The organism is Bacillus sp. FSL K6-0923 (genome assembly GCF_038630825.1).
Lineage (GTDB): Bacteria > Bacillota > Bacilli > Bacillales > Bacillaceae > Bacillus > Bacillus pumilus.
The window spans coordinates 2701746-2814730 of sequence record NZ_CP152044.1 but is presented as its reverse complement, the minus strand read 5'-3'; the positions used below and the strand labels follow the sequence as shown (position 1 = coordinate 2814730).

The following is a 112985-nucleotide window of genomic DNA, read 5'->3' as shown; positions in this document are numbered from 1 at the left end:
AAGAAATTGTGTTAGAAATTGCTAAATCTCAAGATATGTTCAAAACGGTCAATCGAGAAGTACATGCAGGACTTGGTATGACAGAAGAAGCAAAAGAAAGCTTCCAGAACATTTATGAGGCGGCAGAAGGAATGTCGAAAAAACTGACGCAATTAAACGATACAGCCATTGATCTATCGAGCGGTTCGAAGCTGGTTTCACAAGCTATGCAGGAGATGCGCCAAGTCTCTAGAGAAAGTGCGGCAAACATTCAAGATATTGCGGCTTCTGCTGAAGAGCAGCTAGCCTCTATGGAAGAAATATCATCTTCTTCAGTGACACTTGCAAACATGGCAGAGGAACTAAAAGAGCTCACAAGTCAATTCAAAATTGATTAAAAAACGATGAAAAAATACCCAGAATTGTCTGGGTATTTTTTTTATGTTTAAACAGCATGTATAGCCTGTAAAATTAAACCTTTCATCCGATAATAACTTTAGAGAAGTAAAGGGGGAAAGAGAAAATGGGGAAAATGATCCAATGGTTAAAAAAACCATCCATTTCAAAAAAATTAATTATGGCTTTTTTGGTAGTCCTTATCCTACCAACCACTGCACTGACAATTAGTGCGTTTTTTACATCAAAGACAGAGTTAGACAAACAGATTATGGGCAGTGCAATGAGTCAAGTCAATGCATTTGATACTTTAATCAATGAGAATATAGGAAATAAAGCAGATGCTGTGGCTCTGTTTACAGACTCACTCAAAGCGTCTAATCTTCAAGAAAAAAATAGAAATACGACCATTAAAGAATTGCAGCAATTTGGAAAAATTAATGAAAAAGATGTTTCTGCTATCTATGCAGGCTCCGAAAAGGGACTGTTTATGCAATATCCTGTTCAAAAGATGCCTGATGGCTACGATCCGAGAGAGCGTCCATGGTATCAAGAAGCACTCAATGCAGAAAACGGCAAACAAGTCATCACAAAACCATATGTAGCAGCCTCCACAGGCAAAATGGTTATCACGATTACTCAAAAAATGAAAGATGGTTCAGGTGTTATTGGACTTGATATGGAAATTGACACCTTGATTCAAAAGTTAAAAGAAATCAAAATTGGGCAAAAAGGCTATGCTTTCATCATGGAGAAAGATAAAACAGTGTTAGCAGATCCGACCCAAAAGTCAGGAAGTCAGGTCAATGAGAATCTGGCAAATATTATTTTTAAAAACAAAGAAGGAAGCGGCAGTTACACACTCAAAGGAATAGATAAAAAGGTTGCGTATGTGACCAATGAATTAACCGGCTGGAAAATCGGTGGAACGATGCTCGTATCAGAAGTAGAAGATGCAGCAAAGCCCGTTTTCAATACAGCCCTTATTGTGTTCAGTGTGACACTTATCGTAGCAGGTACCCTCATCTTCTTTATCGTCCGCTCTATATCGAAAAGATTATCCAACCTTGCCCGCTTCTCGAAAAAAGTCAGCGAAGGTGATTTGCGAGATAAGCTTCAGATCCAATCAGATGACGAAATTGGTCAAGTTGGAAAAAGCTTTAATACAATGATAGACTCATTAAGAACCCTAATTGGTGCCGTACAAACCTCAGTTGAAAATGTCGCTTCTTCCTCAGAAGAACTGACAGCCAGCGCAGGGCAAACAAGTAAAGCAACAGAGCATATTACACTAGCCATTGAACAATTCTCAAATGGAAATGAAAGTCAAAATGAAAAAGTCGAATCTAGCTCAGACGAGTTAGAGGAAATGAACCGTGGCCTTCAGCACATGAATGAGTCGGCTGAATCCATTACTGCTTCATCGATCAAATCAACAGATATCGCAGGGGAAGGCGGACAGCTTGTCGAAAAAACCGCTTCTCAAATGAATGTCATTGATCAGTCCGTGAAAAAAGCAGAGAATGTCATCAGCGCTCTTGAAAGTAAATCAAAAGACATTACACAAATTCTAGGTGTCATCAATGGTATCGCCGACCAAACAAATCTACTTGCGCTAAATGCAGCGATTGAGGCAGCAAGAGCTGGGGAATCTGGCAGAGGCTTCTCCGTTGTAGCAGAAGAAGTAAGAAAACTGGCTGTTCAATCAGCCAATTCGGCGAAAGAAATCGAGAATTTGATTAAAGAAATCGTTCAAGACATCGATGTATCACAGGAAGTATTCACTGCGGTGAATCGAGAAGTTCAATCAGGCTTAAGCTTCACTGAACAAACAAGAGTCAGCTTCCACAATATTTTCGAAATGACAAAAGAAATTTCTGACCAGCTTCAAACCATGAATCAAACAGTTGTCCAGCTTTCAAATGGCTCTGCACATGTGTCAGAGGCTGTCCGTGAGATTGCAGGCGTCTCACGTGAAAGCTCCGCAAACATTCAAGACATTGCGGCTTCAGCGGAAGAACAGCTCGCATCTATGGAAGAAATCAGCTCCTCCTCTGCTACGCTTTCATCAATGGCAGAAGAATTGCGTGATTTGATCAGCAAATTTAAAGTCGAATAGACAAAATGAAAAGAGCCCTTCAGCTAAAGGGCTCTTTTTCAATTGAATAAATCAAAAGAAATAGGTAAATTTACTCATTTTAATTGAATTTTGAACATTATCCCTTGAAAAATAATTCGTATTACCTAAGAATAGAAGGGGAAGACCACAAATCATAATTCAAAAGGAGTAGAGTCATGAAAAAAATCAACTTTTTTAAGCATTTTACAATGTCCAAGAAATTAATTACTGCATTCTTAGCGATTCTCCTAGTGCCAATTCTCGTATTGGCAGCATTTTCTTATGAAGTGGCATCAAAGTCTCTCAATGATGAGATTATGTCTAGTGCTGCAAATGGTGTTCAGCAATTAAACGAACTCATTAATAAAGATGTACAGCCTAAAATTGATATCGTTTCTTATTTATCTAAATCGGTGAAAAAGAGTGAATTGACTTCTAAAAACAAGGATTTACTTAAGGTGAAATTAGAGCAATTATCGGAAACAGACGAAGATGTTGTGGAAGTATTCATTGCAGATCAAAATGGTAAACTAACCGAATATTCCGAGATTCATAAAGGGAATGGAGCGAGCGCAAAAAACGAACCATGGTTTCAACAATCGATGGGAGATAAGAAACTCATCATTTCAGATCCTTTTGTCGACAAGTCATCAGATGACCTGCTCATCACAATATCAGAACAGTTAGCAGATGGATCTGGTGTAATTGGGATCAACATGCGCTTGAACACGATCATAAAAGATACAAACAGTATCAAAATTGGTAAAGAGGGCTATGCGTTTGTCGCGACTCCAGATCAGCATTATATTGCCCATAAAACAGACAAGCCTGGGGAGAAATTGACAGGTGATTTCATCACGAAATTGTATGATAAAAAACAAGGCAACTTTAAATATGAATACAATGGACAGCCGAAGCAAATGTTTTTTGACACAAATGAAGCAACAGGCTGGAAGCTTGCTGGAACAATGTATGTTGGCGAAATTCAAGAAGCTGCACAGCCAGTTCTCGACTTAACAATGATCATACTGGCAGTTGCGATTGCCATAGGCGGAATCGCGATTTATTTTATTATTAAATCGATCCGAAAGCCACTGATAGCGCTCTCTGAATCGGCTGAAAAAATCAGTCAGGGTGATCTGACACAGCATATTGAAGTTCGTACGCACGATGAAATCGGCAAGCTTGCGCATAGCTTTAACGAGATGTCATCAAAGCTGAAACAAGTCATTCAAGCTGTTCAAAATTCCATTGAAAATGTGGCCGCCTCCTCTGAAGAGTTAACAGCTAGTGCGGGACAGACCGCTCAAGCGACTGAGCATATCACATCATCTATTGAACAGTTCTCAAACAGCAATGAACATCAAAATGATATGATCGAAAAAAGCTCAGTCAAGTTGAATGAAATGGATCGCAGCTTATCCCATATGGTCGATACGACCTCTCATATGATGGAATCGTCGATTGATTCGAGCAAAACGGCTCAGGCCGGTGGAGAGCTTGTTCAAAAAACAGCAGGGCAAATGCAAACCATCGAGCAGGCAGTGAAAGAAGCAGAGCTTGTGATTCAAGGCTTAGAGCAGAAATCAAAAGATATTACGAACATTCTGGGTGTCATTAACGGCATTGCTGACCAGACCAATCTCTTAGCTTTAAATGCTGCGATAGAAGCTGCTCGGGCAGGAGAAGCAGGCAGAGGTTTTTCTGTTGTTGCAGAAGAAGTTCGTAAGCTGGCAGAGCAATCAGGAAGCTCTTCAATGGAAATTGAAAGCTTGACGAACGAGATTGTAGAGGAAATTGAAAAATCACAGAACATGTTTAAACAAGTAGCAGGTGAAGTACAATCTGGATTAAATATTACAGATGAAACGAAAGTCAGCTTTGAGAAAATTACCGATAAAACATTAGAAATGACAGAACAAATGAAACAAATGAACGGAACAGCCAAAGAACTTTCGCATGGCTCAAATGATATTTCACATGCGGTGAATCAAATCAAAGAGCTTTCACGAGAAAGCTCTGCAGGCTTCCAAGATATCGCAGCATCCGCAGAAGAACAGCTGGCATCTATGGAAGAGATCAGCTCATCCTCTGCTACGTTATCTCAGATGGCAGAAGAGCTAAGAGAGCTCATTAAACAATTTAAAATATAAGAGTATAGGGAAACACCTGACGTTTTGGCGTCAGGTGTTTTTCCATTCAATACATATAATTTGGGTAATTTGGTCTTATTTAGACTTTAATAAGTTAAAAAAGTTAACAACCTAGTAGTACTTCCGATATATATACTATCTTACTAAAAGGAGTTTTCTTTTTTATGAAATTCATACAGTATTTCAGGAAGCCATCTATTTCAAAAAAGCTCGTATTCTCTTTCTTATTTATTCTCTTATGCCCAATCATAGTGTTGGCATTCTCTTCATATCATACGGCTAGCACTTCCTTAAATGATCAAATCATGCAAAGTGCAAAGGAGAACGTCGAGCAGCTAGATAAAAATATTACGAAGGTTGTGAAAGTGAAAACAGACGCAGCCGATTTCTTTAGCAAATGGATCACGGAGAAAAAGCTTAAGCAAAAAGGCACGACAGATATTCAAGGACGCTTTGAGCAGTTCATGAGTATGAATGATGACACAGAAGGCATTTTTGTCGCTTCAAGTGATGGCAAAGTGTTTTCGAGATATCCTAACAAAAAAATGCCTGCTGATTATGTCGCAACGGAGCGGGATTGGTATAAAGACGGCTGGGAGAAAAACGGAGAGCTGTCTGTTTCAGCACCGTATCCAACAGCTTCTACAGGTACGCTTGTGGTCACCATCTCTAAAAAGTTAGAGGACGGATCAGGAGTCATTGCAATGAACTTAGACATTGCGAATCTAGTAAAAGAATCAAATAGCATAAACATTGGGAAACAAGGCTATGCCTTTATCGGAAGTCCGGATCGTACCTTTGTTGCCCATCCTACGAAAAAAGCTGGAACAAAATTATCTGGTGAATGGCTAGAAAAGCTTTATTCACAAGATGAAGGTTCTATGAGTTATATGCTCGAAGGAAAAGAAAAGCAAATGGAATTCACCACAAACAAAGTGACGGGCTGGAAAATTGTCGGTACGATGTTTGTGACGGAAGTCGAAGAAGCTGCACAGCCAGTCTTTAACATGGCCGCTATCATTTTAGCTGGTGCGCTTATCATTGGTGGGATACTGATCTTCTTAATCATCCGTTCTATTACAAAACCACTTTCTATACTTGTTTCTTCTTCAAAGAAAATCAGTGAGGGAGATTTAACAGAAAAAATTGATGTCCAGTCAAAAGATGAAATTGGACAGCTAGGCACAAGCTTTAATGAAATGAGTGAATCATTAAGAGATGTCATTCAAGCAGTACAAACATCTGTAGAAAACGTGGCTTCTTCATCTGAAGAACTGACGGCAAGCGCAGGCCAAACAACAAAAGCAACTGAACATATTACATCATCTATTGAAACATTCTCAAACGGCAACGAAAATCAAAGCGAAATGGTGGAGCAAAGTGCGGCTCATTTAAAACAAATGAATGAGGGACTGAACGAAGTCGCAGAAACATCTGATGTCATCACAGCGTCATCTATTCAATCAAGAACAGCCGCGGAATCAGGTGGACAGCTTGTGGAGCAAACCGTTGGCCAAATGAAGACGATCGACCATTCAGTGAAAGAAGCTGAAGGGGTGATCAATGGACTAGAGCATAAATCAAAAGACATCACAAACATCCTAGGCGTGATTAACGGCATTGCGGATCAAACGAATTTACTTGCACTCAATGCAGCCATTGAAGCAGCACGTGCAGGTGAGTCAGGCAGAGGCTTCTCTGTTGTTGCAGAGGAAGTGCGTAAACTTGCAGTTCAATCATCAGATTCAGCAAAAGAGATTGAAAAGCTTGTGAAAGAAATCGTATCTGAAATCGAAACATCTCAAAATATGTTCAAATCAGTAAATGAAGAAGTGAAGAATGGTCTTTCCATTACAGATCAAACGAAAGAAAGCTTCTCACAAATTAATCAGCAAACAGCCGAAATCGCTACAAGAATTAATGAAATGAATACAACAGTACGCGAGCTTTCAAAAGGATCTGAGCAAATTTCTAAAGCAGTGAATGAAATTGCAGATGTATCACGGGAGAGTTCAGCAAGCATCCAAGATATCGCTGCATCTGCTGAAGAGCAGCTTGCTTCTATGGAAGAGATTAGTTCTTCCTCTACGACTCTTTCCCAAATGGCGGAAGAATTACGTGATTTAATTAAAAAATTCAAGATCAGTGAATAAGGTCAAGTGGTTCTCCTCAAGGGGAACCGCTTTTCTTTTTAAGCGGTCATCTCGTACAATAGAGGAAATCGAAAGAATAGGAGAGATGATATGCGTTTATCAAATAAGAAGGTCATTGCGTTTGTCAGTGATGATTTTGAAGATTTAGAGCTATGGTATCCGGTTCTGCGTTTAAGAGAAGAAGGGGCAACTGTGCACCTTGTAGGAGAAAAAGCAAATCATGAGTACACTGGGAAGTATGGTGTGCCGGCTGTATCTGATGCAGATTTTTATTCCATTCAAGCGGATGAATATGATGCTGTGCTTGTCCCTGGAGGGTGGGCGCCAGATAAACTGCGCCGTTTTCCAGAAGTGTTAAATATCGTACGTTCATTTGATGAAAAGGCAAAACCAATCGGGCAAATTTGCCACGCTGGATGGGTATTGATTTCAGCAGGAATCCTGCAAGGAAAAAAAGTGACAAGTACACCTGGTATTAAAGATGATATGACAAATGCTGGAGCAGACTGGTTTGATGAAGCAGTCGTCATAGATAGTCACCTCGTCTCGAGCAGACGTCCACCGGATCTTCCTCCCTATGTGAAAGCATTTGCGGATGTATTAGCGGCAACATAAACTATGGATCCAAAATAAACAAAGGGCGAATTTGCATCTCATGTTCGCCCTTTGTTCATCATTTCATGCCCCATTCATTTTATCTATCGGCAGGAAACCTCACGCCCATTTGTTTTCTCGCCTCGTCCATAACGGACATAGTTTGAACAGATAAGGCAAATGTATTGACCGGAGACTGACTCATTCCTTGCTGAATACACTCAATAAAATGACAGATTTCATAATACATGGCGGGCTGATCATCTTTGAGAGAGATGTCGGTTTGGTGTCCTTGCCGATCATGGATCGTGATATGTGAAGGACGGTGGAATTGATCAATCACCATCGTCGCATCCTCTCCTTGAATTTCCGCAGATAAATGAGACGTTGAAATTTTAGAATGAAAAAGGAGTGCTTGATGTCCGTCATATTGCATAAGGACAGAGCCGCTTCCATCTACACCAGAAGAAAGCTTATAGCCTCTCGCGGTGATTTGATTCGGCAGACCAAATAAATAGATCGCCGGGTAGACGAGATACACACCAATATCCATTAAAGAACCATTGGATAATTCAGGCTTAAAAGCATTTGGAATCTCGCCATTTCGGTAGGCATCGTATCTTGAGGAATATTTACAGTAATGAGCGACCACTTGCCGAATGGGTCCAAGCTGATCAAGATGCTGTTTGATTTGAAGGAAGTTGGGCAGAAATGTCGTTTTCATCGCTTCCATTAAACAAACTTGATGTTTTTTCGCTGTAGCAATCATTTCTTCTACTTCTTTTCGGTGAGAGGCAAATGGTTTTTCGCATAATACGTGCTTTTGGTGCTCCATCATCAACATGGCCTGCTCTTTATGAAGGGCATTTGGACTCGCAATATACACGGCATCAAACGCATCACTTCCTGCCATTTGATGTAAGTTCGTAAAAACTGTATCAATACCGTATTTTTCGGCAAATGCCTGGCCTTTTTCAGCGGATCGTGAATAGACGGCTGTACATGTAAAATCAGCTATTCCTTCACCGGCCTGTAAGAATCGATCTGTAATCCAGTTCGTTCCGATGACAGCAAATCGAATCATGTCGTTCCCTCCTTCTGCTTTTCTCTGATTATACATCCTTTGAAAGCGTTTGTAAGAAAGAACATTCTTTTTATTGAAAAGCGGATGAAACCTTTATATAGGCTGATGCGTCTTACATAAAGGATATAAATGTACGAGAAGTGGGTAGTTTCTTCCTTCATTCGGGTAATACTCTGATAGAAGGGAGAGGAGGAAACGATCATGAAGCGCGTCCTGCATATAGGAAGTACATACGTCTTTGCGCTTTTATTCATAGCAGCCGGTATTTTTCATGTGATAGAGCCGAGCGGCTTTGCCCGTATGATGCCAGGCTGGCCATATCCATATGTAATGGTCTATGCGACGGCATGCCTAGAATGGCTGCTGGCTGTCTTGCTGCTTTTGCCAAATGTCAGGATCGCAGCAGCAAAAATCATTGCTGTCTATCTTGTCCTCATTTTCCCTGCAAACTTATTTGCTGCACGAGAGGGAATTCCATTTCCAGGTCAAGAAAGCACAGAGCAGTTTTTGCTATGGATAAGACTGATAGGACAGCCCATTCTGATTGTATGGGTGATGTCCATTGCGAAATGGGAAAAAAAGCTGAAACAATGACCACTATATCATGATCAGGTAGTGTACAATTTATTTATAAAATAGCCCGAGTTTGGAGGAACGATATGAATTCTATGCAAATGTGGAGCAGTCGATTTAGAAAATTTTTTCTTGATAACAAGTTTGTTCTCTTTTTACTCGTCCTGCTATTAATCGGATTGAATATCCTTGTTTTCATGAAAACATCCTTTATTTTCACACCGCTCATTGTACTCGTCAAAACGATTGCCTTACCGATTATTTTAACGGGGGTCGTGTATTATTTATTAAATCCGATTGTCAATTTGTTAGAGAGGTTTAGAGTTAAACGAATCTTTTCGATTTTGCTTTTATATATAGTCATTATTGGCATTATAACAGTGACGATTGTGTCTATTATTCCTTTTTTACAAGCACAAATGATGAGCCTGTTTCATAACCTTCCGAAATATGTTGATACGGTAGAAGATCAGATTAGACAACTAACGGGAAGCAACTTCATTAATCAAGCGCAAAAAAACATGAATTTTAACGTCTCTGAATTGGTGAGCAAAGCGTCAAGTCAAGCGACGAAAATTTTGGAAAGTACCTTTACCGGAGTGGGGACGTTCTTAGGGGCGCTCACTGAAATCATCATCTCGATCGTGACCGTTCCGTTCATTCTGTTTTATTTATTAAAAGACGGCAAAAAATTACCTGACTATTTCTTGAAATTTATTCCGAATAAGTTTAGAGAACATACTCATATCGTGCTTCACGAAATGAACCATCGCCTGAGCTCTTATATTCTCGGACAGATCATTGTCAGCTTCTGTATTGGTGTTCTTCTTCTAATTGGCTATCTGATTATTGGACTTGACTATGCGTTGCTGCTAGCAATCATTGCGGCATGTACAAGTGTGGTGCCATACCTTGGTCCAACGATTGCGATTACACCAGCGATTGTGATTGCACTTGTGACATCACCAGTGATGCTTTTAAAACTGATCATTGTCTGGACAGTGGTTCAGCTCATTGAAGGGAAATTTATTTCACCTCAGGTCATGGGGAAAAACCTTCATATTCATCCGATCACGATTATCTTTGTTCTCTTAACAGCAGGTAAATTGTTCAGCGTAGTCGGTATCATTGTTGCGATTCCGACATATGCCGTCCTGAAGGTCATCACGACCCACTTGTTTGATTGGTTCAAAATGCGATCCAATTTGTATAAAGAAGAAAAGGTTTAATGTCATAATCTTTTTTTGAAAAAAATATAGTATCATAAAGACGAGCTTTCGATGAAGGAAGCTTGTCTTTATGTGGACATAGATGGTTGCCTGTTCAAAAGATCAGAATTGAAAGGAAAGAAAATCATGAATCTATGGGATTTATTCGTGGCACTGGTTTTAGGAATTGTCGAAGGATTAACAGAGTATGCACCTGTCTCGTCTACAGGTCACATGATCATTGTCGATGATCTATGGTTAAAATCAAAGGAAATCATTACGCCAGAGGCGGCAAACACATTTAAAGTCGTGATTCAGTTAGGCTCTATTTTAGCTGTCATGATTGTGTTCAAGGATCGGATTTTGAACTTGTTAGGCTTAAAGAAAAATATCACTGAAGAACAAAAGCGCAGCGGGCATAAACTGACCATTGCTCAAATCGCAGTAGGACTCGTCCCAGCCGTCATTTTAGGATTCTTATTTGAAGATTATATTGATAAATACTTGTTTGATGTGAGAACAGTTGCAGTCGGTTTGATTTTAGGCGCAGTGCTGATGCTTGTCGCTGACTGGATCAATAAACGTAAAACAGAAACAAGCTCTGTCGATAACATGACGTACAAACAGGCGCTTTATATCGGACTGTTTCAATGTTTGGCGTTATGGCCAGGCTTCTCTCGCTCGGGTTCGACGATCGCAGGTGGGGTTATTCTTGGTTTGAATCACCGTGCGGCAGCTGACTTTACATTTATCATGGCGATGCCGATTATGGCGGGCGCAAGCTTTTTAACACTTGTGAAAAATGCCGAATATTTAACAACAGACATGCTGCCATTCTTTATCGTCGGGTTTGTGAGTGCATTTGTTGTGGCTCTCTTCGTTGTTCGATTCTTCCTAAAACTGATCAATAAAATCAAACTGGTGCCTTTTGCAATATACCGAATAATCCTAGGTGTGATTTTATTTATCCTATTCATGTAATGCTGAAAACTACTCTTATTAAAGAGTAGTTTTTTGTTGTTTTAACTCTTTTAAACAGTAAAATCAACCTCTTAGTTGGTAGAAAAAGAAGTTTTTTCATAAATTAGTGTTTAAGAGACAGGAGAAGGGGTAGTACATAAACATACCAATTAAAGGAGGAGTTAGAAATAATGAGAAAAACAAGCAAATTTTTTGTTAGTTCTGTGATCGCTACGTCAATGGTTGCTGCCCCTCTATCTCTTACGACTTTTGGTCAAACGGCTGAAGCTGCAACGACAACAGGTGTTGATGGAAGTGTCTCGATTGATCCAGTAGCCATTGCCGATAAAATTGAACAAGCAGTAAAATCATCTCAAAATCGTGATGGATTCGTAAAAAATGCGGCGTACAGCGCCTTCTATGAAGCAGGTCAAAACTATAACGTCGTTGTCCAAAACTTAAGCCAAGATCATGACTTTAGCGGACTGAACAATGTGGTTTACTATGATAGTGTTGAATATGATGGGATTACGTTTGGTATTTGGGTATTTGAAGATGGGACGTTCGTCAATAATGGTGACGGCGGCTATATTAACTGGACATTTGTTGGCAGCTTTGACCGTGAGGAAGGAAGCGGCACTGTTGATTTCCATAAAAGATTCTAATCTTATTGTCAAAAGTCTGCCGATTCACCGGCAGACTTTTTTTATAACGCACATTCTTCTATGTCAAAACCTAAATCTTCAATGATGTGATGATCCGTTTGAACCTGCTGACCTTTTGTTGTTAAATAATCGCCTACGAAAATGGAATTTGCGGCATAAAGGGCAAGCGGCTGAAGCGTCCGTAAATTGAACTCTCTGCCTCCAGATACTCGAATTTCCTTGGTTGGATTGACAAACCTCATGAGTGCCAACACTTTCAATGCTTTGATCGGATGTGTTCGTTCTTGATGCTCAAGTGGTGTTCCTTCGATTGCATGAAGAAAGTTGACTGGAATGGAATCCGCATCAATGGCTCTGAGCGCAAAAGCCATTTCAACAATTTGCTGGTTGGTTTCACCCATTCCAATGATAACCCCTGAGCAAGGAGACATGCCCGACTGTTTGACCTCCTCAAGGGTCGACAAACGGTCATGATATGTATGAGTTGTCGTAATGTGAGCATGATGATCTTGATGTGTATTGATATTGTGATTGTACCGATGAACCCCTGCTTCCTTCAGCCGCTTTGCTTTTTCTTCATTTAATAACCCAAGACATGCACACACCTTCAAAGGCATGGTCTCAGTGATCTCTTTTACTGCTGCGGTCACCTCATCTAATTCTCTGTGAGAAGGTGCTCTCCCGCTCGCGACAATACAATAAGTCCCCGCTTTTCTCTTGAGCGCCTCACGCGCGCCAGCCACAATCGTTTTTTGATCAAGCATTGTATATCGTTCAACCGGTGCTTTTGAAATGATCGACTGTGAACAATAACCGCAGTTTTCAGGGCAATAACCACTTTTTGCATTAAAAATCATATTTAATTTCACCTTATTTTGAAAAAAATGAAATCGTACTTGGTAGGCTGCATGCATGATAGATAATAATTCTCTATCGTCAGTTTCAAGAATATCTAGACCTTCTTGCAGCGTGATCCGTTCATTTTTCAGCGCTTTCTCTGCTATCGCTTCCCAAGACAAAGATATGTGTTTTCCCATCATAAGCTCCTCTCATTATGTTAACTTATTTTTATTAAAAGTTAACATAATAGATAGTCATTGGCAAGCATTGGATAAATGAAGTCTGCAAAAATACTTGAAGACATACAAAAAGGCGATGATCATGAAATCATCGCCTTTTTATATGTAAAGCTTTATAGCTTATCGAACAGTAATATAGTTAATCACAAGCTCGCCTAGTGAATTATAGTAAGAAACTGTGACAGATCCGCGTTGTACCGCACGAATCCAAGTGAAGTTCGGAGCTGTTTGATCTAATTGAATGGCATATGTTGCACCAGACACAGAAATTTGGCTGGCTGGAAGAGAGACGGCGATTGACGAACCTACAGTAAGCGTGCGGTTCACTGTAATCACTTTATTCATAATAGGAGCTTTTGCTATGACTGGTTCTTTTGGCTGGGCAGCTGCATGAGCACCTTCAGTTTGGAAGAACGTAAGAGCACCTAGAGCAGCTAAAGACAATGTACAAGCTTTCATTAATTTTTTCATCGGTAACACTCCTTTTTTTGGTATATACATATATTAATAATAATAGTATTATATGTCAATTAAAATATATGAAAAAAAGAGTATTTATGGTGAAAATTGTAACATATTATCCATGAGGTCTCTCTTTTTTAGGGGAAAAAGAGGCATAAAAAAAGCTGGGTGCATCCCAGCAATGTAAAGCTTTATGAAAAGAGATGTTCAATCGTCGTCTCGCTGTTTTGGCTGACGGCCCTTTTGTTTCTCTTTTTCTTTAATGTAGTGAATAAAATCGATGGTTTGTCTTCGTGCTTCTTCGGAAAAATCGGAGGCAGCCTTAAACGCAATTTGCAAATCTGGATCGTCTGCAAGGTCGGCATCAGTTCCGCCTTTGTCCTTACCTGTGAGAAGATAATCCGTTGAGACCCCATATAATTCGGCGATTTTCACAATCATTTCACCGTCGGGCTTTCTCAAGCCATATTCCCAATTTGCATAAGTGGACATCGCCTTTAATCCGAGTTTTTTAGCAACCGTTGACTTGCTCCATCCATGCTTCTCTCTTAATTCAGTTAAAATCTTTCCAGTCAAATTATCCATTGGAAACACCTTTTTTCATGTTATGAGTAAATTTTATCATGAATTACACGGAAAAGATAAATAATTACACAAAAAGAATAAAAAATGATTGACTTACTCGTTTTGTGTATATTATCATAATGAATATAACTTACACATATTGAGTAAGAGGTGGAAAGATGAAGCTTGAAAATTTACGAGAAGAACGCATTTTACAAGGGAAAACACAAACCTATATGGCGAAAAAGTTAGGGTATAAGTACACGAGCGGCTATGCAAATATAGAAATGGGCAGAACGAAGCCCAGCTTAGAAATAGCAAAGCATATTGCGGATTTGCTAAATAGGGGTGTTCAAGAGCTTTTTTTTGATCAAAAGTTACACAAAATGAGTAATTCTTTAAAGGAAGAGCATTTATTTGAAAAGGGGAGACGAACAAAATGAATATTGAACATCCAATGGTAGCGCAGATAAATGACTTTGGATATCCAAAAAGCTTCTGGTCATATGACATGACACGTTATGGGTATCAAGCAGAGATTGAGGAGAGTCTGGAGGGATTTGAAGCAGATGAAACATCAGATGACGTTTGATGCCAGAAAGGAAGCGCAGCTTTGTTTAGTCCAAGCCGGTGGCTGGATGACCTTTCATCACCAGAAACCGGTGTTTGTTTTTTCCACATCAGAAGACAAGCAAACATACATGACCCTCTTGGCGGAAAAGCTCGCTGAAGCAAAAAAGGAGGAAGCAAGACGACATGAAACGATGGAAGAAAATCATGGAAATCCTCAAATGCTTGCTAAAAGCGAGTAAAAACGAACAAGACATTCGTCAGTGGGAAAAGGATGACGGGAGCTCATAACATGGTCATCCATTTCATCATTGAGACAGAGTTATTGTTCACAAAAGATACATTGATAAAAAGAATACGAGCAGCTGCAAAAGCGCAATGCCCGCAGAAAATAAAAGACGCACTATCACTCGAGATTCGTTTATTTGACGACATGCCGCTTGACATAGCTGACTGTCAAATCAAGCGTACATACGCAGAAAAAGGTTTGATACGCCCAGTGAATGTCAGCATCTTTCAGCCGCGGCTGCACCATATTCAAGAAGCACTTCATTCTATTGCGGATAGGGCTCCTCTACAGATCGTTGATTTAAGAGTTCCCCAGTTTTATAGTATGCGTCCAAGAATTGAAATCATTTTAAATACGATAGGTGATGGCACGAAGTCCTCACCAATTAAGGAGACAAGTATATGAACGAGCCAAAACAATTATTCATTCAAGAAAACCAGACATTTGTCGGTGAGATGGAAACAGGAAAAATCCAAGTCATCGTGTTAGATGGGAATGTAGGAACGGCTTATCAGATAGATGTACCTGAACATGGAAAAACCATTATACAAACGGCAAAAGGTCATTTTGCAAGAGTAGATCACGAGATTGGTTTTAAAATCAGCTAGATTACTGGATAGATCACAACATCATACGTCCAAGACGGAAAGCCTGCGGACACTGATCAAGACCTTATGAAAAGGGGACTGATTGGTGTCCGTTTTTTATTTTCTTAAAAAAGGGAGAGAGCCAGCATGCAAGATTTACTCATCGAATACAAACGAGCTTTAAAGGATGCTAGAAAAAGATATGAACCATTTAGAGAAAAAGAAGACAAACAGCTGTCAGATCAAGAGAAGCATGATAAAAAAATTATCGCTAGTATGGTCAGCGATCTCGAATATGTCGTGGAATGGCTTCAAATTGGCAGGCAGCCAGGCGCACGCAGAGGATTAGACAGACGTTCAGTCTATCAGCGTACCATCCTGGCAAATCCAGAAGTGTTAGAGGCTTTATCACATGAATATACACTTATCCAAGAAAATGAAAGAGAATTCAGTGAGCGGGACAAGAAACGAATTGATGAAGCCTTGTCCGTTTTAACGGACCGAGAAAAGGACGTATTCTTCATGCACACAACGCAAGGATTATCGTTTAGCGAGATTGCGATTATGCTGGATGTGAAAAAAGGAACTGTCCAAAAACATATGGAGAGAGCTCGGACAAAGATGTCCAAAAAAGTACAAGAACGCCTATTCGAAGCAGCTGAATAGGCGTTTTTTCTTTTACAAAATAAATGGAGCAGCACTTGTCTTACAGTTGCCACCTATAGTTAGAAAGACCAAACGGATGTTTGCTAGCCCTACACAAATGATTCCTTCACAGGAAATCGTTCGAATTAAAAGGAGGCGGCAGGTGAATGTAAATGAAAGATAAACGGATAGGAGCCAAGCAAGATTATATGAAAGGGATGACGTACCAGCAAATTGCTGATTATTACAATGTCTCAATCCATACCGTGAAATCATGGAAAAGACGATACGGATGGCAAAGGCAAAAAGGTTCGTCAAAGCAGGCACACTCGATCTTCAATCAGTTTCTTTCAGATGAAACAATTGAAATTATGGAGAAAATGGGCGGGCGTACATCCCTTGATTTAATCTGGGATCAAATTCAAATTCAATATGCTGCCATTATTCGGGCGCAGCGAATCATGTATGTGTCAGATCAAGATGACATGATCAAAGAGCTGAAAAAGGCTGCATACATGCCTTCTTCATTAGAAGAAACAGTAGAAGGCATTCAGTCAGAACAAGAAATCAGCACAGAAGAATATTCGTTTCAATTTTCATGGGATCGGCATGCTACCTTTTTAAATGCCCAATCTCGTGCAATGGGAGAGCTCAGGCGTCTCATTAAACAGTTTGAAGAGCTTGCACATGCGAAGGATGAAAGAAGATTAAGACTAAAGCAAATTGAACTGACCATCGAAAAAACAAAAAAAGCAGTGCGCGAAGAAAAAGAGGAAGATCTTCACATCATGATCAAGCGAAAAGAGGATAACTCATGACGCCATTGATTGAAAAAGAAGTCAATCCTCACTTTGAACATTTTCTATTCGATTGGAATCAGAAGTTTCAATTTTTAGTAGGCGGTTACGGCTCCTCTAAAAGCTATCACATTGCATTAAAACTCATTTTAAAGCTGCTGGAAGAAAAACGGACAGCACTTGTCATTCGAGAAGTCTATGATACCCACCGCGAATCAACCTTTTCTCTATTACAAGAGATCGTCAGCGATCTTGGCATCGATCATGTGGTGAAGTGCCGCAGTTCGCCGCTTGCCTTGACGTTTCGAAATGGCAGCAGCATCTTATTCAAAGGGCTGGACAAGCCTGAGAAATTAAAATCGATTAACAACATCTCGATTATTTGGATTGAGGAGTGTTCAGAGGTTTCTTATGAAGGCTTTAAAGAGCTGCTTGGAAGGCTGAGGCACCCGTCTTTACCGCTTTATATGATGTTATCGACCAATCCTGTTGGTCAAGATAATTGGACGTACAGACATTTTTTTCGAGATGAACAGCTGAAGCGATTTGTCCTAGATGACGAAACCTTATACAAAAAACGCACCGTTGTGATCAAGGATACGTACTATCATCACTCCACAGCGGAAGATAACCTATTTCTCCCTAAAAGCTATGTGAAGCAGCTGGATGAGCTGAAAGAATACGACCCAGACCTCTATCGAATTGCGAGGAAGGGCTATTTTGGCATCAATGGAACAAAGGTTTTTCCTCAATTTGAGGTAAGAAATCATGCTGATGTATTAGAAGCGATTCAGCAGATGGACCGGCCGCTAAAACGAGCAGGCATGGATTTTGGATTTGTTGAATCATACAATGCGCTCATTCGATTAGCCGTCGACCATGAAAAAAAGTACTTATATATTTACTGGGAATATTACGATCGCGGGAAAACAGATGATGAAACAGCTGTTGACCTAAAAGAGTTCATTGAATCAAAGGAACTCATCAAAGCCGATGCAGCAGAGCCTAAAACCATTCACTATTTTCGGCAGCGTGGATTTCAAATGGTGGCAGCACATAAGTACCAAGGCTCGCGTTTGCAGTATACGAAAAAGATCAAACGGTTTAAGAAAATCATTTGCTCTGATGCTTGTCCGTACACAATCTATGAACTTCAATCACTGACCTATAAGGCAGATAAGGATGGACGTTTAGAGGAAGATGCATTTCAAATCGACCCACACACATTATCAGCCATCTGGTATGCGCTGGATGACTATGAAGTGACGGATTTGAAACAGACCGCCTCAGAGCGTGTCCGTCCAAACAGAGAGAGGAGGTCCGTACAATGAAACAATTGAAAGCAACGATTATGAAGGCAAACATGTCTGATCATACAAAACAAATGTATGCAGATGAATTTTCCTATGAAAAAGATGACATTGTTCCCCCGCCATACAACATCAATGAATTAAAAAGCATGGCAGAGTATTCAACCATTCTTCAGCAATGTATTGATGCGTACAAAACGAATATTTTAGGCTTTGGATTTGGGGTGGAATACGCCTTTGACTTTAATGCAGAAGGTGTAAAACCGGCAAAAAAGAAAGCCGCAGAAAAGGAATGGACAAGACTTGAAGAGTTTACGAAGTACATGAACTATGATGAGTCCGCTGATGTGATTCTTGGCTATGTCCTGGAAGACCGAGAGAAAACGGGCAATGGTTTTTTAGAGGTGCTGAGAGATGGACAAGGAAAGCCAGCTGGAATCGAGTATTTAGATGCGCTTCATATCCGCATTTGCAAGCTTAGTGAGCCAGTCGATGTCGAATTCAGCTACACAGAAAATGGCGAATTAAAGACAATGAATCGAAAGAAAAGATTCCGCAAATATGTGCAGGTGATCAACGAAAAGAAAGTCTTCTTTAAGGAGTATGGTGATCCGCGCATTTTGAACTGTGAAACAGGCAAGTATGATGACACCACACCAGAGCCGCTTCGCGCAACAGAAGTGATTCATTTCAAAATTGGCAGTGGAACGTATGGGATTCCCCGCTGGATTGGCAACATCGTCAATATGTACGGAGCACGCAAGGCAGAGGAACTGAACTATCTTTATTTTAAACAAGGGCGGCATGTACCAGGTGCCATCATTGTCGAAAATGGCATGCTGTCAGAATCCTCTTATCAGCAGCTTCAAGACTATATGGATGATATTGAAGGATCTGATCACGCGCATAAATTTCTATTGCTTGAAGTTGAAGGTCTGCCGACAGAAAAAGGGTTAACGGGAGAAGAAGATGTCTCAAATGTCAAAGTAAACTTCAAATCTCTAGCCGAGATCCTGCAAGAAGATGCGCTCTTTTTAGAATACGATGAAAAAACAAGAAACAAAATCCGTTCTGCGTTTCGTCTGCCGCCAATTTACACAGGTGAGTCTCAAGACTATAACAAAGCGACGGCAGATACAGCGCGTAAAACAACAGAAGAGCAGGTATTTCAGCCAGAACGGCATCTCATCACAGGAAAACTCAATACTCTTTTCCTGCCGGATCTTGATATGTGGCATGTCCGTTTTCTATTAAATGGTCCTGATTTTAGAGACCCATTAGAGATTGCGAAGGTACTGACGCCATTTATTCAGGCGGGGGCAGTGTCACCTAACGATTTGCGCGATCTAGCAGGAAGAATTCTTGGGAAAACGCTAGAGGAATGGCCTGAGGAACTGTATCACCGACCTTTAGAAAACCGCATGAAATCAGCTGAAGAAAAGCCTCAACCAGAGCCGGACCAGCTGACGAAATAAACAGAAGCGGGTGCGCTTTTTTGAAAGGGGGTGAACATATGCCAAGAGAACTAAAAAACGCTAAAATTACGCATGTTTCCTACGTGGACAAAGCAGCGAACAAGAAGAAATTCTTTTTGATGAAAGCAAAGAAAAAGCGGCCTGACTTTCAAAAGGAGGTCAGTGTCCTGACAAAGGCAGAAGATGCTCATCGCCTCGTGTACGGTGTCGTGTATGAGCCGAATACGCCTGATGCACATCAAGACTTTATGACAGCCAAGGAAATTGAAAGAGCAGCACACGGCTTTATGAAGGATGCACGTTATATTGACAAGCAGCATGATTTTCAGGATGGTGTTGGCGAAGTGGTTGAATCATATATTGCTCCGGCTGATGTTGAAGTGGGCGGGGAGCTGATTCGCAAAGGATCTTGGGTGCTTGTGACAAAGGCTTCCCAAGAGATTTGGGATCAAATTCAAAAAGGCCACATTACAGGCTATTCCATGGCTGGAACGGCGGACATCGTCGCCATAGAAGAACAAGATCAGCTTCTATCTCAAGACACAAATGAGAGAGGGCTTTTTTCTTTGTTGAAAAATTTCTTTTTAAAAGAGGAAGGTGCAAACATGTCACAACCATTTTGGAACGTTTTAGACCATCTGCTGGAAACCTTACAGTCAGGTGATGGTGATGAGGCGGATGTAAGAGCGGCCTTAGAACAGCTCATTCCAATCGTGCAGGACATCCTGAAGACAGAGGATGTACTTCAAACGATTGGTGAAAGGCCAGAAGACGTACAAAAAGAAGAGGCCGCTTTGACGACGGATCAAGTGCGAGAGCTTGAAAAAGCAAAAAAGGCCATTGAAAACGTCTTACAGCAGGCTGACCAACAGGAAACAGAACAAACAGGGGAAGAACCTGTCCAAAAAGTGCTCGAACAAGTCGTTGCACCGATTCGTCATCAGCTCTCTTCCTTAGAGAAATCAGCCAGCAGAGAAAAAGCAGCGATGCAGGAAGTGCTTGAGCAGCAGCTTTTGCCTATTTCAGAGCGGATTCACATGCTCGAAAAGGCAAGGGGCATATCAAAACAAACAATCCACGATACACAAAACAACACGACAAAACCCATATGGGATGGCTTACTATAAGCCGAAATAAGGAGGAAACAGTGTGAGAAATCAAGAGTTGATTCGCAAGGCTGAAATGACACTTGCCAGCTTAAAAACCGGCGGTCTCATGAACGCAACCCAATCCAACACATTCATTAGAATGATGCAAAACACACCAACCGTTTTAAATGATGCACGCATCATTCCGATGGAAAGTGATTCACAAAAAATCGAAAAAATCGGTTTTGGCCAGCGTATTTTGCGTCCAGCAGAAGAAGGCCAAGCGCTTGATGCGAAAGACCGTGTTGTCCCAGCGACAAGCACTGTCCAGCTCAATGCAAAAGAGGTCATTGCAGAAATTCATATGACCTACGACAGCATTGAAAACAATATTGAAAAAGACGGAATTCAGCAGACAATTATGCAAATGCTGGCTGAACGAGCGGCAGTTGATATTGAAGAGCTCATCGTCAATGGGGATACGACTTCAACAGACCCGTTTTTAGCCCAAATGGATGGTGTGAGAAAACAAGCAGTATCTCATATTGTGGATGCAAATGGAGCGGAAATTAGCCGCCAAATGTTGAAACAAGCCTATAAGGCGATGCCGTCAAAATATTTACGTGTACCTCAGGATTTCCGTTTCTACACATCCCCAAGTTTAGAGGTGGAGTGGAAGGATCAAGTAGCAAACCGTCAGACAGCTCTCGGAGATGCGGTGATTCAAGGCGGACTTTCTTCTGCATTCGGTGTGCCGGTCAAAGGCCTTGCCAATATGCAGCCATATGACGAAGCGGGAACAGACGTGTCAGATATTTTGCTGACGCACCCTAAAAATATTATCGTAGGTTTTTCTCGTCATATTCGAATTGAAGTAGAAAAAGATATTCGCAGCCGGAAATTTATTATTGTTCTGACAGCGAAGCTAGACAGCAAATTTGAGGAAGAGGATGCTGTAGCAAAAGTAATGAAAGTGAAAGAGTAGGTGACGGCAGGCCATGATTATTTCTCCTGAAGAACTGCAAGCCTATTCTGTATTTGAGCGTGTGAAAAATCGATCTGTAGAAAGACTGACAGCAGATATTATCGAAGCAGAAGCTGCGGTATTTCAGATCGTAGGTCATGATTTCTCAAGCGGAAAATATCAGCCCCTCCCTGAAAAAGCAAGAATCGCTTTATTAAAAATGGCCCAATATTTTGCCATGCTGAATGATGATGAATCTATGATGAAAGGCTTTACGTCAGAGAAAATGGGTGATTATTCATATGCGAAGGCAGCTGATCAAGTGACAGGCAAACCTTACGTATATGCCCTGCTTGTCGATTACATTGAACCATCATTAACTCGCGGCAGTACCAAATTAAAGGTGAGATCATTATGAGTTATCAATCTCTCTTAACAGACCGCTGTGATCTTTTTCACCTTGAACATCAGGAGGCTTCCCGAGGAAAATTCGGGATTCCAGCTGATGACTTACAAATGACTCTTTCCTATCCTGATGCGCCTAGCCTGACAGATCTGGCTTGTTACGTCATAGAAAAGAATCAGTCACTTGTGCAAGAAGAGCCGAATACAGTGATTTATCAGTCCTATCTTGTCCATTTTCCTTTAGCGAGTGATATTCGCCTGCATGACAAAATGGTGTGGAACGGCGTCTCACTTAAATTGCAGCAGCCCAAAATAGTGAAAAATCATCACATTGAAGTGATGGCAGTCAGGAAGGAAAATCTATGAAAATTGATGGACTTGACCGTCTGCTTTCACAGCTGGAAACAGCGTGTGCCGGCGGCTTAAAGGCAGAATATCAAGCTTGGCTAGAGGACATGGGCATAGAGCTTTTGGACATCATTCAGGATGAGCTAATCAAGGAGAATGCTGTCGATACAGGCCGGCTTCTAAGCTCCTTTACGCAAGGAGACAAGGAGAATCACTTTCTCATGTCAAAAGGTGGTCTCACGCTGGAAGTGGGAACCCAGCTTGAGTATGCCTCCTATGTCAATGATGGACATGCTACTTCTTCAAGTGGAGAGCGAAGATGGGTGCCTGGCAGGTGGGCTGGCAGCCGTTTTGAATATGATCCGAATGCAAAGACAGGAATGATGCTTGCTTCTCAATGGATAGATGGAAATGGCTACTGGGATCATGCTGTCATGCTCTATGAGCAAATGTTTGAGCAGTCGCTGGATCGAAAGCTTCAAAGCTGGTTCGATCGACATTTTGGGAGGTGATGAAATGAATCAAGAAGTCGGGGCAATCATGCATTATATTTACACACACTTTCCTGTAACAATGTATGATCGACTTTTGCCAGAGCATTTTCAAGTACCATCTGTTTATGTGCCGCCCGTAACAGTGATCAGCGGTCCAGATACGGTATCTACGTTTATGAAATCTTATTCGCTGCAAGTGAAAGTGTTTCATATAAATTCAGAAAAAGCGCATGACGCGGCAGAAATCATTGTTGATGCATTGCTTGCTGATCGTCAAATGATTCAGATGATGAGTGAAGATGGAGAGGTGCTTGATGATTATGTCCGCATAAAAAGAGTGGAAACCAGAATGTTAGATCAAGGCGTAGCAGCGATTGTCCTGACGTGGGATAGCAGTTATTGGTACAACCGAGACAAACAACCGAGCCTTGAAGACATCAATTTTTCAGATGGGGTGATCAAACGTGAGCAAGACTAAAAAAGCAGCGCCTGCCCAAACAGCTGGCGAAGAAAAAGAATTTGGCTTTTCATTTGAAGCCTTAAAGGAGCACAGTAAGGATCTTTTTGGGGTTAAACCAGAAATCCTTGAAGGTGCTCTTTTTTATATCAAACATCAACCAATTACAAAAACAGAAGCGAAAAAGCACATTGATGCTTTTTTGTCCAAGGAGGTTTAAAGGATGAACGGAGGCACATTTACACCAGGTACAGAGAAAAAGCGTCCTGGCATTTACTTTAATTTTAAAACAACAGCAGAGCAGCGAATTACTTTAGGTGATCGAGGTACGGTGGCACTTCCTCTTGTGATGAGCTGGGGAGAACCAAAAAACTTTATTTCCGTTTCCAATATGGAAGACTTAAATAAAAAGGTTGGACTCAATATTGATGACAAGTCGCTTCTCCTTTTCCGTGAAGCAAAGAAAAAAGCGCAAACAGTCTTGCTTTACCGTCTAAACGAAGGGGAGCCAGCCAAAGCTGAAATCTCAGAAAGCTTTGTGGCCACAGCCAATTATGGCGGTCTAAAGGGAAATGAGATCACCATCCAAGTGGCAGAAAATGTACTCGACAGCACAAAACGTGACGTCATTACTTATCTTGGCACAGATATTGTGGATAAGCAGATTGTGACGGATGTCAAAGATCTTGTGAAAAACAAATATGTTCAATTTTCTGGTGAAGGTGAAGCAGTTATCACAGCTGGTGTGGCACTAAGCGGCGGAAAAAACGGTGTGGCAAGTGTTGCAGATTATACAGCTTTCCTAGAAGCAGCAGAAACAGAATACTTTGATGTCATTGCGCTCCCAGTCGATAATAGTGAGCAATTAAAAGCAACCTTCGCTTCATTTATCGAGCGTCTACGTGATAAGCAAGGACGTAAGGTGCAAGGCGTTGTGGCGAACTATGCAGCTGACCAAGAAGGCATTATCAATGTGACAAGTGGTGTTGTGCTGGAAGATGGAACAGAACTAACACCTGCTCAAACAACAGCTTGGGTTGCAGGAGCAAGTGCAGGTGCAAACTTCAATCAGTCACTCACCTTTGTTGAATACGAAGGAGCAGTAGATACATTAGAACGCCTTGATAATGATCAAGTAGAATACCGATTATCCCAAGGGGAGTTCCTCTTCACCTTTGATGCGAGAGACCGCACGGTGAGTGTTGAAAAAGATATTAACTCTTTAACAAGCTTCACAGCTGAAAAGAATCAGCAAATGGCGAAAAATAAAATCATTCGTGTGCTTGATGCCATCAACAATGATTTAACGTTTGAATTAAAAAATCTGATTAAATTACGCAAAGCCAATGGCAATGACATTCCAGCATCTGATGATGGAGTACAGCTTGTGAAAACACTGATTACACAGTATCTCACACAGCTTCAAGATGGCAGCGGCATTACAGGCTTTAACTCAGAAACAGATATTGTCATCGGTCTCAATGAAGATCGTGATGGTTTTATCATCGATCTAGCTGTTCAACCAGTAGATGCAGCAGAAAAATTCTATTTCAATGTGGAGGTGAAGTAAGATGGCTTTTAAAGCGCAAAATACAATTTCAGGTAAAGAGGGTCGTCTTTTCTTAGAAGGTGAGGAGCTTGCCTTTATCAAAACGTTTGAAGCAAACGTGGAGAAAAACAAATCAGAAGTCAACGTGATGGGCCGCCGAATGACTGGTCATAAAACAACAGGAGCAAATGGAACAGGAACGGCCACATTCTATAAAGTTACATCTCGTTTCGTTCAATTAATGCTCAACTATGTGAGAAAAGGGGAAGATCCTTATTTCACTCTTCAAGCGGTGATTGACGATAAATCATCAGGCCGAGGTACTGAGCGTGTAACATTATTTGATGTCAACTTCGATTCAGCTAAAATTGCTGGACTGGATGTCGATTCAGAAGCACTTGAAGAAGAAGTGCCGTTTACGTTCGAGGACTTTGATCTTCCTGAAAAGCTGAAGAATTCCTTTTAATGAACAAAAGGCAGACAAGTGACGAAAATATATGTTGTTTTTATTTTATTCAACGATATGGTATAATTTTTCATAGTTACAGGGTAGCTACAAAAGAGTTACTGTGTAACCCCAAAAAGTTTCTTAGAAATATGTTTACATGCAAAGTACTTTGCATAAAATAAAAAGAAGCCAGGATGCGTCAACATCCCGGCAATGTACAATTTGGCCCTCAAGGGGCTGGCTAATCGAATAGGATACTTTAGGATAGACTTCCCTTTTACCTACCAAAGCTCAAGGGGGAGTCTATTTTTTGTCTATATACGTCAACAGGGTTATGATAAATGACCCGAAAGCAAGCATTAACATTAGTGCTTGAAATGTTGACATGAGCATCACCCCCTTCCTATCGGGGGATGAGCCAGACACCCTTGAGCTAGCCGTTCAATTGTACAATTTAAATTATACATGAAAAGATTGGAAAGCACATTCAAAAATGGATGTGCTTTTTTGCATTAAAAAAACATAACAAAGGGAGTTTTTAAACATGAGCGAAAAACAAACATTTGATCTTTCATTTTTTATGCCAGGACAAACAGTAGAAGCGGAAGAGGTCAAAGTGCCAATCTCTAAGCGTTTTGTTGATATAAAAGGGAATGTCATTCCTTTTGTCTTTAAAGCCATTACAACTGAACGCATTGATGAACTGGAAAAAGAAAACACGACCTTCAAAAATGTCAAAGGAAGAGGCCGTGTGAAAGACTTAGACAGCCAGCGCTTCTACGCACGTATTGCCATTGAATCGACTATTTATCCAGATTTCCGCTCGAAGGAACTAAGAGAAGCCTACAGCACACAAGATCCAGTTGAAGTCGCAAAACGTGTATTATCTGTCGGCGGTGAATACGCAAACTGGTTAAACAAGGCCATTGAAATCAACGGATTTGAAGACGAAATTGAAGATTTAGAAGAAGCAGCAAAAAACTAATAAAAGATGGGGATAAAGAAGCCGTGTTTTTATATTACGCCATGCACGAACTTCACTACTCCCCATCTGAACTCCTAGATTTATACGAATCACCAAGACCGTTCAAAGCACTCCTATTCGGACTCATCAGCTACAAGCTAGACATGCTAGAAAAAGAAGCAAAGAAAGGAGGGAAATAATTGGCGAAACTCACTGCACGATTTGAATTAGAAGACAAAGTATCGAAGAAGCTGCTGCGAATACAAAAGCGATTTCAAACATTTGAGAAGCAGCTCAAACCATTTAGAAAACCGGTGAAAATAAACCTGGATTTAGATGACAAGAAATTAAAAAACTTCAGTTTATCGCTTCGGAAAATGTCAGTGATTTCCATGAGACTGGATCAAGGAATCTTTCGTGATCTTAAAGCGTTAAACAATCAGTTAAATATGCTCCCAAATCACTTGGTCATATCCATTCAAGCGAAGGGGCTAGATGTCATGAAATCCAGTTTAAATCGTTTAAAGCAAGCGGGAACAAACCCCATTATGCTGACGTTTAAACTAAACGATCAATTGTCAGGTAAAATGTCAGAGGTAAAAAAATCTATCTATCAGCTCATGAACAGAACGTACTATATGAGATTAAACATGGTTGACCAAGCCACCGCTGCAATTCAACGAATCAAAAAGACACTCAAAAGTTTGACGATGTCTAAACACGAAATCAGAGTGTCTGTTCAAGACAATGCAAAGAGTAAGTTGAAAAAACGAGATCAAGCAGAGTCAGTTGTGAAAGAACAAAACATAAAAAAAGAACCTGAGGCTGTTAGTCCGTCAGTGAAAACGGAAGATCCTAAACAGAGCTGGATCCAGAACCTTGCCAATAAGGGATTAAGTGAAATTCAAAAATATGCAGGTGACGTTGCAGATAAAGTGAAGGAAAAATTGAGTCCTAGAAAGTTTTGGGATGAAAAGGCACTTCCTTGGGTTGAAAATAAAATAGAAGAGTACAAGCAAGATGTGATCGGAAGAATTAAAGAGAAAATTAAATTTAATCCTGAAAAAAAACTAGTTCAATTGGTGACTAATGTATTAGATCGGTTCTTAGGTGCAAGTGATCAATCAAGTGAAAGTACCACTCAGGCACCAACAACAGCACCAACAACAGCACCAACAACAGCACCAACAACAGCACCAACAACAGCGCCAACAACAGCGCCAACATCAACACCTTCAAATCCAGCTCCCAAAACGAAACCTCAGTCACGAGGTGGAAAAGGCTTGTTTCGCAATAGTTGTTGCCCCTGTTGTGCAAGAGGTTTAAGCAGGGGAGGATCTACGAAAACTAAAAATCGAAATGGTCGCTCACCAAGACAGACAAGAAATCCAAATGCTACATCAAGGGCCGAAATGAATAGAAGACCTCCAAGTAGATTAGGGAAGTTGAAAACTAATGCAGGTAAATTATTTGGGAAAATCCCTAATGGACTAAAGAAAGGTGCGGGTATCGCAGCTTCAGCTGGAGGACTTACGGGTTTAGTGAAAGGTAGCAAGGGGTTAAATGGATTAGGGAAAGCGATGAAAAGTATAGGGAAAGGAAGCGGCAAGTTATTAAAGAAAGTACCTATTCTAGGAAGTGCACTTAGTGCAACAAATCTAATCGGTATGAACAAAGATAATGCTGGTGAAAAGATTGGTACGACTGGAGGCGGCATCGCCGGCGGAATGGCAGGTGCTGCAGCAGGTGCAGCTATTGGAAGCGTAGTCCCGGGGATAGGTACAGCCATCGGCGGTCTAGTAGGCGGCATCGCGGGAAGTATGGGCGGAGAATCTATCGGTGAAACAATTGGAAAATGGTTTGATGGCGGCGGATTTGAAAAGATTGGCCAAAAAGCCATTGAAATCAAAAATCAAATTGTCGAAGTTTGGTCAACAGTCGCGGCTTGGTTCACAGAAAATGTATGGACGCCATTAAGCATTACGGTTGTCACAGTAGCGTCATCCATTTGGTCAAGTTTAGTCAATGCATGGACATGGATCCAAGAAACCTTCAGTGCAGTAGCGGGCTGGTTTATTGAAAATGTATGGACACCTCTTAGCGACACAGTCGTTACGGTAGCAACGACCATCTGGTCAAGCTTAGTCAATGCATGGACATGGATTCAAGAAACATTTAGTGCAGTAGCAGGCTGGTTTATCGAAAACGTTTGGACACCGCTCAGCGACACAGTCGTTACGGTAGCAACGACCATCTGGTCAAGCTTAGTCAATGCATGGACATGGATTCAAGAAACGTTCAGTGCAGTAGCGGGTTGGTTTATTGAAAACGTTTGGGCACCACTGAGCAGTACAGTTGTTACAGTCGCTACAGGGATTTGGACAGCATTATCAAATGCATGGAAAAAGATACAATTAATCTTTGGAGCTGTATCGACATGGTTTATGGAAAATGTGTGGAATCCACTTGTAGATACGGTAGGAACCATTAAAGACAGTTTCGGTAAAAAGTTTGAAGAAGCGTATAAATTGGTGACAGATATATGGGATGGATTATCCAAATGGTTTGAGGACAACATTCAAAAGCCGATTGTAAAAGTAGCTGAAGCTATTGGTGATGGGTTTTCTAAAGCATTTGGTTGGGTTAAAGATTTGTTTAATAAGGCTGGTGGTGGGGTTGATTTTGTATTGAAACATGTCTTTGGAAACCCTGACAAAAAAGCCACAGGCGGCTATATCACCCAGCCAACCCTATCATGGGTCGGTGAAGCAGGTAACGAATTTGTCATTCCAACTCAAAATAACCGAGGACGCGGGAAGATGCTGCTTGCTCAGGCTGCTTCTCATCTTGGAATGTCTGTTATGCCAAGCGGAGCAGCTGGAAATCAAGTATCAAGCTCTCCAGCTCCTACAGCAGTAGCTTCATCATCTTCTGTCGGTTCAATAGACGGATCGGTTTCGATGACTGGAAACATTCAAGCCTCCAGCATAGGCGAGCAATTTAATAAGGATTTTGAACAAGGATTAAATCAAAAAGTGATTACACTTGATCAATGGAAACAAAAGAATATTCAGCAGCCTTTTGGTCAATTGACCTCAGACTCAGGTAAGTATGGTCAGCAGACAGTTGCTGCTTTTGCGAATGGTCAGCAGGTGACACCAACAGGAACAGACAGCTTTTTGCAAAGTCGTGTAAAAGCACCATACCAACAAGTGATGACAGCATCACCAACTTGGGGTTCTGGAACGGTTAGTGGTTTTGCCACAGGCCAAAATGCCACATCAGTTGGTACTAGCCAATACGTAGATCAGCACATCAAACAACCATTTCTACAAGCAAAACAAGAATCGCCGGGCTGGGGATTAGGAATGATGGATGCCTTTAACAACGGCATGCGTTCAAAAGCTAGTGAAGTCACACAAGCTGCCAAAGAAATGGCGAAGAAAGTAGAGCAGGCGTTTAGAGAGGAATTAGACATTCATTCCCCTTCACGCGTGATGATGAGTCTTGGGAAATTCGCATCGATCGGTGTCGTCAAAGGACTCGACTCAGTGGATGTGAAAAAATTTGCTGAAAATCAGGCTGGTTCATTAATCGGCGCTTTCAGCGGTATGGGAGCTTCAGGGCTTAATATAAAACAATGGCTCATGGCGGCTATCATGGCAACTGGTACATCAATGAGCTGGCTCCCAGGTTTGATGACCATCGCACAGAATGAGTCGCGTGGAAATCCGAGAGCAATCAACTTATGGGATTCAAACGCCAAGAAGGGAACGCCTTCTAAAGGCTTAATGCAAACCATTGGACCAACGTTTAACTCCAATAAAGGCAAAGGCATGAATGACATTTGGAACCCAATTCATAATGCCGTAGCAGCCATTAACTACATTAAGGGCAGATATGGAACAGTCTTCAATACACCGGGATTACGAAGTATGAGAAGAGGCGGGCCTTATAAGGGCTACGCAAATGGCGGACTGATTACTCAGGAGCAGGTTGCTAGAGTCGGTGAAGGAAACAAACGCGAATGGATCATACCTGAAGAAAGAGGCATTCGCGGAAGGTATTTATTAGCGCAGGCAGCCAAGGCACTTGGGATGCAAGTATATGATCCAGCAAATGCATCTGCTCCTTTACCAGAATCACAGATGCAGCAAGTCACCTCAGTTCAGTCTTCTAGTCGTACTGCATCGCCAGGTAATAAACAAATCACGATTCAATTCAATGGAGACCAGCATTTCCATAATGGACAAGATCAGCAATCGCTTGTCGAAAAAATTAGACAAATGCTCGTAGATGAACTGGAAGTAGAGCTTCATACAGGAACGAAGGGGGTCGTGATTGATGGGTAAATCAGTGTATCAATTGTGGATTTCCCAAGGAAAGGACAAGTTGCGATTCCCTGTCCTTCCATCCGAACTTGAAATCACAAATAACGTACAAAATGAAACGGTAAAGGTTGCCTCTTTTGGAGAACTAACCTTTATTGATGTCCCATCGGCTAAGCAAGTATCATTCACTTCATTATTTCCTAAGAAATATTCGCCAATTGCTGAATATAAAAGCATTCCATCACCGGAGAATGCGATAGCGAAAATAGAACGAATGATGCGTTCAAAGAAGTCTGTGCGGCTGATTGTAACGGGGACAAAAATCAATATGACGTGCAGCATTGAAAGCTTCACCCATAAAGAAGGGTCATATGATATTGGCGATCGTGAATTTACGATCGAGTTAAAGGAATACAAAACCGCATCGCCTAGGAAAATCAAACGAAAGAAAAAAGCAAAACAAACGAAAAAGAAACGGCCTTCAAAAACACCACCAAAAATGTACACCGTCAAAAAAGGGGATACGCTATGGGCCATATCAGGAAGGTTTTATGGCGACAGTACAAAATGGCGGCGTATTTGGAATGCCAACAAATTAGCGATGATTAAACGGAGCAAACGCAATATTAAGCAGCCGGGGCATTGGATTTTCCCTGGACAAAGGTTAAAAATACCACAATAGGGGGGCTGGCATTGATCGAGCTTTTTGCCATCAGAAGCGGCACCATGTATGAGCTTGTCACAGAGAGTGTGACACTTCAGGGGCAAAGGTATCAAGCCCCTCGCTCTATTCAAGCAAATATTATCACTAAGCAAGGCAGTCAAACATATTACCGTGTCTCAGAAGGGGACACGGTTCTTTTTAAATGGAAAGGAAAAGAGTTGTTCAGAGGCATTGTGTTTTCTCGGACGCCTGTTGAAGGGAAACTGACCTTTACCGCATACGACATGCTTCAATATTTGGTGAAAAACCAAGATGTCTATGTTTTTTCAAAACAAAGAGCAGATCAAATCTTGAGACGGATTGGGGCTGACTTTCAAATCCCAATGACCTCTATCGCCAATACAGGTCATGTCATCAAATCACTAGTGTTTAAAAATGATACTAGCCTATATGACATGATTCTGAAAGCATTAAAAGAAACAAAGCGGCAAACGGGCAGAAACTATCAAATCTATTCTACTAAAGGAAAGATGGGGCTGAGAGCTTGGCCAGATCCAGAGGACGTATGGGTCATTGAATCAGGTGTCAATCTCATTGGCTATCAGTACAGCACCTCGATTGAAGAAACAGCCACTCGTGTCAAGCTGCGCACGTCTGCAGATGAACAGGGGAAAAATAAGAAAAAAGGCAGCAAATCAGAGATTGTAGTGGTCGAACAGGATAAAGCAGGTCAGAGTAAATACGGCATTTTACAGCATGTTGAGACGGTTACAGGGCAAATTAACCAGCCGCAGCTGCAAAAAAGAGCCAGAGTACGGCTGGCAGAGAAAAAAGGTGTGAAACAAGAGGTCAAAAGCATCCAAGCGCTAGGCATTCCTGAACTGCAAAGCGGTCTTCCAATCTATTTGAAAATCCCTGAAATCGACGTGAAAAAAACGTACTGGATCGATCAAGACAAACATGAATTTAGTGGCGTGAAACACACCATGACAATTGATGTCGTTGAGAAAAACTCCATTCCAAAGGGTGATCAAGCGTGAGGTTAAGTGAAGCGATTAAACGATTAGCAGTGAATGCTGTAGACGCTGCCTCTCCAATTGATCTGGTGGTTGGAGAAGTCACGGCAGTTTCTCCTGTAAGCATCCGGTTAAATGAAAACCATAAACTGATCATTCCGGAAGAATTACTGATTTGGCCAAAGCGCCTAAATAAGGGTGAGGAAGATGAACTGAAAAGGGGTGACAGCATTATGGTGCTGGCAATGGCAGGAGGGCAATCCTTCTACATCATCGACAAATTGTAAGGGAGGTGATGAATGTGGCACTTTCACCAGAGGAAGAAATTGAGGAAACAGAAGAAGACGAAGAAGTGGAAACCTCGACGACATATCGAATAGATGTCGAAACTGGCAGATTGACAGGTGAAACCATTTCAGGCATTGAAGCAATTCGTCAATTCGTTTATATGACACTTAGGACAGAGCGGTATGCACATCCTATCTACAGCCACGACATTGGCACTGAAATTCAGGAGCTTTTAACGGATACAGAAGCCACGGATGAATACAAAGAAATGGAGATTCCGAGGCTGCTAGAGGAAGCATTAATTGTCGACGAACGGATTGATCATATTGAAGAGATAGAGGTCACAAAGGAAAATGACTCGTTTCATGTCAAGCTAGCTATTGTCACAGATGAAGGTACATTAGAAATAGAGGAGGTGATGGAGAGCGATGTTTGAGGAACAAACGTACGAAGCATTAATGGAAAGAATGCTAGACAGACTGCCGGATGACATAGATAAAAGAGAAAACAGTGTCATTTGGAATGCCTTGGCACCTGCTGCCGCTGAATTGGCCCAGTCCTATATTTGGCTTGATCAAGTATTCGAGCTGGTCTTTGCAGATACAGCACAAGGAGAGTTTCTAGATCGGCGGGCCGCTGAAGTAGGAATTGAAAGAAAACCAGCGACTAAAGCGGTTTGGTCCGTAGCTATTCAGCCTAACGATATCAACATTCCAGCTGGATCACGTTTTTTTATTGAAGACGTCTATTTCCAATATTCGATTGATGGCACGCTAGAATGCGAGACACCTGGCAAGATCGGCAATGGTCAATTGACAGATCAGCCGCTGCTTTCACTTGATACAATCCCTGGGTTAGAATCAATTATCATGAAAGATTTGGTGATACCCGGACAAGAGGAAGAAGATGACGCTTCGTTATACGATCGTTACTTAATACGTGCTAGGCGGGAGGCTGTCAGTGCCAACAAGGCGCATTATAAAAAATGGGCTGAGGAAGTGACAGGAGTTGGCAGAGCGAAAGTATTCCCACTTTGGAATGGAGAAGGAACAGTCAAAATTGTCATCACAGACGGCAATCTAGATGTTGCATCAGATCTTCTTGTTAAAAGAGTACAGGAATACATCGACCCAGTACCAGGCGAAGGAGAAGGACAAGCGCCTATCGGTTCAAAAGCGACTGTCGAAAGTGCCAAATGGCTGGATATTGACATAGAAGTATCCGTCGAACTTCAAATGGACTGGACCCTTGAAGGAGCGCAGAAAGAAATAGAAGAAAAGGTCAAAGCGCTGTTGAAATCAATCGCATTTGAAAAAAGTACCATTCGAATGTCCGCATTAAATGACATTCTGTACCATTCAGAAAGTGTATCAGATTATGCAAACGTGTTATTGAATGGAGAGTCAAAAAACTTAGTGTTACAGGACATTGAGATACCGCGTCTGAGGCAGGTGAAGGTTATTGAGCAAACAGGATGAAATGAAAGACTACTTGCCGCCATATTTTACAGAGATTTATGAAGTCGATCACCTGCTCAAAACAGAAGCGCCAGAGTTTGAGCAATTGGATGAATCCATTTTCGATTTAACGGATCAGTTCTTCCCTTTGACAGCAACATGGGGATTGAATAGATGGGAAAGAATGCTGAAGGCGCAGCGAGAATCGGATGACTCTATTGAACTTCGCAGAGCACGCTTACTCAATATGATGTCAAACATTCCACCGATCACGTATCTTTCTTTAGAGAAATCGGTGAATCGCTTTCTCAAAAATCCAAGTGCCATCATCCGTCTGACCACCAATCGCTATCATTTCGCCTTACGTGTGAACCTAGATGATCTGCAAAACACTAGATATATTGTAGAAATACTTGAAACGTTAAAGCCAGCTCATTTGGCTTATACATTCACTGCATTTCATCATACTGATGTACATGAAAAAAATGATCATCACGGGAGGTTCACACTGCGAAGCAGAGTGGGTTTTTTCGATCATATCCCGATTTTACTCAATGGTGAATTTGTATTAAATGGTACGTTTTATCTGAGCGGAACACGAGGGACAACAGAGGTTCCGGCTCGTTTCCGGCATTCGTTGAAGTTGAGAATGCCCCTTCAGCATAAGTCAGAGAACACATACCGAATGAATTATGTCATGACTGGAGCGGTACATGAAACAAGGCAAAAAGCGGCACTGACATTACGCACAAAAAGCCAGCTGTCACATCAAACCAAAAAGAAAATGACGTTCCGATTGCCAGTACATGTTCAAACTGAACAGGGCGGCAGCTTACTGATTAAGGATCATTACTGGATTCTCGATGGATCTGTTCCGCTGGACGGATCAAAAATGCTAGCAGCTACTTCTCAAAAAATAGAGCTATAAGGAGGATCACAATGGCTGATCAATTAACCGTAACAACATTATATGCACGTCAACAAATGGCAAAGTCAAGAGCAGAAGGAACAAAACTCACAAAAGTCGTTAAAATGGCATTTGGAAATGGCGGAACGAAGGATGGCAAACCGATTTCACTAGACGGCACTGAACAAAAACTCAAAAAAGAACTCGTCCAAAAAGAGATTGATTCGTTTACCTTCATGGAACCAGCAAAAATCCGCTACACCTGCACGATCGCCGAAGGAGAACTTGCAGGTGAAGTCATCAACGAACTAGCACTTGTCGACGAAGCCGGCAAATTCACCGCCATCCGCACCATGACAGACAAACAAAAAGACGGCGACATCGAATTTGTTTTTGAGATTGATGATATTTATTAAAGATGGGATATCTGGAAATAATCCCAATGTTTTCGGTCAAAGCAAGCGATGATAGATTTGAAAGGAGAATGATCATGGAGATTAAAGCACCTCGAACTTTTAAACCAACTGATAAAGCTCATGCTGACCTATTTAATGATATGGTTGAAGACTTTCTCTACAATGATGTGGGTCTATTAGAGGTAATCAATCAACATATGAAAGATACAAATCCACATGCATCTGAAGTAGAGAAGAAAAAATGGAACGATTCTCAGTGCTATAAGATTACGGCAGATAATGGAAGTCAGTTAATTAATATACCATCTGATGCCAGGATTTTTGATGCAATAAAAGGGAAAGGAACGTGTACTTTTTATGCAGCTTCTGGAGTAGAAGATTCCCCGGCAAATATTTCATTGAGAGGATTACAGACAGTAGGGCAAGATAACATTGGTACTGGTTTTGCTGTAGATATTGCTGGTAATGCTTATAGTTTTTACTATAATGCTGCAGATACCGCTATTAACTGGACAAAGCTCCCTTCAAATTCTGAAAGAAACAAATGGAATGAAGGACAATTATCTAAGATTACCTCAGATAATGGGGGGGTGATTCTATCTGTTTCCGATGGTGAAGATCTACTTGAAAAGATTGTTTCTTTAGGTCCAAGGCATGGTACATTTTATGTCGCAGGTAAAGCACTAAACACCCCAACAACAAGATCGTGTCGAGGTATGTATCATTTTACTTCTCAAGATAGCAATGGAAAAGGGACATTTGGATGGGTTATGGCAATAGATTATAACAATTACATGTATACAAACTATCTTGATTTAAATTTGGGGTGGCAAGGCTGGAAACGAGTGTTAACAAAGGAGGATATGGATAATACTTCTTTTATTGATACGTATGATCTTGATAATTCTTCTGTATCAGCTGTTGAGAACGTTCCAACTAAATTAAATTTTGGTGAAACAAGGTCAGATGATTTAGGTGAATATAATCGTTCACGATCTGAAATTACTTTGAAAAACAGTGGTCTGTATTTAATTAGACTTTACCTAAATAGCAATAACATTACTGTTGGCTCAGATAGTATTTTGTCATGCTATGTGAATGGAACAGAATTTCAACGATTTGGAAATTGGAATCCTGTCATCTCATCAAGTATATGTGTATTATACCTTCAACAAAAGTTTAAAGCGGGAGATAAGTTAACATTTTATATTACACCCAAAAACACTGGTAGAACGATTACGGTAAATAGAGCGTATGTTACCTTGTCACAGCTAAGATAGAATTATTTGAAAAAGAAAGTGTGTGAGCAAATTTGTCGTTCAAAACTTAAAGACACAAGGCCCACTGGATTCTGTTTTATGTGCATAATACAACAAAGGAACGAGAACTTAAGTTCAATGCATAACATCGGCTATATAATAATGGTTTTTGAAAGGAGAAAAAGATCATAAAAACACCTCAACCTTTTAGGACGAGCGATAAGGTTCATGCAGATCTCTTTAACAATGTAGTGAAGATTTTGATCGAAAATGACCCGGAACTACTAGAACAATTCAATCTTCATACGGAAGATACAAATCCTCACGTTTCTGGTTCAGAAAAGAAGAAATGGAATGAATCCCAGCTATATAAACTGACAAATGATAACGGATCTCAATTGATCAATATCCCTGCTAGTGGCAGTATCTATGAGGAAATTAAAGCACTAGGTACCTGCTCATTCTATGCCCCAGGTGCTTCTGGAGTAGTCGATTCTCCTGCTATAGGAAATGCTGCCTTAAGAGGTTTTCAGCTTGTTGGTCAAAATAATATTGGCGTAGGAATCGCAATTGACACATCAGGCAATGCATTTTGTTTTTCCTATCATGTGAATGATATTGGAATCAACTGGGTGCAAATGCCGACTCAAAATGAAAAAAACAAATGGGATGCAGGACAATTGTCTAAAATCACTGCTGACGATGGAAAAGCTTTCGAAAGAATTAATGCAGATGATCCTAGTATTTTAGATAAGCTGATAAAATTGCCGGGAGTTCACTCATGGTACATCCATGAAGCACAATCCAGATCTTCCGACAAGAAGTTCCATGAGGGCTTTGTCTGTCTTTAGTGAAAATACCTACGGCTGGGTCATCGGTGCAAACAATACAGGAGATGTCTATATTAACCGTTCAACAACTGATGTAACAGGTACACAACAAGAGTGGAGCGGTTGGAAACGTCTCAATGACCATAATCTATTAAACTCAAAAGGATTAAGACTTTCAATGCCAATAGGTACTGATATTTTAACGCTGCCATCCGGATTTTACTTTGCTGTAGGGTCTAATGTTTTAAATATGCCTGTCGATAATGATTCTTCTTGGTTTAATATCGATATCTTAGAAACTGTAAATGGTAGAAAGAGCATTCATGTCATTAGAAGTTATGACAACACTCATTGGTTTGGTACTGTTCATACTGATGGTGTCTTTAAAGGGTGGAAAAGAATAGTCACTGATGCTGATTTTGAAAATGTTCAGTGGCTAAATGTTACATTAGACAATGGTTCCTCTATTGGAGACAGACCAGTTCAATATGCTAAATGGGGAAATTTATTATTGTTGAGAGGTCACCTAATAGCAAATAGAGAAGTGATCTGTGGAAAGATTCCCATCACGGGTTTACCGAATTTACCAGATAAAGGAATGGTTGTATCAGTTCCAGTATCAGGTACAACGGGTCATAGTAAATTATATATATATAAGACAGGAGAGTTAAAACTAACCGGTTTACATGCAGTGAATAACAGTGCAGTAACAGGCTACTATTTAGACACGGTCATCCCATTAAATTAAGGAAGTGATATTATGATACAAGCCTATGAATACAATCATCAAAATGAATTGGTCAGACCTATCGAAGTGTTCGAAAGGGATGATGAAGGCAATTATGTCATTCCAGATCAATGCACAACAATTGCACCACCCAATAATCCTTCTTTTTATAAAGCTGCATTTGATGTAGAAAAACAACAATGGTATGAATCAGCGACACAGGAGTATATTGATAGCCTAAAACCAGCATCTCTCCCACCAAGTGATATTGAGCTTTTAAAGAAACAAAATGCTTTATTATCAAAACAACTAACGCAGCTATTAACTATGCAAAAAGTAGGTGCTTCAGAATGATGTTTCCGACTGTAGCGGATATCAAACAATTCTGGGACTGGCAGTGTTACGACTCAGAGGACATTGCATTTTATGTAAGCATTGGCTGGATCTCGGCAGACGACTATCAAAATATAACTGGAGAAATATACGAAGCCTAATGGCTTTATTTTTTTTGCCGGAAAGAAGGTGATTCCAATGGAAGTAGATGTCGTTCAAAACTTAATGACACAGGGCCCATTTGCTGTTCTCTTTTGCTGGATTCTGTTTTATGTTCTCAACACAACAAAAGAACGAGAAAACAAGCTCAACGAACAAATCGAGGCGCAAAATGATGTGTTAGCAAAGTTTAGTGAAAAGTATGACGTCGTCATTGACAAACTCGACAAAATTGAACGGAATTTAAAATAGGAGGAAACATCATGAAAACATTCGACAAAGGCACTGTCATTCGAACAGTGCTTCTTTTTATTGCACTCATCAATCAAACGCTTGTCATGTTTGGACAGACGGTGCTGCCGATTAGTGAGGAGCAAGTACAAACCGCTGGTGAGGCACTATATGTAGCAGGTTCCACCATTTTTACGATGGTGACAGCCATTATCGCTTGGTTTAAAAACAATTATGTGACCTACAAAGGTCAATTACAAAAAGATACACTGAAACAAAGAGGGCTAACCAAATAATCGTTGAAGGAGAAACAATATGGTCAATATCATTCAAGCCTATATTCCAAAACACAACCGCAACAGACCAGGAAATACGATGAAGCCGCTCTATATTACGGTGCATAATACCTCTAACACGGCAAAAGGTGCAAATGCGGGGAGTCACGCTGCGTTTGTTGCGCGTTCAAGTACTGGGGTCAGCTGGCATTACACTGTCGACGATCAGGTCATTTATCAGCATTTACCGTTAACCGAGAATGGCTGGCATGCAGGAGATGGAAGAGGCAATGGCAATATGAAATCAATCGGAATTGAAATTTGCGAAAATACAGACGGCAACTTTGAACAAGCAGTCGAAAACGCCCAATGGCTCATTCGAAAGCTAATGGGCGATTTGCGGATTCCTTTATCAAATGTAGTGCCTCATAAACATTGGAGCGGGAAAGAATGTCCAAGGAAATTGCTCGGAAGGTGGGATCAATTTAAAGCTGGAATAGCCACAGCCCATACCGGCAGCAAAAGGACAAGAAAGCCAGTTCGAACAGAGAGCTTGAGTCACAAAGCACCAGTTTCCAAACAGAAATCGTCAAATCTGCCATCTGGCATCTTAAAAATAACCAAGCCCCTAACAAAAGGAGCACAAGTCACAGCTGTGCAAAAAGCCTTATCTTCCCTCTATTTTTACCCAGACAAAGGGGCAAAAAACAACGGTGTTGATGGCTATTATGGACCAAAAACAGCGAATGCGGTCAAGCGGTTCCAGCTCATGAATAGTCTAGCGGCAGACGGGATTTACGGTCCGAAGACGAAGAGCAAAATGGAACAGTTGCTGAAAAAATGATCATTCAAAAAGGGCTATCAGCAGGTGAATAGATTTTCCCCTTGCTGATAGCTAACAAAAAATGACATCATTTGTGATATAATCGACCAAATCACGATCATGAGGGGAGAGTAAAGTGAAAAAGGAACTGTTTCAAGTAATCATGCTGTCAGTGCTGTTCATCTATTTCATTTATCACGGAATGACGAGCGATTTTCCTGTGTCTTACACAATCATTCTCATCACAGCTTATGTCTCTGTGATTACGTACCGCATCATAAAGATATTAGGCTTAAGAAAAAACAAAGAACAAACAGAGCTGTAAGAAATATATACATAAAAAAACCATCCTTGATTTCTCAAGAATGGTTTTTCGTATGGAGCATAGCGGGATCGAACCGCTGACCTCTACGCTGCCAGCGTAGCGCTCTCCCAGCTGAGCTAATGCCCCGATGTATTACGACATAATTTATTATAATCAATCCTCCTGTAAAATTCAAGCTTTAAAACGCACACACATTGTCTATTTATCTTTCTGATCAATCGGGATATAGTCAAAGATTTCCCCTGAATGAACAGAGTCTGCTAAGCGTCTCAGCCAGTCATAGTAGGCTTTTGAACTTTCAAGCTGCTCAATGAGCTGCTGCGCTTCCTCTCTTATATGTTCCTCCAGCTGATCATCACGAGCCACCTCTTGAAGCCGCACTTGTGCTTCTTCAATCGCCGCTAAATTGACCTCGACCTCTCGTTCCCATTTTTGCGGAAAGAAGTTCATGAAAAACTTAAAAAAGTCCTTTTCAGCAACAAAGCTATGTTTTCTTCGTCCTCGGTGAAAGGTCTTTTTGACAATATTCATGTCTTGCAGTTTTTTCACACCCGTACTCATACTTGGTTTGCTCATTTGCAGCTCTTCACGCATTTCATCCAGCGTCATTTCTTCATTTAAATACATGGTCCCATAAAGAATACCAGCACTTCGTGTAATTCCATAGAGATCCATCGTTTCAGCTATGGAATCAATGACTAGATCTTTAGCAGCTAAAATACGCTCTTCTGCTTGCGGCTGTTCCTGCTTTTTCATCTTGTCCCTGCTTTCTATTAAGAGAATTCAATACGTTCAAAAAAATCTTTATGGACTATATGTTAACGAAAGAATGCAAAATGTCAAAAGAAAATGAAGCATATCTCCCTTTGACAGAAAAATTTGAACATGATACGTTAATTATGTTCAAAACGTTAAATTTTTATTTAACAAACTTATCAAAGAGAATCAGAGGAGGTTCCTTCTATGAGTCAAACACTATTTATAGATGGACAATGGGTTGGCGCCAAAAGTGGCGACACGCGGGATATCATTAATCCATTTAATCAAGAAGTGATCGCGACAGTTAGTGAAGGATCAAGAAATGACGCGCAGCTAGCCATTAAAGCAGCGAGAAAAGCCTTCGATCAAGGTGATTGGGCAAACTTGCCTGGACTTGAAAGAGGAAATATGGTGTTTAAGATTGCTGAATTGATTAGGCGTGATCTTGATGAACTAGCCAAATTAGAATCGCTTGATACTGGAAAAACAGTAGAGGAAAGCAAAGCTGATATGGACGATATTGCGAACGTGTTCCAATATTATGCAGGGCTTGCCGACAAAGATGGCGGGGAAATCATTGCATCGCCAATTCAGAACTCTAAAAGCGAATTGGTCAGAGAGCCTGTCGGTGTATGCGGGCAAATTACTCCATGGAACTATCCATTGCTTCAAGCAAGCTGGAAAATCGCACCTGCTCTTGCAGCGGGGAACACAATCGTATTAAAACCAAGTGAAATCACACCACTTACTACGATCAAAGTATTCAAACTCATGGAAGAAGCAGGCATTCCAGCAGGGGTTGCGAACCTAGTCCTTGGACCAGGTGCAACGGTTGGTGATGAGCTTGCTGTAAATGATCATGTCGATTTGATTTCATTTACAGGCGGTATTGAAACAGGTAAGAAAATCATGCAGGGAGCCAGTGGGAATGTGAAGAAAATCGCCCTTGAGCTCGGCGGGAAAAATCCGAATATTGTGTTTCAAGATGCTGATTTAGACGTAGCGGTTGACCAGGCAATGAATGCTGTGTTTTTCCATGCGGGACAAGTGTGTTCAGCAGGTTCACGTTTGCTAGTGGAAGAATCCATTCATGATGAATTTTTAGAAGAACTGGTGAAGCGTACGAAAAAAATCAAGCTAGGCAACGGCTTTGATGAAGAAACCCAGAGCGGACCGCTCATCTCAGCTGAGCATCGAGAAAAAGTAGAAAAATACGTCAGCATTGGGTTAGATGAAGGCGCCAAATTAGAAACAGGCGGAAAAAGACCTGACGCAGAGGAGCTTTCAAATGGGTTCTTCTACTTGCCAACGATTTTCTCAGGCTGCATGTCAGAGATGCGGATTGTTCAGGAAGAAGTCTTTGGCCCAGTATTGACAGTTGAATCCTTCCGTACAGAAGAAGAAGTGATTGAGCTGGCAAACGATACGATTTATGGATTAGCAGGAGCCGTGTGGTCTACTGATATCAGCAAGGCCGAAAGAGTCGCTCGTCAATTAAGATTAGGCACAGTTTGGATCAATGATTTCCATCCTTATTTCGCTCAAGCTCCTTGGGGTGGATATAAGCAATCAGGTCTAGGACGTGAATTAGGACGCACCGGGCTCGAGGAATATACGGAGCTGAAGCATGTATATCGTAATACAAAACCTGAAGCAATTCGCTGGTTTCAATAAAAATCACACATTTGGAGGAGATTCTTTATGACATTAAATATGAAAATTGAAAGCATGCAAAAATTCCATACGTTTGAAATTCCGACTGTCATTAAACATGGCATCGGTGCAGTGAAACATGTTGGGGAAGAAGTAAAAGCATACGGTGTTTCAAAGGTATTGCTTGTAACAGACCCAGGTATTTACCAAGCGGGTGTGGTAGAGCCAGTGATTGCTTCATTAAAAGAAGCACAAATCGATGTGGTGCTATTTGATAAAGTAGAGCCAAACCCACCAGTCCGTTTAGTGAATGAAGGCTCTTCGTTATATGAAAAAGAAGGCTGTAATGGATTAGTCGCAGTAGGTGGCGGAAGCTCAATGGATACAGCGAAGGCGATCGGTGTAGAAGCGACGCATGAAGGCTCAGTCCTTGATTACGAAGCGGCAGAGGGGAAAAAACCGCTTGAAAAGAGAATCCCGCCTTTAACTACTATTCCAACAACGGCTGGTACAGGTTCAGAAGTGACACAGTGGGCAGTAATTACAGATGAAGAAAGAGAATTCAAATTCAACACAGGTGGCCCGCTCATTGCAGCTCACCTCACCGTCATTGATCCAGAGCTTCATGTATCCATGCCGCCTCATGTGACAGCAATGACTGGAATTGATGCACTTGCACACGCCATTGAATGCTATACAATGAAATTTGCTCAGCCCATTACAGATGCGGTCGCGCTCATGGCCATTGAATATGCAGCTCATTACATTCGCCGTGCCTTTGCTGATGGCGAAGACTTAGAAGCCAGATATGGAATGGCACAAGCTGCAATGCTTGCCGGGCTTTCTTATGGAAGCGAATCAGCAGGTGCTGCACATGCGATGAGTCAAACACTCGGAGGCATTATTCCTGTAGCGCACGGCCAGTGTGTTGCAGCAATGATGGGACCGGTGATGGAGTATAACTGGAAGGGGTATCCCGAAAAATTTGCTCGTATTGCGCAAGCATTTGGAATTGATATTAGCCGAATGTCAACAGAGGAAGCCGCCAAAGCAGCAGTGAACTGGATGTATGATTTAGTGGAAGACCTAGAAGTTCCTTCATTAGAAGAACAAGGTGTATCAAAAGATATGATTGACCGCTTATCTAAAGAAGCAATGAAAGATCCGCAAACAATTGGAAACCCAAGAGATCTAAACGAAAAAGCATACAACTGGATTTATGCTCGCTGTTTTGATCTAACGCCTAAAACAGTGTAACAATGAAAAAAGGCTCCCAAAAGGGAGTCTTTTTATGTCTTATAGCTGTTCTTTAATTTCTTTGATTTGATGAATATGGCGTTTTTCATGTGCGCCGATAAAATCAAGATATTGCTTAAGGGATAATTCTTCAAACACAGGATGTGCAATCACGCGCTTGAAATCATCCTCAGTAAATGTTGATAAAATTTGATTGAGCTTCTCACGTGCTGTATCGAGCTCATCCTTTAAATGTGTAGGTGTCACATGCTTGCGCTCAGGCTCAACAATACTGGGCGCACTGGCTTTTTTCGAACGATCCTCTGCCATTTCCACCGGTTTTGGTTCATATTCTTTGATCGGTGCTTTTTTCCCCTCAGCAGCTAGATGTTTTGCTGCCACGAGGTCCATCTTCTTTAAATGATCTGCCACCTCTTGAATACTCCAAGTATCATCAGATAATTTTTGATTCAATTGTTCTTCGTTCAAACCTTGCAGCTCTTGCCACAATTCTTGTCTTGCATCATGTAATAAACTCATTTTCATCACCTCAAGATCAAATTTTAACATACGGGTACATGACAATCATTCTTGAGCTATCGTTGAATTCCTGTGAAGAATTGTGAGGAAATTTGAAACCTTTACAAAAGTGGTTCGTATTACCTGTTAGAAGGAATACATTGGAGGTGAGCATGGTCTAAATGAAACAAAGGCTGTTCATTTCATGAAGAAAGGGTGAGGAAGATGGATGTGTTCGGGCTGCCACTTCAGACGCTATATTTATACATATTGATGATATCAGGAATCCTGACACTTGTTTTCGTCCTTTTCGGCGATGTATTTGATGGATTGTTTGAAGCGATTCCTGTTCCATTCCTTCAACCAACATTAATCCTCGCATTTCTTACCTTTTTCTCGGCTGGAGGGTTTATCTCTGAAAAGACAGCAATTGTAGGGAGTGGACTTGGTGCAGTCTTATCTGCCATCCTCGCAGTGGTTCTTGTGACCTGTTTGAATGTATTTGTCTTAGTCCCGCTTTCCTCTGCTGAAGAATCTCTCTCATATACGGAGGCCGACTTAAAAGGAAGAACTGGGGAGATCATTGTATCTGTTCCAAAAGACGGGTTTGGAGAAGTGCTGTTAATTAGTAATAGCGGGAAAATCTCAAAGCCTGCCGTCAGTTTCGACGAAGAGGAGATTCCATATGGAACCCGGGTGCTGGTCGTCGAAGTGAACAAAGGCGTCTTATCAGTTATACCAAATGAAGAAATCTAGGAGGGAATGCTATGCCAGGAACAACCATTTTAATTATCATTGGAATTGTGCTTGTGATTCTAATTGCACTTATTGGTGTATTTGTTTCGAAATACCGGACAGCTGGTCCAGATGAAGCATTAATCGTCACAGGAAGTTATCTCGGAAGTAAAAATGTCCACGTGGATGAAGGTGGAAACAAGATTAAGATTGTAAGAGGCGGAGGTACCTTTGTACTCCCTGTTTTTCAACAAGCAGAGCCGCTCAGCTTACTATCTAGCAAGCTAGATGTTTCAACACCTGAAGTCTATACTGAACAAGGTGTTCCAGTCATGGCGGACGGAACGGCCATCATTAAAATTGGCGGATCGATTGAAGAAATTGCTACTGCTGCAGAGCAATTTTTAGGTAAAACAAAAGAAGACCGCGAAAACGAAGCGAGAGAAGTACTAGAAGGACACCTTCGCTCCATTTTAGGGTCAATGACAGTTGAAGAGATTTATAAAAACAGAGAGAAATTTTCTCAAGAAGTACAGCGTGTCGCTTCTCAAGATCTAGCGAAAATGGGTCTTGTCATTGTATCGTTTACCATCAAAGATGTCCGTGATAAAAATGGCTATTTAGAATCATTAGGTAAACCTAGAATTGCCCAAGTGAAACGCGATGCAGATATTGCAACAGCAGAAGCAGATAAAGAAACACGTATCAAACGTGCAGAAGCAGATAAAGATGCGAAGAAATCTGAGCTTGAGCGTGCCACTGAAATCGCTGAAGCAGAAAAGATCAATGAACTGAAAAGAGCAGAATTCAGACGTGAACAAGATACAGCAAAAGCAAGTGCCGACCAAGCGTACGATCTTGAAACAGCTCGTAATCGTCAGCACGTAACTGAACAAGAAATGCAAGTAAAAATCATTGAACGTCAGAAGCAAATTGAATTAGAAGAAAAAGAGATTCAGCGTCGTGAGCGTCAATACGATTCTGAAGTGAAAAAGAAAGCAGATGCGGATCGTTATGCGGTTGAGCAGTCAGCTGCGGCGGAAAAAGCGAAACGCCTCGCAGAAGCAGATGCCAAGAAATACAGCATTGAAGCAATGGCAAAAGCAGAAGCTGAGAAAGTCCGAATTGACGGGCTTGCTAAAGCGGAAGCTGATCGTGCAAAAGGGGAAACGGAAGCCGAAGTCATTAGACTGAAAGGACTTGCGGAAGCCGAAGCGAAAGAGAAAATCGCTGAAGCATTCGAACAATATGGTCAGGCAGCAATCCTTGATATGATTGTGAAAATGCTTCCTGAATATGCGAAGCAAGTATCTGCACCACTTTCTAACATTGATAAAATTACAGTTGTGGATACGGGAGGTAACGGAGAAGGCAGCGGTGCCAATAAAGTCACTGGCTATGCTACAAATCTCATGTCCAGTCTGCAAGAAAGTCTGAAAGCATCCTCTGGAATTGATGTCAAAGAAATTATTGAGAACTTTTCCGGCAAAGGTAATGTGAAGCAAAGCATTCAGGAACTAACGAATGAAATCAAACAGCCAAGAAAAAAAGAGATCGCTGATACTCAAATAGAAGAATAAAATCAATAGACACCTTCCATCAGAAGGTGTCTATTTGGCATACGCTCGATATGGATGCCTTTTTACATATGAAGAAAGATTTACGAGAATACCAGCAGATATCATCATGAACACTAGGGAGGAGCCGCCATAACTAATGAAGGGAAGCGGAATGCCTGTGATCGGAAGAAGACCAAAGACAGCGCCTAAATTAAAGACTGCTTGGAGCATGATTTGAAACGTAAGCCCAATCGTTAACAGTTTTCCAAAAGGGTCATGTAAAGCCTGCACAATTCGCAATGCGCGATACATGATGAGTAGATATGCGCCCATCACAATCAAAATCCCCATAATGCCTAGCTCTTCACTGATAATGGCCATAATAAAATCCGTATGCGCTTCAGGAAGAAAGCCTAGCTTTTGAATGCTCCCACCTAAGCCATTCCCTGTCAGCCCGCCTGAATTCATTGCGAGATAAGAATGAATCAGCTGATAGCCATCTCCATCTTCATACTGAAAAGGTTCACGAAAAGAAGTCAGCCGCTTCAAACGGTAAGGAGCTGTCACTGCAAAAAAAGTGATGCCCGCTGCGGCAGTCGATCCTAGCAAAATGAGATGGCGCGTTTTCAGCCCAGCGCACAATAAAATAATGCCGCAGCTCAACAAAATAGACACAGCTGTGCCTAAATCAGGCTGTTTCAAGATTAATAAAAATACAAGACTTAAAAGGATGAGTGGCGGCAGTACGCCTTTTTTAAAAGATGTAATGTACGCCTGTTTTTTCGCGTACACATAGGCAAAATAAATCACCATCACTAGTTTCACAGCTTCAGATGGTTGGAGCATAAGAGAACCCAGCTGAATCCACCGCTGTGAATTGTTTTTGACGACACCGATTCCAGGAATCAGGACTAGGATGAGACATAGCAATGACAGCATGACAAGCCATTTCATCCATTTACGATAAATCTGATAAGGGAAAAGAGCAGCAATGAAGAAAAAGAATCCCCCAATCAGGAGCCATTGCCATTGTTTGATAAAGAAATAGCTGCCCTTCTCATACTTCACTTCTCCTAAAGGATAACTTGCACTGTACACCATCAGTAAGCCAAATAAACTGAGGAATACAATTGTTCCAACAAGAACGAGGTCGACTCTTTTGAGATGAGATAGAAGAAATGCCACCATCTTCAATTCCAATTGTCTCCAAACATATAGGATGATGACCTGATATTGACACTAAACACGAGGCCAATGGCGATCATGTTAGTCAATAGCGCACTGCCTCCATAGCTGATAAAAGGAAGCGCGAGTCCCGTCACAGGCATTAAACCGACTGTCATCCCTACGTTTTGGAAAACTTGAAACACGATCAGCCCAACGACTCCTGCACATATGTACAAGCCATAAAGCGTATTCGCGTGCATAGCGACATGAATGATTCGATAAATCATCGTTAAGTACAAACACATCAAAAGGGAAGCGCCGATAAAACCAAACTCCTCACCAATGACGGCAAATATAAAATCCGTATGCGCTTCGGGGATATTACCGCCTTGTACTTGATGCCCCTTTGTAAAACCGCTTCCTGATAATTGACCTGATCCAATGCCGAGCATCGATTGTTTCAGCTGATACCCGTATGTCGAATCAAATTCATCGGGAGAGAGCCAGCCATAAATGCGATCAAGCTGGTGAGGCTTAATGATTTTTGTGAAATGCTCAAAGTGCTCGTTGTGTAAGTAGACCAAAAATGAAAGAAGTGCCAGAAAAGAAGCGGTTAATGCGGCCATCATCTTGCTAGAAATCCCTGACACAAGCATCAGTGTAAAGGCGATAGATAATATCACGAGCGCTGTCCCTAAATCAGGCTGAATTAAGATGAGGAAAAAAGGGACAACGGTCCAGCAAACGACTTTACTTGTAGGAATGATGCTTTCTTTAAACGAAAAGCGCCGGTGCTTGTATTGGTTCAGCACAGCCGCTAGAAGCAATATCATAAAAATTTTCATGAACTCTGATGGCTGAACTTTGATTGAACCGAAGCTGATCCACCTTTGCGATCCGTTTTGACTCGTTCCAAAAAAGTGCACAAGAATAATGAGGAAAATACCACCTGCAAATAACCGAAAAGATAACCGCTCAAGCAATTCATAATCAAAGTATGCAGCTATTGCCATGAGACCAAAGCCGACGATATACCAGAAGATTTGTCTTTTGACGAAATAAAACATATCCTGCGTTTCATACTGGCCCGATCCGCTATATACAGCTATCAGGCTGATGACAAATAAACAAATCACAGTGAGTAAAAGGATGAAGTCAATGCTGTACTGTTTTTTCATAGCTTCTTTTCCTGTTACCTATTTGTCAGCTGCTCTATGACGATTTTCACAGCCGCAGCATCATCAATGTAGCCGATCGGAAAAATATAATCTGGTATTAAGTCAACAGGCATAATGAAATAAAGGAGTGCCCCTCCCATCAGCATTAATTCTCGAGAAGTACCTCGTCTGGTCATAAATAAGCTGTACATGTCATTCAAATGCTGAAGGAATGGTCCGACGCCGTTTAGCGTCTCCATCTTTTTTTCAAACTTTGCCGATATCGTTTCTTTTCCCTCGTTTGTTTGGCTATAGGTCTCATATTCGTTTAGCTTTTGTTTCAATTTGGCCTGACTAAATGTACCGTCGTAGACCGCCTGATCTTTCAGTGTTGTTTCGATCTCTACGACCGTTTGTATGAACGTATCACTATATACTTTTTCGTTTTTGATTGGAAACCCTGCACCAGCTAATAGTTGATCTAATGATAGGTTCAGAGAATCTGAAAGTCGCTGCAGATGATTCAAAGTTGGTTTTCTTTTTCCATTCATGATTCGAGACAGTGTCGCTTTATCAATTTCTGTGTATGTGCTGAGCTCTCTTAAAGATAGAGATCGTTGTTGCAATCTTTCCTTTAAGAGGTGCCCAAGCTCAGTTGTTTTAGTATCCATTTTACGTCATCCTTTGTATGATGTATCAACTCTTCTATAGAAGAAGTCGTACCCAATATAAAGGCGTGTTGACAAAATGTCAACAGATATCAATTATTGATTGAATTTTAGGAAATAGGAATTTATCATAATAAAGATAGAGTGAAAACAGTGAGAAGGAGTGGCGCGGATGAAGGTGAGACATGCTGTACAACAAGATATTCCTAAAATCGCCGAAATACATGTGAAGAGCTGGCAGACGACTTATCAAGGCATTATTAATCAGGATTATTTGGATGGTTTACAGATAGAAGATAAGGAAGAGAGCTGGAGAAGAAGGTCACTTGAAGGGACGTTTGTCGCAGAAGATGACGAGGGGGTATTTGGTTTTGCTTCTTTTGGAAAACAACGTGATGAGCGCTATCCAACATATGATGGAGAACTTTATGCGATCTATCTATTGCAAGAGAAACAGAAATCAGGAGCAGGTATTGCTTTAATTTCAGAAGGAGTGCGTTTTTTAATAGAGAAAGGGTATCAGAATATAATGCTGTGGGTGTTTGAACAAAATTCGGCAAAGCATTTTTATCAAAAGCTTCAACCTCATTTTGTCGTTACCAGCCAGTTCGAGCTGGCTGGCGAGAAGCATAATGAAATAGGGTATGGGTGGGAGCTGCCGGTATTAAATGACCATGTACACCGAATTAAATCGTCAGCTTCCAATAATAATGAGAGAAAAAAGTGAAAAGCACAGCTAGCAGCATATAAGAGATAAGAGGAGAAGCTTCTACTTTTCCTTTTATTCCTGCTATTTTTAAAGCTTCATAGAAACCGGCCAAAAAATAAGCAAGACTGAGAATATAACAGCACAGCATAATGGAGTAAGGGTTCATTGGCGTACCTCCAACATGAAATCTTCTACTATTAATAGATTCCATAGAGCGGCAAATTATGCATAAAAAAATAACCAGCTGAAATCAGCCAGTTATTTTTTGTGAGGGAAAACCAAACGAGATGCACTTGGTATGAGTATGCAAAGAACAATACTGCAAATAATAAATGAAGGAACCATATATGTGCTGTTATAAATTAAAGAATAAACCCAACCCGGTGTTCCTTTTGGTGCATACTGAGAAAAGAAAACAACACCAGAAATAAAGAACGTCAACAGTCTGAAGAAACTTGCAACAAATACGGATAAGGTAATATAGAAGAATTGCTGCTTTCGCTTTTGATCCTGAATGGCTTTTTTAATCAATCCAGCAAAGAGGCCGCTTAGGGAAATGACAACAGATGCGACGAAATAATCGAGAAATCCTTGAACTGGTGTAGCGATAATAGGGCCATTCATCAGCTGAAGGCCTGCAATAAGCACACCAATGATAAACCCGGTTGATATTCCCCATCTAATAGACATAAGAATGACGGGTATCATAATCAGCGCAAGAGATCCGCCGTTTGGCATTCTTAAAAAGAGACTTGATAAGTAATCTAATACTAGTGCAAGTGAAGTCATAATTGCGATTTCCATCAGTCGTACCAATTGATTTGATTGCTGCATAAAAAAATCTCCCTTTTCATGAATTGAGCAAGGAGAGACCGTGTAAGGATGAGTATGTTATTCATAGAAAAACATATCGAGTTGAATACACCACATGTATTCAATAGAATCCACATTCCTACTTCAGTATTAACTGACAGGTTCAAAGGGTCAGAACAACGAGTGTTCACTCTCAGCACAAAGCTCCCCCTGCGGTTATTTAGTTTTCTTCTATTATAAATATACTAAAGACCTTCAGGATCAACAATAGAGAATTCCTGTTACAATCAATTTTTGTATGATTATATAGGAAGAGATAAGGAAAAATAAATTATTTAGAAAAAATACTTGTTTCCTCTCTCAAAAGGTGTTATATTTGTATTCGCCGCTAAAACAGCGCGGTTATTAAATAACATAAAGAAAAAAGTTGTTGACTTCAACTTGATAGAATGTTATATTAATAAAGTCGCCTCTGAGAGACGACGAAGATGATCTTTGAAAACTAAACAAGACAAAACGTACCTGTTAATTCGAGTTTTTATAAAAAAATCCTATGATATATCATAGGTAGTCAGTCAAACGCTGACGAAAAACAAAACTTCGGTTTTGTACTTTTTCGGAGAGTTTGATCCTGGCTCAGGACGAACGCTGGCGGCGTGCCTAATACATGCAAGTCGAGCGAACAGAAGGGAGCTTGCTCCCGGATGTTAGCGGCGGACGGGTGAGTAACACGTGGGTAACCTGCCTGTAAGACTGGGATAACTCCGGGAAACCGGAGCTAATACCGGATAGTTCCTTGAACCGCATGGTTCAAGGATGAAAGACGGTTTCGGCTGTCACTTACAGATGGACCCGCGGCGCATTAGCTAGTTGGTGGGGTAATGGCTCACCAAGGCGACGATGCGTAGCCGACCTGAGAGGGTGATCGGCCACACTGGGACTGAGACACGGCCCAGACTCCTACGGGAGGCAGCAGTAGGGAATCTTCCGCAATGGACGAAAGTCTGACGGAGCAACGCCGCGTGAGTGATGAAGGTTTTCGGATCGTAAAGCTCTGTTGTTAGGGAAGAACAAGTGCGAGAGTAACTGCTCGCACCTTGACGGTACCTAACCAGAAAGCCACGGCTAACTACGTGCCAGCAGCCGCGGTAATACGTAGGTGGCAAGCGTTGTCCGGAATTATTGGGCGTAAAGGGCTCGCAGGCGGTTTCTTAAGTCTGATGTGAAAGCCCCCGGCTCAACCGGGGAGGGTCATTGGAAACTGGGAAACTTGAGTGCAGAAGAGGAGAGTGGAATTCCACGTGTAGCGGTGAAATGCGTAGAGATGTGGAGGAACACCAGTGGCGAAGGCGACTCTCTGGTCTGTAACTGACGCTGAGGAGCGAAAGCGTGGGGAGCGAACAGGATTAGATACCCTGGTAGTCCACGCCGTAAACGATGAGTGCTAAGTGTTAGGGGGTTTCCGCCCCTTAGTGCTGCAGCTAACGCATTAAGCACTCCGCCTGGGGAGTACGGTCGCAAGACTGAAACTCAAAGGAATTGACGGGGGCCCGCACAAGCGGTGGAGCATGTGGTTTAATTCGAAGCAACGCGAAGAACCTTACCAGGTCTTGACATCCTCTGACAACCCTAGAGATAGGGCTTTCCCTTCGGGGACAGAGTGACAGGTGGTGCATGGTTGTCGTCAGCTCGTGTCGTGAGATGTTGGGTTAAGTCCCGCAACGAGCGCAACCCTTGATCTTAGTTGCCAGCATTTAGTTGGGCACTCTAAGGTGACTGCCGGTGACAAACCGGAGGAAGGTGGGGATGACGTCAAATCATCATGCCCCTTATGACCTGGGCTACACACGTGCTACAATGGACAGAACAAAGGGCTGCGAGACCGCAAGGTTTAGCCAATCCCATAAATCTGTTCTCAGTTCGGATCGCAGTCTGCAACTCGACTGCGTGAAGCTGGAATCGCTAGTAATCGCGGATCAGCATGCCGCGGTGAATACGTTCCCGGGCCTTGTACACACCGCCCGTCACACCACGAGAGTTTGCAACACCCGAAGTCGGTGAGGTAACCTTTATGGAGCCAGCCGCCGAAGGTGGGGCAGATGATTGGGGTGAAGTCGTAACAAGGTAGCCGTATCGGAAGGTGCGGCTGGATCACCTCCTTTCTAAGGATATATGGAGCAGCGTGCGTTTTCGTCTTGTTTAGTTTTGAAGGATCATTCCTTCAAAACATGTCTCTAGCGAGACAGGATTGTTCTTTGAAAACTAGATAACAATAAGTAATACATTCACATTGAATGCAATGCAAAGTTCATCACACATAGTGATTCTTTCTAAAGTAAGAAATGGTTAAGTTAGAAAGGGCGCACGGTGGATGCCTTGGCACTAGGAGCCGATGAAGGACGGGACGAACACCGATATGCTTCGGGGAGCTGTAAGCAAGCTTTGATCCGGAGATTTCCGAATGGGGAAACCCACTGCTCGTAATGGAGTAGTATCCATACTTGAATACATAGAGTATGAGAAGGCATACCCGGGGAACTGAAACATCTAAGTACCCGGAGGAAGAGAAAGCAAATGCGATTCCCTGAGTAGCGGCGAGCGAAACGGGAACAGCCCAAACCAAGAGGCTTGCCTCTTGGGGTTGTAGGACACTCTATACGGAGTTACAAAGGAACGATATAAGCGAAGAGGTCTGGAAAGGCCCGCCAAAGAAGGTAACAGCCCTGTAACTGAAATGTTGTTCTCTCCAGAGTGGATCCTGAGTACGGCGGAACACGTGAAATTCCGTCGGAATCCGGGAGGACCATCTCCCAAGGCTAAATACTCCCTAGTGACCGATAGTGAACCAGTACCGTGAGGGAAAGGTGAAAAGCACCCCGGAAGGGGAGTGAAATAGATCCTGAAACCGTGTGCCTACAAGTAGTCAGAGCCCGTTAAAGGGTGATGGCGTGCCTTTTGTAGAATGAACCGGCGAGTTACGATCCCGTGCAAGGTTAAGCAGAAGATGCGGAGCCGCAGCGAAAGCGAGTCTGAATAGGGCGCATGAGTACGTGGTCGTAGACCCGAAACCAGGTGATCTACCCATGTCCAGGGTGAAGTTCAGGTAACACTGAATGGAGGCCCGAACCCACGCACGTTGAAAAGTGCGGGGATGAGGTGTGGGTAGGGGTGAAATGCCAATCGAACCTGGAGATAGCTGGTTCTCTCCGAAATAGCTTTAGGGCTAGCCTCAAGGTAAGAGTCTCGGAGGTAGAGCACTGATTGGACTAGGGGCCCCTACCGGGTTACCGAATTCAGTCAAACTCCGAATGCCGATGACTTATCCTTGGGAGTCAGACTGCGAGTGATAAGATCCGTAGTCGAAAGGGAAACAGCCCAGACCGCCAGCTAAGGTCCCAAAGTATACGTTAAGTGGAAAAGGATGTGGAGTTGCTTAGACAACCAGGATGTTGGCTTAGAAGCAGCCACCATTTAAAGAGTGCGTAATAGCTCACTGGTCGAGTGACTCTGCGCCGAAAATGTACCGGGGCTAAACGTATCACCGAAGCTGCGGACTGTTCTTACGAACAGTGGTAGGAGAGCGTTCTAAGTGCTGTGAAGTCAGACCGGAAGGACTGGTGGAGCGCTTAGAAGTGAGAATGCCGGTATGAGTAGCGAAAGACGGGTGAGAATCCCGTCCACCGAATGCCTAAGGTTTCCTGAGGAAGGCTCGTCCGCTCAGGGTTAGTCGGGACCTAAGCCGAGGCCGAAAGGCGTAGGCGATGGACAACAGGTTGATATTCCTGTACCACCTCCTCACCATTTGAGCAATGGGGGGACGCAGGAGGATAGGGTAAGCGCGGTATTGGATATCCGCGTCCAAGCAGTTAGGCTGGGAAATAGGCAAATCCGTTTCCCGTGAAGGCTGAGCTGTGATGGCGAGCGAAATTTAGTAGCGAAGTTCCTGATTCCACACTGCCAAGAAAAGCCTCTAGCGAGGTGAGAGGTGCCCGTACCGCAAACCGACACAGGTAGGCGAGGAGAGAATCCTAAGGTGATCGAGAGAACTCTCGTTAAGGAACTCGGCAAAATGACCCCGTAACTTCGGGAGAAGGGGTGCTTCTTAGGGTGTTAAAGCCCCGAGAAGCCGCAGTGAATAGGCCCAGGCGACTGTTTAGCAAAAACACAGGTCTCTGCGAAGCCGTAAGGCGAAGTATAGGGGCTGACGCCTGCCCGGTGCTGGAAGGTTAAGAGGAGCGCTTAGCGTAAGCGAAGGTGCGAATTGAAGCCCCAGTAAACGGCGGCCGTAACTATAACGGTCCTAAGGTAGCGAAATTCCTTGTCGGGTAAGTTCCGACCCGCACGAAAGGCGCAACGATCTGGGCACTGTCTCAACGAGAGACTCGGTGAAATTATAGTACCTGTGAAGATGCAGGTTACCCGCGACAGGACGGAAAGACCCCGTGGAGCTTTACTGCAGCCTGATATTGAATGTTGGTACAGCTTGTACAGGATAGGTAGGAGCCTTGGAAACCGGAGCGCTAGCTTCGGTGGAGGCATCGGTGGGATACTACCCTGGCTGTATTGACCTTCTAACCCGCTGCCCTTATCGGGCAGGGAGACAGTGTCAGGTGGGCAGTTTGACTGGGGCGGTCGCCTCCTAAAATGTAACGGAGGCGCCCAAAGGTTCCCTCAGAATGGTTGGAAATCATTCGCAGAGTGTAAAGGCACAAGGGAGCTTGACTGCGAGACCTACAAGTCGAGCAGGGACGAAAGTCGGGCTTAGTGATCCGGTGGTTCCGCATGGAAGGGCCATCGCTCAACGGATAAAAGCTACCCCGGGGATAACAGGCTTATCTCCCCCAAGAGTCCACATCGACGGGGAGGTTTGGCACCTCGATGTCGGCTCATCGCATCCTGGGGCTGTAGTCGGTCCCAAGGGTTGGGCTGTTCGCCCATTAAAGCGGTACGCGAGCTGGGTTCAGAACGTCGTGAGACAGTTCGGTCCCTATCCGTCGCGGGCGCAGGAAATTTGAGAGGAGCTGTCCTTAGTACGAGAGGACCGGGATGGACGCACCGCTGGTGTACCAGTTGTTCTGCCAAGGGCATCGCTGGGTAGCTATGTGCGGACGGGATAAGTGCTGAAAGCATCTAAGCATGAAGCCCCCCTCAAGATGAGATTTCCCATTCCGCAAGGAAGTAAGATCCCTGAAAGATGATCAGGTTGATAGGTCTGAGGTGGAAGCGTGGTGACACGTGGAGCTGACAGATACTAATAGATCGAGGACTTAACCTTTATTCTAATGTGAAGTTTGAACATTGTTATCTAGTTTTGAGAGAACATTCTCTCCATCAGGTTTGGTGGCGATAGCGAAGAGGTCACACCCGTTCCCATACCGAACACGGAAGTTAAGCTCTTCAGCGCCGATGGTAGTTGGGGGTCTCCCCCTGTGAGAGTAGGACGCCGCCAAGCTTCTCTAAGGATCAGTTCCGTATGGAACTGGTCTTTTTTGTGCTTCTTGAGAAAATATGCTGCTGATTGCACTTGTTTGATGAACGTTTTAACAAACAAGCGCATTTACAGGCATGTGAAACACTTTAAAAATGAGATCGGGTATTCCAGTTAACTATGAAATAACCAGTAAAGAGTTAGATTAATAGATGATAGAAAAGCTCTGAATTGATAATAGTAGATAATTCTAATACGGACCACATGGTATCTAATGTGAGAAGCGAATATTTATGAAGGAATTGCCCGTTTTTAAAGAGAATATAGAGTGGAGAAGTTTAAGTGATGAACGTTAGATCACGCTGTTTTAATAGAAGAAATAATGGTCATTTGTTAAAAGAAATACGTAATGAAAATTGAAATAAAATTTTTTTAATATAGCCTTTACAAATGATGAAAACCTGTATATAATAATCTTTGTCGGATCGAGAGATTCCTACATAGTGGAGGATTAGCTCAGCTGGGAGAGCATCTGCCTTACAAGCAGAGGGTCGGCGGTTCGAGCCCGTCATCCTCCACCATATTTATTCTTACATAATGTTAGGATAGATAAAGCCGGTGTAGCTCAACTGGTAGAGCAACTGACTTGTAATCAGTAGGTTGGGGGTTCAAGTCCTCTTGCCGGCACCACTTTCATATGGTAAGATAGACAAGTCGCTTTTAAAGCGAGCCATTAGCTCAGTTGGTAGAGCATCTGACTTTTAATCAGAGGGTCGAAGGTTCGAGTCCTTCATGGCTCACCATGTTTCATGCGGGTGTGGCGGAATTGGCAGACGCGCTAGACTTAGGATCTAGTGTCTTTATGACGTGGGGGTTCAAGTCCCTTCACCCGCATTGCCAAATAAAATAAAGAAATCCTGTAATGCGGAAGTAGTTCAGTGGTAGAACACCACCTTGCCAAGGTGGGGGTCGCGGGTTCGAATCCCGTCTTCCGCTTATACCATCCACGCCGGGGTGGTGGAATTGGCAGACACACAGGACTTAAAATCCTGCGGTAGGTGACTACCGTGCCGGTTCAAGTCCGGCCCTCGGCATTATAAAATAAGCGCCCGTAGCTCAATTGGATAGAGCGTTTGACTACGGATCAAAAGGTTAGGGGTTCGACTCCTCTCGGGCGCGCCATTAAGATCGGGAAGTAGCTCAGCTTGGTAGAGCACTTGGTTTGGGACCAAGGGGTCGCAGGTTCGAATCCTGTCTTCCCGACCATCTTTATGGGGCCTTAGCTCAGCTGGGAGAGCGCCTGCCTTGCACGCAGGAGGTCAGCGGTTCGATCCCGCTAGGCTCCACTTTTAAAAGATTATTTTGATCATGGCGGTGTAGCTCAGCTGGCTAGAGCGTACGGTTCATACCCGTGAGGTCGGGGGTTCGATCCCCTCCGCCGCTATAAAGGACCTTTAGCTCAGTTGGTTAGAGCAGACGGCTCATAACCGTCCGGTCGTAGGTTCGAGTCCTACAAGGTCCACCATCTATACGGAGGAATACCCAAGTCCGGCTGAAGGGATCGGTCTTGAAAACCGACAGGGGTGTCAAAGCCCGCGGGGGTTCGAATCCCTCTTCCTCCGCCATATTTTTTAAAACCTTATATCATCGCGGGGTGGAGCAGTTCGGTAGCTCGTCGGGCTCATAACCCGAAGGTCGCAGGTTCAAATCCTGCCCCCGCAACCAAATTATTTTATACACCAATAGGGAGTGCTCATTGAGTGCAACCAAAATGGTCCGGTAGTTCAGTTGGTTAGAATGCCTGCCTGTCACGCAGGAGGTCGCGGGTTCGAGTCCCGTCCGGACCGCCATTTTTAAAATGAATACATGGCTCGGTAGCTCAGTTGGTAGAGCAACGGACTGAAAATCCGTGTGTCGGCGGTTCGATTCCGTCCCGAGCCACTTTTATAAAAAAATATTGATAGTATGGCGGTTGTGGCGAAGTGGTTAACGCACCAGATTGTGGCTCTGGCACTCGTGGGTTCGATTCCCATCAATCGCCCCATACATATTTTTGCGGGTGTAGTTTAGTGGTAAAACCTCAGCCTTCCAAGCTGATGTCGTGGGTTCGATTCCCATCACCCGCTCCATTTGTATATCCATTCATGGGCCTGTAGCTCAGCTGGTTAGAGCGCACGCCTGATAAGCGTGAGGTCGGTGGTTCGAGTCCACTCAGGCCCACCATGATATTCCGCAGTAGCTCAGTGGTAGAGCTATCGGCTGTTAACCGATCGGTCGTAGGTTCGAGTCCTACCTGCGGAGCCAAATGGAGAAGTACTCAAGTGGCTGAAGAGGCGCCCCTGCTAAGGGTGTAGGTCGCGCAAGCGGCGCGAGGGTTCAAATCCCTCCTTCTCCGCCATTTATCTGGCCCGTTGGTCAAGCGGTTAAGACACCGCCCTTTCACGGCGGTAACACGGGTTCGAATCCCGTACGGGTCATATTTAAAAGAGATCTTGTCAAAGATCTCTTTTTTTATTTTCTTCAAAAAAAGAAAGACCGCCATTATAGCGGTCCTTTTTTACATGTTCATGGAATAGATCGTATAAGACAAGTAAGTTGCAAAGAAGCCCCATAAGACATAAGGAATTAGTAAAATCGGAACGACTTTGCTTAGTTTACGCGAGACGATGACAAGAGCAAGTGCTGTCAGTGCTACAAGAAGGCAATCGATTGTAGCAGCAAATAAATCTTTTTGTGTAAATTGAAAAAAACTAAAGGCTTGATTAAATACATAATTTAAAAGAAAAAGAATCCAAAATGGTAAGGTGATTTTTTGAAATCCGTACTTTCCATAAATGATCGCTGCGGACAACGAGATAAGAGCAAATAAGATAGCCCATACAGCACCAATTACACCACCACTTGGTGTCCATTCAGGTTTATTTAATGCATCATACCACTCTCTGTCAATCGGGAACAAGAATCCGGCAATAGAGAATAATGCGTATGTAATAAAAAAGACAACCACTGCCCAAATGATACTTTTTCTCGCCATTAAGAATCTCCTCCAATCAAATTCACTCTTAAAGTGATTTCCCAATCATTACATGATATAAACATTAAGCCCCCATTATGAGGGGACTAATGATTTTCTTCTGTATAAGGTTCCTCTTCGTACGGCTTCAAATCACCAAATACGGTCATGACGCCTTCTTCGTCCAATGCTTTTTCATAGGCTTCATGGGCTTTATTTGGATACACCATACTTGCCTTGCCCTCAATATCAGCAGCTGCAAATCCTTCATAGTCTTCGACATAATCTTCATCTTCTGATTGAGTGTACACATCATCGTATGTCAATGGAGGAAATTCCATATCGGACGGCGTATCAGAGTTTCCGTAGCGTTCTACGTCTTGATATGCATCCTCTCCATCGTAGGCTGCACTTTCTTCATTTTCGAATTGCCCTGATGGCGGACTTAATAAATCCTCTTCAATTGGACGGTTTTGTGAAACGGTTTGTTCTTTTGAATGCTCTGTGCATGTGACGGCACTAGGCAAGGCTTCTAAACGTTCCTTTGGGATAGGGGCTTTACAGACCTTGCAAAGTCCATAAGAGCCGTCAGTGATGGCTTGAAGTGCTTCATTGATGTCTAACAGATGTTCATGTTCTAAACTATTTAACGCAATATCTTTCCCGCGTTCGAACAGCTCTGTTCCTTGATCACCTGGATGATTATCATAGGCTGACAGATCTCCGACAGAATCATAAGGAAATGATACTTTTTGTTCATCGTCATGGCTTTTGGCTTCGAGTTCGTGTTTTTCATTGAGAAGTCGCTGCTTCAAATGATGTAATTCGTCTTTAGACAACAAAGCGATCATCCTTTCATATCAAACATAATGTTAGTATGAGCAATTTTATCTGTAAGACTAGTTCCAATTTGAAGCAATTCCTCATGAAAAAACGCCTGCGGCTGGGGCAGGCGTTCTTTGTTAAGCAATATAGTACTGTAAAATCAAAGCGATTGTTAGCAGGAAACCGAAAAATGTATTGGTTTGTGCTGTAGATTTCATGGCATTCATTAATTCAATTGGTTTTTCTTTTTGCTTAAATTCTTTGATAGCTGTATATGCTTTTGGGACACTGAGTAAAACAAGAAGGCTCCAAAGGCCGACAATATCTGTGAAGATATAAACAAAAATAAGTACATAAGAGAGCAAAAACATGGAAAGTAAAATGTTCACTGCAGCTTTTCGCCCAGCAAGGATAGCAAGTGTTTTTCGTCCATTTTCTTTATCGCCGTCTAAATCGCGGATATTGTTCGATAGTAAGATGGCACCAACTAAAATAGAAATTGGTAATGAGACGAGAACCGCTTTAGACGTCAGTGTGCCTGTTTGAATATAGAAACTGATCAGGATGATTCCTAATCCCATAAAGGCACCTGATACAAGTTCTCCAAACGGTGTATATGCAATAGGAACAGGACCGCCAGTATAGAAATAGCCTGCTGCCATACAAATGAGCCCTATCAGTGCAATCCACCAGCTAGACATCATGCAAATATATACCCCTAGTAGTAAAGAAAGCGCAAATAGTGCATAAGCAAGGGCGAGAACGGTTTTAGGCTTCACGCCATTTCTGACAATGGCGCCGCCGATGCCGACAGATTTCTCGTTGTCCAATCCGCGAACATAATCAAAGTACTCATTAAACATGTTTGTTGCGATTTGGATAAACATAGATGCAAACAGCATAGCTAAAAATAGCCCAACATGTATTTGACCACTTGGAAGTGCGAGAACAGTTCCTAAAGTAACGGGAATAAATGCTGCTGTTAATGTATGCGGTCGTAGTAAATTCCACCAAATCCGCCAGTTCTTATCAGGCTTAATCGGTGAAAGCTGATCTGATATCGATTGATGCTGCATAAAATATACTCCTTTAAATAAAAAAATACGTACACGTCCAAATTCCAGTTTAGCAAAGTTCAAAAGGGTGTCAATATATTGATGCGATGAAACCTGAAAAAGATGTTTGCTAATCGTTGCCATATCGAGAGAAAGCTTGATCTTAGAACAAGACTTTCCATTTTTCTTATAGATGCTCTCGTTTCAACAAGCAGGAGCGAAAAAATCTAGAAAGCGTGATATAATAAGGATTCGAGGTTTTAAAAGCTGTTTTCTTTACTAAGTTCATCTGTTAAGGTTTATAATAGAAAAGCAGGTCATTCGACATACTCGAATGTTCACGTATTTTTTCATTTTGGTTTTATTTTTTTATGTTATTTCATGGATTTTGGAGGAATGTATCATGGTGACAACAGTGCAAAGTACTTTCCGGCAGGAAGCGCTTGCGACATTAGAAGAAGCGAATAACGTCAACCATGCTGTTTTGATAAGCTACTCCAGAAGAGTTGACGATCTGGATCCTCTTGCCTTTTTCCAAAGCGGCGAAGCGGATTTTTTAGGCGAGCGTTTTTTTTGGTCTGATCCAGAAAGCCAAATGATATTTTCTGGACTTGGCAGAGCGGCCGTTATTAAATCATCTGAACAAGGCAAGGAACGATTTGATACAGTCCATCAAGAATGGGAACAGCTGAAGCAGCACATGTTCCATTTTCATGATGAGAAGGAGTTAAGGCAAGCGGCTGTTGGTCCGCTTTTATTTGGAGGATTCTCATTTGATCCGTTTGAAGAGAAGGCGCGTCACTGGGAAGCTTTTGGCGAGGCTCATTTTTTTGTGCCATCGATGATGCTTACTGTCTCGAAAGAAGGGACGTTCCTTACGATCAATGAATGGAAGCAGGTGGACGGGAATGTTCATCAGCTCATTCAAGAATTAGAACAAAAAGCCTCTCATTTCGAAACATTACCGCTCAGACATGATGGACAAGCCGAACTTGTTCATATGGAAGAACGAGATGTGACGAAATGGATGAAGGCGATCCAAGAAGCGACAGACCACATTCGTGCAAACGAATATGAAAAGGTTGTTTTAGCAAGAGAAGTCTTGCTTCACTATAAAAATCAAATTGAACTCGCTCCACTGTTATCAGAATTATTAAAGCATCAAACAACGAGTTATGTATTTGCGGTTGAACAGGGGAGACAAGCATTTGTCGGAGCTACGCCGGAACGCTTAGTGAAAAAAAGCGGCGGAGAGGTCTTTTCATCTTGTTTAGCAGGTTCGATTGTTCGTGGAAAAAATGAAGCGGAAGATCGAGCATTAGGCGAGGAGCTACTGCATGATGAGAAGAATTTGATTGAACATCAAATTGTCGTCAATATGATTGAGCAAGCATTTGAGGCCAATTGCCTTCGCGTGCATAAACCAAATCAACCTAGTCTTTATAAAACAAAAAACATTCAGCATTTGTTTACACCGATTGTGGGAGAAATTAAAAGCAGCTGTTCTCTCTTTTCATTAATTGAACAGCTCCATCCGACGCCAGCATTAGGTGGATATCCGAAGAAAAAGGCAGTTGAGGTCATTCGTGAAATCGAACCGTTGAAACGTGGCTGGTACGCAGCGCCGGTAGGGTGGATTGACTCTCAGGATAATGGAGAATTTGCTGTTGCCATTCGGTCAGGTCTTATTGAGGAAGACCATGTTCGTTTGTTCGCTGGCTGCGGCATTGTAGAGGATTCCCTTGCAAAGCAGGAGTACGAGGAAACGCAAGTGAAATTAAGACCAATGCTATCTGCCCTTGGAGGTCGTCCTATTGAATAATCAAATCATGACAACATATATTGGCAGATTGATGGATGAATTTGTCCAAGGCGGCGTACAAGAGGCCGTTGTCTGTCCAGGTTCTCGTTCGACCCCGCTTGCAATGCTGGCTCTAGCCCACCAAGACATCAATGTCCATGTATTAGTGGATGAACGGTCTGCTGCTTTTTATGCGCTTGGTCTTGCAAAAGCAAGTCAAAAATCAGTGCTGCTTATTTGTACATCAGGTACAGCAGCAGCTAACTTTTACCCAGCCATTGTAGAGGCACATTATTCCCGTGTCCCACTTATTGTTTTAACTGCTGATCGGCCGCACGAATTGAGGGAAGTTGGGGCACCTCAAGCGATTGATCAGCAATTCTTATTCGGTAAGTTTGTTAAATGGTTCACAGACTTAGCATTGCCAGAAGACAGTCAGACGATGTTGCGCTATGTTCAGACGGCTGCGGCAAGAGCAAATCATATGTCGATGCAAGAGCCGAAAGGACCTGTACAAATCAATGTCCCTCTGAGAGAACCATTGCTTCCTGATTTGTCTATTGATCCTTTCGAGAGAGAAGAAACAGACCGGAAAAAAGTATTAGCTACAGGACAGGCTTTCCCAAATTGTGATGCGATATCTGAAATTGTGACGGGCATGAACCGTTCCAAAAAGGGACTGATTGTGTGTGGTGAGCTTCATACTCAGAAAGAAAAAGAGGCAGTGTTACGTCTTTCAAAAGCCTTGCATATGCCGATTTTAGCGGACCCGCTTTCTCATTTACGAAATGGTCATGAGCAGGCAGATCTTATTATTGATGCGTATGATTCTTTATTGAAAGATGAAGCATTGCAGCAGCACCTATTGCCGGATATGGTCATTCGTTTTGGACCGATGCCTGTGTCTAAGCCTTTATTCAAGTGGTTGGAAAAACATGTGGATGTCAATCAGATTGTTGTTGATGCTGCTGGAGGTTTTCGAGATCCTGGGCTGAGTGCTTCATACGTCATTGAAAGTGATGTGGCAGCTTTTGTAGATGAAGTAGTCAATAGAGCGGATCAACGTGAGGATACAAGTTTTCTAAAGCGCTGGCAGGATGCTAATTCATCATTCAGAACGCATGCTGCCCATTATTCTGATGAGGATCTGTCATTTGAGGGGAATGTGTACCGTCAGCTTCAGCATCTATTGCCGAAGGAGAGTGTCCTTTTTATCGGAAATAGTATGCCGATTCGTGATGTGGATACATTTTTTGAAGCGCAATTGAAGCCTTTTCGAATGATGGCGAATCGAGGAGCAAACGGTATTGATGGCGTTGTGTCTACAGCACTTGGCACGTACGCAGCTTTGAAACAGCCGGTCACCTTAGTGATTGGAGATTTATCATTTTACCATGATATGAATGGCCTCCTTGCAGCGAAGTTGATGGACATTCCACTGACGGTTGTGCTTTTAAACAATGATGGAGGAGGCATCTTTTCTTTCCTTCCGCAGGCGTCTGAGGAACCGTATTATGAAAAACTCTTTGGTACACCGACTGGACTGAATTTTGAGTATGCTTCGAAGCTGTATGGGGGAACCTATGCGAAACCGTCAACGAAACAAGAATTCCATGATGTCTACAAGGCGCATATAGAAGAGCCTGGACTTCATTTAATTGAAATTGAAACAGATCGGCATTCTCGTGCAAGCAAGCATCGTCAAATGATGGATGACATATTGAAAGAAGTGAAAAAAGAATGTCTTCTTTCATAATACGGATGCGTGATGGTGTGGCGTACGAGGTGGTGGATCAAAATCCATCAGGTGAGAATGCCACGTTATGCCTACATGGCTTCACTGGAAGCGCGGCTTCTTGGACGTTCTTGAATGCTTATATGGAGAATACGAGATTGATTCAAGTCAGTTTGCTTGGACATGGCCGCACGGACTCACCAGAAAGTATAAGAAGATATGCGATGTCGCATCAGCTGGCAGATCTTGCAGAGATTTTAAACCAATTAAAGCTTCACAAAGTGAATATTCTCGGATATTCTATGGGAGGACGTATTGCTTTATCATTTGCCACTCGTTATTCAGAGCGAGTCAACAAATTGATTCTAGAGAGTACCTCTCCAGGGCTTCGCACGTTTAAAGAGCGGATGGCAAGACTCAAGCATGATCATCAGCTTGCTCAGAAAATGAGACATGAAGGTTTAGTGAAGTTTGTGGATTTTTGGGAGAGTATTCCACTGTTTGCTTCGCAAAGAACTTTATCAGCTGACACGCAGGCTCAACTAAGAGAGGGAAGGCTGAAAGCCAATCCACTTGGACTGGCTCGCAGCTTAGAAGGCATAGGAACAGGTTCGCAGCCCTCTGTTTGGAAGGCATTAAAGCATATAAAATTACCTGTTTTGTTGATTTGCGGAGCGCTTGATGAAAAGTTCTGCAATATCGCCGCACGTATGCAGCAGGAGCTTGAAGGCAGTCAATTTATATTGGCTGAGCAGGCTGGGCATACAGTTCATGTGGAACAACCACATTTTTTTGGTAAAATAGTAAGTGAGTTTATTACGCAAGATTAGAGGAGGAACTATTGATGGCTATTGAATGGCAAACTGAGCGTCAATATGACGAAATTTTATATGAAACGTACAATGGGATCGCAAAGATCACGATTAATCGTCCACATGTACATAACGCGTTTACACCAAAAACTGTGAGTGAATTAATTGATGCATTTTCACGTGCTCGTGATAATTCGAATGTAGGTGTGATCGTACTTGCAGGTGCTGGCGGCAAAGCATTCTGTTCTGGTGGAGATCAAAAAGTACGCGGTCATGGCGGTTATGTAGGAGACGATCAAATTCCGCGTCTAAATGTACTTGACTTACAGCGTTTGATTCGTGTGATTCCAAAACCTGTTGTTGCGATGGTTGCTGGTTATGCAATCGGCGGCGGGCACGTTCTTCATATTGTGTGTGACCTGACAATTGCAGCAGATAATGCGATTTTTGGACAAACTGGTCCAAAAGTAGGCAGCTTTGATGCTGGTTATGGTTCAGGCTACCTTGCACGTATTGTAGGTCATAAGAAAGCGAGAGAGATCTGGTACTTATGCCGTCAATACAATGCACAAGAAGCGCTTGATATGGGACTTGTCAATACAGTTGTACCATTAGAGCAGCTTGAAGAGGAAACCGTGAAGTGGTGTGAGGAGATGCTAGAAAAGAGCCCGACTGCTTTACGATTCTTGAAGGCTGCATTTAATGCAGATACGGATGGATTAGCTGGAATTCAACAATTTGCAGGAGATGCGACACTTCTTTATTACACAACAGATGAAGCAAAAGAAGGCCGCGATTCCTTTAAGGAAAAACGCAAGCCGGACTTCGGTCAGTTCCCGCGTTTCCCTTGATTCAATCATATCGATGAAAAACAGCTTAGTGCATCAGACTAAGCTGTTTTCTTTTACAAAAAGGAGGTGTCATGATGAAGCAACCAAATTGGCTGCTGCACCGTGCTTATTTAACACCAGAAAGAGTCGCGCTCATTTATCAGGATAAAAAATGGACATTCCGCGATTTAGCTGATGAAGTCAATGAGCTTTCCAATAGACTGGCACAAACATCATTAAAAAAAGGGGAAACGGTTGGTCTTCTGATGAACAACCATCCTCAAATGGTGATGCTTGTTCATGCTTGTTTGTCATTAGGATTCAAAATCGTGCTATTGAACAATAAGTTAACAAAAGCCGAAAGACGCTATCAACTTGAAGATGCAAAAGCAGCCGCTTTATTTACTGAACCTGTTTATGCCAGTGATCATAAGGGTGAAATACCCGTTTATACAATGGAGACTTTACCTGAAGAAGGGCAAGAGAATGTAAAGAAAATCGAAAGCGAATTTGATTTAAATGAAACAGCGACGATCATGTATACATCTGGTACAACAGGACGCCCAAAAGGGGTCGAGCAAACATTTGGCAATCATTTCCATAGTGCTGTTTCCTCTGTACTCAATATGGGCATCAGAGAGGATGACCGCTGGCTTATTGCACTGCCTCTTTTTCATATTAGCGGATTATCCGCTTTATTTAAGTCTGTGATTTATGGGATGACTGTCGTACTCCATCAGAAGTTTGATGTCGATGAAGTAAAAGGTTCTATTGAACAGCATCGTGTGACGATGATATCTGTTGTTCAAACGATGTTATCCCGTTTATTAAGCAGACTGGAAGAATGTCCGTCTTCTTTGCGCTGTCTTTTATTAGGCGGAGGGCCTGCGCCTTTTGCGATGCTTCAAGAAAGCAAAGAGAAAGGCTTCCCTGTGTTTCAATCGTATGGCATGACAGAGACCTGTTCACAAATTGTGACCCTTGCGCCTGAATTTAGTGTAGAGAAACTTGGATCAGCGGGAAAACCCCTTTTTGGGTGTGAGCTGAAAATTCAAGATGGTACACGCATTTGTCGTCCTTTTGAGCATGGCGAAATTATGGTGAAAGGGGCAAATGTCATGAAAGGGTACCTTTACCGTGAAGAGGCGACCGCGGCTGCCTTTGATCAAGGCTGGCTGAAAACGGGTGATATTGGCTATGTGGATGAGGAGGGATTTTTATTTGTGCTTGACCGCCGTTCAGATTTAATTATTTCTGGCGGTGAGAATATTTATCCTGCTGAAATTGAAGCGGTCCTGTTAGCACATCCGCATGTAAAGGAAGCCGGAGTGACGGGTATGTATGATGATAGATGGGGAGAGGTACCGGCTGCCTTTCTTGTCACAGACCATAAAATACCGGAGAATGAGCTCTATGCTTTATGTGAGTCGCATCTAGCAAAATATAAATGGCCTGCCGCTTTTCACTTTGTGGACGAGCTGCCAAGAAATGCGTCGAATAAATTGCAGAGGCACAGACTCAGAGTCAAAAGGGGTTTTTAGATGATTCAAATTGAACGAGTGATTTTATATCATGTCACGATGAAGCTCAAGCAGCCATTTACCACAAGTCTTGGGACCATATCGGAGCGTGAGTTTATTATTGTCGAGGTAAAAGATCAAACGGGATTGACTGGTTGGGGAGAGGTGTCAGCTTTTTCTTCTCCTTGGTATACAGAAGAAACCATTGAAACTTGTTACCATATGCTGAGAGCTTTCTTTATACCAAATGTGCTGACACGCACCTTTACACACCCTTCAGAAATACCAGACAGCCTGTATCAATTTAAAGGGAATAAGATGGCGAAAGCGGGAATTGAAGCGGCTGTTTGGGATATTTATGCGAAGCGAGAGAATAAATCGTTACGAGATGTATTAGGCGGCACCAAGGATAGAATACCTTCTGGTGTTGTGGCGGGGTTAGGACCCGTTGATGATATGCTGAAGCAAATACAACAATTTGTGGACCAAGGCTATCAGCGGGTGAAGGTGAAAATTAAGCCGGGACAGGATATTGGTCTCCTTAAAAAAATTAGAGAGTCTTTCCCTCACCTTCCATTAATGGCAGATGCAAACTCTGCTTATGAGTTAAAGGATATTAGCAAGCTCAAGCAGCTCGATGACATTCGTTTATTAATGATTGAACAGCCATTAGCTGCAGATGATATCGTCGACCATCGCCATTTGCAAAAGCATTTAAAAACACCGATATGTTTGGATGAAAGTATTTGTTCTTTAGATGATGCTAGAAAAGCTGTAGAGCTTGGCAGCTGTCAAATTATCAATGTGAAGCCTTCACGAGTTGGAGGGCTGACAGAAGCCCTTAAAATCCATACATTCAGTAAGGAGCATCAAATTCCGTTATGGTGCGGAGGAATGATTGAAACAGGCATTTCCCGCGCCCAGAACGTGGCACTTGCTTCACTTCCGCAATTTACAATTCCAGGTGATATTTCAGCTTCGTCAAAATATTGGGAGCAGGATATCATTTTTCCTGAAATCAAGGTTGAAAATGGGTTTATTGAGGTACCTCGTTCCCCAGGAATGGGAGTAGAAGTGGATTATCAAGCGCTTCGTTCTTTTTCAGATAAAATTGACGTGTTTACAAAACATGATTTTGTGATGTGAAAATGAGGTATTCACCTTTTGCACATCCGATAAAATCTATATATAGTGAGAGAAAGTTTTTCCTTCCTGTCTCAAAAAAAAGAAAGAGCGGGTCACCGCTCTTTCTTACTCTTCTACCAGTTCGCTGTCATAAGCAAGCTGTCCAATATAGTGATTCATTTCAGTTGGCATGTCTGCTGCAGGGCCATATTCATAATCCCAAAGGTTTAAAAAGGAGTGAGCTGCTTGATAAAATGCGGCTTCGTCCGCGTCATGAATTTCGTCAAAAAACGTTTGAAGCAGCCGATCGTATTTCAATGTGAAGCGCCTCCTTAAATGAGACTTAAAGATCTTGTGGTTTAAACGTTTTACAATCCGTTTCTTCACTTTTTTCAGCCGTATTTCCTGTGTGGCTGACGACATAGATTGCATCTGCCCCACAGCGGTTTCCAGCATTCCAATAGGAACAGTTATTAACTTCACAAAGGATTTTTTGACTCATACAGATGACCTCCTTTTGAGTATGTCTTTCTTCTATAATGTAACCGAAATGAACCTCATCCATTCACGTTAATCTTCCTGGCGAATATAGCGCTTATCCTTCATAAACAATTTCCAGAAGAAATAGAACCCAGGAAATAAGATGATAAAACCTACAATATACGTGATAAATAATGCTCTAAATGTCACAGGGTCAGTAAAACCAGACATGATTGTAATATCTGGATAGGCCATATAAGGCAAATGGGCACGTCCGTACACGTAGCTTGCTAAAAAATATTGAAGGGTAATCGCAATGACAGCTAAACGCGGCCGGCCTTTTCGATGCTTAAACCGGCTATTTGGTAAATATAGAGCCAGCCCTGCTAGCAAAAACATCAGGAGTGATACAAGAAGAATAGGGATGTTCTGCATCATTTTTGTGAACAGCCAATTTGCCTCGCTTCTTAATGTCAGCATGATGAAAAAGGCCATCATGAGTGAAAGCGGGCCCGTAATGAGCGCTCCTCTTCTATAAATACTGTAAGCTTCATCTTCATCAGCCACATTCGAGAAATCAGCTAAAAGCAATGACGAAAGAAAAAGGGTGCTGAAAATGGCAAAACCGACAAAAGAATAGACATTTGCACTCGTAAAGACCAGTCCAAGATCTAATGAGTAATTGTTGTTCTCCTCAAAGATAAATCCACCATGAGTAATCGGAAGAACCATGATCAGGATCGATGGAATGATAAAGCCGCTAATCCCTGAAATGTAAGTCACTGCTTTTCGGTATTTTTTAGGTAGAGAATGAGAAAACACAAGAAACCCGCTTCGCAGTGCAAGAAGTAATAATATGATGCTGCCGGGTATTAATAAAACAGTACCAAGGACAAAGGTCGCTCCTGGAAACATGCTAAACAACGCAACAACAATTGCCACAATAAATACGTTAGTTACTTCCCATGTTGGAGAAAGATACTTATTTGCGATATTAGCGGCCTTTGTTTGTTCTTTATTCATATAAATCATGGACCAAAATCCTGCGCCGAAATCCATTGATGCCATCACTGCATAGATAAAAACGAACCCCCATAAGATGGTGATTGCAATGAGTGCATCAGTTGTCACATCCATTTGCATCTAGATCGCTCCTTTTTAAGATTCTGTTAACCGTAGGTCTTCTTCAATCGAATGTTTTCTAAAGTAGTACGTCAGCACAATCACAGTTGCTATGCCTAAGATGAGGTAGACAATGGCAAAAAGGATAAAGAGCGTACCGATTGAGCCTGATGATGTGACGACCTCTGAGGTTTTGAGCATTCGATAAATGACCCATGGCTGACGGCCTGTACATGCAAAGATCCAGCCAAACTCAATAGCCAAAAGACTAAGGGGCCCGCCGAATAAGTAAAGAAAAAGGAGCCACTTCGGATAATGTTCGCGTTTCAAAATTTTACGGTAAAGCAGTGCTAATACCGCAAACAAAATGAGGACTGAGCCAATAATGACCATGCCATTAAATAATGTGTGAATAAATAAAGGCGGCCACTCGTCACGTGGGAAATCATTTAAGCCTTTGACCACCGTATCAAAGCTATTTCCTGCCAAAAAGCTAAGCGCCCAAGGGATTTCAATTGCTCCTTTAATTTCCTTTGAATCGGCATCAGTAAAACCACCTATTGCGAGAGGTGCATGTGATTGTGTTTCAAATAAACCTTCAGCACCAGCTAACTTTTCAGGCTGATATTCATACAGAAGCTGAGCAGACTCATGACCATTTATGGCCGTAAGAAATGAGAAGAGGCCTCCTACAATAAGTCCAAGAAAAAGAGCTTTTCGATGAAACGTATAGAGCTTCTCATTCTTTCTTGTTTTAAGCATTTTAAAAGCTGCCACTGATGCAATCACAAAAGCACCTGTTGTAAAAGCAGACAGCACGACATGTGTTGCAGTTACGACAAAGCTAGGATTGAAAAAGGCCTTCCAAGGCTCGATATTCGTAATTTCTCCATTGACCATTTGAAAGCCAGCAGGGGTACCTTCAAATGCATGTACGTTTGTGATCAGAATTGCTGAAGCGGCTGCGCCAATCACGACAAAAATAACGGTAATGATGCGCATAGCAGGTGATAGGCGGTCCGCTGCGTACACATAAATAGACATAAATAATGCTTCAATAAAGAACGCATAAATCTCAATCTGAAATGGCAGTGACATGACCTTTCCGATGACCTCCATAAAACCTGGCCATAGAAGAGCGAGCTGGGTGCCTGCAATCGTGCCTGTTGGAATGGCGACACCTAACAAGACAGCCTGCGCTTTCGTCCACCGTTTCGCCATGACAGCATAGTGAGGGTCCTTCGTTTTTTGGAAGATGAGTTCAGCTAACAAAATCATTAGCGGGATGCCAACGCCAAGCGAGGCATAAATAATATGAAAGCCCATGGTTGTGCCGAACAGGCTTCTAGCTAAAACGAGATCAGTCAATTTTTTCTCCGCCTTTCTTATCGCTTCTCTTTTTCATGATGTTATTATTCTCCACCATTTTTAGATTATTCTTCCTGACTAAGAAAGCTTGATTTTTGACATGTTGTAAAAGAGGGAGTAGAATATAAATATAAAGCGTAATCATTACGTTTTGATAACGAAAGGAGTTTTGACATTGAAAAGAGATATTCATCCAACCTCACATGATGTTGTATTTATGGACGTAAACAGCGGTTACCGCTTTTTGAGTAAATCGACAAAGTCATCTAATGAGACAGTAGAATGGGAAGATGGGAAAACGTATCCTGTCATTAAAGTAGAAACAAGCTCTGATACGCATCCTTTTTATACAGGACGCCAAAAATTCGGAGAAAAAGGCGGAAGAGCCGAGTTGTTTAAGAAAAAGTATCAAATGTAATAAAAAAAGCACACCCTACAATGGTGTGCTTTTTTACAGCAAAAAACCCGGGAGATCACCCGGGCCTAACAATTAATCATTTAAAGCGGTTTTTAAGGTCTTTAGATTTTGTTTCATTAAGCTGACGTAGCTTTCACCTTTTTTTGCATCATCTTCAGTAATAGATTCTAAATTTTTAAGTGTGAGGCTTTTTGCCCCAATTTCACTGCGGATCGTATCTGAGACTTTGCTGCTGACGTTGTTTTCAAAAATCACATATTGAATGTGATGCTTTTCAGCTTTTTGGACAATGCTTTCGAGCTGCTTTTGTGAAGGCTCTTCAGAAGCGGATAACCCTAATACACTGATTTGTTCAATGCCGTAGCGCTTTTCCCAATAACCGTAGGCTGCATGCGAAACAAGGATTTCTTTATGTTTTGCTTTAGATAACGTTGTGTTGAACTCTTGATCTAGCGATTGCAAATCTTTTTTTAGTTTTTCATAGTTTTTTGTGTATTCGTCTTTATGATCTGGATCTAATGAAACGAGTGTATCTTTAATGTTTTTCGCCATTTGCTGTGCATAAACAGGGTCTAACCATGCATGAGGATCTTTATCTCCGTGATCGTGTCCATCATGTTCATGATCTTCCTCTTCATGATCGTGATCTTTGCCTTCTTCATGTGAATGCTCTTCTTTTGTCGATAACAATTTGATGCCTTCGGCTGCTTTGACTGTTTTCACGCCTTGGTCTTTTAACGTAGAAGCGGTTTTGTCAGCGAATGCTTCAGCGCCTGTGCCGCTGTAGATGAAGGCGTCTCCTTCAGCCATTTCAACCATCGTTTTTGAACTTGGTTCAAAGCTGTGTGCATCTGCATTGGCAGGGTACACGCTTTGCGCATGAACATGAGAACCGCCAATTTTTTCAGTGAAATCTTGAATCGGGAAAATGGTGGTGTAAACGGTCAGTTTTCCGTCTGCTTTTCCTTTTGAAGCATTTGTCCCCGCACTGCTTGAGCAAGCGGCAAGACCGATCGCAAATAAAGCAGCTGTTAACATATAAAAGATTTTTTTCATGTGGAAAATGTCTCCTCTCAATCTATTAGATAGAAATGATTACGATTTAATGTCCTGAGTTATTGTATCGTAATAATTACGATTTGAAAAGAGAAAAATAAAAAAATTTCATCAGCAGATGTTTCCTTTTAAAAAAATGTGCTGCAAAACGTGACGAAATTTCTCACATTATGCTATATTTATTTTTAAAAAAAGATAAAGGAATGGACAACGTATGAAACTTTTAGAAGAAATCATCGAATATAATCAACAATTTATTGAAGAAAAGAAATACGAAGAATTTACAACAACGAAGTTTCCACAGAAAAAAGCTGTCATTCTGTCATGTATGGATACAAGGCTTGTCGAGCTGCTTCCACGTGCAATGAACATGAAAAATGGAGATATCAAGATCGTTAAAAGTGCTGGTGCTCTTGTTTCTCATCCATTTGGAAGTATTATGCGAAGCATTTTAGTGGCTGTTTACGAATTAAATGCTGACGAGGTTTATGTCATCGGGCATCATGATTGCGGTATGAGCAAAATAGACAGCCAGACACTTTTAAACAAAGCCATTGAGCGTGGTATCCCAGAAAAACGGATTGAAGTACTGGAATACTCAGGAATCGATTTTAAACAGTGGCTCAAAAGCTTTAGTTCGGTTGAAGAGAGCGTGAAGGACAGTGTGTCCGTTGTGAAAAATCACCCGCTTCTCCCATCAAATGTCCCTGTGCACGGTCTTGTAATTGATCCTGGAACTGGCAAGCTTGACGTAGTCGTCAACGGATATGAAAAAAAGTAAGTTATGTTTCCTTTTTCGGCGGGACAGGATCGATGCCGCCAGGATGGAGCGGATGACATTTTAATATCCGTTTGATGGTGAGCCAGCCGCCTTTTAAAGCGCCATGCGTTTTGATCGCTTCTAACCCATAATTTGAGCATGTTGGGTAAAACCGGCAGCTAGGCGGTGTAAGAGGGGAAATACATTTTTGATAAAAGCGTATGATGCCGATAAAAATTTGTTTCATAAAGGTTCCTCCTTGTCTGTCTTTCACAGTATAAGAAAAAAGGACAAGGAAGGAAAGTTTTATAAACTAAACTGGTCGGAGAAATATGTTATAATATAGGAAATTGCAATTATAGGAGTGGTGATTATGCCTTCAGTAGAAAGCTTTGAACTTGATCATAATGCTGTAAAAGCGCCATACGTTCGTCATTGTGGCGTTCATAAAGTGGGATCAGATGGAGAAGTCAATAAATTTGATATTCGTTTTTGTCAGCCAAACAAGCAAGCGATGAAACCTGATACGATTCATACATTAGAGCATTTACTTGCGTTTAACATTAGAACACACTCAGAGAAATACGACCATTTTGATATCATTGATATATCTCCAATGGGCTGTCAGACAGGCTACTATTTAGTGGTCAGTGGTGCACCAACTCCAAAAGAAATCGTTGAGCTTCTTGATGCAACATTCAAGGATGCAGTTGAAGTAACAGAAATTCCTGCGGCAAACGAAGAGCAATGCGGTCAAGCGAAGCTTCATGACCTTGAAGGGGCAAAACGTTTGATGCGTTTCTGGCTTTCTCAAGATCAAGAAGAGCTTCTCAAAGTATTTGGCTAATCAATCATAAACCGGACATGATGATGTCCGGTTTTTTTTGTATTCGATCATGAGATGTCAAAATAGGGGATATTTGTTAAAATGGACATGTCAGTAAAAGAAGGGGGAACTCGGGATGCGAAAAATGTTGGGAATGATATTGATGCTCTTGTTACTAAGTGCATGTGGGAACTCTGCAGCAAATAGTGAAAAAGGGGAGGTACCTGAGCTATTAGAAGTGAAGCTTACAGGACCTGAACAAGTGGAGAAAAATGAAAGCGTTATAGTAAAAGCAGCTGTCACATATGGTGATACGCCTGTCGATGATGCAGACGAAGTTCAATTTGAAGTGTGGAAAGATGGCGATAAGGATAACAGCAAGATGATTCAGCCAAAGAAAGAGAATAAAGGTGTATATGAATTGCATACAGCCTTTAAAAAAGATGGCCTTTATATCATACAAGTCCATGTGACAGCTAAACAGCAGCATAATATGCCAAAGACGAACATTCAAGTAGGTGATGTGAAAAAAGAGAGTTCATCTACTGAAGAAGAAACTTCACATCATTAAATGGCATTTTATTTCGGGTTAGGACGTTGGTTTGGTTCAGCATCCTGTGGTGTATCGATTTTATGCTTATATTCATAAGCCTTCGATGTTGTCCACAGCGATAAAAAGACAACGATTGAGATAATGATAAAGCTGATAATCCCAAGTAGCAGCATCTAACTCCCTCCTTATTTCCATATTAACATATATTTCATGCAGCCAAAATAGAAGAAATTCATCGCAGGTTTCAGTATAATAGGAAAAGGGTATTCTCATACTAAACGCAATTACATAAGGAGGAATAAACATGTCTGAAAAATTATTACACGTCGTCAATAAACAAGTAGCAGATTGGACTGTGCTTTACGTAAAATTACATAACTATCACTGGTACGTAAAGGGAAAAGACTTCTTTACACTCCATGAGAAATTTGAAGAACTTTATACAGAAACAGCGACATACATTGATGATTTGGCTGAGCGTATGCTTGCTTTAAATGGACAGCCTGTTGCAACAATGAAAGAATGCTTAGAAATTTCTAGCATTCAAGAAGCTGAAGGTAATGAATCAGCGGAGCAAATGGTGAAAAATCTATATGATGATTTCTCCAATATCGCTGAGGAATTAAAACAAGGAATGGAGCTGGCTGGAGAAGTTGGCGATGAAACAACAGGTGATATGTTACTTGCGATTCATCAATCTATCGAGAAACACAACTGGATGCTTAAAGCATTTTTAGGATAATACGTATGTGGAAGGAATGTCGATCGTTAAGAGATCGACATTCCTTTTTTGTTGGAATCGTGACAGACAGCCCATTGAAATCATAGGGCTTTCAGCCGAAGAGAAAAGAGAAGGGAGGGGAGAAGATGTCTTCTATTGCAGGAATGATGAGTCAGCAAGTCGCGAGCATTCAAAAAACACTTAATATTAGTTTGTTGAATTCACAGCTTGCTACGAATACAGCACAAGCCATGGTCATGCTGGATCAAGTTCAGCAGCAGCCTCAAGCTGTTCAGCCAAAGGATTCAGACGCTCGCTTTATTGATGTGAGAGTCTAAAGATGGAAGCCGCCACACAAGGCGGCTTTTTTTCTTGTCATCACTCTGTCTGATTGAAAAGGCGACGCCTTTATTTTTTGTCGTCCAAGCTATTGCGAAGATCTGGCATATACTATTGAGGTAAGGAGTTCCACTTTGAAAGGATGTTGATGCCAAGTGAGCAAGGATTTAGGCATCTTTTCGTTGTTTACAGTCAGTTTGTCAGCGATGGGCTTTCTGTTTGGTGGAGCAGGATATTTACTGATGATATTAGTAACACTCATGGCCATTGAATTAATTTGTTCAAGCCTAAGAGAATCTTTGACAGGACAGCTCACAATGAAACGTTTTTCTACGCGGCTTGTTCGAAAGATTGTGACGGTCTCTCTAATATCCATGGCGCATTTCTTCGATGTCATGCTGAAGACAAATGGGATGATTAAGGATTTAGCGATCATCTTTTATATTATTTATGAATCTTACCAAATCGTCTCGACAGCCAATGCCCTCGGAATTCCCATTCCACAGTTGTTTATTGATGTGTTGGACATGTTAAAAAATAAATTGCGCAAGAAGCCGTAATTTCTTCATATCTGGTCATACTAAAGGAAAAAGGATGAATCAGATGACGAGACACACATATTATGTATCCGTACAGGATGGATCGATATCGCAGCATAGAGATGCTGCGGCTTGGCAATTTCAAATAGAAGCAGACGATGATCAAATTTTGCAGCTGAGAGACTATTTCGATGAACAGTATATGACAGATTGGAAAGGCTTCTTTCGAGCGCATGTTCCGTATCTTGAATATCATTATGACAGTCCGAATGATGAAATGGATCGAAAAAGAAAAGAGATATACTCAATGATTTTCGAGCTCGGAAATGAAGAGACAAAGAACTTTATTGAAACAAATGGATTAATGAATTGAAAAAGCATGTAGAGATTTTCTACATGCTTTTATTTTCGCGGTTGTAAGATGCCTCCGATCAGGTCACTAAGCCCGCCTCTATTCTCTTGCTGAGATGTCTGTGAATTCGTGAATTCATGAGAGGAGCTCTGGCTCTGAGGCTTGTAACGGTTATCATCTAAACCAACCCGTAAGCCGGATGTCCGCTCAGATGGCTGGATAATGACAATTTGGTCTTGTTCTTGGAACTCAAATAAGTAGGATTCACCAGATGTTTGTCCGATGAGGGTCTTCCAGTTCACATCTAATTTGACCTTCGGTGCTTTACCAGTCCAAGCGACAATGGCGTCAGGATCTACACGGCAAGGGGCTTTTAAAATGAGCGGGTTTCCATTTGTTTTAATGGCGACCTGCGCCCCGTGGCCTTGATAGGAGAGCTTTGATGTAAACAGTCCTTTCTGTGATAAAATCCCTACGCCTACTGGTGTCACGCCGTAATGACATTCCTCAGTAAAGGCAAGTAAATCCTCACTTTCTACACTTACATGCTGCCAAGGACCGCTCGGCTCAAGATTAATCACTGTCACGTGCTCGCTGGAATCAGCTAAATAACAAGTACCTTGTCCACTGACCTCCATCACTTCAAGGTTTTCACCTGTCAATTTCCTGCTGATATGGTTAAATACTTGACTGACCATATTTCCTTTGTTTGTTCCGAGGAGTCGTTTGCGGTATTGAAACGTACCTTGATCGGCAATCATTGCGCCTTTTTTCGCAAAAAAGATTCCGCTGCCTTCTGCTTGTAAAGTAAGTTCTTCTATTGTGGTGAAATGAAATCCCATTGGTGCTGGCTCCTTTCTGCGTCAAGATGTGAATCCGTAGATGCGGCATAAATCATTTAAATCTAGCGTAGTTCCTTGCCCGGTTGCGATGATTTTCCATTCTTCCTCATCTCTTATGAGTTGAGCGCAAATGATGGAGGTACAATATGAATAATCTTCTGTTAATTGAAAGGTACAAATTTCTTGTTGTGAGATTTGATCAGTCAGATGCACGTTAGCGTTCGTCACTTGTCCAAAATGATGCTTGCGCTCGTGTGCATCATGTATCGTAGCTGTAACAACGATTTTATGAATATTTGGAGAGACTCTGCTTAATTGCATAATGATCATTTCATTGTCTCGATACCCACCGCCAACTTGATGATCACCAAGATGGCGAACAGCTCCGTCTAAGCTTTGCTGCTGATGATAATAGATCAGATGGCTTGGAGACAACAGTTTGTCCTCTTCATTTAAGAGAAACACTTGCGTATCTAAATCAATTGGCTGGCCAGCCAAATCCCAGCCAAGCCCGATTTGAATTTGGTCGATATTTGGATTGTTTTTTGTTAAATCTAGCTTTTGCCCTTTGATGAGGTGTTTGTTGATCACCTCATGAGGTGCGTCTTCTTTTTTGATTTTACTGGGTGTAAGCGCTTGGTCTTTCTCTTGTTTTGACCCATTTGTTATCCTCATGCTGTTTTCCTCCTCGTCGTAATAGGACAAACACTCATTGATTTACGTCATCAAGGGATAAAAGGTTTCATGATTAAAATAGGGTGAAGTTGGGGATGATAAAAAGGTTTTAGCAACAATACCTTATATTAAATACAGACGAAATGAAACCACTCGTTTGTTTCACTTTTGATAAAAATTCTTCAGAGAAATGTGATCTGTGGTATGATGTTTTACAAGAAGCAAGGACAGGATATGAGGGATTTCACATGCATGTATTTAAAGACTATTATCATAATACGGTCAAGCTCTCCTTTGAAGAGAAGCCTTTTTCAAGTCATCCAAAGCATGTCTGGGCCATATGCCGTTACCAGGGGAAATGGCTGCTCACTGAACATGAGGATCGGGGCTATGAGTTTCCAGGAGGGAAAGTTGAGCCAAATGAAGAAGCGGATCAAGCCGCTATACGTGAGATTCAAGAAGAGACGGGTGCTGTTGTTCGTGAATTAACGTATATTGGCCAATATCAGGTGCTAGGCAGAGAAAAGGTCATCGTAAAAAATATTTATTTCGCTGATATTGAAAGGCTAGTGAAGCAAGACACGTATTTTGAAACAAAAGGACCTGTTCTTTTCGCAGACTTGCCAAGATCCATCGCAAAAAATAAGAATTTCAGTTTTATTATGAAAGATGATGTGTTAAGACAAAGTCTTGCTTATTTAGAAAAGAACGGTTTGATTCGTTAAAAAAGCGCAGGGAGATCTCCCTGTGCTTTTTTTATTTTTGGAGAAAACGGCGTTCGAGCCATTCCACAAGCTGGTACATGATGGTCGCAAACACCGCAATAATGAAAAGACTTAAGAACACGAGTGTAAAGTTGAAGACTTGAAAGCCGTAAATAATCATGTAGCCGAGCCCTTTTGAGGATACAAGAAATTCCCCTACAATGACTCCAACCCAAGAAAGACCGACATTCACTTTGATGGCAGAAATCATCGTTGGAATACTAGCTGGCAAAATGACCTCACGAAAGACGACGCTTTTGTTCGCGCCAAAGGTTTTCATCACCTTTAAATAATTCTCATCGACCTCTTGAAAGGCAGTGTAAATGACGATCGTCGTAATGATCACACTAATGATCGCACCCATGGCGACGATGCTGATCATACCAGGTCCAAGGGCAACAATTAAAATGGGGGCGAGGGCAACTTTCGGCATGGCATTTAAAATGACTAAATAAGGGTCAAGAACGTTTGCTAATCGAGTAGACCACCATAAGGCGGCAGCGAGCAAAATGCCGCAAAAGGTACCAAGTAGAAAACCGAGCACCGTTTCAAATAATGTAATACTCATATGATTCATTAAAGAACCATCTTGAATTTTTTGCACAAACAAATGGCAGACCGCAGATGGTGAACTGAAAATGAGCGGATCAATGAATCTGAAATGACTGGCAAGCTCCCAAAGCGAAAAGAAGCTGGCGAATATGATGAGCTGATAGATACGTGTGATCCGTTTTTCCATTCGGTATTTTTTGCGATAGGCTTCATGTAAAAGGTCACTGTGTTTCAACTGTTTTCAGCTCCTTCCAAATCGTTTGAAAGAGCTCTTGGAAATGCGGGGTCTGTCTCGCTTCAAAAGGAGAGAGAGCCCTTATGTCGTCTGGAACGGTAAAGATTCGCTGGATAGAGCCTGGATGCTTTGAGAATAAGAAAATGCGGTCACTCATTGCAATGGCTTCACCGATGTCATGTGTCACAAGGACTGCTGTTTTTTGATAGTCTTTTAATGTGTGAAAGACGAGATCTTCTAATGTGAGTTTGGTTTGGTAGTCTAGGGCTGAAAATGGCTCATCTAGTAAAAGCAGACCGGGATCAACTGCAAGCGTTCGGGCGAGAGCCGCACGCTGCCTCATTCCGCCAGACAGCTCCTTCGGATATTTTTCCTCGACTTCATGCAGTCCAAGCTTTGGCAGTAAATCAAGGGCAGCTGAGACGGACTCATGTGAATCTTGTTTCGCAATTTTTAACCCGAGAATCACATTTTCCTTGATGGTCTTCCAAGGAAATAAATAATCTTGCTGAAGCATGTAGCCGATTTGATGCTCCTGTTGATTTGGTTCTTTTCCTTCGATTAAAATTCGACCTTCAGAGGGCGGTGTAATTCCTGCGATGATAGACAGCAAGGTGGTTTTCCCGCAGCCGCTGGGACCAATAAATGAGATGAATTCACCTTGGTCTATCTCCATATTGATGTGCTGTATAGCCGTTGTTTTTTCTTTTAAAGAGAAGTACGTATGGGTCACATGGTCAATTTGAAGGAAAGACATGTGCTACCTCCTATTCTATTTGTGATCTGTGACCTTCTTTGCAATGGATGAATCGACAAGTTGTTTGTACGGGATAAATTCCGGCAATTCTCCGCTCTCCTTCATGATTTCCTGCAATTTGTTCCATTCCTCTTCATTTAGAAAAGGATCTGTTGCATAGGAATCTTGTTGTTTGTAGCGTTTGATGGCAGTTGATAAGACAGCAAGATCTGTATCAGGAAAATGAGATTGAATGGCCTTTGCGATCTCCTCAGGCTGCTTGGTTTCTACCCATTTCTGCGCTTTGTAAATGGCTCGGGTGAAGGCTTCGGCGGTCTCTTTGTTTTCCTCTAAGTAACTCTTCTTTGCCATGAAGGTGGTATATGGCACCTTGCCAGAAGCTTCTCCAAAGGAGGCGGTAATGTACCCTTTGCCTTCTTTTTCAAGTAAGGAAGCGGTCGGTTCGAATAACTGCACAAAATCGCCAGTTCCAGAGGAGAACGCACCTGAAATGTTGGCAAAATCAATATTTTGAATCATACGAAGATCCTTTTTTACATCAATGCCTTCTTTTTTCAAGACATATTCACCGACCATTTGCGGCATGCCGCCTTTCCGCTGTCCTAAGAAGTCTTTTCCTTTCAATTGATCCCAAGAGAACTGGTTTACTTTCTCCCTTGAAACAAGAAATGTGCCGTCTGTTTGTGTCAGCTGTGCAAAGTTCATGACAGAATCCTTTGTGTCTTGAGCCTCTACATAGATAGAGGATTCAGACCCGGTCAAGGCGATATCAGCACCGCCTGATAAGAGAGCTGTCATCGTTTTATCGCCGCCCCAAGTAGTTTTCAGTTCAACCTCCAGGCCTTCTTCTTTGAAGAAATCCTTTGATAAGGCGACATATAACGGAGCATAAAAGACCGAATGGGTCACCTCGGCTACTTGTACGGTCTGCTCTTGTTCTTTTTTACAGGCGACAAATGGAATAAAGAGCAGGACGACGACGATGAATGCCAGTCTGACTTTGATGGAACGATTCAAGAGTAATTCGCCTCCTTTGTTCTAGATCACTATTAAAGTATGTGAAAAGGGATTTTTGGTGAGTGCCTAGACGAAAATAAGAAGCGCATTGTTTATTTATAGAACGCGTCTTTTTTTCTATACTAGAGGCATGAAGGCTTTCTTGAATTTGGCAGAAATAAAGGAGCGGTTTCGTGTATAGATTGAGTTGGGTATTTGTTGGATGGTATGTAGTAGGTCTGATCTTAATGGTCTTTTTTGAAGTGCCAGCATGGCTTCAGTTTGCAAACGGAATCTTTCTTGTACTGTATGCTTGCTGCGTCATCGAGATTGGGCGACAGATTTATGGCTCATGGGGGTTTGTCATCAAAAGGGCAGCCATTGTCGGAGTGCTTACATTTACGGTGGAGTGGATAGGGATCACAACGGGATTTCCGTTTGGGGCCTATGACTATTATCCGACGCTAGGCTTTCTAGTGGCGGGGGTGCCGTTAACTATTGCGTTTGCTTGGGTTGGCGTGTTTTTAAACAGCCTTTTTTTATCCAGTCAGCAGTCAAAGTGGAGACGAGCCGTCGAAACGGGGATATGGATTGTGTTGCTTGACCTCATATTAGATCCAGTAGCAGCTGAGCGGAGGTTTTGGGTATGGTATGACGGCGGTGGGTTTTATGGTATTCCTTTTGAGAATTTTGTAAGCTGGGGTATGATTGGAGCAGGTCTTTCATTTCTTTTCCCGCTTGTCTCAATTGATCAAAAGGCACTCAGCTGGACGAGCCGCATTTATCAGGCGATGGTGTTCTTTTTTGGTCTTTTGGCATTAAAGGGCGGACTCGATGTCATTTTTTATTTAGCACTGATCATTGTCATTTTGTGTGAAGGAAGGGTTCGATTTGAAAGAAAGCGACAAAAGCCGATCGTTTAGACGTCTATTTTCACTTTATCTTGAGCGATATTTACTCCATAAGCATTTCCGCTGTGTCATGATGAAAGGCTCGGTGGACCCGAAGGGAAACCTGCCTGTTCTTTATCTCGCCAATCATAGCTCATGGTGGGATGGATTAATCATTTTTCTTTTAACAGAAAAAGCGTCTGAGCTTAATCACTACATGATGATGGAAGAGAAGCAGCTGAAGCAATATGCTTTTTTCCGTAAGCTTGGGGCGTTTCCGGTTCATAAAGAGAATCTCAGAAGCGTGAAGCAAGCTTTAATGACAGCAAAAGAGAACATGCAGAACGGCGGAGCGGTATGGCTTTTTCCACAGGGGAAAATTATGCATCAGGACGTGAGACCGCTTGAACTTGAAGGCGGGGCTTCTTTTTTAGTGAGACAATTTGAACAAGTCGTGGTGAAGCCTGTAACCTTGCAGTATACATTTAATCAATATCAAAAGCCGATAGTTTCTGTTGTGTTCGGTGATGATGCCATCGTATCTGGAAGCTCCCTGCGAAGCAAGGATATGACGCGTATGCTTGGCGATCTGCTTGAAACGCAGTTAAACAGACATCAATCACAGATCATTGCAGATCCTGATTTTTCAATAAACGAAGAATTTAAACAGATCACAAGGACAAGTCAGTCAACAAGTGATGCGTTTGATTCTTTTAAAAAGTGGGTGAGAACATGGCGTTCTTCTTAACTGTGATCAGTGTGCTGCTGCTTTGTCAGTTTCTATTTACCATATGGAATATGAAGCAGTTTCCCGTGTTAAAGCCCGCTTCCTTTTCGCCAGATGAACGTATTTCGTTATCGATACTGATTCCGGCTAGAAATGAGGAGAAACGGATAGAAGCCTGTCTTCAATCGATCGTTGAACAACGTCTTTATCCGAAAGAGGTTGTTGTACTTGATGATCATTCGACAGATCAGACAAGAGCGATTGTGGAGCGCTTCTCACAAACATATCCATGGATTCGTGTGCAGTCAGGCCGGGTATTAAAGCAAGGCTGGTTAGGGAAATCATACGCTTGTTCTCAGCTTGCTGAGGCAACGGCTTCTGATTGGCTGTTATTTTTAGATGCGGATGTCCGGTTGAAACGGGGAGCAATTGAAGCTGTGCATGAGCAGTTATGCACGCAAAAAACGGGCATGCTATCAGGCTTCCCCGAACAAAAAACAGGTACATTTTTTGAGCATCTTGTCGTTCCCATGATGATGTTTACCATTGGCTGTCATCTGCCTGTGAAGTGGGTCAGAAAATCAAAGAATCCTGCTTTTGCCGCCGCGCATGGAGGCTTTATTGCCATTGAAAAGAATTGCTATCACGACATCGGCGGGCATGAAGCGATTAAGGATTCGCTAGTGGATGATATGGCATTGGCTAAACGGGTGAAGGAACAAGGCTTTCCGTTCACATTAGCAAGCATTCATCCATTTGTGTATATGAGAATGTACGAGAGCGGACAAGAGGTTTGGGAAGGCTACCGGAAAAATTTATTCCCAGGTGTCAATCGAAGCATTGCTTTGTTAAGCAGTGTCTTTTGTTTATACACCCTGCTTTATTTGGCTCCTGTCATTTGTTTGATGATGGCTTTGATGCAGCTGGATGTGCTGAGTATATGCTTAGCGATTCTTTGCTATGGACTAGGTGTGTCGATCAAAGCGGCAATTGATATTGAGAACGGAAGAACATCTGCAATGGCCTTTTTATTACCGGTCAGCATTTTGAGTCTGATCGCCATTGGCTTTGCTTCTATGAAAATCGGGCTGAAAAAAGAAGGGTATGAATGGAAAGGGAGAAGGTACGAATGAAAAAAGTGATCATCATCGGCGGCGGGCTTGGCGGATTATCAGCAGCGATCCGCTTACAGTCACGCGGGGTTCAGGTCACCATATTAGAAAAAGAAGCGGCTTTAGGCGGGAAATTGCAGCGCCATCAGGAGGCTGGCTATTCTTTTGATCTAGGACCGAGTACCATTACAATGAAGTCATACTTTGAGGAAGTATTTGCTTCCTGTCATAGACGGATGGAGGATTACGTCACATTTTATCCGATCTCTCCCCTGACCAAAAATGTTTTTTCAGATGGACATACGGTTGAATTTACACCGAATATTGAGCAGATGGAATCACAAATTGCAGCATTCAGTCCTGAAGATGCGAAGCAATACCGTGCATTTTTACAGGAATCAAAGATGCTTTTTGAACTGGCTGAGGATCAGTTTTTAAATCGTTTGTTATTGACGTGGAAGGATAAGGCGGATGTAAAGCTCGTGAAAGCACTTCTCTCTGTCAAACCGTTTACAACCGTTCAACGCTTGCTGCGACAATATTTCCGTCATCCGCATACATTGGCGATGTTTGGACGGTATGCGACATACATCGGCTCTTCTCCCTATGAGGCACCGGCTATTTTTAATATGATGGCGTATTTAGAAGGGGAGAAAGGAATTTATGGCATAAAGGGCGGTACATATCGTTTAGTTGAAGCATTTGAGACTTTGGCAAAGGAATTAGGTGTACAGATTCACCTGAATGAACAAGTCAACAAGATTCATGTGAAGGACCGGCGAATCAAAGGAGTAGAAACGGCTCACCAGATGTATGAAGCTGATCAAGTCATTGCAGGAGCGGATGCGCTGACTGTCTACCGCCATCTGATTGATGAAAAAGACCGCCCAAGCTTTTTAAATCAAAAGCTTGCTGCCATTGAACCGTCATTATCTGGCTTTGTTCTCTTATTAGGTGTACCTAAGGTCTATGAACAGCTGTCCCATCATAATGTGTTTTTCCCAGAGAATTATGAGCAAGAATTCAAGGATATTTTTCAGAAAAAACAACTGCCTCAGGACCCGACACTTTACATATGTTATTCAGGTCATTCAGAACCAGCTTTAAGCGGAGGACCGGGAAGAAGCAACTTGTTTGTCCTGGCGAATGCGCCTTATGTGACAAAAGAGCAAGATTGGGACATGCTAAGAGAGACATACTCGCAGCATGTGAAAACAAAATTAAAGGAAAAGGGCCTCTTTGATTTAGATAAGGTGGCCGAATATGAAGCGGTTCAAACTCCGCTTGATCTGCAGCAGAAAACGGGCGCATATCATGGAGCCATTTATGGTATGTCTTCCAACTCGTTCAAGCAGGCGTTCTTCCGTATCAATAATCAGTCAAAGGACATTGAAGGACTTTGGTTTGTTGGAGGAACAAGTCATCCAGGCGGAGGCACGCCAATGGTGACTAAATCGGGTCAGCTTGTCGCAGAAGCAATCATCAAGCAATTGACGTAAGAACAGATGAAAAGGAGAGAAATCAAGTGATTGTGGAAAAAAGAAGGTTTCCGTCCCCCCATCCGCATATTCACTTATTTACAGTGACCTATGAGGCAGATGGACTTCGGATCAAAGGGCTGCTCGCTGAACCGGCCGAAGAAGGTCGTTATGACGGCTTTTTGTATTTAAGAGGCGGTATAAAAAATGTGGGAATGGTGAGACCAGGCCGAATTGTGCAATTTGCCGCACAGGGATTTGTCGTATTTGCGCCCTTTTACAGAGGAAATCAAGGAGGCGAAGGGAACGAAGACTTTGCTGGAGAGGACCGGAAAGATGCTTTTGCTGCCTTTCAATTGTTAAAGCATCACAAAAAGGTGAAGCAGGATCGTATTCATATCTTTGGTTTTTCACGCGGAGGCATTATGGGCATTTGGACCGCTGTCGAAATGAAGCAAGAGGCGGCTTCATTTGTGACATGGGGAGGTGTCAGTGATATGAAGCTCACCTATGAAGAACGTGTGGATATGAGAAGGATGATGAAACGTGTGATTGGCGGTCCCCCGCACAAGGTGCCAGAGGCTTATGAGGACAGAACGCCTTTAAACGATGTGGACAAAATTGAAGCGCCTGTTCTCATCATCCATGGAGAAGAGGATCAGAATGTATCCATTGAGCATGCGTATTTATTAGAAGATGCGCTGCGCCAGCACGGAAAGTCAGTGGAGACTTGGTATTTTCATGAATACAACCATTATTTTCCGCCACAGCATAATCGGGAAATTGTCAGAAGGCTGACGACGTGGATGCACAGCCGGAAAAGCGGAAATGTGGTAAAATAAGCAGTATAACGAAATTTAGAAAGTAGGGGGATTTTCAATATGGGAATGCCTGTTGAATTTAATACAATGATTGTCACGAAGGGAAAAGAGACAAGAATTGAAGAGAATGTATTTGAACTCATGAAGGAAGGATACCGCATTTATCCATTAAATATTCCGCTTGAGGTACGTAAAACGAAAGACGGAGAAAAAACAGGGACAGCACACGTTGAAAAGCTGGAGCTTACAGACAATGTGACAAAGGTCACTTACCGACTCGTTTCATTACATTCAACAAACTAACCAAAAAAGCTGAGGGAATGATTCCCCTCAGCTTTTGTCATTTGATTATACGAGTGGTCCGCCTTTGGCTTCAATGTCACTTGCTGCGTGGCTGAATTTTTGGAAGTTCTTTTTAAATTCATTGGCAAGGAAGTGTGCTTTTTCTTGATAAGCCTCTTGGTCATCCCATGTTTTAGATGGTTGAAGCACTTCATCTGGAACGCCAGGAATATGAAGCGGGATGTGTAATCCAAAGATGTCATCAGTGATCATTTCGGCGTTGTCGAGGTCGCCTTCGATCGCTGCTTGCACCATTGCTCTTGTATGCGCTAGGTTCATACGTTTGCCTGTACCATAGCCTCCGCCAGTCCAGCCTGTATTCACAAGGAATACTTTAGCGCCGTGCTCATCAATTTTCTTGCCAAGCATTTCAGCATAGACGTGAGCTGGAAGCGGCAAGAATGGTGAACCGAAGCAAGTAGAGAATGTCGTTTCTGGTGATGTGACACCGCGCTCAGTTCCTGCTAATTTACTTGTGTAACCGCTCAAGAAATGGTACATCGCCTGTTCTTTTGTTAAACGGCTGATTGGAGGTAAAACGCCAAATGCATCAGCTGTTAAGAAGACAATGGCAGATGGGTGTCCTGCGATACTTGGCTTCACGATGTTATCAATCATTTCGATTGGGTAAGCAGCTCGTGTGTTTTCAGTAAAGAATGTGTCATCATAATCCGCTTCACGTGTTTCTTCATCAAGTACAACATTTTCAAGAACTGATCCGAAGCTGATGGCTTTGTAGATTTGCGGTTCTTTTTCTTCGCTTAAGTTCACACATTTCGCATAGCATCCGCCCTCAATATTGAAGACTCCTGAGCCAGACCAGCCATGTTCATCATCACCGATCAGCTTGCGGCTTGCGCTTGCAGAAAGTGTCGTTTTCCCAGTACCTGAAAGGCCGAAGAATAGTGCGACATCGCCTTCTTGACCAACGTTTGCTGAGCAGTGCATAGATAAAATATCTTGCTCAGGAAGCAGGTAGTTCATGACAGAGAAAATGGACTTTTTCATCTCTCCAGCATATTCTGTTCCACCGATCAGAATGGTGCGTTTTTCAAAAGAAACGATAATAAACGTTTCAGAGTTTGTGCCATCTGTTTCAGGATCTGCTTTAAAATGCGGTGCAGATAAGATGGTGAAAGGTTTTTCGTTTGAAGAAGGTGTTGATCCGTCAGGTCTGATGAATAGCTGTTTTGCAAAGAGATTGTGCCATGCAAATTCGTTTACCACTGTAATTGGCATACGGTATCTTTCATCTGCGCCGGCAAATCCTTCAAAGACGAATAGTTCATCACGTTCTTTTAAGTATGACACAACTTTTGTATATAAACGGTCAAATGCTTCTTTAGAAATCGGCTGGTTGACTTGACCCCAATCAATTTTATGTTCAGAGCTTTCTTCTTTCACGATAAATTTATCTTTAGGCGAACGTCCTGTGTAGGCACCCGTTGTAGCACGGACAGCTCCTGTTGATGTTAAAACGCCTTCATCACGTGCCAAAATCTTTTCAACAAGTTTCGGAACAGATAAATTTTGGTGCGTATTTTCTAATGAGAGCAATGACTGCAAATCTTCTTTTAAATCCACTGAGTTCATAAAAAACCCTTCCTTTACCGTTGAATTTGTTTTGTTTCGATTAGTATAACACATTCATAAGAATAGTCTATACTATTTAAATATTTTTGTGTGTGTTTTTTCATTTCTGCTATGAAAATATGCTTTTTGGTGATGCTAATATTGAGGTGAAAAAAAGGGAAGATAATTCTGATGAAGCATTGACATGACGCAAGTGTTTAAGATAAGATATCTTATTGAACGGATACTCTTATCCCGAGTTGGTGGAGGGACAGGCCCGATGAAGCCCAGCAACCGGTTTCTTATGAAAAGGCATGAATATGCTGAGAAACCAAGGTGCTAACCTGATGCAAGGTACAAGAACACCTTGAGCGATAAGAGTGAAAGGCATGCGATCTCAGACCCTTTCCTCGCAATGAAGGAAATGGTTTTTTTATTTTGGGATATCATATGAACAAATTGCCAATAACATCTCTAATAGAAACGTTTTCAAATATAAGAGGGAACGAGTTCCGTATCATATTGGAGACCTCATCTTGGGATGATGTGGTCTTGTACAGGAGGAAATAGCCATTATGAGTCAAAATCGTCGTTTATTTACTTCAGAATCAGTGACGGAAGGACATCCGGATAAAATCTGTGATCAAATTTCAGACAGCATTTTGGATGAAATTTTAAAGAAAGATCCAAATGCACGTGTTGCCTGTGAAACTTCTGTTACAACGGGTCTCGTATTAGTAAGCGGAGAAATTACAACGTCTACTTATGTCGATATTCCAAAGACGGTGCGTGACACGATTAAGGAAATTGGCTACACACGTGCGAAATATGGTTTTGATGCGGAAACATGTGCAGTGCTCACATCCATTGATGAACAGTCTGCTGATATTGCGCAAGGTGTAGACAAAGCGCTTGAAGCACGTGAAGGCACAATGACTGAAGAAGAACTTGATGCGATCGGTGCAGGTGACCAAGGATTGATGTTTGGTTTTGCCAACAACGAAACCGAAGAACTTATGCCGCTTCCGATTTCACTAGCGCATAAATTATCTCTTCGTTTAACTGAAGTTCGCAAGGATCAAACACTTGCTTATCTACGTCCAGATGGAAAAACACAAGTAACAGTAGAATATGATGATCAAAATAAACCTGTTCGTATTGATACAGTGGTTATTTCTACGCAGCATGCACCAGAAGTGACGCTTGAACAAATTCAAAGCGACTTAAAAGAGCATGTCATCAACCCTGTCGTTCCAAGTGAACTAATTGATGAACAGACAAAATACTTTATTAACCCAACTGGTCGTTTCGTGATCGGTGGACCTCAAGGGGATGCTGGTTTAACTGGACGTAAAATCATCGTTGATACGTATGGCGGATACGCTCGTCATGGCGGCGGTGCTTTCTCTGGGAAGGACGCAACAAAGGTTGACCGTTCAGCGGCATACGCTGCTCGTTACGTAGCGAAAAACATCGTAGCTGCAGGCCTTGCTGATTCTTGTGAAGTACAACTTGCTTATGCAATTGGTGTTGCACAGCCTGTCTCGATTTCAATTGATACTTTCGGAACAGGAAAAGCTTCTGAAGAAAAATTAATTGAAGTGGTTCGTGCGAACTTTGATCTTCGTCCAGCTGGCATTATTAAAATGCTTGACCTGCGTCGTCCGATCTACAAACAAACAGCTGCATACGGACATTTCGGCCGTCATGATTTAGATCTTCCGTGGGAAAAAACGGATAAGGCCGATACACTTCGTAAAGAAGCATTAGGACAATAACAACATATAAAACCGCTTATTTTAAGCGGTTTTCCTTTTGATTAAAAAAAATTCTACAAAAAGCGAAAAAATGTGAAACAAAATCGGACAAATAACTGTCTAATTATAGGTCTACTTTTAAGAAATAACATAACGTGGAGGCAATAATATGTGTGGGTTTGTTGGTGTGTTTAATCACCGTCCATTGTCCGAAACTACTGAGCAGGAAGAGTTAATTAAACAAATGAATCGTCTCATCGTTCACCGTGGTCCGGATGATGAGGGTTACTTTCATGATGAGCATGTAGGATTTGGATTTAGACGTTTAAGTATTATAGATGTTGAGCACGGAAAGCAGCCGCTTTCTTATGAAGATGAAAAGTATTGGATTATTTTTAATGGAGAAATTTATAACTATGTGGAGCTGAAGGAAGAGCTTGTGAAAAAGGGCTATACGTTCAGCACAGATTCTGATACGGAAGTACTGCTTGCCACATACCGTCATTATAAAGAAGAGGCGGCTTCTAAGCTTCGCGGCATGTTTGCCTTTTTAATTTGGGACAAAGAAGCGCAGCAATTATATGGCGCAAGAGATCCTTTTGGCATCAAACCGCTTTATTTTACACAAATGGATGAGCAAGTGTACTTTGCGTCTGAGCGCAAAAGCTTGATGGCTGTGAACGAGAACATTTTATTTGATGAGACTTCATTGCAGCAGTACATGTCGTTCCAATTCGTTCCTGAGCCAAATACGCTCGATCAAAAGGTGCATAAAGTTGAGCCTGGTCATCAGTTTATTTTACGCCCAGGACAGGAGATCGAATTTAAGACATACTGGAAAGTTCAATTCAAGCCTGAGCAAACACAAGAACAGAAGTTAATTGAAGAAGTACGCGATGCCATCTATGATTCTGTGAAAGTTCACATGAGAAGTGATGTACCTGTTGGTTCATTCCTCTCAGGTGGTATTGATTCTTCCTTCATCGTGTCTGTCGCAAAGGAATTGCACCCGGAGCTAAAGACATTCTCTGTTGGTTTCCAGCAGGATGGTTTTAGTGAAGTTGATGTTGCGAAGGAAACAGCTGATAAGCTAGGCTTACAAAACTTCAGCGCCGTTATTACTCCAGAGGAATATATGAATGAGCTTCCGAAGATTGTCTGGCATTTAGACGATCCATTAGCAGATCCGGCGGCGATTCCATTGTATTTCGTGGCAAAAGAAGCGAAGAAACAAGTGACGGTAGTTCTTTCAGGTGAAGGAGCGGACGAGCTGTTCGGTGGATATAATATTTACCGTGAGCCTCTTTCTCTTAAACCATTTGAATCTGTTCCATCTATGCTGAAAAAGCTTCTTCTTCGTCTGGCTCGTTTAATGCCAGAAGGAATGAAAGGGAAGAGCTTTATCGTTCGCGGCTGTACGCCATTAGAGGAACGTTATATCGGTAATGCGAAAATCTTTGAAGAGCCAGTGAAGAAAAACCTCTTAAAGCATTATGATCCAAGCATCACGTATCGTGACGTAACGAAGACATACTTTGAGGAAAGCGCAGGCTACAGTGATATTAACAAAATGCAATATGTTGATATCCATACGTGGATGCGCGGAGACATCTTATTGAAAGCAGACAAGATGACGATGGCGAATTCTCTTGAGCTTCGTGTTCCATTCCTTGATAAGGTCGTTTTTGAAGCGGCTTCTAAAATTCCAGAAGAGCTGAAAACAAAAGATGGCACAACGAAATATTTATTGCGTAAAGCAGCAGAAGGCATTGTGCCTGACCACGTGTTAAACCGTAAAAAGCTTGGTTTCCCTGTGCCAATTCGTCATTGGCTGAAAAATGAGATGAATGCTTGGGCGAAAGACATCATCAAAAACAGTCAAACAGATGAATACATTAACAAAGAGTATGTGCTTGATTTATTAAATGAGCATTGTGCTGGTAAAGCAGATCATAGCCGTAAGATTTGGACCGTCCTTATCTTTATGATTTGGCACAGCATTTATGTAGAGCGCAGCATTGATCCAGAGCAGTTGAATCACCAACCGAAAGAAGTCATCTTTAGTTAATAAAAAAGGTTTTCAGCTTTGTGCTGAAAACCTTTTTTGTCATGATAGAAAGCGGTGGAAAAGGGTAAAATAACAAGCGGTTCATAGTTATTGCTTAATATCCTGAAAAAAACATGATAAAGTGAAGATACGCGTATGATGTTAACGGGATATAAGGGAACGATAGTATTGTCCTTTTTCTACATATTCTCTACGGATTCTGTCCATGTCTTGGATATCTTCATCTGTTAATTGACGGACGACCTTGGCTGGACGGCCGAAAGCGAGTGATCCTTTTGGAATAACCTTTCCTTGAGGGACAAGACTACCTGCACCGATAAAGGCACCTTCGCCAATTTCTGCACCATCGAGAATGATAGACCCCATACCTATGAGGGCATTTTTTCGAATGATTGAGCTATGTAATGTGACTTGGTGTCCAATGGTAGCACCATCTTCTATAAGAAGTGTTTTTCCAGGACTTTGATGCAGACAGGATAAATCTTGAATATTGACGTTTTTTCCAATTCTCACAGGAGCGACATCGCCTCTAATGACCGTTTGGAACCAAACGCTTGAATATTCTCCAATCGTGACATCTCCAGTAATGGTGGCGTTTTCTGCGACAAAGACCGATTCGTGAATCTCAGGTGTAAACTGATGATATGGATAAATCACTTTTTCGACTTCCCTTCTTAATACAACATTTGTGAGGTGTTTACTTTGTGGACTTGGCATGCTGAAAGACCAGTTGGTACAATTGTGATTGTACATGGTGCGAGCGAATATCACGGCCGCTATAAATGGCTGATCGAAATGTGGCGAAATGCCGGCTATCACGTCGTCATGGGTGACCTGCCTGGGCAAGGGACATCGACACGTGCGCGCGGCCACATTCGTTCGTTTCAAGAATACATTGATACAGTAGATGAATGGATCGAACATGCGAAATCATTCAGGCTTCCTACTTTTTTACTTGGTCACAGTATGGGCGGACTCGTTTCAATTGAGTGGGTCAAGCAGTATACCCATACGAAGATTGATGGCCTTATTTTATCATCACCTTGTTTAGGTCTGCAATTTAAACCAAAGAAGCTAATGGATTTTGCATCAAAAGGTCTAAATGTGCTGGCACCGTCTTTTAAAGTCGAGTCAGGACTGTCGATTGAACTAGCCACACGAAATCAGGCTGTGATTGAGGCAGACTCAAATGATTCCCTTTACGTAACAAAAGTGTCGGTTCGCTGGTACCGAGAGCTGATCAAAAATATTGATGCGGCCATGCAGCCAACGAATGTCTTTAAATCGATTCCGCTCCTTTTAATGCAGGCGGGCGATGATAAGATTGTCGATAAAACGAGGGTGATCAAATGGTTCAATGGCATTGAATCAACCAATAAGTCATATCGTGAATGGGAAGACCTGTATCACGAAATTTTTAATGAACCGGAAAGAGAAGATGTGTTTAAGGCAGCAAGAGCCTTTACAGATCAATATATTTGATGGTGAGCTTTAAGTTAGGGGTGGATTGATTTGTCAGTACCGGAGCGTCCTTTTGCACTGATGACCAAGGTGTATAAAGATATTTTTCCGCTTGTGCATCAGGAGCTGAAAAAGTGGCGGGCTCATGCAGAAATGATTGAAAATGAAGAACTGCGTACACAGGCATTAGCGAGCATATCGAGTAAAACCTTTCACTGCGAAGGCGGAGGCATTTTATCTCTTCTAGCAGGTGAGGCGAAAGAAACATGTATTGAATTCATTGTGGCGTATCAAACCATCAGTGATTACTTAGATAACCTATGTGACCGCAGTACGTCGCTTGATCCAAAAGATTTTCATATGCTGCATCAAGCAATGAGAGATGCGCTTGATATTCATGCTGAGCTCAAGTCTTACTACCAATTCCGTGATGATCAAGAGGATCATGGGTATTTACATGCGCTTGTCCGCACATGCCAAGACGTGCTGTCGCGCCTTAAGCATTATCCGATCATTCAGCCATATTTACACACGCTGTGCGATTACTACAGTGATTTGCAAGTACATAAACACGTCGTTCCTCATGAGCGTGTGCCGCGGCTAGAATCGTGGTTCCGCCAATATGAAAAGGATTTACCTAAGATGGAATGGTATGAATTTTCAGCTTGTGCAGGATCAACGTTAGGGATTTTCTGTCTTGTGGCGTACGCGCTGCAGCCGAACTTTACAGAAAAGCAGGCGAAGCAAATTTACGAAAGCTATTTCCCTTATATTCAAGGTCTGCACATTTTACTTGATTATTTAATTGACCAAGAAGAAGATAGGCTTGGGGGAGATCTGAACTTTTGCTCCTACTATGCTTCTCATCATGAGATGATGGATAGACTTCAGCATTTTATTGAAAAAGCGGATGAGCAGCTGAAAGGCATTCCGCACGAAAACTTTCACAAATTGATTAACAGAGGATTATTGGCAGTCTATTTATCCGATGAAAAAGTAACAGCCCAAAAAGAGATGAATAAGCTGGCAAAACGGCTGATCAGATCAAGCGGGAAAACATCGTTCTTTTTCTATATCAACGGAAGAGCTTACCGGACCTATCAGAAAATGCCTTGGATGAAATCCTCATAAAAAAGCTCAAATCCATTAGGATTTGAGCTTTTTTTCAATGGCGACCACAAAAGGCGGGTCGTTTTGAATATTCATGTATTGATATGATAAAACTTGCACCTCTTCATGAGGAAGTGATCTGCAATAGTCGAGAAGTACTTCTTTTTCTCTTTTCCCTTGGGGGTGTCCATGATAAATCACAAGGACGATCAGACCTCCTGGTTTAAGCCAGTTGAGGAGCTGCTCAATGGCTTCAATGGTTGTATGGGCCTGAGTGGTGACGGCTTTATCGCCTCCGGGCAAGTACCCAAGGTTAAACACCGCACCTGAGATATATCCATAAACATCTCTTGGCAGGTGTTGAGCCAGTTTTTCATGACCATCGTGAATCAGGTGAACATAAGGATATCCCTCGCCAAGCCTTTTGCGTGTCTGCAGTATGGCTTCTTCTTGTACGTCGAATGCGAAAACTTGTCCATCATGACCGACAAGATCAGCTAAATAGAGTGTATCGTGGCCATTTCCCATCGTTGCATCAATGACGACATCGCCTTTTTGACAAGCCCGTTCTAATAGCTCTTTACTAAAAGGGAGCATGCGTTTCAAGATCATTTTGCTGCTTCTTCCAATCTGACGAAACGTTTGCCTTGGTAGCTGTTACGTCTTTCAAGCTCAGCATTAATGGCATTTAATACTTCCCACTTGTTTACACTCCACATTGGACCAACCATTAATTCAATCGGGCCATCCCCTGTAATACGATGAATAATCATTTCTGGCGGCAGGATCTCCAGCTGATCACAAACAAGCTGGACATATTCCTCCTGGCTGAGAAACTCCAATTTGCCTTTTTCGTATTGCTTGACCATTGGGGTTCCTTTTAAAAGGTGAAGCAAATGAATTTTAATTCCTTGCACATCTAAATCAGCAACAGCTTTTGCTGTCTCCATCATCATGTCACGGTTTTCAAGAGGCAAGCCGTTGATGATATGCGAGCAGACACGAATGCCGTGTTTTCGCAGTTTTTCTACACCTTCTACGTAGCATTCATAATCATGGGCACGGTTAATAAGCATCGCTGTCCGTTCATGAACCGTTTGAAGACCAAGCTCTACCCAAAGATAAGTGCGCTCATTTAATTCAGCTAAGTACTCCACCACGTCATCTGGCAGGCAGTCAGGTCTTGTCGCAATAGATAAACCAACCACACCATCCAAATTCATCACGGTTTCAAATTTTTCCTTTAAAACAGGAAGCGGGGCGTGTGTGTTTGTATACGCCTGAAAATACGCCATATATTTTCCGTCTTTCCATTTTGTATGCATCCGGTCTTTGATTTCGTTAAATTGAGTGACGAGATCATCCGCCCGGTTTCCTGCAAAGTCACCAGATCCTGCGGCACTGCAAAATGTACAGCCTCCATGGGCTACAGTACCATCACGGTTTGGGCAGTCAAAGCCGCCATCTAAGGCCACTTTAAATACTTTATGACCAAAGTGTTCTCGCAAATGATAGTTCCATGTGTGGTAGCGTTTTTCGCTGTTTGAATATAAAAAAGGGTTATGCTGATCCAAGTCAGTAACCTCCTTGCGTAATAATAGGCATCCTTAAAGTTTAACAAAAATCATGAAGGAGGACAATTGAATCTGTCCAACATTTTCTTTAGTGAAAAAGCTTTACGTGGGCAAAATAGGCGGGAGCAATGATGAAATGGAGGGAATGCAGGATGGCAACAAGGCAGTCAATCGATGAATTTATCCAAAAAAGTACTGAAACCCTTGAGTTTGCAAATGAGCAATTTGATTTGAACTTACGTCAAGAGCATTATAATGAGGATGAATTTTCTAAGGCGCAGCTTATGCTGGAAGATGCGGTGAACGAATTAGAAAAATTAAAGGATGTCGCCAATGACCAGCAAAGAGAGCGGTTAGACAGAGCACGTGTTCAAATTCAAAGCTTACAAAATCAAATGATTTTAGGTATTTCTTACGACAACGAATGATGAACAGATCCTTTTTTAAGGGTCTGTTTTTTATTTTTTGAAAGGCTATTGACTTTTTATTTGAGTGTCTATATTGTATTAAGTGTACTACATCAACTAATACACTAAAGACACTTACAAAGTGAAGAAAGGTGTTCAACCATGAAAAAAGAAAAAAAAACAATCAATTTAAAGTGGATGGTGCTGGCTGTTTTGTTAGCATGTACATTTTTTTTCGTTCTCGTTTTCATTGGTTTTGAAGTTCAAAAAGATTTGATACTTAATTCAATCCCTTTAATGCAAGGACATGAACAAGCAATAGGACTGCAAAAGCATGAATGAGGAAAGAGGGAGCCATCATGATTCAAATAGATCCACGAAGCGCTGCGCCAATATATGAACAAATCATTGAGCAACTCAAAATTTTATGTCTAAAAGGTGTAATGAAACCTGGTGACAAACTGCCCTCTGTCAGAGAGCTCGCCACTATTATCATCGCCAATCCAAACACCGTCAGTAAAGCATATAAGGAGCTTGAGCGGGAAGGGATTATTGAAACACTAAGAGGCCGCGGTACGTATGTAACAGAAGAGGCTCAGTTTAAGCTGAATGAAGGGAAGGTATTGGAGATGAAGGAGCAATTAAGACAACTCATTATAGAAGCTCATTATGCCGGTATTGATATTCAACAACTGAAGGAATGGATAGAAGAGATCGGCTCAAGTCTTGAGGGAGGAAAAAAAGTTGATTGAGGTTAGAAATGTATCGAAGACATTAAACGGACGTGAAGTACTCAGTAACGTTTCCTTCAAATTAGGCGAAGGTGAAATCTTTGGTTTGCTTGGCAGGAATGGCTCTGGTAAAACAACTCTTCTCCGCTTGATTCAGCAAATTCTTCTTCCGGATGAAGGAGAGATTTATTTTAAAGACGTACTTGTGAAAGACCACCCGTTAGTGAAGCAAAATATTGTGTATATGCCAGTCGTCAATCCCTACTTTGACAGATACAATTACGGACAGCTTGTCCAGCTGTTAAAGCATATTTACCCGAAGTTTGACGTGACATATGCCAATGAGCTTGTGAATCGCTATGAAATTCCGGAAAAAGTGAAATACCGCGAACTATCGACAGGGTTAAAAAAACAGCTGTCATTAATTTTAAGCTTTGCGATCAAGCCAGCCGTGATTCTGTTAGATGAACCGACAGATGGTATTGATGCCGTCACAAGAAATGATGTTCTTCAGCTCATGATCGACGAGGTAGCGGAACGTGAAACGTCGATTCTCATCACATCGCACCGATTAGAGGATATTGAGCGGATGTGTAACCGAATCGGGTTTTTAGAAGGAAATCAACTTACAAGTGTCATGGATCTAGATGAATTAAAGAATGATTATGTCAAAATCCAGATGGCCTTTGAAGAAGATATGAACTTGAGTATACGAAAAAATGGTGTTGCTATATTAGATCAAGCGGGCATTTTTTATACAGCGCTTGTTCTTAAAACCGATGTAGAGGCTAAAGAGTACTTGAAGTCGCTGCAGCCAAAAGTATGGCATGAACTGCCTGTGAATTTAGAAGAAGTATTCATTGCAAAGTTTGGAGGGAAACGGAGATGGTAAAGCGGCAATTATTATATAAAGAGTGGAAGCAATCAGAGCTGACATTTATTTTAGTGATGCTGGTTGCAGTCTTTACGACGCCATTATCCTTTTTACTGGGATACTCGTCCTTTCAAACTTGTGTAAACGACCCCACATGTACAATCGGAGATCAATACTTTTATTATAATTTCAGTTCTGATATTTTTATCGCCCTCTCATGGCTTATGGGCTTGCTTTTTGCGATTATCCAGCTGGGATATGAAAGAAATAAAGGACAAATTGATTTTACTTTATCCTTGCCGTTTAGCAGAAGTACCATTTATCATACAAAGTTTTTCTTAGGTGCCGGAATCATAACGCTTGTTCATGTGTTGTCATATTTTCTCACTTACTTACTCATATTAGGCACTCAACCAAAAGAGACGTTTGACTTTAATAGTGGTTACTTCATTGCACTCGTATCAACCTTAATGATTTATAGTTTGTGTCTTGCAGCAGGTGCGTTAACAGGAAGCGCAATTAGTCAAGCCATTGTTACATTCAGTACAGCGATATTGCCATATTTATTAATTTGGCTTCCGATGTTTCATTTAGATTTTATTTTAAGAACGAATAGGCATTGGGTCGATGTCAGTTATGAATACTTTATTATGCCTATCGCCCCAATTACTTATATAACAGACCGTTTTCAATTTCGAGATATAGATAAATATCCACTTTGGTTCAGTGGTGAAGAATTCATTATACCCATTGTGATGATGATTGTATTTTATCTCATTGGTTTGCTTAGCTTTATGAAGCATCCTATTGAACGAAATGGTCGTTTCTTCCTTTACTCAAAAATGGATAGACCGATTCAGATTTTGGTCATTGTCTTCGGTGTTCTAGGATTTGGATGGGTTGGATTTTCTTCTGACACTTCCATATTGGGTTATATTGTTGGCATGATCATCGGCGGCGTAGTAGGTGCATTAACAAGTTATTTCTTAATATATCGAAAAAGATAAACAGAGAGCAGGGGAGTAGAGATGATTCAGATTCAAGCGTTAGATCATGTGTTTAAAATTGGTAAAAAGGGCAGAGAGAATGAGATTCCTGTGCTGAAAGGGATAGACCTGTCTATCAAAAGAGGCGACATTGCTTGTATAGTGGGGCGAAGTGGCTCGGGGAAATCTACCCTATTGAATTTAATTTCAGGATATATTACGCCAACGAGCGGACAAATTGTCATTGATGGTACCGATGTGACTGGATTTAATGAAAAAGAATGGGCGGACTTCCGCTTAGATCACTTTGGTTTTATCTTTCAAAGCTTTCAATTGATCGGGAGCTTAACGACGTATGAGAATGTTGAACTTCCGCTCACTTTAAAAGGTGTAAAGCCGTCTGAACGAAAGGCGAAAGTAAAAGAAATGCTGAAACGAGTAGGTCTAGAACATCATGCAGGGCATTATCCGAATGAGTTGTCGGGCGGGCAGCAACAGCGTGTGAGTATTGCAAGAGCCTTGATTTTAAATCCATCTATTATTTTAGCGGATGAACCAACAGGCAGTCTAGATTCAGAAACCGAAGGAGAAATCTTAGCCTTTATCCAGCAGCTCAATCGTGAAAAAGGAATCACATTTGTCATTATTACACATGACGATGAAGTCGCCTCCATCGCAGATACAACGTTCCAGCTCCATGATGGTGTATTAAAGAAAGGGGAACAATCCATTGAAGTTTAGAGATCAGGTCAAATTCATTAGAAGAAACATGAAGAAAAATAGATTGCGTGTGTTTATGACCATTCTTGCGACGACAATGGCATGCTCTTTCTTAATCGTTTTAGCATCTGTCGGTTTTGGTCTGCAAAAATCAGCGCAAGATGAAATCATGAAACAGCAAATCATCACAGAAGTGAAAGTGTTAGGCAAGGAAAAAGGTGACGTCAAGACAGATGATTTGAAGAAATATGATCATGTGAAATCTGTGGTTTCAAGAACGGCGCTCACTCCATCGGTAAAGATCGAGCTCGATGACCGCTCAGGTGAAACGCAGGTTGCTTTGACCGATATGAAAGAAGAAAAAGAAGCAGGGCTTGAGCTAGACCGAGGTAAAGTCCCAACATCAGCGAACGAAATTGTGGTCGGGTATCATATGGCTGAACAACTGTGGACAAAAAAAGAACGCGAAGCCTATGAAAAAGAATTAAATCAGACATCAAATGGTGAAGAAATGCCAAAAGAGCCTAAAGGCTACACGAAGGATATTTTAAATAAAGTAATCCAAATCAAAGTGCCAAAATTAAATGAAGAAAATGAAGTTGTCAAAGAAAAAACATTTGATTTCCGTGTAGTAGGTGTCATGAAAAAGCCAAATCTGGAGTGGCAAGAGGATCATAAAATTCTCATTCCGAATGCGTATGAAAAAGAATTTGGTCAAATACTCGATCTATCTCCTGAAGCAGGAAATGTCGAGAAAATGACCTCTGTCTATGCAGATAAATTCGACAATGTTGGTGCGCTTACGAATAAGCTGACAGATGAGGGATACCAAGTCATCTCTGTGACGAATCAGCTCGAAGGAATGGATATGTTCTTTACAGTCTTCAAAATTGGACTTATTTTTGTTGGATGTATTGCGGTCATTATTTCTGCGATCGGGATTTTCAATACGATGACAATGGCTGTAACAGAGCGGACACAAGAAATTGGGATTATGAAAGCCATTGGCGCGAATCCATCCATTATTAAGCGAATGTTCCTCATGGAAAGTGCTTATATTGGGGTGATTGGGTCGATCATCGGTATTATCATCTCATATATCATTAGTTTCGCTGTCAATTTAATCATTCCAGCTATTTTGACGTCCATGTCAGAGGGAGGGTCAAGTGATCAATTCTCGATCACCTTCTCCTACATTCCACTCAGCCTTGTGATTACAGCAACAGTGATTAGCGCAGGGGTAGCGATCCTTTCAGGGCTCAACCCAGCACGTAAAGCAACAAAAACGAATGTATTATCAGCATTAAGAAGAGAAATCTAATAAAAGAACCTCCTAAAACACCCTATGGGGCTGACAGGAGGTTCTTTTTTTCGTGACACATGGCTATTGCTTAGGTGCCCGGTACCCTGCACGCTCTGCTTCTTCTACGGAGCAAAACATTTTGGTTACATTTTTGGTTCTAGAGTAGTATCTGCTGCTCGGTGTGTGATAAATACCGTTGACACTACCTTTGATGTTACAGGCGGCAGATTCTTTTTTTGTTTCCTTCTGTGATTCATGACCGCCTGTACTTTTTCCTTCATCTTTAGGAGCGGAGCGCTGAACGGTAGAAGACTCTGTATCGCTGCTACTTTTCTTGTTCTCTTTTTTGAGCGTTTCGTTGCTTGAGGTAAGCTTGTCTATTTTCTCTTCAAGCGCTTGAATAGTCTTTTCTTGCTTTTTGACTGTTTCTTTTTCTGAGGTGATGGTTTCTAGCTCTTTCGCTAGCTCTTCTTTATCCTTTGTTACGTCCTCTAAAGAAGCGGTAAGTTCTTCTTTATCAGCTTTTAAGCGCGTTATGTCAGATGTGAGCTGCTTTTGATCCTTTAACAGCTGTTCTGAAGATGGATCTGCTTGTGCTTTCGGTGCATCTGTGGCAGCAAACGGTAATGACATAATGGAAAAGATGAGACCTAAGATTAAGAAAGGATAAAATAGTTTCTTTGAAAAGATCTGCGCGTTTTGGTGTTTGAGTAATAAGAAATTGACAGCATATCCAATGGCAAAACAAACACATAAAAGACCTATGATGAGTAACATCATCATCTAGAAGCCCCCCTATATCTTTCATTACACTAATTATACCTCATATTTCCATTTTTAGGGGGTGTTTTAACTAAAAAAAGCCCTGTTTTACACAGGGTTTTCAGCTAATGGTAATCCTTTGATTGCTTCCTTAACTGTTAAATAAGTGATTGTATCCTGAAAATCTGTATCCAAGTCTTTCATTTTCATGGCAAGCTGCGGTTTGATCCCTGTGATGATCAGTTCGGTTCCAGTTAAATTGAGAAGATGGTGCAGCTTGAAAATACGTGCTGCAACGGAATCATCAACATCGATTAAACCAGAAAGATCGACAATTAAATAATCATCCTTTGAATCATCTAATATACAAGTTAACTTCGCAACAATGGCATCAAAGCGTTCTTCAGATAGTTTTCCAATGAGAGGCAGAGCAGATACACCATTTTTGATTGGGACGATTGGCGTCGAAAGAGAGGTGACTTCCTGTAAGGAATCTTCTAGGAGCTGTTCATATTCTTTCTGTTTCGTAATATCTTTTTGAAAGCCAATGAAAAAAGTTTTATCATCTTGTTCAATGTATAGTGGATCTATATTGAGTTCATTCCAAAAAAAAGTACCGTCTTTTTTATAATTTTTTAACTGTGTGGTAATAGGTGTTTTATTCTGTATTCCATGACGTATTAAATCGATCTGTTCTTGATCTGTGTCTTTCCCTTGAAGGAATCGACAATTACGCCCGAGAATTTCATCTGGTTTGTATCCAGTCATGTGTGTAAAACCATGATTCACATAAACGATAGGGTTATCTTCTAAAGAAGGGTCTGTAATGATAACACCGATCCGCGCATGATCTAGCGCTTTTTTTATAAGTTCAAGCTGTTTTTGTAAGCCGAAGATGTTCGAGCTGACCATATTACCCTCCTTTGTTGCTGCTATGAGACATATCAAATGGTTGTCTTTTCAACCAAAGATACTCCTTACTAACGTAACATAACATATGTTCTGTTTCAACGATTGCAATAGCTTTGTTAAATTTGTCATCATAGTTTGTCCTCCATTAGAATATAGTAAGTAAGGAGACTTTTCTTTAGAAAAAGAAGGAATCAATTGCTCATAATTCATAAAATGACAAAAATAGTTAATATGGATTAGACAAAAATGATTCCAATGCATCAAGATTGTTTTGGGTCATTCACATATAATGGAAGAAACAAGCTTTTTTTCTTCGTTAGAGAGAATAGACCTTTTACATGGATTATGACGGAACAGCAGAATGGCATTACAGGGGGCTGGACAGCCTGAAGTCGCTTTACTATTCTAAGGGCTTTAGGAAGGTGATGAAAATGCTGCAACAAGTCATTATTGCTTGCGCCATTGGAGGGGTCATGGGCATTCTCGGTCACGTAAAGAAAAAAGGCAGGCTAGAGAAGCCCAGAATGACAAAAAAGTTTATTTATTTAGGGTTTATTGAAGATTGGCTCGTTGGGATGATTGCCGCTACACTGCTTGTCTTATCCTCAAATCCCGATTCTAGTCTACACTTGGTCATCTTATCAATTATTTCAGGTTACGGAGGAGAAGCAGTTCTGCGAAGCTTTGATTTTGTAAGAGAACAGCATTCACAGAATGCAGACTCCAACCGTCATAACCGATCTCCACACGAATAATTTCCTCTACTTTACCCTGATCTAGGGTACATTCCCATTGTATACAAACCTGCTTGCACTTATGATCATAATTCTATAAAATACTACTTAGATGACGGTTACGATAAGAACAGTGAAGAGGAGTAGTAGGAAAGCAGTATTTGTCTTTAGAGAATTGACGGCTGGTGAAAGTCAATCAAATCTGCTTCTGAACTCGCCTCAGAGTTGCAGTTGCGTTAAAGCTTCTGTCGCATGTCTGCGTTAAAGATATTAAGTGAGCGTACAAACAGAAAGTTACGCTAACAAGGGTGGTACCGCGGGAACCAAAAAATCTCTCGTCCCTTTCCAGGGATGAGGGTTTTTTGTTGATTTTAGAAAAATCTGAATTCTTGCAGTGGTCATCTGAGCAGATACAGCCGTACATATTAAAGGAGGTTTTCACATTGAGTTTTCAGCATCGGGAAATTGAAAAGAAGTGGCAGGATTATTGGCTGACACAAAAAACATTCGCCACATCTGACTCGGAAGATAAACCAAAGTTCTATGCACTTGATATGTTTCCATACCCATCAGGAGCAGGACTTCATGTCGGGCACCCTGAGGGCTACACAGCAACGGATATTTTATCACGCATGAAACGTATGCAGGGATATGATGTTCTTCATCCAATGGGATGGGACGCATTTGGTCTTCCAGCAGAACAGTATGCACTAGATACAGGGAATGATCCCGCGGTCTTTACAGAAGAGAACATCAATAACTTCCGCCGCCAAATTCAATCACTAGGGTTCTCGTATGATTGGGATCGAGAAATCAACACGACTGATCCGAATTATTATAAATGGACACAATGGATTTTCTTGAAGTTGTACGAAAAGGGATTGGCTTATATCGATGAAGTACCAGTGAACTGGTGTCCGGCGCTTGGCACAGTCCTTGCAAATGAAGAAGTCATTGATGGAAAAAGTGAACGCGGAGGGCATCCAGTTGAAAGACGTCCAATGAAGCAATGGATGCTAAAGATTACGGCATATGCGGACAGGCTGTTAGAAGATTTAGAAGATATTGATTGGCCTGAAAGCATTAAGGACATGCAGCGTAACTGGATCGGACGTTCAGAAGGTGCACATGTTCATTTCGAAGTAGAAGGACATGATGAACAGTTTACTGTATTCACAACGCGTCCTGATACATTGTTTGGTGCGACCTATGCGGTACTTGCACCAGAACATGCACTTGTTGAAAAAATTACAACAGCTGCTCAAAAAGAAGCAGTCGAAGCATATATGAAAGAAATTCAATCTAAGAGCGACTTAGAGCGGACGGATCTTGCAAAAACGAAGACGGGTATTTTCACAGGCGCTTATGCCATCAATCCAATAAATGGTGAAAAGATGCCGATCTGGATTGCAGATTACGTGCTAGCTACTTATGGAACAGGCGCGATTATGGCGGTACCTGCTCATGATGAGCGTGACTATGAATTCGCCAAAACATTTGATCTTCCAATCAAGGAAGTTGTCGAAGGCGGAGACATTGAAAAAGAAGCTTACACAGGTGATGGAAAACACATTAACTCTGATTTCCTCGATGGATTAGGAAAAGAGGAAGCGATTGAAAAAGCCATTGCATGGCTGGAAGAACATCAAAAAGGCGAAAAGAAAGTCACTTATCGTTTAAGAGACTGGCTATTTAGCCGCCAGCGTTATTGGGGTGAGCCAATTCCAATTATTCATTGGGAGGACGGAACGTCTTCAGCTGTTTCGGAAGATGAGCTTCCATTGATTTTGCCTAAGACGACTGAGATTAAACCAAGTGGTACAGGTGAATCACCTTTAGCCAATATCAAAGATTGGGTTGAGGTTGTCGATCCTGTTACAGGTAAAAAAGGACGCCGTGAAACCAATACAATGCCGCAATGGGCAGGCAGCTGCTGGTATTTCTTACGTTATATTGACCCGCATAACTCAGAAGAGCTTGCATCTCCTGAAAAGCTGAAGAAATGGCTTCCTGTTGATGTATATATTGGCGGAGCAGAACATGCTGTACTTCATCTTCTATATGCGCGCTTTTGGCATAAGTTCTTGTATGATATCGGCGTTGTTCCGACAAAAGAACCTTTCATGAAATTGTTCAACCAAGGAATGATTCTTGGGGAAAATAATGAAAAAATGAGTAAATCAAAAGGAAATGTTGTCAATCCAGATGATATCGTAGAATCTCATGGTGCGGATACATTGCGCCTTTATGAAATGTTCATGGGACCTTTAGATGCATCAATCGCTTGGTCTGAAACAGGACTTGATGGTGCTCGCCGCTTCCTTGATCGTGTATGGCGTCTATTCACAAACGAAGATGGCACAATCAGTGATAAAATAACAGAGCAAACTGGAGGCGCATTAGAACGCAGCTATCATGAAACCGTGATGAAGGTAACAGACCATTATGAAGGATTGCGCTTCAATACAGGGATTTCGCAATTAATGGTGTTTATCAATGATGCCTACAAGGCTGATACACTGCCGAAAGAATATGCAGAAGGCTTTGTGAAACTTCTTTCTCCAATTGCTCCGCATGTAGCGGAAGAGCTTTGGAATAAGCTTGGTCATGAAGGGTCTATTTCTTATGAAGCATGGCCGCAATATGACGAGTCAAAGCTTGTCGACGATGAAGTAGAAATTGTCGTACAGTTGAATGGAAAAGTGAAAGCAAAATTAACTGTCCCTGCTGATGCGACAAAAGAACAGTTAGAAGAGCTTGCGAAAAATGATGCACGTGTAAAAGAACAGCTTGAAGGGAAAACCATTCGCAAAGTGATTGCGGTTCCTGGGAAGCTTGTCAATATTGTTGCAAATTAATGATGACACCCATCGGTATGAACCGGTGGGTGTTCTTTATTTCCCGGGACATAATTTTGTCGAAAACAAGGTGATTGGACTATCGATCTCGTATGTTAACAGGTGATCAACAAAATGAGGAGTGATGTCAATGGAAAAGGGAAGCAAACGAGAACAACTGCTCAGTCTATTAGGAGAAATGCCAGAACGCCATCGCGTGGAGGCATATACGTTAAAGATTGAGGATCGTGAATCGTATGTAGTCGAAACACTCATTCTTTCAATCCATGGTGTGGAGGAAGTGCCCGCTTATTTTGTGAAACCGAAGGATACAGTGAAAAAAAGACCCGTTGTGCTGTTTCAGCACTCTCATGGCGGGAACTACGTCGATGGAAAGGAAGAGCTCATCAAGGGTGCTCATTATTTGCAAGAGCCTTCATATGCGAAAGAGTTCACCTCAAAAGGCTATAGTGTCCTGGCTATTGATCATGCAGGATTTGGTGAGAGAAGAGGGAGAACCGAAAGTGAAATTTTTAAGGAAATGCTTTTAACAGGGAAAGTGATGTGGGGCATGATGCTGTATGAAAGCATGTGTGCCATTGATTATGTACTATCTCGACCTGATGTGCTGCCGGACCGGTTAGCTGTTTTTGGAATGTCAATGGGCGGGCTTCTTTCCTGGTGGACGGCTGCGCTTGATGAGAGGGTCAGTGTGTGTATTGATCTTTGCGCACAGGTCGATCACCACACATTAATTGAAACGAACAATTTAGACAGGCATGGCTTTTATTACTATGTACCAAGCTTAGCAAAGCACTTTACGGCAGCTGATATTCAGGAAATGATTTTTCCAAGGCCGCATTTAAGCTTAGTTGGAAAACTTGATCCACTCACCCCTGCTGAAGGCGTAGCAAGTATTCAAAAGGGATTGAGTCAAGCATATCAAGCGGCTTCATTAAAAGAACGTTATCAGCTTGTTGGTTTTCATGCAGGTCATTTTGAAACAGCCGCTATGCGTCACGAAGCTACTCGATTCTTAAAAAAATGGCTGTAATCTATAAAGGCTGGGACATACTACGTCATTAGAAAGGAGGAGACAGATGAAAAAGATCACGATCATTGGTGGGTGCGGTGTGATCGGCCGTATTTTAACAAAAGAGCTCTCTTCTGAGTACGAGATCATCATCATTGATCAAACGGGCTGTGAAAAAGGAGTCATTTTGGCAGATGCAACGAATGAACAGGGATTATATAAAGCGATTCCGCGAGATACAGATGTTATCATACACCTTTTAAACATGGAGATGACGTATGATGTGATGAATCGTGAGGAGTTTGAAAAAATGAGTGATATTTTTTGGAGGAGCTCTTATTCTATGTTTCGATCAGCAGCAAGGCTCGGCATTCGAAAAGTCATTTTTGCAAGCAGCAATCACGTGACCGATCGTTATGAAAAAGATGGACGCTCCTTACTAGGAAGACATATTACAACAGACGATGTACCTGCGACTCAAAATGTCTATGGCATTTTAAAATTTGCTTCTGAACAGCTAGGTCGTTTGTTCCATGATCAAACGGGAATGTCTGTTATCAATTTACGGATTGGAACGGTTGTGACGGATGAGATGGAGGCATTACACGAGAAAGATCGAACAAAACGAACACTTCTTTCACATGAAGATCTAGCAGGGATGATAAAGGCAGCGATTGAAACGGCCGTTCCCTTTGGCACATATTATGCCGTATCAGAAAACGAAGAAAAGCCTTGGTCTATGAAAAACACGAAGCAGGAGTTAGGCTACATACCCGATGTGAATACGACGGAAATCCTTGAAGAAAATGATCAGGCATAGGGCATAATCATGTCATTAGCTGATGATCTTATTCTTTTGCTTCATGAGCATAAAAGCACGACTGACAGGATCGATCCAGTTGGTCTGTCAAGATGATTATAGACGCTTTCTTCCCTCGTTTGTTACATTTTAATCACGATATCGTCACAGGCTGCAGCTTATTTTCGGATAAAATGATAACGCTTTCAAAGGAAGGGTGTGATGAACATAGATCGTTCTATTAAAGACCGATTGTTCAACTTATTTAATTACTCTTTTCTACTCATGTTCGCATTAATATGTGTGCTTCCGTTCATCCATGTCATTGCTGCCTCTTTTGCTACAGTAGAAGAGGTCATCACGAAGAAATTTATCTTGTTCCCGACCACGTTTTCTTTAGAGGCCTATCGGTATATTTTCTCAACGGATATTGTGTACCGCAGCCTTATTGTGTCCATTCTTGTGACACTCGTTGGAACAGCTGTCAGCATGTTTTTGTCCTCACTCATGGCATATGGGCTGTCTCGTCAGGAGCTAAAAGGCCGGAGAACATTGATGTTTCTCGTTGTCTTCACGATGCTGTTTAGCGGTGGGATGATTCCGACGTTTATTGTGGTGAAAACTCTTGGTCTGCTTGATACCTATTGGTCACTGATTCTACCGGTTGCGATCAATGCGTTCAATTTGATCATTTTGAAAAACTTCTTTCAAAACATTCCGGCAAGCCTTGAGGAATCAGCGAAGATGGATGGCTGTAACGATTTAGGGATTTTCTTTAAAATTGTGCTGCCACTTTCTTTGCCAGCCATTGCGACCATTTCACTTTTTTATGCCGTGACGTATTGGAATACGTATATGACCGCCATCCTGTATTTAAATGATTCAGTGAAATGGCCGATTCAGGTGCTTCTAAGGCAGATTGTCATTGTTTCGAGCGGCATGCAGGGGGATATGTCGGATATGGGATCATCCACACCACCGCCAGACCAAACGATTAAAATGGCTGTCATTGTGGTAGCCACCATTCCCGTTTTGCTTGTCTATCCATTTATTCAAAAGCATTTCAACAAAGGGGCATTACTAGGTTCTGTAAAAGGTTAAAAAGAAGGAACAACGGAGGGATCTTATGGGGAGAAAGAAATTATGGCTGATTGCGTTTGTTCTGTTATTTGCAGCAAGCGGTATTTTATCCGCATGTTCAAGCAAAGGAAGTTCATCGGATGAAAAAGTTGATTTAGACAAAAAAGTGAAACTGACATGGATGGCCATTTTGTATCACCAGCAGCCGCCGAAAGATTCGGTTTTAAAGGAGATTGAGAAGCTCACAAATACAGAACTTGATATTACGTGGGTGCCTGATGCTGTGAAGGAAGACCGGTTAAATTCTGCCCTTGCTGCAGGGAATCTGCCGCAGATTGTGACGATTCAAGACATTAAGAATTCGTCTGCTATTAATGCATTCAGATCAGGTATGTTCTGGGAAGTCGGTCCGTACTTAAAGGATTATCCAAATTTAAGTAAGATGAACAAACTGATTAATAAAAACGCCTCTATAGACGGTAAGCTTTATGGCATTTATAGAGAGAGACCACTTTCAAGACAAGGAATTGTCATTCGAAAGGATTGGCTTGAAAATTTAAATTTGGATACACCAAAAACGTTGGATGATCTTTATGAGGTAGCGAAAGCCTTTACTGAAAAAGATCCGAATCAAAACGGAAAAGCGGATACAATTGGCTTTACGGATCGGAACGATTTGATTTATGGAGCATTTAAAACACTTGGTTCATATGAGGGAATGCCAACAGACTGGAAAGAAGAAAACGGCAAATTCACGCCAGAATTTATGACAGATGAGTATATGAATACGATGAAATATATGAAGAAACTGCGTGATAATGGCTATATCAATAAAGACTTCCCTGTAACAAGCAAAACACAGCAGCAGGAATTATTCTCACAAGGAAAAGCAGGAATCTATGTTGGAAATATGGTTGATGCTGTGAACTTGAGAGATGATGCGACAGATAAAAACATGAAGGTCGATATCTTAAACCGAATCAAAGGCCCAGATGGCAAAGAACGGGTGTGGGCATCAGGTGGTCATAATGGCATCTTCGCATTCCCTAAAACAAGCGTGAAATCAGAGGCAGAATTAAAGCGAATTTTGGCCTTCTTTGATCGCATTGCGGAAGAAGATGTCTATGGTCTCATGACGTACGGTATAGATGGCGAGCATTATAAGAAAGAGGAAGGAAATACATTTGTGAGGGAAGAAAGCCAAGTGAAAAGCTGGCAGACAGATGTACAGCCGCTTGTCAGTCTAGTAGGCATTGATAAAAGGTACTTGAAAAATAAAGGGGATGCGGTTCGTACAAAATATGAAGAGCTGGAAGAAGACAATCAAAAGATCATCGTCGCCAACCCTGCTGAAAGCCTGTATTCAGAAACAGCCTCAGAACGAGGAAATGAATTGAAAAAAATCATCGATGATGCGACCTATAAGTTCATTCTTGGAGACATCAGTGAAGATCAATTTAAGAAAGATGTAGAGAAGTGGAAATCAAATGGTGGCAATAAAATCATTGAAGAATATGAAGCTTCCTTTAAAAAATCAAAATAATCAACATAAACACCCCCGCACAGTTAAAAAGCGGGGGTGTTTTCATTAAAAGTCAAAGTTGTCTGGGTCTGGTCCGATACGTTTGTTTTCATTTAAATCAGACAGGCGTTTCATATCCTCATCTGATAAGGCAAAATCAAATATGTCTGCATTTTCTTTTAAACGATGCGCTTTCGTTGATTTTGGGATGGTGATAACGCCTTTTTGCACATCCCAGCGCAAAATAATTTGAGCAGGTGTTTTGCCGTATGTGTCCGAGAGTTCTTTGATCACCGGATGATGCAGCAGTTCACCCTGCATGAGCGGTGACCAAGATTCCATTTGAATGCCGCGAGAGTTCAAATACGTATAGAGAGTTTCCTGCGTAAGCTTTGGGTGAAACTCCACTTGATTGATAGCTGGTATGATGTCTGCATCTTTTAATAGTTCGTCTAGATGATGCGGCTGGAAGTTGCTCA

General features: G+C 41.8%; 122 protein-coding genes, 22 tRNA genes, 3 rRNA genes, 2 riboswitches and 1 other annotated feature (2 of these 150 cut by a window edge). Of the genes, 113 read left to right on the top strand and 34 right to left on the bottom strand.

Annotation, left to right across the window (positions count from 1 at the left end; all coding sequences use genetic code 11):
• From MHI16_RS14520 to MHI16_RS14500, 5 genes are all read left to right on the top strand, one after another.
• A protein-coding gene (locus MHI16_RS14520; protein WP_058013825.1) for a methyl-accepting chemotaxis protein crosses the window boundary here: on the top strand, nt 1-377 show its final stretch. 1615 nt of this gene lie to the left of the window's left edge; the window shows 377 of its 1992 coding nt (coding positions 1616-1992); its start codon lies off the left edge, out of view; its stop codon occupies nt 375-377.
• A gap of 125 nt (nt 378-502) precedes the next feature.
• Nucleotides 503-2494 (top strand): methyl-accepting chemotaxis protein, encoded by a 1992-nt coding sequence (locus MHI16_RS14515; protein WP_058013826.1) that lies wholly within the window; start codon nt 503-505, stop codon nt 2492-2494.
• Between the two features lie 176 nt (nt 2495-2670).
• A complete protein-coding gene (locus MHI16_RS14510; RefSeq protein WP_058013827.1) occupies nt 2671-4647 on the top strand; it encodes a methyl-accepting chemotaxis protein in 1977 nt (658 codons plus the stop codon).
• 164 nt (nt 4648-4811) lie between these two features.
• On the top strand, nt 4812-6800 hold the full coding sequence (locus tag MHI16_RS14505; RefSeq protein WP_058013828.1) for a methyl-accepting chemotaxis protein: 1989 nt from the start codon (nt 4812-4814) through the stop codon (nt 6798-6800).
• A gap of 90 nt (nt 6801-6890) precedes the next feature.
• Entirely contained in the window at nt 6891-7415 is a 525-nt protein-coding gene (locus MHI16_RS14500; protein WP_058013829.1) for a type 1 glutamine amidotransferase domain-containing protein, read from the top strand.
• A gap of 79 nt (nt 7416-7494) precedes the next feature.
• Here MHI16_RS14500 and MHI16_RS14495 read toward each other — a convergent pair whose 3' ends face one another.
• On the bottom strand, nt 7495-8478 hold the full coding sequence (locus MHI16_RS14495) for a Gfo/Idh/MocA family oxidoreductase (RefSeq protein WP_058013830.1): 984 nt from the start codon (nt 8476-8478) through the stop codon (nt 7495-7497).
• Between the two features lie 201 nt (nt 8479-8679).
• Between MHI16_RS14495 and MHI16_RS14490 the strand changes: the two genes are divergently transcribed.
• From MHI16_RS14490 to MHI16_RS14475, 4 genes are all read left to right on the top strand, one after another.
• On the top strand, nt 8680-9072 hold the full coding sequence (locus MHI16_RS14490) for a DoxX family protein (protein WP_058013831.1): 393 nt from the start codon (nt 8680-8682) through the stop codon (nt 9070-9072).
• 65 nt (nt 9073-9137) lie between these two features.
• Entirely contained in the window at nt 9138-10280 is a 1143-nt protein-coding gene (locus MHI16_RS14485; protein WP_058013832.1) for an AI-2E family transporter, read from the top strand.
• Between the two features lie 126 nt (nt 10281-10406).
• Nucleotides 10407-11240 (top strand): undecaprenyl-diphosphate phosphatase, encoded by an 834-nt coding sequence (locus MHI16_RS14480; protein WP_034660680.1) that lies wholly within the window; start codon nt 10407-10409, stop codon nt 11238-11240.
• 170 nt (nt 11241-11410) lie between these two features.
• Nucleotides 11411-11884 carry a hypothetical protein gene (locus tag MHI16_RS14475; protein ID WP_003212767.1) on the top strand — a complete coding sequence of 158 codons (474 nt, stop codon included), beginning with the start codon at nt 11411-11413 and terminating at the stop codon, nt 11882-11884.
• A gap of 41 nt (nt 11885-11925) precedes the next feature.
• Here the strand turns inward: MHI16_RS14475 and bioB are convergent, their stop codons facing one another.
• From bioB to MHI16_RS14460, 3 genes are all read right to left on the bottom strand, one after another.
• Complete coding sequence (bioB, locus tag MHI16_RS14470; RefSeq protein ID WP_058013833.1) at nt 11926-12921, bottom strand: biotin synthase BioB; 996 nt, start codon at nt 12919-12921, stop codon at nt 11926-11928.
• 162 nt (nt 12922-13083) lie between these two features.
• Nucleotides 13084-13434, bottom strand: coding sequence for a hypothetical protein (locus tag MHI16_RS14465; protein WP_003213146.1), 351 nt, complete (start codon nt 13432-13434; stop codon nt 13084-13086).
• A gap of 198 nt (nt 13435-13632) precedes the next feature.
• Nucleotides 13633-14010: a helix-turn-helix transcriptional regulator gene (locus MHI16_RS14460; RefSeq protein ID WP_003213241.1), complete on the bottom strand. Its 378-nt coding sequence runs from the start codon at nt 14008-14010 to the stop codon at nt 13633-13635.
• A 158-nt stretch (nt 14011-14168) separates the two neighbouring features.
• On the opposite strand from MHI16_RS14460, the gene MHI16_RS14455 reads away from it, so the two are divergent.
• The 18 genes from MHI16_RS14455 (at nt 14169) to MHI16_RS14370 (ending at nt 25433) form a co-directional block, all read left to right on the top strand.
• On the top strand, nt 14169-14432 hold the full coding sequence (locus tag MHI16_RS14455) for a helix-turn-helix transcriptional regulator (RefSeq protein ID WP_058013834.1): 264 nt from the start codon (nt 14169-14171) through the stop codon (nt 14430-14432).
• Complete coding sequence (locus MHI16_RS14450) at nt 14429-14581, top strand: hypothetical protein (protein WP_200964036.1); 153 nt, start codon at nt 14429-14431, stop codon at nt 14579-14581. Before MHI16_RS14455 ends, MHI16_RS14450 begins: the two co-directional genes overlap by 4 nt.
• Nucleotides 14559-14801: a hypothetical protein gene (locus MHI16_RS14445; RefSeq protein WP_234034815.1), complete on the top strand. Its 243-nt coding sequence runs from the start codon at nt 14559-14561 to the stop codon at nt 14799-14801. The genes MHI16_RS14450 and MHI16_RS14445 overlap by 23 nt, the downstream gene beginning before the upstream one ends.
• Nucleotides 14802-14851: 50 nt before the next feature.
• On the top strand, nt 14852-15253 hold the full coding sequence (locus MHI16_RS14440; RefSeq protein ID WP_342497997.1) for a holliday junction resolvase: 402 nt from the start codon (nt 14852-14854) through the stop codon (nt 15251-15253).
• Nucleotides 15250-15456, top strand: coding sequence for an XtrA/YqaO family protein (locus tag MHI16_RS14435; protein ID WP_012011053.1), 207 nt, complete (start codon nt 15250-15252; stop codon nt 15454-15456). Before MHI16_RS14440 ends, MHI16_RS14435 begins: the two co-directional genes overlap by 4 nt.
• A 126-nt stretch (nt 15457-15582) precedes the next feature.
• The gene (locus MHI16_RS14430; RefSeq protein WP_061409446.1) at nt 15583-16101 is read left to right on the top strand and encodes a sigma-70 family RNA polymerase sigma factor; all 519 of its coding nucleotides are present in this window, start codon (nt 15583-15585) and stop codon (nt 16099-16101) included.
• A gap of 152 nt (nt 16102-16253) precedes the next feature.
• On the top strand, nt 16254-16898 hold the full coding sequence (gene terS / locus MHI16_RS14425) for a phage terminase small subunit (protein ID WP_058013837.1): 645 nt from the start codon (nt 16254-16256) through the stop codon (nt 16896-16898).
• Nucleotides 16899-16906: 8 nt separating this feature from the next.
• The gene (locus MHI16_RS14420) at nt 16907-18208 is read left to right on the top strand and encodes a PBSX family phage terminase large subunit (protein ID WP_186306812.1); all 1302 of its coding nucleotides are present in this window, start codon (nt 16907-16909) and stop codon (nt 18206-18208) included.
• Nucleotides 18205-19662, top strand: coding sequence for a phage portal protein (locus MHI16_RS14415; RefSeq protein ID WP_144461882.1), 1458 nt, complete (start codon nt 18205-18207; stop codon nt 19660-19662). Before MHI16_RS14420 ends, MHI16_RS14415 begins: the two co-directional genes overlap by 4 nt.
• A gap of 38 nt (nt 19663-19700) precedes the next feature.
• The gene (locus tag MHI16_RS14410) at nt 19701-20789 is read left to right on the top strand and encodes an XkdF-like putative serine protease domain-containing protein (RefSeq protein ID WP_144461886.1); all 1089 of its coding nucleotides are present in this window, start codon (nt 19701-19703) and stop codon (nt 20787-20789) included.
• A gap of 22 nt (nt 20790-20811) precedes the next feature.
• Complete coding sequence (locus MHI16_RS14405) at nt 20812-21735, top strand: phage major capsid protein (protein ID WP_144461890.1); 924 nt, start codon at nt 20812-20814, stop codon at nt 21733-21735.
• Nucleotides 21736-21748: 13 nt separating this feature from the next.
• Nucleotides 21749-22132, top strand: coding sequence for a DUF3199 family protein (locus tag MHI16_RS14400; protein WP_268466551.1), 384 nt, complete (start codon nt 21749-21751; stop codon nt 22130-22132).
• Entirely contained in the window at nt 22129-22485 is a 357-nt protein-coding gene (locus MHI16_RS14395) for a YqbH/XkdH family protein (RefSeq protein ID WP_058013843.1), read from the top strand. Before MHI16_RS14400 ends, MHI16_RS14395 begins: the two co-directional genes overlap by 4 nt.
• The gene (locus tag MHI16_RS14390) at nt 22482-22979 is read left to right on the top strand and encodes an HK97 gp10 family phage protein (RefSeq protein ID WP_061409434.1); all 498 of its coding nucleotides are present in this window, start codon (nt 22482-22484) and stop codon (nt 22977-22979) included. The genes MHI16_RS14395 and MHI16_RS14390 overlap by 4 nt, the downstream gene beginning before the upstream one ends.
• Before the next feature lie 4 nt (nt 22980-22983).
• Nucleotides 22984-23439, top strand: a complete 456-nt coding sequence (locus MHI16_RS14385; protein WP_058013845.1) for a hypothetical protein — start codon at nt 22984-22986, stop codon at nt 23437-23439.
• The gene (locus MHI16_RS14380) at nt 23426-23638 is read left to right on the top strand and encodes a hypothetical protein (RefSeq protein ID WP_058013846.1); all 213 of its coding nucleotides are present in this window, start codon (nt 23426-23428) and stop codon (nt 23636-23638) included. Before MHI16_RS14385 ends, MHI16_RS14380 begins: the two co-directional genes overlap by 14 nt.
• Before the next feature lie 3 nt (nt 23639-23641).
• The gene (locus tag MHI16_RS14375) at nt 23642-24988 is read left to right on the top strand and encodes a phage tail sheath family protein (protein ID WP_268466543.1); all 1347 of its coding nucleotides are present in this window, start codon (nt 23642-23644) and stop codon (nt 24986-24988) included.
• A 1-nt stretch (nt 24989) separates the two neighbouring features.
• Nucleotides 24990-25433, top strand: a complete 444-nt coding sequence (locus MHI16_RS14370; RefSeq protein WP_058013848.1) for a phage tail tube protein — start codon at nt 24990-24992, stop codon at nt 25431-25433.
• A gap of 285 nt (nt 25434-25718) precedes the next feature.
• Here MHI16_RS14370 and MHI16_RS14365 read toward each other — a convergent pair whose 3' ends face one another.
• Nucleotides 25719-25808, bottom strand: coding sequence for a putative holin-like toxin (locus MHI16_RS14365; protein ID WP_080772987.1), 90 nt, complete (start codon nt 25806-25808; stop codon nt 25719-25721).
• 151 nt (nt 25809-25959) lie between these two features.
• On the opposite strand from MHI16_RS14365, the gene MHI16_RS14360 reads away from it, so the two are divergent.
• From MHI16_RS14360 to MHI16_RS14270, 19 genes are all read left to right on the top strand, one after another.
• Complete coding sequence (locus tag MHI16_RS14360) at nt 25960-26400, top strand: phage portal protein (protein ID WP_268466538.1); 441 nt, start codon at nt 25960-25962, stop codon at nt 26398-26400.
• 41 nt (nt 26401-26441) lie between these two features.
• A complete protein-coding gene (locus MHI16_RS14355; RefSeq protein WP_088002055.1) occupies nt 26442-26579 on the top strand; it encodes a hypothetical protein in 138 nt (45 codons plus the stop codon).
• Nucleotides 26580-30731: a transglycosylase SLT domain-containing protein gene (locus MHI16_RS14350; RefSeq protein ID WP_342497996.1), complete on the top strand. Its 4152-nt coding sequence runs from the start codon at nt 26580-26582 to the stop codon at nt 30729-30731.
• Nucleotides 30724-31392, top strand: a complete 669-nt coding sequence (locus tag MHI16_RS14345; protein WP_003213616.1) for a LysM peptidoglycan-binding domain-containing protein — start codon at nt 30724-30726, stop codon at nt 31390-31392. The genes MHI16_RS14350 and MHI16_RS14345 overlap by 8 nt, the downstream gene beginning before the upstream one ends.
• Nucleotides 31393-31403: 11 nt before the next feature.
• The gene (locus MHI16_RS14340; RefSeq protein ID WP_268466532.1) at nt 31404-32414 is read left to right on the top strand and encodes a phage portal protein; all 1011 of its coding nucleotides are present in this window, start codon (nt 31404-31406) and stop codon (nt 32412-32414) included.
• Nucleotides 32411-32677: a DUF2577 family protein gene (locus MHI16_RS14335; protein ID WP_061409428.1), complete on the top strand. Its 267-nt coding sequence runs from the start codon at nt 32411-32413 to the stop codon at nt 32675-32677. The genes MHI16_RS14340 and MHI16_RS14335 overlap by 4 nt, the downstream gene beginning before the upstream one ends.
• 14 nt (nt 32678-32691) lie before the next feature.
• Entirely contained in the window at nt 32692-33114 is a 423-nt protein-coding gene (locus tag MHI16_RS14330; RefSeq protein WP_012011034.1) for a DUF2634 domain-containing protein, read from the top strand.
• On the top strand, nt 33107-34156 hold the full coding sequence (locus MHI16_RS14325; protein ID WP_058013851.1) for a baseplate J/gp47 family protein: 1050 nt from the start codon (nt 33107-33109) through the stop codon (nt 34154-34156). Before MHI16_RS14330 ends, MHI16_RS14325 begins: the two co-directional genes overlap by 8 nt.
• Nucleotides 34140-35063: a YmfQ family protein gene (locus MHI16_RS14320; protein ID WP_058013852.1), complete on the top strand. Its 924-nt coding sequence runs from the start codon at nt 34140-34142 to the stop codon at nt 35061-35063. Before MHI16_RS14325 ends, MHI16_RS14320 begins: the two co-directional genes overlap by 17 nt.
• An 11-nt stretch (nt 35064-35074) precedes the next feature.
• Nucleotides 35075-35458: a phage tail protein gene (locus MHI16_RS14315; RefSeq protein WP_058013853.1), complete on the top strand. Its 384-nt coding sequence runs from the start codon at nt 35075-35077 to the stop codon at nt 35456-35458.
• Nucleotides 35459-35532: 74 nt separating this feature from the next.
• The gene (locus tag MHI16_RS14310) at nt 35533-36738 is read left to right on the top strand and encodes a hypothetical protein (RefSeq protein ID WP_058013854.1); all 1206 of its coding nucleotides are present in this window, start codon (nt 35533-35535) and stop codon (nt 36736-36738) included.
• A gap of 239 nt (nt 36739-36977) precedes the next feature.
• The gene (locus MHI16_RS14305) at nt 36978-37568 is read left to right on the top strand and encodes a hypothetical protein (protein ID WP_342497995.1); all 591 of its coding nucleotides are present in this window, start codon (nt 36978-36980) and stop codon (nt 37566-37568) included.
• Nucleotides 37555-38295, top strand: a complete 741-nt coding sequence (locus tag MHI16_RS14300; RefSeq protein ID WP_342497994.1) for a hypothetical protein — start codon at nt 37555-37557, stop codon at nt 38293-38295. Before MHI16_RS14305 ends, MHI16_RS14300 begins: the two co-directional genes overlap by 14 nt.
• 12 nt (nt 38296-38307) lie before the next feature.
• The gene (locus MHI16_RS14295; protein ID WP_058013856.1) at nt 38308-38628 is read left to right on the top strand and encodes a hypothetical protein; all 321 of its coding nucleotides are present in this window, start codon (nt 38308-38310) and stop codon (nt 38626-38628) included.
• Complete coding sequence (locus tag MHI16_RS14290) at nt 38625-38768, top strand: XkdX family protein (protein ID WP_186306804.1); 144 nt, start codon at nt 38625-38627, stop codon at nt 38766-38768. Before MHI16_RS14295 ends, MHI16_RS14290 begins: the two co-directional genes overlap by 4 nt.
• A 37-nt stretch (nt 38769-38805) precedes the next feature.
• The gene (locus MHI16_RS14285; RefSeq protein ID WP_017367922.1) at nt 38806-39018 is read left to right on the top strand and encodes a BhlA/UviB family holin-like peptide; all 213 of its coding nucleotides are present in this window, start codon (nt 38806-38808) and stop codon (nt 39016-39018) included.
• Nucleotides 39019-39029: 11 nt separating this feature from the next.
• Nucleotides 39030-39293 (top strand): phage holin, encoded by a 264-nt coding sequence (locus MHI16_RS14280; protein WP_003212734.1) that lies wholly within the window; start codon nt 39030-39032, stop codon nt 39291-39293.
• A 19-nt stretch (nt 39294-39312) separates the two neighbouring features.
• Nucleotides 39313-40116: an N-acetylmuramoyl-L-alanine amidase gene (locus tag MHI16_RS14275; protein ID WP_058013858.1), complete on the top strand. Its 804-nt coding sequence runs from the start codon at nt 39313-39315 to the stop codon at nt 40114-40116.
• A gap of 115 nt (nt 40117-40231) precedes the next feature.
• Nucleotides 40232-40420, top strand: a complete 189-nt coding sequence (locus MHI16_RS14270) for a hypothetical protein (protein ID WP_058013859.1) — start codon at nt 40232-40234, stop codon at nt 40418-40420.
• Between the two features lie 53 nt (nt 40421-40473).
• Here the strand turns inward: MHI16_RS14270 and MHI16_RS14265 are convergent.
• Nucleotides 40474-40546 (bottom strand) — tRNA-Ala (locus MHI16_RS14265).
• Nucleotides 40547-40618: 72 nt separating this feature from the next.
• Nucleotides 40619-41176, bottom strand: a complete 558-nt coding sequence (locus tag MHI16_RS14260; protein ID WP_044140749.1) for a GbsR/MarR family transcriptional regulator — start codon at nt 41174-41176, stop codon at nt 40619-40621.
• A gap of 207 nt (nt 41177-41383) precedes the next feature.
• Here MHI16_RS14260 and betB point away from each other — a divergent pair, with 207 nt between their 5' ends.
• Together betB and MHI16_RS14250 are read left to right on the top strand one after the other, a co-directional pair.
• Entirely contained in the window at nt 41384-42853 is a 1470-nt protein-coding gene (betB, locus tag MHI16_RS14255) for a betaine-aldehyde dehydrogenase (protein WP_144461913.1), read from the top strand.
• Between the two features lie 27 nt (nt 42854-42880).
• Nucleotides 42881-44089, top strand: a complete 1209-nt coding sequence (locus MHI16_RS14250) for an iron-containing alcohol dehydrogenase (RefSeq protein ID WP_058013861.1) — start codon at nt 42881-42883, stop codon at nt 44087-44089.
• A gap of 39 nt (nt 44090-44128) precedes the next feature.
• Here the strand turns inward: MHI16_RS14250 and MHI16_RS14245 are convergent, their stop codons facing one another.
• Complete coding sequence (locus MHI16_RS14245) at nt 44129-44608, bottom strand: DinB family protein (RefSeq protein ID WP_058013909.1); 480 nt, start codon at nt 44606-44608, stop codon at nt 44129-44131.
• Nucleotides 44609-44812: 204 nt separating this feature from the next.
• On the opposite strand from MHI16_RS14245, the gene MHI16_RS14240 reads away from it, so the two are divergent.
• Together MHI16_RS14240 and MHI16_RS14235 are read left to right on the top strand one after the other, a co-directional pair.
• Nucleotides 44813-45343, top strand: a complete 531-nt coding sequence (locus MHI16_RS14240; protein WP_058013862.1) for a hypothetical protein — start codon at nt 44813-44815, stop codon at nt 45341-45343.
• 11 nt (nt 45344-45354) lie between these two features.
• On the top strand, nt 45355-46902 hold the full coding sequence (locus MHI16_RS14235) for a flotillin family protein (protein ID WP_003213366.1): 1548 nt from the start codon (nt 45355-45357) through the stop codon (nt 46900-46902).
• 30 nt (nt 46903-46932) lie between these two features.
• On the opposite strand, the gene ftsW is transcribed toward MHI16_RS14235, so the two are convergent.
• Genes ftsW through MHI16_RS14220 form a run of 3 tightly spaced genes read right to left on the bottom strand, consistent with a single transcriptional unit; the run spans nt 46933 to nt 49876 of the window.
• The gene (ftsW, locus tag MHI16_RS14230) at nt 46933-48075 is read right to left on the bottom strand and encodes a putative lipid II flippase FtsW (protein ID WP_058013863.1); all 1143 of its coding nucleotides are present in this window, start codon (nt 48073-48075) and stop codon (nt 46933-46935) included.
• The gene (gene rodA, locus MHI16_RS14225; protein ID WP_058013864.1) at nt 48072-49226 is read right to left on the bottom strand and encodes a rod shape-determining protein RodA; all 1155 of its coding nucleotides are present in this window, start codon (nt 49224-49226) and stop codon (nt 48072-48074) included. Before rodA ends, ftsW begins: the two co-directional genes overlap by 4 nt.
• Nucleotides 49227-49240: 14 nt before the next feature.
• Nucleotides 49241-49876 carry a DUF1232 domain-containing protein gene (locus MHI16_RS14220; protein ID WP_342497993.1) on the bottom strand — a complete coding sequence of 212 codons (636 nt, stop codon included), beginning with the start codon at nt 49874-49876 and terminating at the stop codon, nt 49241-49243.
• A 169-nt stretch (nt 49877-50045) separates the two neighbouring features.
• Between MHI16_RS14220 and MHI16_RS14215 the strand changes: the two genes are divergently transcribed.
• Entirely contained in the window at nt 50046-50600 is a 555-nt protein-coding gene (locus MHI16_RS14215) for a GNAT family N-acetyltransferase (protein WP_342497992.1), read from the top strand.
• A gap of 240 nt (nt 50601-50840) precedes the next feature.
• On the opposite strand, the gene thiT is transcribed toward MHI16_RS14215, so the two are convergent.
• On the bottom strand, nt 50841-51416 hold the full coding sequence (gene thiT, locus MHI16_RS14210) for an energy-coupled thiamine transporter ThiT (protein ID WP_058013867.1): 576 nt from the start codon (nt 51414-51416) through the stop codon (nt 50841-50843).
• 98 nt (nt 51417-51514) lie between these two features.
• A riboswitch (TPP riboswitch) is annotated at nt 51515-51616 on the bottom strand.
• 392 nt (nt 51617-52008) lie between these two features.
• On the opposite strand from thiT, the gene MHI16_RS14205 reads away from it, so the two are divergent.
• The 24 genes from MHI16_RS14205 to MHI16_RS14090 all read left to right on the top strand — a co-directional run bounded on the left by MHI16_RS14205 (nt 52009) and on the right by MHI16_RS14090 (nt 59300).
• Nucleotides 52009-53557 (top strand): 16S ribosomal RNA (locus MHI16_RS14205).
• A gap of 182 nt (nt 53558-53739) precedes the next feature.
• Nucleotides 53740-56670, top strand: a 23S ribosomal RNA gene (locus MHI16_RS14200).
• A 61-nt stretch (nt 56671-56731) separates the two neighbouring features.
• A 5S ribosomal RNA gene (gene rrf / locus MHI16_RS14195) occupies nt 56732-56847 on the top strand.
• The 16S, 23S and 5S rRNA genes sit together here with 21 tRNA genes alongside, the layout of an rRNA operon.
• A 481-nt stretch (nt 56848-57328) precedes the next feature.
• A tRNA-Val gene (locus tag MHI16_RS14190) sits at nt 57329-57404 on the top strand.
• Between the two features lie 33 nt (nt 57405-57437).
• Nucleotides 57438-57513: transfer RNA gene (locus MHI16_RS14185), tRNA-Thr, on the top strand.
• A gap of 37 nt (nt 57514-57550) precedes the next feature.
• Nucleotides 57551-57626: transfer RNA gene (locus MHI16_RS14180), tRNA-Lys, on the top strand.
• 8 nt (nt 57627-57634) lie between these two features.
• A tRNA-Leu gene (locus MHI16_RS14175) sits at nt 57635-57717 on the top strand.
• Nucleotides 57718-57747: 30 nt separating this feature from the next.
• Nucleotides 57748-57819, top strand: a tRNA-Gly gene (locus MHI16_RS14170).
• Between the two features lie 12 nt (nt 57820-57831).
• Nucleotides 57832-57917: transfer RNA gene (locus tag MHI16_RS14165), tRNA-Leu, on the top strand.
• 11 nt (nt 57918-57928) lie between these two features.
• Nucleotides 57929-58005, top strand: a tRNA-Arg gene (locus MHI16_RS14160).
• Between the two features lie 7 nt (nt 58006-58012).
• Nucleotides 58013-58089: transfer RNA gene (locus MHI16_RS14155), tRNA-Pro, on the top strand.
• A gap of 7 nt (nt 58090-58096) precedes the next feature.
• Nucleotides 58097-58169, top strand: a tRNA-Ala gene (locus tag MHI16_RS14150).
• A gap of 24 nt (nt 58170-58193) precedes the next feature.
• Nucleotides 58194-58267, top strand: a tRNA-Met gene (locus tag MHI16_RS14145).
• A 4-nt stretch (nt 58268-58271) separates the two neighbouring features.
• Nucleotides 58272-58348, top strand: a tRNA-Ile gene (locus MHI16_RS14140).
• Nucleotides 58349-58355: 7 nt separating this feature from the next.
• A tRNA-Ser gene (locus MHI16_RS14135) sits at nt 58356-58448 on the top strand.
• 23 nt (nt 58449-58471) lie between these two features.
• Nucleotides 58472-58548: transfer RNA gene (locus tag MHI16_RS14130), tRNA-Met, on the top strand.
• 48 nt (nt 58549-58596) lie between these two features.
• Nucleotides 58597-58673, top strand: a tRNA-Asp gene (locus MHI16_RS14125).
• Between the two features lie 18 nt (nt 58674-58691).
• A tRNA-Phe gene (locus MHI16_RS14120) sits at nt 58692-58764 on the top strand.
• 27 nt (nt 58765-58791) lie between these two features.
• A tRNA-His gene (locus MHI16_RS14115) sits at nt 58792-58867 on the top strand.
• 11 nt (nt 58868-58878) lie between these two features.
• Nucleotides 58879-58952: transfer RNA gene (locus tag MHI16_RS14110), tRNA-Gly, on the top strand.
• A gap of 17 nt (nt 58953-58969) precedes the next feature.
• Nucleotides 58970-59046, top strand: a tRNA-Ile gene (locus MHI16_RS14105).
• A 6-nt stretch (nt 59047-59052) separates the two neighbouring features.
• Nucleotides 59053-59127, top strand: a tRNA-Asn gene (locus tag MHI16_RS14100).
• A gap of 3 nt (nt 59128-59130) precedes the next feature.
• Nucleotides 59131-59221, top strand: a tRNA-Ser gene (locus MHI16_RS14095).
• A 7-nt stretch (nt 59222-59228) separates the two neighbouring features.
• Nucleotides 59229-59300, top strand: a tRNA-Glu gene (locus MHI16_RS14090).
• 80 nt (nt 59301-59380) lie between these two features.
• On the opposite strand, the gene MHI16_RS14085 is transcribed toward MHI16_RS14090, so the two are convergent.
• The 3 genes from MHI16_RS14085 to MHI16_RS14075 form a co-directional block, all read right to left on the bottom strand.
• Nucleotides 59381-59857: a tryptophan-rich sensory protein gene (locus MHI16_RS14085; protein WP_058014973.1), complete on the bottom strand. Its 477-nt coding sequence runs from the start codon at nt 59855-59857 to the stop codon at nt 59381-59383.
• 86 nt (nt 59858-59943) lie between these two features.
• Nucleotides 59944-60678 carry a TraR/DksA C4-type zinc finger protein gene (locus tag MHI16_RS14080; protein ID WP_058014974.1) on the bottom strand — a complete coding sequence of 245 codons (735 nt, stop codon included), beginning with the start codon at nt 60676-60678 and terminating at the stop codon, nt 59944-59946.
• Nucleotides 60679-60798: 120 nt separating this feature from the next.
• Entirely contained in the window at nt 60799-61737 is a 939-nt protein-coding gene (locus MHI16_RS14075; RefSeq protein WP_058014975.1) for a 1,4-dihydroxy-2-naphthoate polyprenyltransferase, read from the bottom strand.
• 382 nt (nt 61738-62119) lie between these two features.
• On the opposite strand from MHI16_RS14075, the gene MHI16_RS14070 reads away from it, so the two are divergent.
• The 6 genes from MHI16_RS14070 (at nt 62120) to menC (ending at nt 69560) form a co-directional block, all read left to right on the top strand.
• Nucleotides 62120-63538: an isochorismate synthase MenF gene (locus MHI16_RS14070; RefSeq protein ID WP_058014976.1), complete on the top strand. Its 1419-nt coding sequence runs from the start codon at nt 62120-62122 to the stop codon at nt 63536-63538.
• The gene (gene menD, locus MHI16_RS14065; RefSeq protein ID WP_058014977.1) at nt 63531-65273 is read left to right on the top strand and encodes a 2-succinyl-5-enolpyruvyl-6-hydroxy-3-cyclohexene-1-carboxylic-acid synthase; all 1743 of its coding nucleotides are present in this window, start codon (nt 63531-63533) and stop codon (nt 65271-65273) included. The genes MHI16_RS14070 and menD overlap by 8 nt, the downstream gene beginning before the upstream one ends.
• Complete coding sequence (menH, locus tag MHI16_RS14060) at nt 65258-66082, top strand: 2-succinyl-6-hydroxy-2,4-cyclohexadiene-1-carboxylate synthase (RefSeq protein WP_058014978.1); 825 nt, start codon at nt 65258-65260, stop codon at nt 66080-66082. Before menD ends, menH begins: the two co-directional genes overlap by 16 nt.
• Nucleotides 66083-66096: 14 nt before the next feature.
• Entirely contained in the window at nt 66097-66915 is an 819-nt protein-coding gene (menB, locus tag MHI16_RS14055) for a 1,4-dihydroxy-2-naphthoyl-CoA synthase (protein ID WP_044142129.1), read from the top strand.
• Between the two features lie 71 nt (nt 66916-66986).
• Nucleotides 66987-68435 carry an o-succinylbenzoate--CoA ligase gene (locus MHI16_RS14050; protein ID WP_058014979.1) on the top strand — a complete coding sequence of 483 codons (1449 nt, stop codon included), beginning with the start codon at nt 66987-66989 and terminating at the stop codon, nt 68433-68435.
• Nucleotides 68436-69560, top strand: coding sequence for an o-succinylbenzoate synthase (gene menC / locus MHI16_RS14045; RefSeq protein ID WP_058014980.1), 1125 nt, complete (start codon nt 68436-68438; stop codon nt 69558-69560).
• A 105-nt stretch (nt 69561-69665) separates the two neighbouring features.
• Here menC and MHI16_RS14040 read toward each other — a convergent pair whose 3' ends face one another.
• From MHI16_RS14040 to MHI16_RS14025, 4 genes are all read right to left on the bottom strand, one after another.
• Nucleotides 69666-69857 (bottom strand): hypothetical protein, encoded by a 192-nt coding sequence (locus MHI16_RS14040; protein ID WP_058014981.1) that lies wholly within the window; start codon nt 69855-69857, stop codon nt 69666-69668.
• A gap of 25 nt (nt 69858-69882) precedes the next feature.
• Nucleotides 69883-70041, bottom strand: a complete 159-nt coding sequence (locus MHI16_RS14035) for a DUF1540 domain-containing protein (protein ID WP_008360682.1) — start codon at nt 70039-70041, stop codon at nt 69883-69885.
• A 68-nt stretch (nt 70042-70109) separates the two neighbouring features.
• Nucleotides 70110-71156, bottom strand: coding sequence for a cytochrome d ubiquinol oxidase subunit II (locus tag MHI16_RS14030; RefSeq protein WP_186306834.1), 1047 nt, complete (start codon nt 71154-71156; stop codon nt 70110-70112).
• A 21-nt stretch (nt 71157-71177) separates the two neighbouring features.
• Nucleotides 71178-72509: a cytochrome ubiquinol oxidase subunit I gene (locus MHI16_RS14025; RefSeq protein ID WP_003217550.1), complete on the bottom strand. Its 1332-nt coding sequence runs from the start codon at nt 72507-72509 to the stop codon at nt 71178-71180.
• A 175-nt stretch (nt 72510-72684) separates the two neighbouring features.
• On the opposite strand from MHI16_RS14025, the gene MHI16_RS14020 reads away from it, so the two are divergent.
• A complete protein-coding gene (locus tag MHI16_RS14020; RefSeq protein WP_058014984.1) occupies nt 72685-72927 on the top strand; it encodes a type B 50S ribosomal protein L31 in 243 nt (80 codons plus the stop codon).
• Between the two features lie 72 nt (nt 72928-72999).
• Here the strand turns inward: MHI16_RS14020 and MHI16_RS14015 are convergent, their stop codons facing one another.
• Entirely contained in the window at nt 73000-73983 is a 984-nt protein-coding gene (locus MHI16_RS14015; RefSeq protein ID WP_058014985.1) for a zinc ABC transporter substrate-binding protein, read from the bottom strand.
• 214 nt (nt 73984-74197) lie between these two features.
• Between MHI16_RS14015 and MHI16_RS14010 the strand changes: the two genes are divergently transcribed.
• Nucleotides 74198-74764 (top strand): carbonic anhydrase, encoded by a 567-nt coding sequence (locus MHI16_RS14010; RefSeq protein WP_061409236.1) that lies wholly within the window; start codon nt 74198-74200, stop codon nt 74762-74764.
• Nucleotide 74765: 1 nt separating this feature from the next.
• Here MHI16_RS14010 and yidD read toward each other — a convergent pair whose 3' ends face one another.
• Entirely contained in the window at nt 74766-74990 is a 225-nt protein-coding gene (gene yidD / locus MHI16_RS14005; protein ID WP_061409234.1) for a membrane protein insertion efficiency factor YidD, read from the bottom strand.
• Between the two features lie 126 nt (nt 74991-75116).
• Between yidD and MHI16_RS14000 the strand changes: the two genes are divergently transcribed.
• Entirely contained in the window at nt 75117-75590 is a 474-nt protein-coding gene (locus tag MHI16_RS14000) for an S-ribosylhomocysteine lyase (RefSeq protein ID WP_003217624.1), read from the top strand.
• A gap of 115 nt (nt 75591-75705) precedes the next feature.
• Nucleotides 75706-76140: a FixH family protein gene (locus MHI16_RS13995; protein ID WP_058014986.1), complete on the top strand. Its 435-nt coding sequence runs from the start codon at nt 75706-75708 to the stop codon at nt 76138-76140.
• Between the two features lie 8 nt (nt 76141-76148).
• On the opposite strand, the gene ytzI is transcribed toward MHI16_RS13995, so the two are convergent.
• A complete protein-coding gene (ytzI, locus tag MHI16_RS13990; RefSeq protein ID WP_041815877.1) occupies nt 76149-76295 on the bottom strand; it encodes a YtzI protein in 147 nt (48 codons plus the stop codon).
• 131 nt (nt 76296-76426) lie between these two features.
• On the opposite strand from ytzI, the gene MHI16_RS13985 reads away from it, so the two are divergent.
• From MHI16_RS13985 to MHI16_RS13970, 4 genes are all read left to right on the top strand, one after another.
• Nucleotides 76427-76864 (top strand): Dps family protein, encoded by a 438-nt coding sequence (locus tag MHI16_RS13985; protein WP_058014987.1) that lies wholly within the window; start codon nt 76427-76429, stop codon nt 76862-76864.
• Between the two features lie 125 nt (nt 76865-76989).
• The gene (locus tag MHI16_RS13980; RefSeq protein WP_003217712.1) at nt 76990-77181 is read left to right on the top strand and encodes a hypothetical protein; all 192 of its coding nucleotides are present in this window, start codon (nt 76990-76992) and stop codon (nt 77179-77181) included.
• Nucleotides 77182-77337: 156 nt separating this feature from the next.
• The gene (locus tag MHI16_RS13975) at nt 77338-77742 is read left to right on the top strand and encodes a phage holin family protein (protein ID WP_003217754.1); all 405 of its coding nucleotides are present in this window, start codon (nt 77338-77340) and stop codon (nt 77740-77742) included.
• 43 nt (nt 77743-77785) lie between these two features.
• A complete protein-coding gene (locus MHI16_RS13970) occupies nt 77786-78094 on the top strand; it encodes a hypothetical protein (protein WP_003217683.1) in 309 nt (102 codons plus the stop codon).
• Nucleotides 78095-78123: 29 nt separating this feature from the next.
• Here MHI16_RS13970 and MHI16_RS13965 read toward each other — a convergent pair whose 3' ends face one another.
• On the bottom strand, nt 78124-78915 hold the full coding sequence (locus MHI16_RS13965; protein ID WP_058014988.1) for an AIM24 family protein: 792 nt from the start codon (nt 78913-78915) through the stop codon (nt 78124-78126).
• Nucleotides 78916-78936: 21 nt separating this feature from the next.
• Nucleotides 78937-79590: a TerD family protein gene (locus MHI16_RS13960; protein ID WP_342497991.1), complete on the bottom strand. Its 654-nt coding sequence runs from the start codon at nt 79588-79590 to the stop codon at nt 78937-78939.
• A 248-nt stretch (nt 79591-79838) separates the two neighbouring features.
• Between MHI16_RS13960 and ytkD the strand changes: the two genes are divergently transcribed.
• Complete coding sequence (gene ytkD, locus MHI16_RS13955; protein WP_034665337.1) at nt 79839-80315, top strand: RNA deprotection pyrophosphohydrolase; 477 nt, start codon at nt 79839-79841, stop codon at nt 80313-80315.
• Between the two features lie 31 nt (nt 80316-80346).
• Here the strand turns inward: ytkD and MHI16_RS13950 are convergent, their stop codons facing one another.
• Genes MHI16_RS13950 through MHI16_RS13940 form a run of 3 tightly spaced genes read right to left on the bottom strand, consistent with a single transcriptional unit; the run spans nt 80347 to nt 82915 of the window.
• Nucleotides 80347-81141 (bottom strand): ABC transporter permease, encoded by a 795-nt coding sequence (locus MHI16_RS13950; RefSeq protein WP_058014990.1) that lies wholly within the window; start codon nt 81139-81141, stop codon nt 80347-80349.
• Nucleotides 81128-81898, bottom strand: coding sequence for an ABC transporter ATP-binding protein (locus tag MHI16_RS13945; protein ID WP_058014991.1), 771 nt, complete (start codon nt 81896-81898; stop codon nt 81128-81130). The genes MHI16_RS13950 and MHI16_RS13945 overlap by 14 nt, the downstream gene beginning before the upstream one ends.
• A gap of 15 nt (nt 81899-81913) precedes the next feature.
• Nucleotides 81914-82915: an ABC transporter substrate-binding protein gene (locus MHI16_RS13940; RefSeq protein WP_058014992.1), complete on the bottom strand. Its 1002-nt coding sequence runs from the start codon at nt 82913-82915 to the stop codon at nt 81914-81916.
• A 173-nt stretch (nt 82916-83088) separates the two neighbouring features.
• Between MHI16_RS13940 and MHI16_RS13935 the strand changes: the two genes are divergently transcribed.
• The 6 genes from MHI16_RS13935 to MHI16_RS13910 are packed head-to-tail and all read left to right on the top strand — an operon-like array spanning nt 83089 to nt 88225.
• Nucleotides 83089-83817, top strand: coding sequence for a carotenoid biosynthesis protein (locus MHI16_RS13935; RefSeq protein ID WP_058014993.1), 729 nt, complete (start codon nt 83089-83091; stop codon nt 83815-83817).
• A complete protein-coding gene (locus MHI16_RS13930) occupies nt 83786-84532 on the top strand; it encodes a lysophospholipid acyltransferase family protein (RefSeq protein WP_058014994.1) in 747 nt (248 codons plus the stop codon). Before MHI16_RS13935 ends, MHI16_RS13930 begins: the two co-directional genes overlap by 32 nt.
• Nucleotides 84517-85644 carry a glycosyltransferase gene (locus MHI16_RS13925; protein WP_058014995.1) on the top strand — a complete coding sequence of 376 codons (1128 nt, stop codon included), beginning with the start codon at nt 84517-84519 and terminating at the stop codon, nt 85642-85644. Before MHI16_RS13930 ends, MHI16_RS13925 begins: the two co-directional genes overlap by 16 nt.
• Nucleotides 85641-87122 carry a phytoene desaturase family protein gene (gene crtI, locus MHI16_RS13920; RefSeq protein ID WP_058014996.1) on the top strand — a complete coding sequence of 494 codons (1482 nt, stop codon included), beginning with the start codon at nt 85641-85643 and terminating at the stop codon, nt 87120-87122. Before MHI16_RS13925 ends, crtI begins: the two co-directional genes overlap by 4 nt.
• Before the next feature lie 26 nt (nt 87123-87148).
• Complete coding sequence (locus MHI16_RS13915) at nt 87149-87943, top strand: prolyl oligopeptidase family serine peptidase (protein WP_058014997.1); 795 nt, start codon at nt 87149-87151, stop codon at nt 87941-87943.
• 39 nt (nt 87944-87982) lie between these two features.
• Entirely contained in the window at nt 87983-88225 is a 243-nt protein-coding gene (locus MHI16_RS13910; RefSeq protein ID WP_003217584.1) for a DUF2584 domain-containing protein, read from the top strand.
• A gap of 45 nt (nt 88226-88270) precedes the next feature.
• Here MHI16_RS13910 and pckA read toward each other — a convergent pair whose 3' ends face one another.
• A complete protein-coding gene (pckA, locus tag MHI16_RS13905) occupies nt 88271-89857 on the bottom strand; it encodes a phosphoenolpyruvate carboxykinase (ATP) (RefSeq protein WP_012010978.1) in 1587 nt (528 codons plus the stop codon).
• A gap of 226 nt (nt 89858-90083) precedes the next feature.
• Nucleotides 90084-90217, top strand: a riboswitch (SAM riboswitch).
• 194 nt (nt 90218-90411) lie between these two features.
• Here pckA and metK point away from each other — a divergent pair.
• Both metK and asnB read left to right on the top strand, forming a co-directional pair.
• Complete coding sequence (metK, locus tag MHI16_RS13900) at nt 90412-91614, top strand: methionine adenosyltransferase (RefSeq protein WP_058014998.1); 1203 nt, start codon at nt 90412-90414, stop codon at nt 91612-91614.
• A 148-nt stretch (nt 91615-91762) separates the two neighbouring features.
• Complete coding sequence (gene asnB / locus MHI16_RS13895) at nt 91763-93661, top strand: asparagine synthase (glutamine-hydrolyzing) (protein ID WP_061409202.1); 1899 nt, start codon at nt 91763-91765, stop codon at nt 93659-93661.
• A 141-nt stretch (nt 93662-93802) separates the two neighbouring features.
• Here asnB and MHI16_RS13890 read toward each other — a convergent pair whose 3' ends face one another.
• Nucleotides 93803-94318: a gamma carbonic anhydrase family protein gene (locus MHI16_RS13890; protein WP_058015000.1), complete on the bottom strand. Its 516-nt coding sequence runs from the start codon at nt 94316-94318 to the stop codon at nt 93803-93805.
• A 45-nt stretch (nt 94319-94363) separates the two neighbouring features.
• Between MHI16_RS13890 and MHI16_RS13885 the strand changes: the two genes are divergently transcribed.
• Together MHI16_RS13885 and MHI16_RS13880 are read left to right on the top strand one after the other, a co-directional pair.
• The gene (locus MHI16_RS13885) at nt 94364-95143 is read left to right on the top strand and encodes an alpha/beta hydrolase (protein ID WP_058015001.1); all 780 of its coding nucleotides are present in this window, start codon (nt 94364-94366) and stop codon (nt 95141-95143) included.
• A gap of 30 nt (nt 95144-95173) precedes the next feature.
• Nucleotides 95174-96253 carry a tetraprenyl-beta-curcumene synthase family protein gene (locus tag MHI16_RS13880; protein WP_058015002.1) on the top strand — a complete coding sequence of 360 codons (1080 nt, stop codon included), beginning with the start codon at nt 95174-95176 and terminating at the stop codon, nt 96251-96253.
• 15 nt (nt 96254-96268) lie between these two features.
• Here the strand turns inward: MHI16_RS13880 and MHI16_RS13875 are convergent, their stop codons facing one another.
• Both MHI16_RS13875 and MHI16_RS13870 read right to left on the bottom strand, forming a co-directional pair.
• Nucleotides 96269-96844 carry a class I SAM-dependent methyltransferase gene (locus tag MHI16_RS13875; protein WP_058015003.1) on the bottom strand — a complete coding sequence of 192 codons (576 nt, stop codon included), beginning with the start codon at nt 96842-96844 and terminating at the stop codon, nt 96269-96271.
• Nucleotides 96841-97806, bottom strand: coding sequence for a TIGR01212 family radical SAM protein (locus MHI16_RS13870; protein ID WP_012010971.1), 966 nt, complete (start codon nt 97804-97806; stop codon nt 96841-96843). Before MHI16_RS13870 ends, MHI16_RS13875 begins: the two co-directional genes overlap by 4 nt.
• Before the next feature lie 152 nt (nt 97807-97958).
• Between MHI16_RS13870 and MHI16_RS13865 the strand changes: the two genes are divergently transcribed.
• From MHI16_RS13865 to MHI16_RS13835, 7 genes are all read left to right on the top strand, one after another.
• Nucleotides 97959-98234, top strand: a complete 276-nt coding sequence (locus MHI16_RS13865; protein WP_034665376.1) for a YtzC family protein — start codon at nt 97959-97961, stop codon at nt 98232-98234.
• Between the two features lie 141 nt (nt 98235-98375).
• Nucleotides 98376-98555 carry a hypothetical protein gene (locus tag MHI16_RS13860; protein WP_058015004.1) on the top strand — a complete coding sequence of 60 codons (180 nt, stop codon included), beginning with the start codon at nt 98376-98378 and terminating at the stop codon, nt 98553-98555.
• A gap of 17 nt (nt 98556-98572) precedes the next feature.
• A complete protein-coding gene (locus MHI16_RS13855; RefSeq protein ID WP_058015005.1) occupies nt 98573-98965 on the top strand; it encodes a GntR family transcriptional regulator in 393 nt (130 codons plus the stop codon).
• Nucleotides 98958-99836 carry an ABC transporter ATP-binding protein gene (locus MHI16_RS13850; protein WP_041815864.1) on the top strand — a complete coding sequence of 293 codons (879 nt, stop codon included), beginning with the start codon at nt 98958-98960 and terminating at the stop codon, nt 99834-99836. The genes MHI16_RS13855 and MHI16_RS13850 overlap by 8 nt, the downstream gene beginning before the upstream one ends.
• Nucleotides 99830-100825: an ABC transporter permease subunit gene (locus MHI16_RS13845; protein ID WP_058015006.1), complete on the top strand. Its 996-nt coding sequence runs from the start codon at nt 99830-99832 to the stop codon at nt 100823-100825. Before MHI16_RS13850 ends, MHI16_RS13845 begins: the two co-directional genes overlap by 7 nt.
• Nucleotides 100826-100846: 21 nt before the next feature.
• Nucleotides 100847-101545 carry an ABC transporter ATP-binding protein gene (locus MHI16_RS13840; protein WP_058015007.1) on the top strand — a complete coding sequence of 233 codons (699 nt, stop codon included), beginning with the start codon at nt 100847-100849 and terminating at the stop codon, nt 101543-101545.
• The gene (locus MHI16_RS13835) at nt 101535-102845 is read left to right on the top strand and encodes an ABC transporter permease (protein ID WP_058015008.1); all 1311 of its coding nucleotides are present in this window, start codon (nt 101535-101537) and stop codon (nt 102843-102845) included. Before MHI16_RS13840 ends, MHI16_RS13835 begins: the two co-directional genes overlap by 11 nt.
• A 63-nt stretch (nt 102846-102908) precedes the next feature.
• On the opposite strand, the gene MHI16_RS13830 is transcribed toward MHI16_RS13835, so the two are convergent.
• Together MHI16_RS13830 and MHI16_RS13825 are read right to left on the bottom strand one after the other, a co-directional pair.
• A complete protein-coding gene (locus MHI16_RS13830; RefSeq protein ID WP_058015009.1) occupies nt 102909-103610 on the bottom strand; it encodes a hypothetical protein in 702 nt (233 codons plus the stop codon).
• Nucleotides 103611-103697: 87 nt separating this feature from the next.
• Nucleotides 103698-104501, bottom strand: a complete 804-nt coding sequence (locus MHI16_RS13825) for an STAS domain-containing protein (protein ID WP_058015010.1) — start codon at nt 104499-104501, stop codon at nt 103698-103700.
• Between the two features lie 425 nt (nt 104502-104926).
• Here MHI16_RS13825 and MHI16_RS13820 point away from each other — a divergent pair, with 425 nt between their 5' ends.
• The 6 genes from MHI16_RS13820 (at nt 104927) to MHI16_RS13795 (ending at nt 112527) form a co-directional block, all read left to right on the top strand.
• Nucleotides 104927-105256, top strand: coding sequence for a DUF4257 domain-containing protein (locus MHI16_RS13820; RefSeq protein WP_223250657.1), 330 nt, complete (start codon nt 104927-104929; stop codon nt 105254-105256).
• 103 nt (nt 105257-105359) lie between these two features.
• Nucleotides 105360-105581, top strand: a binding site (T-box leader).
• 97 nt (nt 105582-105678) lie between these two features.
• Nucleotides 105679-108093, top strand: a complete 2415-nt coding sequence (leuS, locus tag MHI16_RS13815; RefSeq protein WP_268466428.1) for a leucine--tRNA ligase — start codon at nt 105679-105681, stop codon at nt 108091-108093.
• Between the two features lie 130 nt (nt 108094-108223).
• Nucleotides 108224-109126, top strand: coding sequence for a dienelactone hydrolase family protein (locus MHI16_RS13810; protein ID WP_058015012.1), 903 nt, complete (start codon nt 108224-108226; stop codon nt 109124-109126).
• 46 nt (nt 109127-109172) lie between these two features.
• On the top strand, nt 109173-109925 hold the full coding sequence (locus MHI16_RS13805) for an NAD(P)-dependent oxidoreductase (protein WP_058015013.1): 753 nt from the start codon (nt 109173-109175) through the stop codon (nt 109923-109925).
• Between the two features lie 219 nt (nt 109926-110144).
• On the top strand, nt 110145-111005 hold the full coding sequence (locus MHI16_RS13800) for a carbohydrate ABC transporter permease (protein ID WP_095117953.1): 861 nt from the start codon (nt 110145-110147) through the stop codon (nt 111003-111005).
• 25 nt (nt 111006-111030) lie between these two features.
• Nucleotides 111031-112527, top strand: a complete 1497-nt coding sequence (locus MHI16_RS13795) for an extracellular solute-binding protein (RefSeq protein ID WP_058015014.1) — start codon at nt 111031-111033, stop codon at nt 112525-112527.
• A gap of 45 nt (nt 112528-112572) precedes the next feature.
• On the opposite strand, the gene MHI16_RS13790 is transcribed toward MHI16_RS13795, so the two are convergent.
• Nucleotides 112573-112985, bottom strand: the 3' end of a protein-coding gene (locus MHI16_RS13790; protein WP_058015015.1) for an aldo/keto reductase. The gene runs 427 nt beyond the window's last position; 413 of the gene's 840 nt are visible here — the last part of the coding sequence; its start codon lies beyond the right edge, outside the window; its stop codon occupies nt 112573-112575.

What these genes read in the sequence shown, in the direction of transcription:
- MHI16_RS14515 (WP_058013826.1), top strand. Translation starts at nt 503, where the DNA reads ATGGGGAAAATGATCCAATGGTTAAAAAAACCATCCATTTCAAAAAAA.
- MHI16_RS14510 (WP_058013827.1), top strand. Translation starts at nt 2,671, where the DNA reads ATGAAAAAAATCAACTTTTTTAAGCATTTTACAATGTCCAAGAAATTA.
- MHI16_RS14505 (WP_058013828.1), top strand. Translation starts at nt 4,812, where the DNA reads ATGAAATTCATACAGTATTTCAGGAAGCCATCTATTTCAAAAAAGCTC.
- MHI16_RS14500 (WP_058013829.1), top strand. Translation starts at nt 6,891, where the DNA reads ATGCGTTTATCAAATAAGAAGGTCATTGCGTTTGTCAGTGATGATTTT.
- MHI16_RS14495 (WP_058013830.1), bottom strand. Translation starts at nt 8,478, where the DNA reads ATGATTCGATTTGCTGTCATCGGAACGAACTGGATTACAGATCGATTC.
- MHI16_RS14490 (WP_058013831.1), top strand. Translation starts at nt 8,680, where the DNA reads ATGAAGCGCGTCCTGCATATAGGAAGTACATACGTCTTTGCGCTTTTA.
- MHI16_RS14485 (WP_058013832.1), top strand. Translation starts at nt 9,138, where the DNA reads ATGAATTCTATGCAAATGTGGAGCAGTCGATTTAGAAAATTTTTTCTT.
- MHI16_RS14480 (WP_034660680.1), top strand. Translation starts at nt 10,407, where the DNA reads ATGAATCTATGGGATTTATTCGTGGCACTGGTTTTAGGAATTGTCGAA.
- MHI16_RS14475 (WP_003212767.1), top strand. Translation starts at nt 11,411, where the DNA reads ATGAGAAAAACAAGCAAATTTTTTGTTAGTTCTGTGATCGCTACGTCA.
- bioB (WP_058013833.1), bottom strand. Translation starts at nt 12,921, where the DNA reads ATGGGAAAACACATATCTTTGTCTTGGGAAGCGATAGCAGAGAAAGCG.
- MHI16_RS14465 (WP_003213146.1), bottom strand. Translation starts at nt 13,434, where the DNA reads ATGAAAAAATTAATGAAAGCTTGTACATTGTCTTTAGCTGCTCTAGGT.
- MHI16_RS14460 (WP_003213241.1), bottom strand. Translation starts at nt 14,010, where the DNA reads ATGGATAATTTGACTGGAAAGATTTTAACTGAATTAAGAGAGAAGCAT.
- MHI16_RS14455 (WP_058013834.1), top strand. Translation starts at nt 14,169, where the DNA reads ATGAAGCTTGAAAATTTACGAGAAGAACGCATTTTACAAGGGAAAACA.
- MHI16_RS14450 (WP_200964036.1), top strand. Translation starts at nt 14,429, where the DNA reads ATGAATATTGAACATCCAATGGTAGCGCAGATAAATGACTTTGGATAT.
- MHI16_RS14445 (WP_234034815.1), top strand. Translation starts at nt 14,559, where the DNA reads ATGAAACATCAGATGACGTTTGATGCCAGAAAGGAAGCGCAGCTTTGT.
- MHI16_RS14440 (WP_342497997.1), top strand. Translation starts at nt 14,852, where the DNA reads ATGGTCATCCATTTCATCATTGAGACAGAGTTATTGTTCACAAAAGAT.
- MHI16_RS14435 (WP_012011053.1), top strand. Translation starts at nt 15,250, where the DNA reads ATGAACGAGCCAAAACAATTATTCATTCAAGAAAACCAGACATTTGTC.
- MHI16_RS14430 (WP_061409446.1), top strand. Translation starts at nt 15,583, where the DNA reads ATGCAAGATTTACTCATCGAATACAAACGAGCTTTAAAGGATGCTAGA.
- terS (WP_058013837.1), top strand. Translation starts at nt 16,254, where the DNA reads ATGAAAGATAAACGGATAGGAGCCAAGCAAGATTATATGAAAGGGATG.
- MHI16_RS14415 (WP_144461882.1), top strand. Translation starts at nt 18,205, where the DNA reads ATGAAACAATTGAAAGCAACGATTATGAAGGCAAACATGTCTGATCAT.
- MHI16_RS14410 (WP_144461886.1), top strand. Translation starts at nt 19,701, where the DNA reads ATGCCAAGAGAACTAAAAAACGCTAAAATTACGCATGTTTCCTACGTG.
- MHI16_RS14400 (WP_268466551.1), top strand. Translation starts at nt 21,749, where the DNA reads ATGATTATTTCTCCTGAAGAACTGCAAGCCTATTCTGTATTTGAGCGT.
- MHI16_RS14395 (WP_058013843.1), top strand. Translation starts at nt 22,129, where the DNA reads ATGAGTTATCAATCTCTCTTAACAGACCGCTGTGATCTTTTTCACCTT.
- MHI16_RS14390 (WP_061409434.1), top strand. Translation starts at nt 22,482, where the DNA reads ATGAAAATTGATGGACTTGACCGTCTGCTTTCACAGCTGGAAACAGCG.
- MHI16_RS14385 (WP_058013845.1), top strand. Translation starts at nt 22,984, where the DNA reads ATGAATCAAGAAGTCGGGGCAATCATGCATTATATTTACACACACTTT.
- MHI16_RS14375 (WP_268466543.1), top strand. Translation starts at nt 23,642, where the DNA reads ATGAACGGAGGCACATTTACACCAGGTACAGAGAAAAAGCGTCCTGGC.
- MHI16_RS14370 (WP_058013848.1), top strand. Translation starts at nt 24,990, where the DNA reads ATGGCTTTTAAAGCGCAAAATACAATTTCAGGTAAAGAGGGTCGTCTT.
- MHI16_RS14365 (WP_080772987.1), bottom strand. Translation starts at nt 25,808, where the DNA reads ATGCTCATGTCAACATTTCAAGCACTAATGTTAATGCTTGCTTTCGGG.
- MHI16_RS14360 (WP_268466538.1), top strand. Translation starts at nt 25,960, where the DNA reads ATGAGCGAAAAACAAACATTTGATCTTTCATTTTTTATGCCAGGACAA.
- MHI16_RS14355 (WP_088002055.1), top strand. Translation starts at nt 26,442, where the DNA reads ATGCACGAACTTCACTACTCCCCATCTGAACTCCTAGATTTATACGAA.
- MHI16_RS14345 (WP_003213616.1), top strand. Translation starts at nt 30,724, where the DNA reads ATGGGTAAATCAGTGTATCAATTGTGGATTTCCCAAGGAAAGGACAAG.
- MHI16_RS14325 (WP_058013851.1), top strand. Translation starts at nt 33,107, where the DNA reads ATGTTTGAGGAACAAACGTACGAAGCATTAATGGAAAGAATGCTAGAC.
- MHI16_RS14315 (WP_058013853.1), top strand. Translation starts at nt 35,075, where the DNA reads ATGGCTGATCAATTAACCGTAACAACATTATATGCACGTCAACAAATG.
- MHI16_RS14310 (WP_058013854.1), top strand. Translation starts at nt 35,533, where the DNA reads ATGGAGATTAAAGCACCTCGAACTTTTAAACCAACTGATAAAGCTCAT.
- MHI16_RS14295 (WP_058013856.1), top strand. Translation starts at nt 38,308, where the DNA reads ATGATACAAGCCTATGAATACAATCATCAAAATGAATTGGTCAGACCT.
- MHI16_RS14290 (WP_186306804.1), top strand. Translation starts at nt 38,625, where the DNA reads ATGATGTTTCCGACTGTAGCGGATATCAAACAATTCTGGGACTGGCAG.
- MHI16_RS14285 (WP_017367922.1), top strand. Translation starts at nt 38,806, where the DNA reads ATGGAAGTAGATGTCGTTCAAAACTTAATGACACAGGGCCCATTTGCT.
- MHI16_RS14280 (WP_003212734.1), top strand. Translation starts at nt 39,030, where the DNA reads ATGAAAACATTCGACAAAGGCACTGTCATTCGAACAGTGCTTCTTTTT.
- MHI16_RS14275 (WP_058013858.1), top strand. Translation starts at nt 39,313, where the DNA reads ATGGTCAATATCATTCAAGCCTATATTCCAAAACACAACCGCAACAGA.
- MHI16_RS14260 (WP_044140749.1), bottom strand. Translation starts at nt 41,176, where the DNA reads ATGAAAAAGCAGGAACAGCCGCAAGCAGAAGAGCGTATTTTAGCTGCT.
- betB (WP_144461913.1), top strand. Translation starts at nt 41,384, where the DNA reads ATGAGTCAAACACTATTTATAGATGGACAATGGGTTGGCGCCAAAAGT.
- MHI16_RS14250 (WP_058013861.1), top strand. Translation starts at nt 42,881, where the DNA reads ATGACATTAAATATGAAAATTGAAAGCATGCAAAAATTCCATACGTTT.
- MHI16_RS14245 (WP_058013909.1), bottom strand. Translation starts at nt 44,608, where the DNA reads ATGAGTTTATTACATGATGCAAGACAAGAATTGTGGCAAGAGCTGCAA.
- MHI16_RS14240 (WP_058013862.1), top strand. Translation starts at nt 44,813, where the DNA reads ATGGATGTGTTCGGGCTGCCACTTCAGACGCTATATTTATACATATTG.
- MHI16_RS14235 (WP_003213366.1), top strand. Translation starts at nt 45,355, where the DNA reads ATGCCAGGAACAACCATTTTAATTATCATTGGAATTGTGCTTGTGATT.
- rodA (WP_058013864.1), bottom strand. Translation starts at nt 49,226, where the DNA reads ATGAAAAAACAGTACAGCATTGACTTCATCCTTTTACTCACTGTGATT.
- MHI16_RS14220 (WP_342497993.1), bottom strand. Translation starts at nt 49,876, where the DNA reads ATGGATACTAAAACAACTGAGCTTGGGCACCTCTTAAAGGAAAGATTG.
- MHI16_RS14215 (WP_342497992.1), top strand. Translation starts at nt 50,046, where the DNA reads ATGAAGGTGAGACATGCTGTACAACAAGATATTCCTAAAATCGCCGAA.
- thiT (WP_058013867.1), bottom strand. Translation starts at nt 51,416, where the DNA reads ATGCAGCAATCAAATCAATTGGTACGACTGATGGAAATCGCAATTATG.
- MHI16_RS14085 (WP_058014973.1), bottom strand. Translation starts at nt 59,857, where the DNA reads ATGGCGAGAAAAAGTATCATTTGGGCAGTGGTTGTCTTTTTTATTACA.
- MHI16_RS14075 (WP_058014975.1), bottom strand. Translation starts at nt 61,737, where the DNA reads ATGCAGCATCAATCGATATCAGATCAGCTTTCACCGATTAAGCCTGAT.
- MHI16_RS14070 (WP_058014976.1), top strand. Translation starts at nt 62,120, where the DNA reads ATGGTGACAACAGTGCAAAGTACTTTCCGGCAGGAAGCGCTTGCGACA.
- menH (WP_058014978.1), top strand. Translation starts at nt 65,258, where the DNA reads ATGTCTTCTTTCATAATACGGATGCGTGATGGTGTGGCGTACGAGGTG.
- menB (WP_044142129.1), top strand. Translation starts at nt 66,097, where the DNA reads ATGGCTATTGAATGGCAAACTGAGCGTCAATATGACGAAATTTTATAT.
- MHI16_RS14050 (WP_058014979.1), top strand. Translation starts at nt 66,987, where the DNA reads ATGATGAAGCAACCAAATTGGCTGCTGCACCGTGCTTATTTAACACCA.
- menC (WP_058014980.1), top strand. Translation starts at nt 68,436, where the DNA reads ATGATTCAAATTGAACGAGTGATTTTATATCATGTCACGATGAAGCTC.
- MHI16_RS14035 (WP_008360682.1), bottom strand. Translation starts at nt 70,041, where the DNA reads ATGAGTCAAAAAATCCTTTGTGAAGTTAATAACTGTTCCTATTGGAAT.
- MHI16_RS14030 (WP_186306834.1), bottom strand. Translation starts at nt 71,156, where the DNA reads ATGGATGTGACAACTGATGCACTCATTGCAATCACCATCTTATGGGGG.
- MHI16_RS14015 (WP_058014985.1), bottom strand. Translation starts at nt 73,983, where the DNA reads ATGAAAAAAATCTTTTATATGTTAACAGCTGCTTTATTTGCGATCGGT.
- MHI16_RS14010 (WP_061409236.1), top strand. Translation starts at nt 74,198, where the DNA reads ATGAAACTTTTAGAAGAAATCATCGAATATAATCAACAATTTATTGAA.
- yidD (WP_061409234.1), bottom strand. Translation starts at nt 74,990, where the DNA reads ATGAAACAAATTTTTATCGGCATCATACGCTTTTATCAAAAATGTATT.
- MHI16_RS14000 (WP_003217624.1), top strand. Translation starts at nt 75,117, where the DNA reads ATGCCTTCAGTAGAAAGCTTTGAACTTGATCATAATGCTGTAAAAGCG.
- MHI16_RS13995 (WP_058014986.1), top strand. Translation starts at nt 75,706, where the DNA reads ATGCGAAAAATGTTGGGAATGATATTGATGCTCTTGTTACTAAGTGCA.
- ytzI (WP_041815877.1), bottom strand. Translation starts at nt 76,295, where the DNA reads ATGCTGCTACTTGGGATTATCAGCTTTATCATTATCTCAATCGTTGTC.
- MHI16_RS13985 (WP_058014987.1), top strand. Translation starts at nt 76,427, where the DNA reads ATGTCTGAAAAATTATTACACGTCGTCAATAAACAAGTAGCAGATTGG.
- MHI16_RS13980 (WP_003217712.1), top strand. Translation starts at nt 76,990, where the DNA reads ATGTCTTCTATTGCAGGAATGATGAGTCAGCAAGTCGCGAGCATTCAA.
- MHI16_RS13970 (WP_003217683.1), top strand. Translation starts at nt 77,786, where the DNA reads ATGACGAGACACACATATTATGTATCCGTACAGGATGGATCGATATCG.
- MHI16_RS13965 (WP_058014988.1), bottom strand. Translation starts at nt 78,915, where the DNA reads ATGGGATTTCATTTCACCACAATAGAAGAACTTACTTTACAAGCAGAA.
- MHI16_RS13960 (WP_342497991.1), bottom strand. Translation starts at nt 79,590, where the DNA reads ATGAGGATAACAAATGGGTCAAAACAAGAGAAAGACCAAGCGCTTACA.
- ytkD (WP_034665337.1), top strand. Translation starts at nt 79,839, where the DNA reads ATGCATGTATTTAAAGACTATTATCATAATACGGTCAAGCTCTCCTTT.
- MHI16_RS13945 (WP_058014991.1), bottom strand. Translation starts at nt 81,898, where the DNA reads ATGTCTTTCCTTCAAATTGACCATGTGACCCATACGTACTTCTCTTTA.
- MHI16_RS13925 (WP_058014995.1), top strand. Translation starts at nt 84,517, where the DNA reads ATGGCGTTCTTCTTAACTGTGATCAGTGTGCTGCTGCTTTGTCAGTTT.
- crtI (WP_058014996.1), top strand. Translation starts at nt 85,641, where the DNA reads ATGAAAAAAGTGATCATCATCGGCGGCGGGCTTGGCGGATTATCAGCA.
- MHI16_RS13910 (WP_003217584.1), top strand. Translation starts at nt 87,983, where the DNA reads ATGGGAATGCCTGTTGAATTTAATACAATGATTGTCACGAAGGGAAAA.
- pckA (WP_012010978.1), bottom strand. Translation starts at nt 89,857, where the DNA reads ATGAACTCAGTGGATTTAAAAGAAGATTTGCAGTCATTGCTCTCATTA.
- metK (WP_058014998.1), top strand. Translation starts at nt 90,412, where the DNA reads ATGAGTCAAAATCGTCGTTTATTTACTTCAGAATCAGTGACGGAAGGA.
- asnB (WP_061409202.1), top strand. Translation starts at nt 91,763, where the DNA reads ATGTGTGGGTTTGTTGGTGTGTTTAATCACCGTCCATTGTCCGAAACT.
- MHI16_RS13875 (WP_058015003.1), bottom strand. Translation starts at nt 96,844, where the DNA reads ATGATCTTGAAACGCATGCTCCCTTTTAGTAAAGAGCTATTAGAACGG.
- MHI16_RS13865 (WP_034665376.1), top strand. Translation starts at nt 97,959, where the DNA reads ATGGCAACAAGGCAGTCAATCGATGAATTTATCCAAAAAAGTACTGAA.
- MHI16_RS13860 (WP_058015004.1), top strand. Translation starts at nt 98,376, where the DNA reads ATGAAAAAAGAAAAAAAAACAATCAATTTAAAGTGGATGGTGCTGGCT.
- MHI16_RS13855 (WP_058015005.1), top strand. Translation starts at nt 98,573, where the DNA reads ATGATTCAAATAGATCCACGAAGCGCTGCGCCAATATATGAACAAATC.
- MHI16_RS13845 (WP_058015006.1), top strand. Translation starts at nt 99,830, where the DNA reads ATGGTAAAGCGGCAATTATTATATAAAGAGTGGAAGCAATCAGAGCTG.
- MHI16_RS13840 (WP_058015007.1), top strand. Translation starts at nt 100,847, where the DNA reads ATGATTCAGATTCAAGCGTTAGATCATGTGTTTAAAATTGGTAAAAAG.
- MHI16_RS13830 (WP_058015009.1), bottom strand. Translation starts at nt 103,610, where the DNA reads ATGATGATGTTACTCATCATAGGTCTTTTATGTGTTTGTTTTGCCATT.
- MHI16_RS13825 (WP_058015010.1), bottom strand. Translation starts at nt 104,501, where the DNA reads ATGGTCAGCTCGAACATCTTCGGCTTACAAAAACAGCTTGAACTTATA.
- MHI16_RS13820 (WP_223250657.1), top strand. Translation starts at nt 104,927, where the DNA reads ATGAAAATGCTGCAACAAGTCATTATTGCTTGCGCCATTGGAGGGGTC.
- MHI16_RS13810 (WP_058015012.1), top strand. Translation starts at nt 108,224, where the DNA reads ATGGAAAAGGGAAGCAAACGAGAACAACTGCTCAGTCTATTAGGAGAA.
- MHI16_RS13805 (WP_058015013.1), top strand. Translation starts at nt 109,173, where the DNA reads ATGAAAAAGATCACGATCATTGGTGGGTGCGGTGTGATCGGCCGTATT.
- MHI16_RS13795 (WP_058015014.1), top strand. Translation starts at nt 111,031, where the DNA reads ATGGGGAGAAAGAAATTATGGCTGATTGCGTTTGTTCTGTTATTTGCA.